The following is a 114224-nucleotide window of genomic DNA, read 5'->3' on the forward strand; positions in this document are numbered from 1 at the left end:
CTCACGTTCAAGGACGTTCGCTCCATGCCGCAGTCATTGGCCACACGTTATCCCCTGGTGCTGGTGCCGGGCATGCTCGGGTTTGTGCGTCTGGTGCTGTACCCGTATTGGTACGGCATCGTCCCGGCGTTGCGCGCCGGTGGGGCGCAGGTGTTCCCGATACAGGTGGCACCGCTCAATTCCAGCGAAGTGCGCGGCGAACAGTTGTTGGCGCAGATCGAGCGGATTCGTCGGGAAACCGGGGCAGACAAGGTCAACCTGATCGGTCATAGCCAGGGCTCGCTGACTGCGCGTTATGCCGCAGCCAAACGCCCAGAATGGGTGGCTTCGGTGACGTCGGTGGCCGGCCCCAATCACGGTTCGGAACTGGCGGACCATATCCACACCCATTACCCCGCCGACAGCGCCAAGGGCCGCATCATGAGTGCGCTACTGAGGTTGATTGGCGTGATGATGGGCTGGTTGGAGACCGGTTATCGTGGTCCGCGTTTTGCGGCAGACATTCACGCCTCGCACCATTCGCTGACCAGCGAGGGTGTGGCGCTGTTCAATCGCCAGTATCCCCAAGGCGTGCCGCACACCTGGGGCGGGCAGGGCGCCGAAGAGGTCAATGGCGTGCGCTATTACTCCTGGTCCGGCACCTTGCAGCCGGGCAAGACCGACCGTGGGCGCAACCTGTTGGATGGGACCAATCGCAGTTGCCGGCTGTTTGCCAAAACCTTCGTGCGTGAGAAGGGCCAGTGCGACGGCATGGTCGGTCGCTACAGCTCACATTTGGGCACCGTGATCGGCGATGACTACGCCCTGGACCACTTCGACATCGTCAACCAGTCACTGGGGCTGGTGGGCAAGGGGGCGGAGCCCATCAGGCTATTTGTCGAGCATGCCCGGCGGTTGAAGGCCGCCGGGGTTTAGCAGGTAGGCCGAGTTATCGTTCTTCGCGAGCAAGTCGAATCGTCGCACCGCCGCTCCCACATTCGACCGAGTCCATCCGTTGGAATGCGGTCGAATGTGGGAGCGGGCTTGCTCGCGAAGTCGATATATCAGGCGACGCTGACCTTCCTGCTAACCGGCGTCGTCCAACGCTCCGACAAGATCACCCCACCCAAGGTCAGCACGCCGCCCACCAGGTGATACGACGCCAACTGCTCCTTCAACACCACCGCCGCAATCAATGCGGTAATCAACGGCAGCAAGTTGAAAAACAGCGTGGTGCGGCTCGGCCCCAAGTGCTTGACCGAATGCATCCACGCCAACGGCGCGAGCATCGAGGCCAGCAGGCAGGCGTACATCACCAGCGGAATATTCGACCAACCCAGCCCGACTTTTTCCGAGGTGAGGAATAACGGAAACAGCACCACCACCGCCACCAGCACCTGCAAGTACAGCAACACCAGTGGGGGCAGGCGCAACTGCCACTTTTTCAGCAAGGTGCTGTAGATCGCATAGGCCAGGGTGGCGACCAGCATCATCGCGTCCCCCAGGTTCAGGCCATGTTGCAGCAGCACGGAGAGGCTGCCGGATGACACCACCACCAGAACCCCGGCAAACGACAGCACCGCACCGGTCAGGGCGCCAAAGGTCAGACGCTGGCCGAGGCTGATGATGGCCGCGGTCAAGGCCATCAGCGGCATCAGCGACAGGATGATGCCCATGTTGGTGGCCGAGGTCAGGGTCGCGGCGTAATACGCCAGGCTCTGATAGACCGCCATGCCTAGCACGCCAAGGATGAAGATCTTGCCCAGGTTAGGGCGAATCTGCGGCCAGTGGGCGATCACTGGCTTGAGCATAAAGGGTGTGAACAGAATCCCCGCCAGCAGCCAGCGGTAAAAGCCAATCTCGGCGGGGAAGATCGCGCCCACCGCCAGTTTGTTGATCACGGTATTGCCGGCCCAGATAAAAATGGCCAGTAATGGATAAGCGTATTGCATCGAGAGGAACCAGGAACGTTGATAAGGGTTGATTATCCTTTGTCTGGATCGAAGCCTATACTTCGATCCAGCCATCCGACCTCTGTATCCAGACAATATGCTCAAGAAGTACATCAACCTCCCTGATTTCGACGCGCTGCCGGCCCCGGTGTACTTCCGCTATTCGGAGTTCGAGGCCGATACCCACGCCAGTGCCCACCAGCACGCCTGGGGCTCGCTGGACTATTCGGCCCGTGGCGTGATGCGTTTCGAGGTCGCCGGCAGCCGCTTCATGTCGCCACCGCAATACGCGCTGTGGATTCCGCCGAACACCCAGCACAGTTCCTACAACGCTCAAGCCATTGTCTACCGCTCGGTGTACCTGGCGCCGGAGCTGTGCGAGCAACTACCGCCGCAGCCGTGCACCCTGACCATCAGCGACATCCTCAAGGCGATCCTCAGTGACTTCGCCGAGCGAGATGTGAATATTCCCGAAAGCGAAGCCGATGTGCGTCTAGCCCAAGTCCTGGTGGACCAACTCAAGCAGGCGCCGGTGCACGACTGCTTCTTGCCGTACGCCAGCAATCCTGGCCTGCTCAGTGTGCTTGAGGGCATGCAGGCGGATCCGGGGGATAACCGGGCCTTGGCCTTGTGGGCGCAGCAGGTACACGTCAGCGAGCGCACCTTGGCCCGGCAATTTGTTCGAGAACTGGGCATGAGCTTCGGTGAATGGCGCCAGCGCCTGCGTTTCCTGGCCGCTATCGAGGCGTTGGACAGTGCCCGCAGCGTCCAGGAAGTAGCCTTCGACCTGGGCTACAGCACCGCGTCGGCGTTTATCGCCATGTTTCAGCGTCAGGCCGGGTGTACGCCGGAGCAATATCGTCGGGCAAACATACGTAGCAGGTGAAGGTGTAACACGGTTTGTCTACACTGCGGGTGAGTCCGTGCCCCTCGGCACGGTAACAGGGAGAAAACTCCATGAAGATGCTGCGTATTCCGTTGTTGATGATGGGCCTGCTGCTGTGTTCCCAAGGCTTTGCCGCGACTGCCGCACAGACGGCTCAGCAACAAAAAATGACCACTTGCAACGCCGAAGCCAAGACCAATGGCAAAACCGGTGATGATCGCAAGGCATTCATGAGCACCTGCCTCAAGGCCGCCCCGGCTGCCAACGATGCCAAGACCCTGACCCCGCAGCAGCAGAAGATGAAAGACTGCAACGCCACGGCCAAAACCCAGGCACTGAAGGGCGATGCGCGTAAAACCTTTATGAGTACCTGCCTGAAGAAATAATAGCCCCCGGCTATGGAAGGCTGCGACACTCGTATGCAGCTTTCTACTGTGGGAGCGGGCTTGCTCGCGATGGGCGTCAACGATAACGCGTTCATTTCTGAATAAACGCGGTGCTCTTGAACTCTTCGCGAGCAAGAACTAGGCGTCCCCCTCGCTCCTACACACATCCTTTAACGCCGTTCGTTTTGAGGCTGTATGCCAACGTTTTCTCAGCGTCACGTGTTGTTGTTGGTCAGTTGCGTCATTATTTTCGGCGGGTTGCTGCTGGTACTGCCGCTAAAACTGCTGCCTAGCCTGCTGGCTGGATTGCTGGTCTATGAACTGGTCAACATGCTCACCCCGCAGTTGCAGCGGCTGATCGAAGGCCGACGTGCGCGCTGGCTGGCGGTAGCCTTGCTGGGAACCTTGATCGTCAGCATCCTGACCCTGATCTTTGCTGGCGCCATCAGTTTCCTGCTTCACGAAGCGGAAAATCCCGGGGCTTCTCTGGACAAATTCATGGGCGTAGTCGATCGGGCACGCGGCCAACTGCCGCCGTTTCTCGACGCCTACCTCCCCGCCAGCGCCGCCGAATTCCGCGTGGCCATTGGGCAATGGTTGAGTAAGCACCTGAGCGAATTGCAACTGGTGGGCAAGGACGCGGCCCACATGTTCGTGACCTTGCTGATTGGCATGGTGCTGGGGGCAATCATCGCTTTGCAGCGGGTGCCGGACCTGACCAAGCGCAAACCCCTGGCGGCAGCGCTGTTTGATCGTCTGCACCTGCTGGCCCAAGCCTTTCGCAATATCGTTTTCGCGCAAATCAAAATCGCCGCGCTGAATACCGCGTTCACGGCGATCTTCCTGGCGGTGGTGCTACCGCTGTGCGGGATTCACCTGCCGCTGACCAAGACCCTGATCGTGCTGACCTTCCTGCTGGGTTTGCTCCCGGTGATCGGCAACCTGATGTCCAACACCCTGATCACCATCGTCGCGCTGTCGCTGTCGATCTGGGTGGCGGTGGCGGCGCTGGGCTACCTGATTGTGATCCACAAGGTGGAATACTTCCTCAACGCACGTATCGTCGGCGGGCAGATCAGTGCCAAGTCATGGGAGCTGTTGTTGGCGATGCTGGTGTTCGAAGCCGCATTCGGCCTGCCGGGCGTGGTGGCGGGGCCGATTTATTATGCGTATTTGAAGAGTGAGTTGAAGCTGGCGGGGATGGTGTAGGGATTGATGTTGTCTGGATTGACCCCTTCGCGAGCAAGTCGAATCGTCGCACCGCCGCTCCCACATTCGACCGCATTCCAAAGGTAGAACTCGGTCGAATGTGGGAGCGGCGGTGCGACGATTCGACTTGCTCGCGAAGGGGGCGCCACGGTTTCAGCTAAAACTCAGTACCCGTACCGCTTGCTGGCCTCAATCGCCAACCCGCTGCCGATACTGCCAAAGATATTGCCTTCCACATGCCGCGCATTCGGCAGCATCGCCGACACGCTCTGGCGCAGTGCCGGAATGCCGCTGGAACCACCGGTAAAGAACACCGTGTCCACTTGGGCCACTTCCACCGAAGCGTCGTTCAGCAACTGGGTGACGCTGTTACGCACCCGCTCCAGCAGGTTGTCGATGGCCGACTCGAACAGCGCCCGGCTCAGTTCCACGCTCAACCCCGGCTCAACCCGATCCAGCAACACATGGCGGCTTTCGTCATGGGTCAGCTGGATCTTGGTTTCTTCCACTTCCATGGCCAACCAGTGCCCGGCGCGTTGTTCGATCAGCTTGAACAGGCGGTCGATGCCACCGGTGTCTTCGATGTCGTAACGCATGCTGCCCAGGGCCAACTGGGATTTTTGCGAGTACACCGAGTTGATGGTGTGCCAGGTCGCCAGGTTCATGTGATGGCTGGTGGGCATGTAGGCGCCGCTTTTCATACGGCTGCCGTAGCCGAACAGCGGCATCATGCCTTGCAGGCTCAATTGCTTGTCGAAGTCGGTCCCGCCGATGTGCACGCCGCCGGTGGCGAGGATGTCGTCGTGGCGGTTGTCGTGGTTGCGACGCTCAGGGGACAGGCGCACCAGGGAGAAGTCCGAAGTACCGCCGCCGATGTCGACAATCAGCACCAGCTCTTCGCGCTCGATGGTCGACTCGTAGTCGAACGCCGCGGCAATCGGTTCGTACTGGAACGAAATATCCTTGAAGCCGATCTTGCGGGCGACGTCCACCAGAGTGTCTTCGGCCTCTTTGTCGGCCATCGGGTCATCGTCGACGAAAAATACCGGGCGGCCCAGCACCACTTCCTCGAACTCACGCCCGGCATTGGCCTCGGCGCGGCTCTTGAGCTGGCCGATAAACAGCGCCAGCAAGTCGGTGAACGGCATTGCCGTGCCCAACACGCTGGTGTCGTGCTTGATCAGCTTGGAGCCCAGCAGGCTCTTGAGCGAGCGCATCAAGCGCCCTTCATAACCTTCCAGGTACTCGTGCAGCGCCAGGCGGCCGTAGACCGGACGGCGTTCTTCGAAGTTGAAGAACACCACCGAGGGCAGGGTGATCTTGTCGTCCTCCAGCTCGATAAGCGTTTCCATGCCGGGGCGGATCCAACCGACAGTGGAGTTGGACGTGCCAAAGTCGATACCGCAGGCACGGGCTGGGGATTCGTTTTTCATGTCTTTCAGGTTCCGGTTAAAAAACGGCCGCGCAGTGTATGTCACCCGCGTCCAGATGCGTAGGCCGACTATCCGCTAAAGTCATCGTACTTGTTACCTTGAAAGATCAGTCTTTGCCCCCAAATCCCCTCCATACGGTTGGTGGCTGACGCAATGATCAAGTTTGTCTGTCACGCCGCCGATAAACTTCTGACGCACCCTCAGGTCACAAGATTGAGATCGGTCAATCCAGACGCCGTAAACAGGCGCATGCTGTGCCGCTGGCAGTGCGATATCGATAACGGATGGTGATGCCCCCGATGGACTTCAAAGACTATTACAAGATTCTCGGCGTTGAGCCGACGGCAGACGACAAGGCGATCAAGACCGCCTATCGTAAGCTGGCGCGTAAATATCACCCCGACGTCAGCAAGGAAAAGGACGCCGAAGCCAAATTCAAGGACGCGTCCGAGGCCTATGAAGCGCTGAAAAGCGCCGATAAACGCGCCGAATACGACGATCTGCGCAAATACGGCCAGCACGGCCAGCCGTTCCAGGGGCCACCGGGCTGGCAGAGCCGTGGCGGCTATGGCGGCGGCGGTGAGGACACAGGCGACTTTTCGGACTTCTTCAGCTCGATCTTCGGTTCGCGTGGCAATGGTTTTGGTGGTGCCCAAGGCCGTAGCGCCGGGCGTCGAGGGCAAGATGTGGAAATGGAATTACCGGTGTTTCTGGAAGAGACCCTGTCCAACGAGTCCAAGCCGATCAACTTCCAGGTGCCGCAGTACAACGCGGCCGGTCAGCACGTCAGCAACACCACGAAAAGCCTGAATGTGAAGATCCCAGCCGGCGTGACCGACGGCGAGCGCATCCGCCTCAAGGGCCAGGGCGCACCGGGGGTTGGTGGCGGCACCAATGGTGATCTGTACCTGATCATCAAGTTCGCGCCGCATCCGAAATTCGATGTGGAAGGCGAAAACCTGATCATTACCCTGCCGCTGGCCCCATGGGAGTTGGCGTTGGGAGCTGAAGTCGCCGTGCCGACACTGACCGGCAAGATCAACCTCAAGGTGCCGGCCGGCAGCCAGAACGGCCAGCGCATGCGTGCCAAGGGCCACGGCTTGCTGAACAAGGCCGGGCAGCGCGGTTATCTGTTTGTGCAACTCAAGGCGGTCATGCCGAAAAACACCGACGATGAAGTCAAGGCGTTGTGGCAGGAACTGGCGAAAAAAGCCGCTTTTGATCCGAGAGAAACATGGAGTAGCTAACGATGAGCAGTCCCCGTGTGGTTCAAGTGAACATGACAGAGTTTTGTGAGGCCACCGAGTTGTCGGTGGCCTACGTGATCGAAATCGTTGAACACGGCATCGTTGAACCCGTGGGGAAAACCCCTGAGTCCTGGCATTTCACCGACTACGAACTGGCCTTGGCCAAGCGTGCGTCGACGCTGCGCAAGGACCTGGACCTGGAGTGGGAAGGCGTCGCCCTGGCGCTGAACCTGCTGGAAGAGGTCCAGCAATTACGGGCCGAGAACCAGATGCTCAAACAGCGGCTGGGGCGCTTGGTGCAAACTCCCTGAAATAATGCTCTCTTCCTGAAAGCTGGCCAGGCCCTGTGGCGAGGGGGCTTGCCCCCGTTGGGGTGCGAAGCAGCCCCAAAGCCGGCCACCGAGCTTTTATCTGAAAGCATGCGGCGACTTCATTAGGGCTGCTTCGCACCCCAACGGGGGCAAGCCCCCTCGCCACAGGTCCCTTGCTGTTTCTTCTAGCCCTTAACTGAGGCGGGGCAGCACCACGGTAAACGTGGTGCCTTCAGCCTCGGTGGACGCTACTTCAATCGTCCCCCGATGGGCGTCTACCACTTCCTTGACGATAAACAACCCCAACCCAAGGCTCGTCGAAGCGCTGCCCAGTTCTTCGCTGGCGCTGCGTACCAGCGGGTCGAAGACGGTGCCGATGGCGGCCGGGGGAATCGGTGTGCCGTAGTTGTGCATGCTGAGTACCACCGTGTCGGTCGTGCCATTGAGGGTCAGCGTCACCGCTTGGCTGTTCTGGCCATGCTGCAACGCATTGCCAATCAAGTTCTGCAATAACTGGTCAATTCGCCCGCGATCCCACAACCCCTGGGTGTCCCCATGGATGTGCAAGTGCGGATGACAGTCCGGTTGACCTGCACAGGCTTCATCGATGGCCGCTTGCGCCGCGTCGGCCAGGTTCATGGGTTTGGGCTCGATAGGCAGGCTGCTGCCCAGCCGGCTGCGCACAAACTCCAACAGGTCGCTGACCATTGCTCCCATGTGCCGGGCGCCATTCTTGATATTGCCCACCAGGCTCAGCCCGTTGCCATCCAACTGGGCCTTGCGCAGCAACATCTCGGTCGACATGTTCACCGCTTGCAACGGCGCGCGCAGGTCGTGGCCGAGGATGGCCAGGAAAATATCCCGCGAGCGATTGACCTGCTCGGCGTAAGCCGCTGTGGATTCGGCCAATGCTTCATCGATGGCTTCATTGAAGCGGATCATGTCCTGGAAATAAGCCAGCTCCGGTGACTCCAGGCTATTGACCCACAGGCGAATCACGCAGGCGCGCAGATGGCGGAATTCGGAGGTCATCTGCACCAGGTCAAAGCCCACGGTATGGCGCAGTTCACCATGGTTGGCGGCGGCTTCGTCCAGGCTTGGGGTTTTCTCGGGGCCGTCGCCCTTGGCCTTGGCAGCTTGTTCGCTGGCGCTCTGGCGGGTGGTCATGTCGCGCGCGGCGGCTAGCAGGATCGAACGGGCGTGGTCGCGCAACTGCGTGCGGTTCAAGGTCTCGGCGGCGGGGGTCAGCGTTTCGGCAAATTGCTCCCATTCATCGACGATCTGATCGGTGTGTAACACGATGAATTCGGATAGGCGCATGGCCGGGTTCCCAAGTGCAAGACAGTGAAGAGGCGTGGCGCATCGTAGCGCCTTACGCCTCTTCGCTTCACTGGCGTAGCAGGTCCCTGCCGATGAACGGTCAGAACAGGAAGTAGCGCTGGGCCATTGGCAGCACATCGGCCGGCTCACACCACAGCAATACACCGTCGGCCTTGACCTGATAGGTCTGTGGGTCGACCTCGATGTGCGGCAGGTAGTCGTTGTGGATCAGGTCGGTCTTGCGCACCCCGCGACAACCTTTGACCACCGCAATCTGCTTCTTCAATCCCAACGCCTGTGGCAAGCCTTCCGCCAGGGCTGCCTGGCTGATAAAGGTCAGGCTGGTGGCGTGCAGCGAGCTGCCGAAGCTGGCGAACATCGGACGGTAGTGCACTGGCTGCGGCGTGGGGATTGAGGCATTGGCATCGCCCATCAGGCTTGAGGCAATCGCCCCGCCTTTGAGGATCAGCGTGGGCTTGATCCCGAAAAACGCCGGGCGCCACAGCACCAGATCGGCCCACTTGCCGACTTCGATGGAGCCCACTTCATGGCTGATGCCATGGGTGATCGCCGGGTTGATGGTGTACTTGGCGATGTAGCGCTTGGCGCGGAAGTTATCGTTGCCTTCGCCGTCGCCCGGCAGTGGGCCACGCTGTTTTTTCATCTTGTCGGCGGTTTGCCAGGTGCGCGTGATGACTTCGCCGACGCGGCCCATGGCCTGGCTGTCAGAGCTGATCATCGAGAACGCGCCGAGGTCGTGGAGGATGTCTTCGGCGGCAATCGTCTCGCGGCGGATGCGGCTTTCGGCGAAGGCCACGTCTTCGGCGATGCTGGGGTCGAGGTGATGGCAGACCATCAGCATGTCCAGGTGTTCGTCGATGGTGTTACGGGTGAACGGCCGGGTCGGGTTGGTGGAGCTGGGTAGCACGTTGGCAAAGCCGCAGGCCTTGATGATGTCCGGTGCATGGCCGCCACCGGCACCTTCGGTGTGGTAGGTGTGGATGGTGCGGCCCTTGAACGCGGCCAGGGTGGTTTCGACGAAGCCGGACTCGTTGAGGGTGTCGCTGTGAATCGCCACTTGCACGTCGTACTCATCGGCAACACTCAGGCAGTTGTCGATACTCGCGGGCGTGGTGCCCCAGTCTTCATGTAGCTTCAAACCAATAGCACCGGCCTTGACCTGTTCGATCAATGGCTCTGGCAGACTGGCGTTGCCCTTGCCGGTGAACCCAATGTTCATCGGGAACGAGTCAGAAGCCTGGAGCATCCGCGCCAAGTGCCAGGGGCCAGAGGTGCAGGTGGTGGCATTGGTGCCGGTGGCAGGGCCGGTGCCGCCGCCGATCATGGTGGTGACACCGCTGGTGAGGGCCTCTTCGATTTGCTGCGGGCAAATGAAGTGAATGTGGGTGTCGATGCCGCCGGCGGTGAGGATCATGCCCTCGCCGGCGATCACTTCGGTGCTGGCACCGACGGCGATGGTCACGCCGGGCTGGATATCTGGGTTGCCGGCCTTGCCGATGGCGGCGATGCGGCCGTTTTTCAGGCCCACGTCGGCCTTGACGATGCCCCAGTGGTCGATGATCAGCGCGTTGGTAATCAGCGTGTCGACGACCTCGGCGGCCAGCAACTGGCTCTGGCCCTGGCCGTCGCGGATCACCTTGCCGCCGCCGAATTTCACTTCTTCGCCGTAGGTGGTGAAGTCCTGTTCCACTTCGACGAACAGCTCGGTGTCGGCCAGGCGGACCTTGTCACCGACGGTGGGGCCGTACATGTCGGCGTAGGCTTGTCTGGAAATCTTCATTGAAAATCCTTGCGCATGAGTTTGGCTCTATTCTGTGGCGAGCGGGCTTGCCCGCGTTGGGCTGCGCAGCAGCCCCAATACAAACACTGCATTTCTCCAGACAGGACTCAATGGCTGACTTCAGGGCCGCTTCGCGCCCCAACGCGGGCAAGCCCGCTCGCCACACAAAGCCCGTCCACTACAGGGATCTGTCTTAGTCCAGATCGCCCATGATCCGCCCGGCAAAGCCGAACACCCGGCGCTTGCCGCTCAGCTCTACCAGTTCCACTTCCCGGCTTTGCCCCGGCTCAAACCGCACTGCCGTGCCCGCTGGAATGTTCAGGCGCATGCCACGGCTCGCAGTACGGTCGAACGTCAATGCGTCGTTGGTTTCGAAAAAGTGGTAGTGGGAGCCGACCTGGATCGGTCGGTCGCCGCTGTTGGCCACGCTTAGGCTGATGGTGCGACGGCCCACGTTGAGTTCGATATCACCAGGCTGGATCCGGTATTCGCCAGGAATCATTCAGGTTGCCCCAAGGTCTTGAAGTAGATGGCGGTCGGGCTGTAGCGCCCGTCCGGGCTTTGGCAGTAGTTGGGCAGTTCACCGATCTTGGTGTAGCGCAGGGACTGATAGAACGCTTCGGCGTCGGAGCCAGCTTCTGTGTCCAGATACAGCAGGCCGCGTTTGTGCTGGTGTGCGCTCAGTTCCAGGGCGTTCATCAGTTGCTGGCCCAGGCCTCGACGGCGAGCCTCGCTGTGCACCAGCAGTTTTTGCACCTCGGCGCGGTTCAGTCCGTTGGTTTTTTGGCATAACGCCAATTGCACGCTGGCCACGACCTGTTCATCGCGCACCACCACCCACAGCAGCAGGCTGGCGTCTTCGACACCGGCCTGTACACCGCTCAAATAGGCGCGGGCCTGGCCCTCGTCGAAATCCGCCATGAACCCCACGGACGCCCCATGCTTCACGGCGTCCAGCAACAGCTCAATCAAGCCCTGACGGTAATGGGCAAAACTTTCAGCATTGACTCGACGCAGTTGGGCGGCGTTCATCGGTGTCACTCCTTGGAAGGCGTCGCGCCTGGATTGAGCGTCAGTTGCATGAAGGTCAGGTCCAGCCAGCGGCCGAACTTGGTGCCCACTTGCGGCATCTGCCCGGTGGTGATGAACCCCAGGCGCTCATGCAGGCGGATCGAGGCCTGGTTGCCGCTCTCAATGGCTGCGACCATCACGTGCTTGTCGCAGGTTTTCGCTCGTTCGATCAGGGCTTCCATCAGGAGTGGTCCGAGGCCTTTGCCGCGCTGGTCGTTGCGCACGTACACCGAGTGCTCGACGGTATGGCGAAAGCCCTCGAAAGGCCGCCAGTCGCCAAACGAGGCGTAGCCCACCACTTGATCTCCATCGACCGCCACCAGGATCGGGTAGAACTGCGCTTGCCGGGCGCTGAACCAGGCCTGGCGATTGCCCAGGTCCACCGGTTGTTCATTCCAGATTGCCGTGGTGTTGAGCACCGCATCGTTGTAGATGTCGCGGATCGCCGGCAGATCGCCGTGTACCGCATCACGAATCAGCAAAGACATGGCCAGGCCTCAGGCGATGGGTTGGTGGACGGTGACCAGTTTGGTGCCGTCGGGGAAGGTGGCTTCCACCTGGATGTCCGGGATCATTTCCGGGATGCCTTCCATCACTTGCTCGCGGCTGAGCAGAGTGGTGCCGTAGTGCATCAGCTCGGCCACGGTGCGGCCGTCACGGGCGCCTTCCATCAGCGCGGCGCAGATGTAGGCGATGGTCTCCGGGTAATTGAGCTTCACACCGCGTGCCAATCGCCGCTCGGCCACCAGGCCTGCGGTGAAGATCAGCAGTTTGTCTTTTTCTCGTGGGGTCAGGTCCATCGTTCAAGGTCCGCCATAAAAAACATTCTTAAAAACAATGAAGCTCCAATATGGGAGTGAGCTTGTGTGGGAGCGGGCTTGCTCGCGAAAGCGGTGGGCCAGCCAAACATTTGGCGACTGACACTACGCCTTCGCGAGCAAGCCCGCTCCCACACAAGCCCGCTCTACATTTGGATCTTCATGTGCTCCAGATTCTGGGTGAAACTGCTTCACGCCCCAGCATCGCTGGGCGCAGCAGACGCCATAAATCAATCAACCAACCGCGCGCCAGCAGTGCTTCGCTGGCCAGGCAGCGTGCCACCAGCAGGCCGGGTAGTTGGGTCAGGTCGCCGCGCACCGCATGGGGCAGGGAGCGACACTGCTCCAGCAACTCACTGGCGATATCACCGGTCACCAGCAAGGTCGCAAATACCGGTTGCCCGTCCAGGCCAATCGGCGAGTCGAGCAACCCATCGGCGCCCACAATGCGCTGGCGTTCATGCCAAATCAACTGGCCGTCGCGGCGTATATCCAGGGCTGACTGGAAGTGCCCGAGGTCGAAGCGCTCACCACTGGCCGGGCGTCCCAGGGCTACTACGTCCCAGTAAAACAGCCGGGCATCGCCTTCAAGGTCAATGCGGGTACTGAGTTCAGCCTGGGCAGCGCTGAACACGATGGTTTCCTGGGGCAGCCACTCCAGGGTGGCGCCGGCTTTCACGGTCAATTCCACCCGCTGATAGGCCGGCCCGCCCGCGCGGTACCACTTGGCTGCACCCGGGCTGGTCAACTGCGCCCAAGCACCTTCAGCGACATCCACATTGATATTCAGACGGTCACCGCCGGCAATCCCGCCCGGTGGGTGGACGATGATGTGCTGGCACACCTCGGGGCCTTCGGCATACAGGTGTTTTTGCACCCGCAGCGGGCCCAAGTGGCGGCGCAGGACCGGGCGTGTGGTGTCGCCAAAACGGGCGTAGCCGAGCTCCAGTTCGGCATGCCAACTGGGGGTGAACAGGGCGGTTGCGGCAGGCAGGGTCATGGTCAGTGCTTATCGTTAGGACGCTACAGATTAGATCGTAACGAGCCCGCGCACACCCTCACTTTCCATATTTTCTCCACGGCCTTGCTGGACTATTTCACCCCGGGACATCACCAGGTACTGGTCGGCCAGTTCGGCAGCGAAATCGTAGAACTGCTCCACCAGCAAGATCGCCATATCACCGCGTGCCGCGAGCTTCTTGATCACCGCGCCTATCTCCTTGATCACCGACGGCTGAATGCCTTCGGTGGGTTCGTCGAGAATCAGCAGCCGTGGGCGGCTGGCCAGGGCCCTGCCGATCGCCAACTGCTGTTGCTGGCCGCCGGACAAGTCGCCGCCACGGCGTTGCTTCATCTGCAGCAGCACCGGGAACAGTTCGTAGATAAAGGCCGGGACTTCCTTGGCTTCGGAGCCGGGGAAGCGGGACAGGCCCATCAACAGGTTCTCCTCTACCGTCAGCCGCCCGAAAATCTCCCGGCCTTGGGGCACATAGGCGATCCCAGCGTGGACGCGCTGGTGTGGTTTGAAACCGGTGATGGCCTTTCCTTCCCAGTTCACCACGCCTTCCTTGGCCGGCAACAAGCCCATCAGGCATTTGAGCAAGGTGGTCTTGCCCACGCCGTTGCGGCCCAGCAGGCAGGTGACTTCACCGACTTTTACGTCGAACGAAAGGCCCCGCAAGATGTGGCTGCCGCCGTAGTACTGGTGCAGTTTGTCGACTTGCAGCATGTTCAAATTCTCCTCAATTCCCTTGTGGGAGCTGGCTTGCCTGCGATGCAGACGACTCGGTCTATCAGTAGCACCGAGTTGATGCCATCGCAGGCAAGCCAGCTCCCACATAAAGCAGTCGGTGTCACGCCTAGCGACCGAGGTAAACCTCAATCACCCGCTCATTTTCCTGCACCTGTTCCAATGACCCTTCGGCCAGCACGCTGCCCTGGTGCAGTACGGTCACGTGGTCGGCAATCGAACCGACGAACCCCATGTCGTGTTCCACCACCATCAGCGAGTGCTTGCCCGACAGGCGCTTGAACAGTTCGGCGGTGAATTCGGTTTCGGCGTCGGTCATGCCGGCCACCGGTTCGTCGAGCAGCAACAGTTGCGGGTCTTGCATCAGCAGCATGCCGATTTCCAGGAACTGCTTCTGGCCGTGGGACAACAAGCCGGCCGGGCGATTGACAGAGGCAGTGAGGCGGATGGTGTCGAGCACTTCGCTGATACGGTCCTTCTGCTCACCGCTCAGGCGCGCCCGCAGGCTGGCCCATACCGACTTGTCAGTCTTCTGCGCCAGCTCCAGGTTTTCAAACACGCTCAAGGCTTCAAATACCGTGGGTTTCTGGAACTTGCGCCCGATCCCGGCCTGGGCAATCTGCACTTCGCTCATGCTCGTCAGGTCCAGGGTTTCGCCGAACCAGGCTTTGCCGTGGCTGGGCCGGGTCTTGCCGGTGATCACGTCCATCAGCGTGGTCTTGCCCGCGCCGTTGGGGCCGATGATGCAGCGCAGTTCGCCGACGCCGATGTACAGGTTCAGGTCGTTAAGGGCCTTGAAGCCGTCGAAGCTGACGCTGATGTCTTCCAGGGTCAGGATGGTGCCGTGGCGGGTATTGAGGCCCTTGCCGGCAGCTTGGCCAAGACCAATGGCGTCGCGGCTGCTACCGGCATCTTTATTGGGTTCAAGGATCGGTTCGAGCATGAATTCTGCCGTTGCTGTGATTCTCATTGGTCGCCCCTTTTCTTCAGCAGGCCGATGATGCCCTTGGGCAGGTACAGGGTGACGATGATGAACAGCGCCCCAAGGAAGAACAGCCAGTACTCGGGAAATGCCACGGTGAACCAGCTCTTCATCCCGTTGACCACACCGGCACCCAGCAGCGGCCCGATCAGCGTGCCGCGCCCGCCGAGTGCCACCCACACGGCGGCTTCGATGGAGTTGGTGGGCGACATTTCGCTGGGGTTGATGATCCCCACTTGCGGCACATACAGCGCGCCCGCCAGACCACACAGCACGGCGCTCAATACCCAGACAAACAGCTTGAAACCGCGCGGGTCGTAACCGCAGAACATCAGGCGGTTTTCGGCATCGCGCAGCGCCGTCAGCACCCGGCCGAACTTGCTTTGCGCCAGGCGCCAGCCGATGTACAAACTCGCCACCAGCAACAGTACCGTGGCGACAAACAACACTGCCCGCGTCCCAGGTTCGGTGATGCCAAACCCGAGAATGCTGCGGAAATTGGTAAAGCCGTTGTTGCCGCCAAAACCGGTTTCGTTACGGAAGAACAACAGCATCCCGGCGAAGGTCAGGGCTTGGGTCATGATCGAGAAATACACGCCCTTGATCCGTGAACGGAAGGCGAAGAAACCGAACACCAAGGCCAGCAAGCCTGGCGCCAAGACCACCAGGCACATGGCCCAGAGGAAGTGATTGGTGCCGACCCAATACCATGGCAGTTCGGTCCACGACAGGAACGTCATGAACGCCGGCAGTTCATCGCCGGAGGCCTGGCGCATCAGGTACATGCCCATCGCATAACCGCCGAGGGCGAAGAACAAACCGTGACCCAGGGACAACATCCCGGCGTAACCCCACACCAGGTCCAATGCCAGGGCGACGATCGCGTAGCAGAGAATCTTGCCCACCAGGGTCAAGGTGTAGGCCGAGACGTGCAGCGGGTTGTCCGGCGACAGCAGGGAAAACAGCGGCATGGCCAGCAGCAGGATCAGGATCACTGCGCCGACCGCAATCGTCACCTTGGGTCCGGCTTTTTGTGTGGCTGTCAGCATCAATGGCTGGTTCATCAGTCGATCACCCGTCCTTTCAGTGCGAAGAGTCCTTGCGGGCGTTTCTGGATAAACAGAATGATCAGCGCGAGGATCAGGATCTTGCCGAGCACGGCACCGATCTGCGGTTCAAGAATCTTGTTGGCGATCCCCAGGCCGAAGGCAGCCATGACGCTGCCGGCCAACTGGCCGACGCCGCCGAGCACCACCACCAGGAACGAATCGATGATGTAGCTCTGGCCCAGGTCCGGGCCGACGTTGCCGACCTGACTCAAGGCCACACCGCCCAGCCCGGCGATACCGGAACCGAGGCCAAAGGCGAGCATGTCGACACGCCCGGTGGGTACACCGCAGCAGGCCGCCATGTTGCGGTTTTGGGTCACGGCGCGCACGTTGAGGCCCAGGCGGGTCTTGTTCAGCAACAGCCAGGTCAGCACCACCACAAACAGCGCGAAGGCGATGATCACGATGCGGTTGTACGGCAGCACCAGGTTTGGCAGCACTTGGATCCCGCCCGACAGCCAGGCCGGGTTGGCCACTTCGACGTTCTGCGCACCGAACACCAGGCGCACCAACTGGATCAGCATCAGGCTGATGCCCCAGGTGGCGAGCAGGGTTTCCAGCGGGCGGCCGTAGAGGTGGCGAATCACCGTGCGCTCCAGAGCCATGCCGATACCGGCGGTGACGAAAAACGCTACCGGCAGCGCGATCAGGGGATAGAACTCGATGGCTTGCGGCACGTAGCGCTGCATCAGCAACTGCACCACATAGGTGGAGTAGGCGCCGAGCATCAGCATCTCGCCGTGGGCCATGTTGATCACGCCGAGCAAGCCGAAAGTGATCGCCAGACCGAGAGCGGCAAGTAGCAGGATCGAACCCAGGGACATGCCGCTGAATGCCTGGCCGAGAATTTCGCCCACCATCAGTTTGCGTTTGACCTGGGCCAGGCTGGTTTCGGCGGCGGTGTGTACGGCGGCGTCCGCTTCGACGCCTGGCGCGAGCAAGGCTTCAAGGCGGGTACGGGCCAACGGGTCACCGGTGCCGCCGAGCAATCGTACGGCGGCCAGGCGTATGGCCGGGTCGGTGTCCACCAATTGCAGGTTGGCCAGGGCCAGGCTGAGAGCGGTGTGAACGCCTTCGTTGGTTTCGGCGGCCACTTGCTGGTCGAGGAATTTCAGTTGCGCGGGTTGCGCGCTTTTTTGCAGTTGTTGCGCGGCCGCCAGGCGTATTTTGGGATCGGCAGCGAGCAACTGTTGGCTGGCTTGCACATTGTCGATCAGACCGCGCAGGCGGTTGTTCAGGCGTACGGTTTTGGTTTCGCCGTTGACCGTGAGTTGGCCTTGTTGCAGCGCGTTGACCAGCTCGATGCGGGCCGGGTCGGGCTGGGCGGCCCAGTCCTGGAGCAGCTTGGCTTGTTGCATCGGATTGGCGTTGATGAAGTCTTCGGCGTCGCCGGCGTGTGCGGCGAAAGGCAGCACAAGCAGGATGGCCAGGATGAAGCGGTGGAGGGCAGTGGGCATATTTTTGGGCCTTGCACGGACAATGTGGGAGCCGGGCTTGCCCGCGATGGCATCACCGCGGTGCGACAGTTGCACCGCGTCGCCTGCATCGCAGGCAAGCCAGCTCCCACAGGGTTTGTGTCGGCTCCAGATTTTGGGCTTGGTGCCGACACCCCTGGATCAGTTGCTCTTCACCGCATAATCCGGCTTCTTGTCATTCCCCGGAATGTACGGGCTCCACGGCTGGGCGCGGATCGGCCCTTCGGTCTGCCACACCACCGAGAACTGCCCATCCGCCTGGATCTCGCCGATCATCACCGGCTTGTGCAGGTGGTGGTTGGTCTTGTCCATGGTCAGGGTGTAGCCCGACGGCGCGGCGAAGGTCTGGCCGGCGAGGGCTTCGCGGACCTTGTCGACGTCAGTGGACTTGGCTTTTTCCGCCGCTTGCGCCCACATATGGATGCCCACATAAGTGGCTTCCATCGGGTCGTTGGTCACGGCTTTATCCGCGCCCGGCAGGTTGTGTTTCTTGGCGTAGGCTTTCCAGTCCGCGACGAATTTCTTGTTCACCGGGTTCTCTACCGACTGGAAGTAGTTCCACGCCGCCAGGTTGCCCACCAGTGGCTTGGTGTCGATGCCGCGCAGCTCTTCTTCACCTACGGAGAAGGCCACAACGGGAACATCGGTGGCCTTCAGGCCCTGGTTGGCCAGTTCTTTATAGAACGGCACGTTGGAGTCGCCATTCACGGTGGAGATCACCGCCGTCTTGCCGCCTGCGGAGAACTTTTTGATGTTGGCCACGATGGTCTGGTAATCGCTATGACCGAACGGGGTGTAGACCTCTTCGATGTCCTTGTCGGCCACGCCTTTGGAGTGCAGGAACGAGCGCAAAATCTTGTTGGTGGTGCGCGGGTACACATAGTCGGTGCCCAAGAGGAAGAAGCGCTTGGCGCTGCCACCTTCTTCGCTCATCAGGTATTCCACCGCAGGAATCGCCTGCTGGTTGGGCGCGGCACCGGTGTAGAACACGTTGGGCGACATCTCTTCGCCTTCATATTGCACGGGATAGAACAGCAGGCCATTGAGTTCTTCAAACACCGGCAGCACCGATTTACGCGACACCGACGTCCAGCAGCCAAACACCACGGCGACCTTGTCCTGAGTCAGCAACTGCCGGCCTTTTTCGGCAAACAGCGGCCAGTTCGATGCAGGGTCCACCACCACCGGTTCCAGCATCTTGCCGTTCACACCACCCTTGGCGTTGATCTCGTCGATGGTCATCAACGCCATGTCTTTGAGCGACGTTTCGGAGATGGCCATCGTGCCGGACAGCGAGTGCAGGATGCCGACCTTAATGGTCTCGGCGGCCTGGACGGTCCAGGTCAGGCCCATGGCGGCAATGGATGCCGACAGAGTGAAAGCCTTGATCAAACTGCGACGCTTCATGGTGCGATCTCCGTGACTCAACGTTGTTATTGAGGGACAAGTTGAGTGGAGCTTTGCAAGCGGTGTGCCTAGTCGTACAAAGGCAGGAAATGGTCGTTTTACTTATGGCCTGACAGCATCGATGCACCATGAGCTGGCAGGTTCATAGGGTTGGTGCGCCAAGATGCGCTACAACGGGGCGATGTCAGCGCTTGCGCATCAGCCCGATAAAAAACAGCCCGCCGATGGCGGCTGTGGCTACGCCGATGGGCAAGTCTTCCGGTGCGATCAGGGTCCGTGCGGCGACATCGACCCACACCAGGAACAGGCTGCCCAGTAACACGCAAACCGGCAGTAACCGGCGGTGTTCAGCGCCCACCAGGCGTCGGGCGATATGCGGCACCATCAGCCCGACAAAGCCGATGGAACCGCTGATGGACACCAGCACGCCGGTCATCAGCGAGGCGATCAGGAATACCTTCAGGCGGACATTGCGGGCGTTCAGGCCGAGGGTCACGGCGGTCTGTTCACCAGCCATCAAGGCGTTCAACGGGCGGGCCATTCCCAGTAGCAACAGCAATCCGAGTAACACGCTGACGGTCGGGATAACCAACAGCTCCCAGCGTGCCAAACCCAGGCCGCCGAGCATCCAGAACATCACTGCTGACGCCGCCCGATGATCGCCCATGAACAGCAGCAGGTTGGCCACCGCCATCATCACGAACGACACCGCCACGCCGCACAGTAGCAGGCGATCACTCTCCAGCCGCCCGTTGCGGCTGGCCACTGCCAACACCACGATCATGCTCAGCAGTGCGCCAATAAATGCGGCGATGGGCAGGGTCAACAGGCCGACGATCTCGCCCACATGCAACACCACGATCACCGCGCCGAGGGTGGCGCCCGACGTGACGCCCAGCAGGTGTGGATCAGCCAGCGGGTTACGCGTCACCGCCTGCAACACCGCACCGATGAGCGCCAGCCCGGCGCCCACCAGCGCGCCGAGCAACATGCGTGGCACGCGAATCAGCCAGACGATATGTTCCTGGCCGACCGTCCAATCCACTTCACCGATCCCGAACGCCTTGTGCAGCAAGATCCGCCACACCACGTCCACCGGCACCCGCGCCGAGCCGAATCCCAGCGAGACCACGCAGGACACCAGCAACAGTGCGCCAAGGGCACTCAGCAGCAAGGCATAGCGACGGTTGATCATTCGCCGTGGAACCCTTTGGCCAGGGTTTCAACCGCCAGCACGTTGTCGATGCCCGGCGTGGCCTGCACGTACGGGATGACGATAAAGCGCTGGTTCTTGATGGCGTCCACCGATTGCAACGCCGGGTTGTTCAGCAGGAATTGTTCTTTCTGCTCGGCGGTGATTTCGCTGTAGTCGACGATCACGATCACCTGCGGATTGCGCTCCACCACGGTTTCCCAGTTGACCCGGGTCCAACTGGATTCCACGTCATCGAGAATGTTGCGCCCGCCGGCGGCGTCGATCAGCGCCTGGGGCATGCCCAGTCGACCGGAAGTCATGGCGCGGTCTTCGCCGCTGTCGTAGAGGAACACACGAGGTTTGTCGGCGGGCAGGGTTTTTTGCACCTCGGCAACTTGTTCCTGCATCTGCGCGATCAGTGCGTTGGCGCGGTCCTGCACGTCGAAGATCTTGCCCAGGTTGCGCAGGTCGTTATAGGTGTCGTCCAGTGTCGCCGCCGGGCGCTTCATCACAAATGCGCAGGACTCGGTCAACTCATAGACATTGATGCCCAAGGGTTGCAGGGTTTGCGGGGTCAGGTCGCCACCCACGCGCATGCCGTAATCCCAACCGGCGAAAAAGAAATCGACGTTGGCGTTGAGCAGGGTTTCCACGGATGGGTATTTGCTCGCCAGCTCCGGCAAGCCATCGAGGATCTGCGCCATCTCCGCAGTTACCGACTTCCAGCCGGTGACGCCGCTGTAGCCAGCCATGTGAGATTTCAGCCCCAGGGCAAGCATCATCTGGGTCATGTTGATGTCATGGCTGACCGCGTGTTTTGGCGCTTCCTGAAAGGTCACCGTGCGGTTGCAGCTCTGGATCTTCAGCGGGTAATGAGTCGCTTCGCCGAAAGCTTGGGAAGTGCCGAGCAACAGGGCGACTGACAGCAGGGAGCGCAGGATCATGGTTGGGTTATCCAGGTGATTCGGGGGTAGCCGGACAGCGGGTGAGTGTCGATCAGGGCTTCGACACCGAACACCTCGCGCAGCAGTTCGGTGGTCAGTACTTCGTGGGGCGTGCCGCTGGCGACGATGCGCCCATGGTTGATTACGTACAGGCGATCACAAAAGGCGGCAGCCAGGTTCAGGTCATGAATGCTGGCGAGGGTGCCGATGTTCAGGCGCTTGACCAGTTGCAGCAACTGCAACTGATAGCGTGGGTCGAGGTGGTTGGTGGGCTCGTCGAGGATCAGCAACTGCGGCTGCTGGGCCAGGGCGCGCGCCAGAATCACGCGTTGCTTTTCACCGCCGGAGAGGGTGGCGAAGGCGTGGTCTTCAAAGCCCAGCAGACCGACGGATTCGAGGGCTTGCTGGATCAGTTGTCGGTCCTGTTCTGTATCGCTATCGAACAGTCTCTTGTGGGGTGTGCGACCCATGGCGACCACTTCGTCCACCCGCAAGCCGAAGGCATCGGGAAATTCCTGCAACACCACCGCGATGCGCTGGGCGCACCAGCGTGAGGATTGGTTCCAGACGTTTTGATGTTCGAGCAAGACCTCACCATTCTCTGGCTTGCTGAACCGATAGGCGCAGCGCAACAGGCTGGTCTTGCCGCTGCCGTTGGGGCCGATCAACCCGACAAACTCCCCTGCACCCACCTGCAAGCTGGCGTCACGCAGTTGGAACTGGTGATGACAGTGGCCGTGACCCAGTGGGGTCCAGGCGAGGTGGGTGAGGTTAAGTGAGGTCATGCAGTTCTCATTAGAAGGTGTAGCCCGCCGTTACGAATAACGGCCGCGGCTCGCCACGAGGCGTGGCGAGCTTAGATTGCGAAAAGATGTTATAAGTTAACATTTTGTAGGTGGGAGATGAAAGCCCGCGTAAGACTACATGGCGCCTCTATGTAGGGCATATCGCAAGCCTCATGACGAAGGTGAGGCCGATTCACGTTGGCCCCAGAGCCGTGACAACAGCAGGCGATCCAGTACCCAGACCAGCACCAACGAGGCGCCGACCAGCGGGAAAATAATCGCCAGGCCCAGCATGATCACCATCGCGGTTTTCCACTTCGGCAGGTCATGGCGCAACGGAGGTACACCCAAGCCGCCCTGTGGCCGCCGCTTCCACCAGATCACCACGCCACTGACGGCACTGAGCAGGATCATCAGGCAGATCAGCAGCACCAGAATCTGGTTGATCCAGCCGAACATCTTGCCCTCATGCAGCATCACACCGACTTCCGTGGCGCGGGCGACGCCGTTGTACTGCTCCCAGCGCACATCGGCCAGGACCTTGCCGGTGTATTGGTCGACATGCAGGGTCGCATCGTTGCGTGGGTCGTTGGCGAACACCGCGATAGTGAACACGCCTTCGGCGGTAGTCGGGAAGGTGATGCTGTAGCCGGGCTCGACCTTGCGGGCGGTGGCCAGGTCCATGACCTGTTGCAAGTGAATACTCGGCGCCGCCGGGCCCTGGCTCATACCGGCGTGGTTCATGTGTTCGGCATGCTCGCCGGACATAGGCATCGGCGTGTTTTCCATGGCCCATGGCACGGTCTGTTGCGTGGCGGTATTGAGGCTTCGCGCCTGTTGGTCGGATTGCGGGACGTTGTTCCACATCGCTGCCGGGAAGCGGTTCCACAGTTCGGCGTATTGCTTGCCCCAGAAGCCGGTCCAGGTCATGCCGCTGAGCAGCATCACCAGCAAAAAGGCCGCGCCCCAGAAGCCGGTGACCGCATGCAAATCACGCCAGAACAAGCGACCGCGACAGCCAAGCCGTGGCCATAAAGTCCCGGCCGCTGATTTACCTCGCGGCCACCACAGGTACAGGCCGGACACCACCAGCATCACGCCCCAGCCGGCGGCCAGCTCCACCAGGCGATCACCGAGGGTACCGATCATCAACTCGCCGTGCAGGGCGCGGGCGATGGCTTGCAGGTTGTTTTTTGCGTCCTGCTCGCCGAGTACGGTACCGCGATAGGGGTCGACGAATACGGTCAGCTCATGCCCGGCGTTATGCATGACGAATTGCGCACTGCTGGTGGCATCAACGGGCGGCAGGTACTTGCTGATCGTGCCCTGTGGATAAGCTGCTTGGGCCCTTAGCAGTTGCTGGTCGGCACTTAAGGCATGTCCGGTGCTCTGGACCTTGAGCAAGTCGCCGTACATCAGCGGGTCGAGTTGGGGTTTGAACAGATAGATGATGCCGGTCAGGGCCAGCAGCACCATGAACGGAGCGACAAACAGCCCGGCGTAGAAATGCCAGCGCCAGGCCAGGTTGTAGAAGGAAATCTTTGGAGATGTCATCGGGGTGTGCTCCGCAAAAGGCATGTTATTCATCTGGCTGATCAAATTGTTTGTTGTTGCGAACGAACTTGTTGTGGCGAGCGGGATTGCCCGCGTTGGGCTGCGTAGCAGCCCCAGAACCTGCAACCGCGACCTGTCTGAAAGCCTCCGGTCACCTGGATGGGGCTGCGCGCAGCCCAACGGGGGCAAGCCCCCTCGCCACAAAAAACGGGGCGTCTGTTAGAAGCTCATGTCCACTTTGGTCCAGAGCGTGCGCCCCGGTTCCTTGATGGCTTGCGGGTCATTGGCCGGGTAGCCGAAACCGGCGTTGCCCGCCAGGTTCAAGTGCTCGGCGTACGCCTTGCCGAACAGGTTGTCGACGCCGGTGCTGACCTTGAAGTTCTTATTGATGCGATACGCCGCGTTCAGTGAGAACACACCAAAGCCTGAGCTCTTGTCGAAGTCCTTGCCGACCACGTTGCCCTTGTTCTGGTCGATACGGTTTTGCGCCGCGACCACACGCCACAAGGCGCCGGCACTCCAGTCATCCTGGCTGTAGGTCAGGCCGAAACGCGCATCCAGCGGTGGCATTTGCGGCAGGGCCTTGCCGTCGCTGGTGTTCTTGCCCCAGGCGTAGGCCAGGGTGGCGTCGGCTTTCCAGTTGGAGGTCAGTTTGTAGGCTGCGCCCAGTTCGCCGCCCATGATCCGGGCGTCAACGTTACGCGCTTGAGTGGTGGTGCCCATCATGCCCTGGCGGTAGTCGAACAGGATGTAGTCGCGCACCTGGCCGACATAGCCCGAGGCCCAGGCTTCCAGGTCGGCGGACTTGTATTGCAGGCCGAAGTCCAACTGAGTGGTCTTCTCTGGCTTCACGCCGTCGAAGGCATTCGCTGAACCGGCGGTGCCGGTGTTGGGGGAAAACAGTTCCCAGTAATCAGGGAAGCGCTCGGCATGGCCCAGGCCTGCATAGACCGTGGTCGGGCTGCCTTCAAGGTCGTGCTCATAGCGCACAAAACCGGAGGGCAGGGTGTCGGCGCGGGTCTTGTCGGCGGTGGGGTTGGGGCGGCTCATCATTCCTGAGCTGAGGGTTTGGCGAAAATCCTTGGCCGAGGCACGGTCCAGGCGGGCACCGGTGATCAGGCGGTCGCGCTCGGCGGCGTACCAAGTCAGCTCGCCGAACACGCCGTAGTTGTGGAAGTTGGCGTCCTTCTCGCGCGGCAGGTTTTTGTAAGTGTCGATGCCCATGGCACTGCGCTCGCGGTGTTCATTGGTCTGTGCGTCGATGCCGCTGATCAGTTGCAAGTCGGCCCAGCGCCAGGTCGCCTTGATCCGTGCGCCGAGGGTGCGGCGGTCGACGTTCGAGGCCATGGGCCCGGCCATCATCCCGGTGCCCGACGGCGTGCGCAGGGTGTAGTTGTCCATCACGTGGTCGGCGTAGTTGTAGTAGACCTGGGCTTCGACCTTGTCCAACACGTCACCGATATTGGACTTCTCGAAACGCAGGCCCAGGCTTTCGCGCTTGAACTGCGAACCGTCCATGCCGCGCCCGGCGTAACGGGCTTCGCCGTCACCTTTACCCGCGGTCAGTTCCAGCAGCGTGTCGGCGTCTGGGGTCCAGCCCAGTGCGACGTCGCCGTTCCATTTGTCATAGCGCGACGCGACGGTGTCGTTGTTACCGTCCTTGTAGTCGTCGGCATGGGCTTGGTTTCCGATCACTCGGATGTAGCCCAATGGCCCGCCGGCAGCGGCATCGACGACTTTATCGAAGCGCCCGTTGGAGCCGGCCAGGACGCTGGCGTTGACCCGTGTGCCGAGTTCGCCGAACTGCTCCGGCTCACGGTCGAACAGGATCGTGCCGGCTGAGGCGCCGGGGCCCCATAGTACGGTTTGCGGGCCTTTGATCACCGTCAGCTTGTCGTAGGTTTCCGGTGAGATGTAGGAGGTGGGCGCATCCATTCGGCCAGGGCAGGCACCGAGCATCATGCTGCCGTTGGTGAGGATGTTCAGCCGCGAGCCGAACATGCCGCGCAGCACCGGGTCGCCGTTGGTGCCGCCGTTGCGGATCAGGGCGAAGCCGGGGATGGTCTTGAGGTAGTCGCCACCGTCGCTGGCCGGCACCGGTTGGCGCGGGTCCTTGGGGTTGGTGATCACCGTCAGCGGTGAGCTGGGGGCAATGGCGGTGATCACCGTCGGGGCCAGTTCGTTGGTGTGCTCGGCGTGTTCGTCGGCGTGAACCCGTGGCGCCAATAGCGCGCCGCACAGAAGGGCAAACACAGGGGTATATCCCAATCGGGAGTCAGCAGAAAACCTGGACATGACAAATTCCATCAATCAATCGTAAACAACACGGCCAGCAGCCTGCGGCTGTCTATCTGAAGTCGGCCGGGTGAAGTAACGCTGTGAAGTGTCTACGCGATGATGGGGGGCGCACGGCTGCGGGCGCCGGGGAAAATGCTTTGACGGGCGTGGCCCAGGCGTGGCGCGGGGATGATGGCGTTGGCCGCAGGCGTAGAGCCCAGGCTGACGAACGACACGCTGCCAGGCAATGCCGGGCAACTGAACAGCAAGCTGCAGTAGCCACACTTTTCCCAGAGCACATGATGCTCATCCGGGACTTTGCTGTGCTCTGCGGGGTGTTGAGGCTCGCCATGGCAACTGGGCGCGTCCATGGACATTTGCATGGACATGCCGGCGTGATGGTCCATCGGCATCGCTTGGGAAATCAGCGGTCCGATAAAGATCATCAGCATGGCGAACAGGCTAATCCAACTGCCGCGCGCAAGGCTCATCGGCTTACGGCGGGGTGTGGACAACCTGGCGCGTGAGGCGCCCATCCGGGTGCAGGCCTGGAAGGTTTACTGGGTGTGCATGTGCTCGTGGCTGGGCGTCGGTGCCTGCTTTTGCACTGAGACTTCCACTTTCACCGGGCCTGCTTTTTCGAAGTTCAGGGTCAGCGGGAAATGCTGGCCATCGCGCAGGACGCTGCGGTCTTTGAGGTCCAGCAGCATCACGTGGTAGGCCATGGGTGCGAACGTCAGATCACCGCCCGCCGGAACGGCAACGCTGGTCACCTGCTGCATTTTCATCAGGTCGCCCTGCATCACATGCTCATGCAACTCGGCCTTGGCCGCCACGGGCGTGTCGACGCTGAGCAAGCGATCAGGGTTTTCACCCTTGTTATGAATCACGAAATAAGCGGCGACCGTAGGCGCGTTGGGTGGCAATTCCTGTGACCAGGGTTCGCTGACCACCAGTTCGCCGACCTTGAAGTCATCCGCATTGGCGGCACACATCGGCAGCAACAACGCAGCCAGAAGCAGGGAAGATTTGAGCATGGTAGTTCTCCAGAACGGTTCAAAACGCAGTTCAATTGCGAAGTGATCAGGCCGTTGGAGAGGCGCGGGGATTCAGGCTGGGCCATTGCTGGCGTGGCGTAGGGGATTGCAGTGACAGCGGCGGCAGGCTCTGCACCGCGTCGAATCGCGCGAAGTACAACTGCGGCACATGCCCTGGCAACGCCACCATCGGCGCCGACCCCGAGCAGCACCAGCAATGCTGCATGGTGGAATGATCGTCTTGTTGCGGCGCCTTTTGCTCCAGGCCCCCTAAGGAAATCGCCACCAGCTTGGTGCCGCTGGCGGAGCAGAAACTGCCCCACAGCAGCTGCTCGACGGTGTTTGTCGACTGTTGCATCGCCCCGGCCATCGGCATGGCAAACGCGTTGAACAGCACTGCAAAGCAGGCGATCCAGGCAAATGCAAAGCGTTGACGGGCCATGGCGGACTATCCGTAGGGTTAAGCGATCAAGTGGGTATTTAGCCTGATCGGGGGGGATAAGTAAAAAGCCGGTGTGCGGTTTGGTGTCGCAGTGGCCGGGGTTTCGTGAACTTCAGGATAGTCGTGAACGTGAGATTGCCAATGTTGCAGGTGTTTTGTCATGCGCGATCTTCAATGCAGCCTAGAACAATGTGGGAGCTGGCTTGCCTGCGATGCGGATCACGCGGAAGTTCAGATACGCCGCGGCGACTCCAACGCGGGCAAGCCAGCTCCCACATTTAGAGTGTGCAACGCCTGCAACACTGAGTTGACCGTCACGAACTCCCGATCCACTCCCACCAACGCCGGCCGCTTCAAAATCAGCACCGGCACCCCGCGCTCCCGCGCCACTTCCAGCTTCGGCTCCGTTGCGCTACTGCCGCTGTTCTTGCTGATCAGCACATCAATCTGCCGTCGTTCGAACAACGCGCGCTCATCCTCTATCAGAAACGGCCCGCGAGCGCCGATCACTTCGCAATGCTCGTTGCCCGGATAAACATCCAGCGCCCGCAAGGTCCAGAACTGCTCGGCAGGGATCTCCTCCAGATGTTGCAACGGCTCACGGCCGAGGGTGAACAGTGGACGCTTGAAAGGTTTGAGGGCTTTTGTCAGCTCCGCCCAGTCATTGACTTCACGCCAGTCATCCCCGGCTTGCGGCTGCCAGGCGGGGCGGCGCAAGGCCCAGCAGGGCACGCCGCACAGTCGCGCAGCATGGGCGGCGTTATGGCTGATTTGCGCGGCATAGGGGTGCGTGGCATCCAGCACCCGTTCGATGCCTTCGTCGCGAATGAACTGTGCCAGTCCGTCAACGCCGCCGTAACCACCGACGCGCACCTGGCACGTCAGGTCGGTGGGCACTCGGCCAATGCCCGCCAGGCTGTAGATATGTTCTGGCCCCAAGGTGCGGGCAATGGCCAGGGCTTCAGTGACGCCGCCCAACAGCAAGATGCGTTTCATAGCGGCTTGATCACTTCCAGCAAGGTGATCGGCAGCGCCTGGCGCCAGGTGTCGAAGTTGCCCAAGGGTTGCGCCTGAGCGATGTGGATGCGCGTCAGCTCGCCGCCGTGTTGTTCGCGCCAGGCCATCAGGGTCATTTCGCTTTGCAGGGTCACGGCATTGGCCACCAGCCGGCCGCCGGGGCGCAGGTGGTGCCAGCAGGTGTCCAGTACGCCGTCGCGGGTCACGCCGCCGCCGATGAAGATCGCATCCGGTGCCTCCAGGCCGGCGAGGGCCTGGGGTGCGCTGCCGCGAATCAGTTGCAGGCCGGGGACGCCGAGGGAGTCGCGGTTGTGTTCGATCAATACTTGCCGGCCTTCATCCGCTTCGATTGCCAGCGCTCGGCAACTGGGGTGGGCGCGCATCCATTCGATGCCGATGGAGCCGCTGCCGGCGCCGACATCCCACAGCAGTTCACCGGGTACGGGTGCCAGGCGCGCCAGGGTCATGGCGCGAACATCACGCTTGGTCAGTTGGCCGTCGTGCCGGAAGGCCGAGTCCGGCAGCCCGGCGAGGCGTGAGAGGCGCGGGGTGTTGGCGTCGGCAACGCAGTCGATGGCCACCAGGTTCAAGGCGGCAACCGGCAGGTCCTGCCAATCCTGGGCGATGCCATCGACACGCCGTTCATCTGCACCGCCCAGGTGTTCGAATACGCTCAAACGACTCAGGCCGAAACCACTGGCGCGCAACAGCGCGGCAATCGCCGCTGGGCTCTGGCCGTCGTTGCTCAGCACCAGCACACGTACGCCACTGGAAAGATGGGCATTCAGAGCGGCCAATGGGCGGGCTACCACCGACAGCGTCACCACGTCCTGCAACGGCCAGCCCAAGCGCGCCGCCGCCAGGGACACGGAAGAGGGCGCGGGCAGAATCAGCAATTCGTCGGCGGGTAACTGTCGTGCAAGGCTGGCACCCACGCCAAAGAACATTGGGTCGCCGCTGGCCAGCACGCAGATCGCTTCGCCGCGCCGAGCCAGCACCGGTTCCAGGGAAAACGGGCTGGGCCACAATGCGCGTTCACCGCGAATACACACCGGCAACAGGTCCAGCTGGCGCTGGCCGCCAATAATGCGAGAGGCACGCAACAGGGCGTGCCGGGCATTTCTGCCCAGCCCCTTGAAGCCGTCTTCACCGATGCCTACTACCGTCAGCCAGGGCGACATATGAATTCCTTGAACGACATCCGACGGGCAGGCTTTTCATGCCGTCGGACAAAGCAGGCATAATACCGCGCCTTTACCCGTTAACCGGTAGCCCCCGTGAAACCATTGCCATTGTCCACTGCGTTGCGCCCCTCGGGTTGTCCGGGGTTGCTGCGTATTGTCCAGGCGTTGGATGGCGGGATTTGCCGGATCAAATTGGCGGGCGGATCGATCACTGCCGAACAGGCCAGCGCCGTAGCAGATGCAGCGCAGATGTACGCAGGCGGGGTGATCGAAGCGACCAACCGCGCCAACCTGCAGATTCGCGGGATCGGCACCGAGCATGACGCCCTCATTGCAACGCTGCTGGCGGCGGGCCTGGGCCCGAGCACTGCTGGCGGGGATGATGTACGCAACCTGATGCTCAGCCCCAGCGCTGGGATCGACCGCGACATGTTGTTCGATACCCGGCCCCTGGCGAATCAGATCCTTGCCAGCTTGCAAACCCACCCGCGCTTTCATGAATTGTCGGCCAAGTTCGCCGTGCAGTTGGACGGCGGCGAGGCCCTGGCGATGCTCGAACATCACCACGACCTGTGGTTGTCGGCCTTTGAGACAAATGGCGAGACGCTGCTGGCGTTCGGCCTGGCCGGATGCCCAGGTCATGACGCCCCGCTGGCCGCCGTGCCACTGGCCCAAGGACATGCGCTGGTGGTGGCCGTGCTGGAGTGGTTTCTCGACCTGGCACGGCCTGAGCAAACACGCATGCGTCATTTGTTGGCTGAAACGACGGTGGATCACTGCCTGGGGCAACTGCGTTTGCCCTTGCGGCCTGTTACCGGTTTTTCACGCCGTGCCCACCCCGCACCGCTGCACTTGGGCAGTTATCCACAGCGTCAGGAAAACCGCGTTTACGTCGGCGTTGTCGCCCCCCTCGGAAGATTGGACGGCGCCATGCTTCAGGGCGCTGCCCGCTTGGCCAGCGAATATGGCGATGCCAGCCTGCGATTCACTCCATGGCAAGGTGTGCTGCTGCCCAATCTGCTGGCCCAGGACGCCGCTGTCGTCACCGAACGTCTGGCGCAATTGGGCTTTCTGTGTTCGGTGGATCAGCCCCTGGCTCGCCTGATCGCCTGCACCGGCTCTACGGGTTGTGGCAAAGGCCTGGCCGACACCAAGGCCGACGCCCTGCAACTGGCCACGCTGCTGCAAGGCCAGAACGTCCACCTGTCCGGCTGCCCGCGTTCCTGCGCCGCTGCCCACACCGCACCCGTCACCTTGCTGGCGGTGAGCCCCGGTCACTACGACCTCTATTTTCGCGAAGCAGGCCAGCCGGGTTTCGGCCGCCTGCACGCACGCACTCTTTCTATTGACGCGGTAGGCGCCACGCTGCGCGCCGGCCCACGGAGCAACACCAATGATTGATTACATCCGCGACGGTCAGGAGATCTATCGCAACTCCTTCGCGATCATTCGCGCAGAAGCCAAGCTGGATCGCATCCCGGCCGACCTGGAAAAACTCGCGGTGCGGGTGATTCACGCCTGCGGCATGGTCGATGCCATCGACGGCCTGCAGTTTTCCGAAGGCGCGGGCAAGGCCGGGCGCGAGGCGCTGGCCGCCGGTGCGCCGATCCTGTGTGATGCGCGGATGGTCTCCGAGGGCGTAACACGCACCCGTCTGCCCGCCAACAATCAGGTGATCTGCACCCTGCGCGATGACAGCGTGCCGGACCTGGCGCGCGAGTTGGGCAACACCCGCTCCGCTGCCGCCCTGGAATTGTGGCGTCCACACCTGGAAGGCAGCGTGGTGGTGATCGGCAATGCGCCCACTGCTTTGTTCTACCTGCTGGAAATGCTCGACGCCGGCGCACCCAAACCGGCGTTGATCCTCGGTTTTCCGGTGGGCTTTGTCGGTGCTGCCGAATCCAAGGCGATGCTGGCCGCTGACAGCCGTGGTGTGCCGTTCGTGATCATGCAAGGTCGCTTGGGCGGCAGTGCCATGGCGGCGGCGGCGGTCAATGCTTTGGCCACGGAGGTCGAATAATGCAGGCTCGCGGACGTTTGATCGGCTTGGGCGTAGGCCCCGGTGATCCGGAACTGATCACCCTCAAGGCCCTGCGCCTGTTGCGTGAATCGCCGGTGGTGGCGTACTTCGTGGCCAAGGGCAAGAAGGGCAACGCCTTCGGCATCATCGAAGATCACCTGGTCGCTGAGCAGACCTTGATGCCGCTGGTGTACCCGGTGACCACCGAGGCCTTGCCGGCACCTCTGTCTTACGAGCAGGTGATCAGCGATTTCTACGACAGCGCCAGTGTTGAGGTGGCCGCGCATCTGGATGCCGGTCGCGACGTGGCGGTGATCTGTGAAGGCGATCCGTTCTTCTACGGTTCCTACATGTATTTGCATGACCGCCTGGCCGAGCGCTACGAGGCCCAGGTCATCCCGGGCGTGTGCTCGATGCTGGGTGGGGCGTCGGTGCTGGGAGCGCCGTTGGTGTACCGCAACCAGAGCCTGTCGGTGCTCTCTGGTGTGTTACCTCATGATGACCTAAAGCGGCGCCTGGCGGATGCCGACGCGGCGGTGATCATGAAGCTGGGGCGCAACTTTCCCAAGGTGCGTCAGGTGCTGGAAGAACTCGGTCTGGCCGAGCGCGCGTTGTATGTGGAACGCGCGACCATGACCAACCAGAAAATCGTCCCGCTGGATCAGGTTGAGCCCATGTCTTCGCCGTACTTCTCACTGATCATCGTCCCCGGCGAAAGGTGGCAAGGCTGATGACGGCTCCCGCGATTGTGATTCTGGGCAACGGCAGCCTTGCCACCGCCCGCAGCATCCAGCAGTTGTACCCCGACGCGCTGATCCACGGCCTGGCCGAACGGGTGGATGGTGCTGACCGGGTGTACAGCGAGTTCGGCACGACCTTGCGCCAGTTGTATCAGCAGGGCACGCCGATCATCGCGCTGTGCGCGGCGGGGATCGTGATCCGTACGCTGGCGCCGCTGTTGCTGGAAAAGGGCGCTGAGCCGGCGGTGCTGGCGGTAGCCGAGGATGGCAGCGCCGTGGTGCCGCTGCTCGGCGGCCTGGGCGGGGTGAATGTGCTAGCGCGGGAAATCGCCACCGCACTCGGTGTTGCCGCCGCCATCACCACCAGCGGCGAGCTACGTTTTGGCACCTGCCTGCTCAACCCGCCCAAGGGTTATCAGTTGGCGGATCTGGAGCTCGGCAAGCGTTTTGTCTCGGACCTGCTGGCCGGTGAGTCGGTGCGTATCGAAGGCGCCGCGCCGTGGCTGGATCAGGCCAATCTGCCTGAGGACCAGCAAGCGAACCTGGCGATTCATGTGGGCAATCGCGAGCGCGTACCGGCGCCCAATGAGTTGCTGATTTATCCGAAGAATGTCTGGGTGACGTGCCGACCTGGCGCGCAATTGGCCCTGCGGATTCGCGAGGCATTGCACGATGCCGGGATCGCTGCGCAGTCCCTGGCGTGCCTGTTGGCCAATGACCAGGACATGGCCAGTCCCGAGCTGCACGAGGCGTCGCTGGAGTTGAATGTGCCGCTACGTTTCGCCGCCCTGGCGGACGCGGACGACATTGTGATCACAGTAGCCGACGAACCGTTGGACTTGTCCCTCATCGGTCGCCCTCGTGGGCGCCTGGCAGTGATCGGTCTGGGGCCGGGCGCTGCCGAGCTGATGGTGCCGGCGGTCAAGTCCGAGTTGGCGCGCTGCACCGACGTACTGGGCTACGAAACCTACGTGCGCATGGCCGGGCCGTTTCGGGCCGATCAGGTCCAGCATTGCACCGACAACCGCGAAGAGATGCAGCGTGCGCGCCACGCGTTTGAACTGGCCGCCCAAGGTCGTTCAGTCGTCGTGGTTTCCTCCGGTGACCCCGGCGTGTTCGCCATGGCGGCTGCGGTATTGGAAGCCTTGCACGAGTCCAGTGACCCGACTTGGCACCAGGTCGACCTGGAGATCCTGCCGGGTGTCTCGGCGTCCCTGGCCACTGCCGCCCAGGCGGGTGCGCCGTTGGGTCACGACTTCTGTGTGATGTCGCTGTCGGACAATCTCAAGCCCTGGTCGATTATCGAAAAACGCCTGGACCTGGCGTCCCAGGCCGACCTGGCCCTGGCGTTCTATAACCCCATCTCCCGCTCGCGGCCATGGCAATTGGGGCGTGCCCTGGAGATTGTTGCGCAGCACCGTACCGCCGAAACGCCGGTGGTGTTGGGGCGTGACATCGGGCGTCCGGGACAGACCTTGCGGGTCACCACCCTCGGGCAACTGACGCCGGATCAAGTGGACATGCGCACCATGGTGTTGATCGGCTCGTCCACCACCTGCGTGTTCCCTCGGGCAGGTGGCGGTGAGTGGGTCTACACGCCGCGCTGGTATGGGGAAAAACCGATGTCCTGAAAAGGTCGATGCTTGTGAAGGAAAGCTCCGAGTCACAGTGGGTAATTACCTGCGGTGACTTGGGGCTTTTTCATTTGTGGCTCAGGAAAACTGGAAGGCGTGGATGTGCGCCTTGTTATTGCTGGGCCGGGTTGTTCTGGTCGCTCTCCCCAGACATGTTTGTCGTATGGAAAGCCTGCTGATGAGTGGACTACCGTTGAGGTAATCCCCATGTGGGGTGTTTGTGGAGAGATACAAATGGAGCGACATAACAGAAGGATCAATAGTGCCAAAAGGAGAAAATTGATTGCGGCCTACAAGCTTCCGGGGGCGTCAGGTTCGGGGCAACTTGCACCGGTCGACCGTGATGATGACTTCAACGCGGCGGTGGTGAATAACAGCGTCATCTCGTTTGTGGAGGGCATGTCGGGTCTGAACAGGGAGTACACCCGCAAGAGTTACCTGCTGGCCAGCAGCTATGTCAGCGATGTATTGAAGATCAGTCGGGGGACCGAAGCCTGGTATGACGAGTTCATCAACGTCATGATCAGCCTTGGCTGGTTGCCGGTGCGCAGCAGCTTCGAGCGGGTTTCGACCTCCGGCAAGGGCCTGACGGTCCAGTTGGCAGCCCTGAATATCATTGCCGCGACGGTCACCGCTGCATCCTTTTCGGGGCCACTGCTGAGCGCACTGCCGAAGTTGGCAGCGGATGCGGTTGAGGCCTTGAAGCAGCAACCTGCTTCTTTCGATTTATTCAAACGTAATAGCAGCGTGCATGACGGCGGGGATTTTGGCCTGGCGTCCTGTACCGAGAGCAACGGCGAAATCATGATGGTGCTGGTGATCTACAGTTCTCACGGCGTCAACAAGCAGGTTGGTGTTCCATTTATAGAATGGGACAGCTCTTCTTTTGAAGCCTTCAGCGGGCAAACTTGCCTGGTGTTGAATACGGCTGTGGTCAACGAAAAGACCGTCCAGCTAATGCGCGAAAGTGCAGGTGACAAAGTGCAATTGGCAATCGCCAAGTACCGGATCTGAGCCTTACGGCACCAAGTAACCACGCACGCCGGTGAAGATGATTTGCGCCGCCAGTGCACACACAAACAAGCCCATCAGACGGCTGACGATCTGCAAGCCCTGGTCGCCGAGGATGCGTTCAATACGGTTGGACAGGTAGAGCACCACGCCGACTGTCAGGCTGGCCAGGGCAATGCTGAGGATGGCGGTGATCTTGTCGTCCCAATGGGGCTGGCTGACGCCCATCACCAACAGCGCACCAATGGTGCCGGGGCCAACGGTCAGGGGGATGGTCAGCGGGACGATGGTCACGTCCTGCTGCACATTGTCGGTCTGTACCGCTGACTTGCCCTGGGCCATGCCCAACGCTGAGATGAACAGCACGCTGCCGGCACCAATGCGAAAGGCGTCCACCGTGATGCCGAATACGCTGAAAATCACTCGGCCAAACAGGTAGAGCAGGACGCTCGACACCAGGGTTGCCAGGGCCACCTTCCAGGCCAGGCGTCGCCGCTCCTTGCTGGAGTAGCCGCGCGTCAGGCTGATAAAGCAGGAAAGTACGAAGAAGGGGCTATACAGCACCAGCATCTTCAAATAAACGCTGAACAACACATGGAGCATGGTGGGAGCTCACAGCGAAGGAGGGCGAGCGAGAGTTTACCTGTGGTGAAGGCGCTTGTCCTGTGGCGAGCGGGCTTGCCCGCGTTGGGCTGCGAAGCAGCCTCAATAAGAACACCGCTACTTTTCCGGAAGAGCGGTGTGGCTATTTTAGGGCTGCTGCGCAACCCAACGCGGGCAAGCCCGCTCGCCACAGTGGTTGGCTCCAACGTCAGGAGCTGTGTAGCTGCGCGGCTTTTTGCTCGCGCTGCGCCACCCAGTACTCCACCAACTCCCGCAACTGCGACAGTTCCACCGGCTTGGCCATGTGCCCGTCCATCCCGGCTTGGCGTGCACGTTCCTTATGCTCCGAAAGAATGTGCGCCGTCAGTGCCACGATCGGCGTGCGGATACGTTGGTTGCTGACTTCCCAGGCCCGTAATTGCTGGGTAGCAGAGAACCCGTCGAGGATCGGCATCTCGCAATCCATCAGCACCAGGTCGTAACGCTGGGCCTTCATCGCCTGCAAGGCTTCCTCGCCATTGCTGGCGGTATCCGGTTGCAGGTTGAGTTTGCCGAGCATGCCGCGAATCACTTTGGTGGAGATGCTGTTGTCTTCGGCCACCAGGATGCGGAAATCACTGGGCACGGTCACCGCTGCGGGAGCGCTGAGGCTCGGTTGTCGTGACGGGGCAATGCCCTTGCTGCGCTGGGTCAGCTCATCGGCCAAGGTGGTCTTGAGGGTGTAGCCGGCCACCGGTTTGGCGAGGATGCGCTTGATCCCGCAATTGCGCGCGATGATCTTGCTCGGGGCATTGCTGATGCCGGTGAGCATGATCAGCAGAATGTCGTGGTTCAGGCTCGGGTCTTCCTTGATCTTCGCCGCCAGTTGCATGCCGGTCATGCCCGGCATGTTTTGGTCGAGCAGGACCACGTCGAAGTAGTCCCGCAGGTGCGCCTTGGTCCGCAGCAGGGCCAGGGCTTCCTTGCCCGAAGGGACGGCGCTGACGTTCAGGCCCCAGGCCGTGCATTGCTGCACCAGCACCTTGCGGCAGGTGTCGTTGTCGTCCACCACCAGTACCCGCGCACCCTTGAGTGGGCCGTCGAGATCGGAGGTTGGATGCTCCAGGCGTTCGGGGTCCAGTGGCAGCGTCAGCCACAGGGTGCTGCCCTGATGGCTGCCGCTCTTGATGCCGAATTCGCCGTGCATCAGCAGGATCAACTGACGGGCGATGACCAGCCCCAGGTGACCGCTCAAACGGGTGGCCGAAAGGAAGTTCTTGCTGTGCAATTCACTGTGCAGCAAGGCGTCGCGCTCGGCGGCTTCCATTGGCAAGCCGCTGTCTTGCACGGCAATGCGCAGGCGCGGCTTGCTGCTGCGCTCATCCAGGGCGACGACGATCAGTACTTCGCCTTCATCGGTCTTGTGCAGGGCATTTTCCAGCAGGCTCAACAGCGCCTGGCGCAGGCGTGTCGGGTCGCCGCTGATCACGCGCGGCACTTGGGGCTGGATAAAGCTGATCAGCTCGACATTCTGCTGTTCAGCCTTGGCGCGGAAAATACTCAGGCAGTCTTCGATCAGCGCGTTGAGGTCGAACTGCACGTCGTCCAATTCGATCTGCCCGGATTCGAGCTTGGAGATATCGAGGATCTCGTTGATCAGTGTGAGCAGTTCGTTACCGGCGCTGTGAATGGTCTGCACGTAATCGCGCTGCTTGACCGACAGCGGCGTGCCCAGCAGCAGTTCGGTCATGCCCAGAACGCCGTTCATGGGCGTACGGATTTCATGGCTGATCTTCGCCAGGAACTCCGCCTTCGCGGCGATCTCGGCGTTGCTTGCTGCGAGGTCGCGGCTGAGGCTGAAGCGGTCTTCGGTGATGCTGCGTTGGCGTTCGGCCAGGGCCAGGCTCATCAACAGGCCGCTGATGCAGATAAAGCTCAATAGGGTGACGATCAAACCCTGTGGTGCTACCAGCGTCAGGCCCAGCAGCGCTGGCAGGATGATCAGCGTGCCGATGTTGAACACCACCATGGCCAACATGAACAGCCGTGCCGGCCGGTAACCTTTTTGCCAGTGATAGGCCGAGACGAACAGCATGCTCAGGCCGGCCAGGGCCACCAATACGTAGGTAATGATATTCAACGGCAAGGTGTTGACGAACAACAGCAGCAAGCCGCACAGGATGATCAGCAGGATGTCCGCCATCAGCAGCTTGTTCAGCGGGTGCGGGCCAAGGGGCGCGAAGAAGCGGTAGGCGAACATCAACCCGCAAGGCGCTGTCAGCAGCAAGGCGAGGTAGGCGCCCGGCGTCTGGGCCGCATGCCAGTTTGGCAGCCACGGGCCCAGGGTGTTGAGCAACAGCAGCAGGCTCAGCAACAACAGCATCTCGCAGGCGGCCAGCCACAGGCTGCTGCGGGAGCGATGGTAGGCGTAGCGGGTCAGGTTATGCAGGATCAGCATCACCAGGCAGCCGAACAGCAGCCCGTAGACCAGTGTCTGGTTCTGATTGGCGGCAGCGAGCACTGCTGGCTCGAGGGTGATATACGGCCGCAGTTCGTGTTCCGAAACCAGGCGTAGGTAGACGTCCAGTGGCTTCTGGCTTTGCGGCATCGGCAGCATGAAGTCGCTGCTGGGCAACGGGCGTTCCGTCTGGGGCTGGCGGGTACCGGTGGTTTGTTGCTCCAGCAGGGTGTCGCCGTCCAGTACATACAGGTTCAGGTGTGCCAGATCGGGGGCGAACACCCGCAGCACTTGCTCGTGCTTGCCGGGTTGCAACTTGAAGCGTACCCACAACGCACCGTCCGGTTCGGCAGCGGTGATCCGGTCCAGTTCGATGGGGCTGAATTGATTGGTGTAGCGAGGGGAGCGGATATCGCTCAGTTGCAGATCGGCCTGTTCGTCAAGCAATACAGCCCAACCACTGCCTTGTGCGGCGGCCTGGGCCGGGAACAGGCAGAGCAGAGTCAGCAGGCTGACAGTGAAACCTATGGCGATCCTGAGCCAGCGCACGGCGAAATCCCTTCGTAGATTAATGCACGGGGTAACTATGCGCGGGGCCGCAATAGTACGGCAAGGGCCAAGGGCCCCTGCCTAACCGAACGGGTAGCTGCTTATTGATCTTCGCCACGCTCACGGGCAATGGCGCGGTAGCCAATGTCCTTGCGGTAGAAGCAACCCTGCCAGTCAATTTTCGCGGCCAGCTTGTAAGCTTGTTGCTGGGCGGCATCAACACTGGCACCCATGGCCGTGGCGCACAGTACACGACCACCGGCAGTGACGACCTTGCCATCCTTGAGCGCGGTGCCCGCGTGGAACACCTTACCTTCCAGCGTAGCAGCCGCATCCAGACCTTCAATCACATCGCCCTTGGCGTAGTCGGCAGGGTAACCTCCGGCGGCCAGTACGATACCGACGCTTGGGCGCGGATCCCATTGGGCTTCGACCTTGTCCAGGGCCTGGGCCAGGGCAGCTTCCACCAACAGCACCAGGCTCGATTGCAGACGCAGCATCACCGGTTGGGTTTCCGGGTCGCCGAAGCGGCAGTTGAACTCGATGACTTTCGGATTGCCAGCCTTGTCGATCATCAAGCCGGCGTACAGGAAACCGGTGTAGACATTGCCTTCGTCGGCCATGCCACGCACGGTCGGCCAGATCACCAGGTCCATCACGCGTTTGTGCACTTCGGCGGTGACCACTGGGGCAGGGGAGTAGGCACCCATGCCTCCCGTGTTCGGGCCGGTGTCGCCGTCGCCGACGCGCTTGTGGTCTTGGCTGGTGGCCATCGGCAAGACGTTCTTGCCATCGACCATCACGATAAAGCTGGCTTCTTCGCCGTCGAGGAACTCCTCGATCACTACACGCGAACCAGCGTCACCAAAAGCATTGCCGGCGAGCATGTCACGCACGGCGTCTTCAGCTTCCGCCAGGGTCATGGCGACAATCACGCCTTTCCCGGCAGCCAGGCCGTCGGCCTTGATCACGATCGGGGCGCCTTTTTCACGCAGATAAGCCAGGGCAGGCTCGATCTCGGTGAAGTTCTGGTAGTCGGCCGTTGGAATCTTGTGGCGCGCCAGGAAGTCCTTGGTGAAGGCTTTCGAACCTTCCAACTGGGCTGCGCCAGCGGTAGGGCCGAAGCAGTCCAGGCCACGGCTGCGGAACAGGTCCACAACGCCGGCGACCAATGGGACTTCCGGACCGACGATGGTCAAGGAAACGTTCTTCTCGGCAAAGTCTGCAAGCTGCTCAAGGGCCAAGACGTCGATGGCGACGTTTTCGCACTTGGCTTCAATGGCGGTGCCGGCGTTGCCTGGGGCGACGAAGACTTTCTGGACGCGAGGGTCCTGGGCAACTTTCCAGGCCAGGGCGTGTTCACGGCCACCGCTGCCAATGATCAAAACATTCATTTCAAAAACCTCGGATGACGCTGAATTCGGGAGAACACTGTGGGCTGCTTTGCTGTGGGAGTTGGCTTGTGTGGGAGCCGGGCTTGCCCGCGATGCAGGTACCTCGGTCTTTCAGTTAGATCAAGGTGATGCTATCGCGGGCAAGCCCGGCTCCCACATAAATCCAGCTCCCTGCAGGCCAGTGCCCACAGGGGATCAAGTCAATCAGTGACGGAAGTGGCGCATGCCGGTGAAGACCATGGCGATGCCGGCTTCATCAGCGGCAGCAATCACTTCTGCATCACGCATCGAGCCGCCTGGTTGGATCACCGCAGTAACGCCGGCCTTGGCCGCATTGTCCAGGCCGTCGCGGAACGGGAAGAACGCGTCCGATGCCATGACCGAACCTTGCACCTGCAAACCGGCATGCTCAGCCTTGATCGCCGCAATGCGGGCCGAGTTCACGCGGCTCATCTGGCCAGCGCCGACACCGATGGTCTGGCGGTTCTTGGCGTAGACGATGGCGTTGGACTTAACGTACTTGGCGACTTTCCAGGCGAAGATCAGGTCGTTGATTTCCTGCTCGGTCGGTGCGCGCTTGGTCACAACTTTCAGGTCTTCGCTACCGATCATGCCGATGTCGCGGCTCTGTACCAGCAAGCCGCCATTGACGCGTTTGTAGTCCCAGGCAGCAGCACGGTCAGCCGACCACTCGCCGCAGGCCAGCAGACGCACGTTAGCTTTGGCGGCCACGATGGCACGGGCCTCTTCACTGACGCTTGGCGCAATGATTACTTCAACGAATTGACGCTCAACGATGGCCTTGGCCGTTTCGGCGTCCAGTTCACGGTTGAAGGCGATGATCCCGCCAAACGCCGATTCGGTATCGGTGGCGTAGGCCAGTTCGTACGCCTGGCGGATACCGCCTTCAGCGTCCGGGCTCACCGCCACGCCGCACGGGTTGGCGTGCTTGACGATCACGCAGGCCGGCTTGACGAAGCTCTTCACACATTCCAGTGCGGCGTCGGTGTCGGCCACGTTGTTGTAGGACAGCTCTTTGCCTTGCAGTTGGGTCGCGGTGGCGATGCCTACTTCGGCAGGCTTGGCTTCCACGTAGAACGCCGCGCTCTGGTGCGGGTTCTCGCCGTAGCGCATTTCCTGGGCCTTGATGAACTGGCTGTTGAAGGTGCGCGGGAACTGGCTGCGACCTTCAGTGCTCAGGGTTTCAGCCGCCTGGTTCACGGTGCCCATGTAGTTGGCGATCATGCCGTCGTAGGCAGCAGTGTGTTCGAAGGCCTTGAGCATCAGGTCGAAGCGCTGGGCGTAGGTCAGGCCGCCGGCTTTCAGGCTTTCCAGTACGTTGGCGTAATCGCTGGCGTTAACCACGATGGCCACGTCTTTGTGGTTCTTGGCCGCCGAGCGAACCATGGTCGGGCCGCCGATATCGATGTTTTCGATAGCGGTCGGCAGGTCGCAGCCAGGCTTAGAGATCGTTGCTTCGAACGGGTAGAGGTTAACGGCCACCAGGTCGATCGGCTTGATGCCGTGTTCGGTCATGATGGCGTCGTCGATACCGCGACGACCGAGGATCCCGCCGTGGATTTTCGGGTGCAGGGTCTTGACCCGACCGTCCATCATTTCTGCGAAACCGGTGTAGTCCGCGACCTCTACTGCGGCTACGCCGTTGTCCTGCAGCAGCTTGAAGGTCCCGCCGGTGGAGAGAATCTCCACGCCCAGGGCTTCCAGCTCCCGGGCAAATTCGAGGATCCCGGTCTTGTCGGAGACGCTGATCAAGGCACGGCGGATCGGCAGGCGGGTAGTCTGGTCGGTCATCTCAATTTCCATCAAAAGCAAAGGAGTCAGCAAAAAAGGCGACCGGTTTTACGCGGGCGCCTTTCTGGTTTGATTGAATGCTTACAGCAAATCGTACTGCTTGAGCTTTTTGCGCAAGGTGCCCCGGTTGAGGCCCAGCAGCTCACTGGCTTTGGTCTGGTTGCCCTTGACGTAGTTCATCACGCTTTCGAGCAAGGGCGCCTCGACTTCGGAGAGCACCAGGTTGTACACGTCCGTGACGGCAGCGCCCTCAAGGTGGGCGAAATAATTGTGCAGCGCCTTCTCGACACTCCCGCGAAGGGTCTGGCCTTCTTCGCTCGGCGTGTTGAGGTGCTGTTTCAAATTGACGTTGTCGCTCACGGGTGTCGTTCCACTCACTAAAGTCTCGGTCATCATCGTCATGCGGCCACCCCTTCTCCGTCCCCTGTCCCCAGGCTCTTTTCACGCTCGCTGAAATACTCTCGAACGGTGGCGACCTGTGCTTGCGTATCATCCAAACGATTGAAGTGGGCGCGAAATTCCCTGGCGCCCGGCAAGGTTGCGAGATACCAGCCGACATGCTTGCGAGCAATGCGTACTCCCATCACGTCTCCGTAGAAGGCGTGCAGGGCGGCCAGATGCTCTAGCAGAATACGTTCCACCTCGATCAACTCCGGTGCCGGCAAGGTTTCGCCGGTACGCAGAAAATGCTCGATCTCACGAAAAATCCATGGCCGCCCTTGGGCTGCCCGGCCAATCAACAGGCCGTCGGCGCCGGTCGCGTGCAGTACGCGCCGGGCTTTCTCGGCCGAGTCGATGTCGCCGTTGGCAAAGACCGGAATCGACACTGCCTGCTTGATCGCGGCAATGGTGTCGTACTCGGCTTCACCGGTATAAAGGTCGGCGCGGGTGCGGCCATGCACTGCCAGCGCTGTAATGCCCGCCTGTTCGGCGATCTTCGCCACCGTCAGGCCATTCTTGTTCTCCCGGTCCCAGCCGGTGCGAATCTTCAGGGTGACCGGCACATCCACTGCAGCGACAACGGCATGCAGGATCTCGCTCACCAGTGCTTCATCCTTGAGCAAAGCAGAACCGGCGGCCTTGTTGCAGACTTTTTTTGCCGGACAGCCCATGTTGATATCAATAATCTGCGCCCCCAACTCGACGTTGGCCCGGGCCGCATCCGCCAGCATCTGCGCGTCACCGCCGGCGATCTGTACCGAGCGGGGCTCGGGATCACCTTCGTGGATCATGCGCATCCGCGATTTGCGGGTGTTCCACAAGCTCATGTCGCTGGTGACCATTTCCGAGACTACAAGGCCTGCTCCCAATCGCTTGCAAAGCTGACGAAAGGGCTGGTCGGTGACGCCCGCCATGGGGGCGAGAATCAAGCCGTTGTGCAATGTGTATGGGCCGATGCGTACCGCCGACATAGGACTTCCCTGTTGTGGGGCCGGATCATTAGAGTTCGAAAAAGGGTTGGCATGATACCCGCTCTCGATGACTGGATAAAGGCTGAATTGGATAAAATCTGAACAGTTATTTTCTTATCGCCGCCAGTTTGGTCGCGGACGGCGCAGTCAATAATCCGCCGTCAAACCTCAACGCCTGAACCGATTCACTCGGGGGAGTGGAAACTCAGGCTGTAATTCACGGCCTTGTTGCCCGGGTCGAGGATGTCCAGGGCGATGTGAATGGGGGTCTGGGACGGCATCTCGGTCTGGCCTGCCAGTTCGCCGTTGAGGTACTCGGCGGGCTTGAAGCGCCGGCTGGCGATCAGGTTTCCGTTGAGGTCGGCGAAGCGCAGTTCCAGCAACGGAAAAGGCTGGGAGAAGGTTGCGCGGTTATAGATGATCGCGTCCACTACCAGCGCACCGCTGAACTCCGGGTGGCTACGCACCACCAGGTTGCTGCTCTTGATGTGGGCGATGTCGACCCGTGATGGCACGGTGCAGCCTACTTTCGGGCACAGTTCCTGGAACCAGGGGCGATAGGCATCCTGGCGTGCCAGGTCATCGAATTGATAAGCGACGTACTGGCCCGCCAGGCCTGCGGCGGCCAGGAGTACCAACAAGCCCCAGAACAGGCGGCCACCCCAGCCCGAAGGACGTTTCTGGGCATAGAGATGCAGCGGATCATCTTCCAGGTCCTGGAGCATTTCATCATGGGCACTGGTGTCGCGGCGAGCACGTTTGCGGCGTGGCTGTTCAGGTTCCGGTTCGATGCTGACGGGCGTTACAGGAGGGTCACGTTCGTCATCGGCATGCTCGGCGTGAAGTACAGGCTCGTCTGGCTCTTCGACGGTACTGAACGACATCGATGGCTCGGTACGCTTGGCTTTGCCGGCAGCCGGTGTTGCCGGTTCAGGCTCGTCGTCTGTCGATTTTATGGCCTGAGCCCGTTCGTCGGGTGTGTCGCTGAATAGGCTGGCGGCCCATTGTTCTTCTTCGGCCTTGGCCGAGTCACGGGTTGCGCTGAGGGCGTCTTCCTTTTGCCGGCGATCGGTGCCCGGCGGCTGGGTGTGTTGAATCTCCCGGCGTTCAAGCTTGGCCAGCTCTTCATCGAGGTCCAGGTTATCCAGGTCCAGCTCTTCGGCACTCCATTGCTTTTGGCTGATGGCGCGCGGTGGCTCAGGTATCGGTTCTGCTGCTGCGGGCGCTTGAGGTGCAGGCGCTGCGGGGCTGGCATGTTGTTCCAGCAACTGGCGGGCAGCATTGAACGTTTGCAGGCACGCGCCACAGCGAACCACGCCGCGGGCCACGCTCAGTTGAGCGTGGTTGACACGAAAGCGCGCTTGGCAATGCGGGCACTGGGTGACGAAACTGTCGGTCATGCGGCCATCCGATTCATGCAGGCGCTCATTCTAGCGCCGACGACCGCTGATGCGTACCCAGCCATCACGGTTGGCGATCGGATCCAGCTCGAAATCCTTGGCGTAGGCGGCGGCGACGTCTTCGCCTTGCTCGGCGAGGATCCCCGACAACGCCAGGCGGCCACCTGGCTTGACCAGGCTGGACAGTTGCGGCGCCAGCGAGACCAGCGGCCCGGCGAGAATGTTGGCAACCAGCACGTCGGCCTGCACTTGAGGCAGTTGCTCTGGCAGGTACAGCGGGAATTTGTCTTCCGGGATGTTGTTGCGCCCGGCGTTATCGCGGGAAGCTTCCAGGGCTTGCACGTCGATATCGGTACCGACAGCTTCGTTGGCGCCCAGCAGCAGGGCGGCGATGGCCAGAATCCCCGAGCCGCAGCCGAAGTCCAGTACGTTGCAATTTTGCAGGTCCTGGCCGTCGAGCCATTCCAGGCACAGGGCGGTGGTCGGGTGAGTGCCGGTGCCGAAGGCCAGGCCCGGGTCCAGCAACAGGTTTACCGCGTCAGGCTCGGGAGCGGCGTGCCAGCTTGGCACGATCCACAGGCGCTGGCCGAAACGCATGGGCTGGAAGTTGTCCATCCAGCTGCGTTCCCAATCCTGGTCTTCGATGATTTCGCTGTGGTGCTCGGGCAGCGGGCTGCCGGTGAGCAGTTCCATGTGGGCCAGGACGCTGGCGGCATCGGTGCCGTCTTCGAACAGGGCCAGCAGATGGGTGTGGGACCACAGCGGGGTGGTGTTCAGTTCCGGCTCGAAGATCGGCTGGTCTTCGGCGTCCATGAAGGTCACCGACACGGCGCCAACTTCAAGGAACGCGTCTTCGTAGGTTTCGGCTTGTTCTGGGCTGATGGCGAGACGGACTTGCAGCCAAGGCATGGCGGGCACCTTTGAAAATATGAGTGTGCAGCCGGGTGAGGCTGTGAAAGCGCGCAAGTTTACGCGAGCGAGGGACAGAAGACGACACCGTTGGATACACGGGTGTCGAATCTGGGCTAGTTGTAGCCGCTGTCGAGGTACGAGGCTGCGATGGGCTGCGTAGCGGCCCCAAGGACGCATCGCAGAGAGGCTACAGCCGCCATCGCGGGCAAGCCCGGCTCCCACATTGTGTGGTGGTGTTTTCAAGATCCCATAAACAACAAAGCCGCCCGAAGGCGGCTTTGTCAGGGTGGAGCACTTACTGATTAGCCAGCTTGTGTTCCAGGTAGTGAATATTCACACCACCTTCGCAGAACCCTTCATCGCGAACCAGATCCCGATGCAACGGGATGTTGGTCTTGATGCCGTCTACCACGATTTCGTCCAGGGCATTGCGCATGCGTGCCATGGCTTCATCGCGAGTCGAGCCCCAAGTGATCAGCTTGCCGATCAGGGAGTCGTAGTTCGACGGAACCTTGTAGCCGCTGTACAGGTGCGAATCGACGCGAACGCCGTTGCCACCTGGTGCATGGAAATGCTTGACCATGCCTGGGCTTGGGATAAAGGTCTTCGGGTCTTCGGCGTTGATCCGGCACTCGAGCGAGTGGCCGTGGATCTTCACGTCATCCTGGGTAAACGACAGCGTGTTGCCAGCGGCGATGCTCAGCATCTCCTTGACGATGTCGATGCCCGTGACCATTTCCGATACGGGGTGCTCTACCTGCACACGAGTGTTCATCTCGATGAAGTAGAAGCGGCCGTTCTCGTAGAGGAACTCGAAGGTGCCAGCACCACGGTAGTTAATGTCGATGCAGGCCTTGACGCAGCGCGCCAACACTTCGGCACGGGCAGTTTCATCCAGGCCCGGTGCCGGTGCTTCTTCAAGAACTTTCTGGTGACGACGTTGCAGCGAGCAGTCACGGTCGCCCAGGTGAATCGCGTGACCCTGGCCATCGGAAAGCACCTGGACTTCCACGTGACGTGGGTTGGTCAGGTATTTCTCGAGGTAGACCATCGGGTTGCTGAACCAGGCGCCCGCTTCTTCACGAGTCTGCTTGGCCGCTTCGATCAGGTCTTCTTCTTTATGCACAACGCGCATGCCGCGACCACCGCCGCCGCCAGCGGCCTTGATGATCACCGGGTAACCGACTTCGCGACCAATGCGTAGAGCGGTTTCCGGGTCTTCAGGCAGTGGGCCGTCGGAACCTGGAACGGTTGGCACGCCGGCAGCGATCATGGCGTGCTTGGCCGATACCTTGTCGCCCATCAGGCGAATGGTGTCGGCTTTCGGGCCGATGAAGGCAAAACCGGATTTTTCCACCTGTTCGGCGAAATCGGCGTTTTCCGCGAGGAAACCGTAGCCTGGGTGAATGGCGGTAGCGCCGGTCACTTCAGCCGCCGCGATGATCGCCGGGATGTGCAGGTAAGACAGGTTGGCAGGGGCCGGGCCGATGCAAACTGTCTCGTCAGCCAGACCCAGGTGCATCAGCTCTTTGTCGGCAGTCGAGTACACCGCGACGGTCTTGATGCCCATTTCCTTGCAAGCGCGCAGGATCCGCAGGGCGATTTCGCCGCGGTTGGCGATCAGGACTTTTTCCAGCTTCGCAGGTTTCAACATCGTTGGCTCTCCGCGGTTCAAACGATGGTGAACAGCGGTTGGTCGAATTCAACCGGCTGACCGTTTTCTACCAGGATGGATTCGATCACACCGGCTTTTTCAGCTTGGATGTGGTTCATCATCTTCATCGCTTCAACGATACAGATGGTGTCGCCCACTTTGACGGTCTGGCCGATTTCAACAAAGGCTGGCGAGGTCGGTGCCGGGGTGCGGTAGAAAGTACCGACCATAGGCGACTTGACCACAAAACCATTCAGTTTCGGAGCAGCAGGGGCTTCGGCAACGGTCGCAACCGGAGCGGCAGCCACTGGCGCAGGCGCCGGAGCTTGCATCTGTGGTGCATAGAACTGTTGGGCCGGGGTCTTGCTGTGACGGCTGATCCGTACGGATTCCTCGCCTTCCTTGATCTCCAGCTCGTCGATACCGGACTCTTCCAGCAGTTCGATCAACTTCTTAACTTTACGGATATCCATGAATCATCAACTCCCAAAGGGTCGGTCAGGGGCGCTTGGCCGTGTCTTCAAGCTGTTCCAGGGCGGCCTCCAGGGCCAGTCGATAACCGCTGGCGCCAAGGCCGCAGATCACTCCTACCGCAACGTCGGAGAAGTAAGAGTGATGGCGGAAAGGTTCGCGTTTGTGCACGTTCGATAAATGCACTTCGATGAATGGGATGCTCACCGCCAGCAGCGCGTCACGTAATGCAACGCTTGTATGCGTAAAAGCGGCGGGATTGATCAGGATGAAGTCCACACCTTCGCCGCGCGCGGCGTGGATGCGATCAATCAATTCGTACTCGGCATTGCTTTGCAGGTAGAGCAAATGGTGGCCGGCATCACGGGCCCGTCGCTCCAGATCAAGGTTGATCTGCTCGAGGGTAACTGCACCGTAAACGCCCGGTTCGCGGGTGCCAAGCAGGTTCAGGTTGGGTCCGTGCAGAACCAGTAAGGTCGCCATCGGCTGTTCCTAGTTATTAGTGTGGGTACGGCAGAACCCGGCGACTATGCCGCAAAGCCTTTGTGACTGTCCAGTTCTATGCAGTAGGCAGCACGATTAGCGAGGATTGCGCAAAATATGTGACCGGCTCGCTAAATCCGGTCATGGGTAATACGGTCTTGAAGACAGCACTGGTTCCACGTGGGAGCTGGCTTGCCTGCGATAGCGGTGTATCAGGTTGTAAATCTGCCACTGAGGTACCGCTATCGCAGGCAAGCCAGCTCCCACATTTTGATCTCCATAAGGCGGAAGATCGAGTCAGACACGAAAGGCCTGCACCGCCGTATTGAGTTGCCCGCCGAGCACCAGCAGGTGTTCACCCTGACTACGCCCCTGACCAATGCGCAGCAGATTATCCTCACCCAGTTGGTGAATCCGCTCACTGTTATCGCGAATTTCACTGACAGCACCGCTCTGCTGGGCGGTGACATCAGCAATACGTACGGCGGTGTCGGAAATGGTCTGGATCGCTCCGACGATTTCATCCAGCGCCCCGTCAGCTGCCTGGGCTTGCTGGGCGGTGGCTTCGGCATGCTCGACTTGAGCACGCATGCCTTCCACCGATTGCCTGGCAGCCGTTTGCAAGCTGGCGATCAGGGCCTGGATTTCGGCGGTGGCGCCGGCGGTGCGCTGGGCCAGGGAGCGGACTTCATCGGCGACCACGGCAAACCCGCGGCCGGCTTCACCCGCCCGGGCCGCTTCGATGGCGGCATTGAGGGCCAGCAGGTTGGTCTGGTCGGCAATCGAGCGGATCACTGTCAGTACACCGCCGATGGTGGCGGATTCTTCGGCCAGTTTCTCGATCATCTGCGCATTACCCTGCACTTCGCCTACCAATGCGTGCAATCCGGTCAGGCTCAGGCCGATCACACGTTGGCCCTGTTCCACCGCCTGCCCGGCACTGCGGCTGGCCCCGGCGGCCTGGCTGGCGTCGCCCGCCACTTGCTGAATAGTGGCTTCCAGCTCCCCCAGCGAGTCGCGGATTTGCGCGGTATCGCCGGCCTGCCGCTCGGCACCGTCGTGCAGCCCGCTGCTCAACTCGGCCAAGGTTCGGCTACTGCCGGCCACTTGCTCGGCGTTGTCTCTGATGGTGCCCACCAGAGCCACCAGATAGGCACGCAGGCGATTGAGCGACTCTTCAATATCGTGCAACTCGCGATTGGTAGCGCCCAGAGCGATAGGCTGGCTGAAATCGCCTTCGGCCCAGGTCGACAGCGCCGGCGCCAGGTTGGTCAGAACCCGGGCCAGGCGTCGCTGTAATGTGTCGATCAGCAGTGCGATCAGCAGAATCAAACCGATCATTACCCCCTGTATCACCCGCACTTCGCCTTGGATTTGCCCGTGTTGGGCGCGTACCACGGGCTCCAACCCCGCGATGGCTTGCTGCACGGTGTCGATTTTCAGGTGCGTAGCGCTGGCCAGGTCTGCCCGCTGGCGGATTTGTTCGCGGGTGCGCTTGAGTTCCGCCGGGTAGCGGGTCAGCAGGCTGTTGAGTTCACGTTTGAGGTCGACGCCGGAGTCCTGGGCGACGGTCTTTTCGGTGTTTTCCAGGCCCATCAGTGCCGAGAAGTCATCGGTGTTGGATTCGGTGTTGGCGGTCACGCCCAGCAATGGCAGTTGCTCAAGCAGTTCGGCCTGGCTACGAATATTGGCCACTTCCCGCTCGACATCGTCGGCCAGCTCGCTGCGCCCGCTGCTGACCAGCTTGTCCCGGGCCAGGGACAGTTTGGCCAGATGCTGGGACGCTGCGAGCAAGGGCGGCAGATAACGTGCGGCGTCAGGTGAATTGACCCCGCTGGCGTATTGGCTGAGTTGTTCCAGATTCGCCCCCAACTCCCGCTCGGCTTGCAGCAGCAACGCTTGCGGGTCGCCCGCCAGCTTGCCGGCAGCCAGCAGGTCGGTCTTGCTGAAGCTATCGAGGTCGACAAGGCTGGGCCGCAGGTTTTGCGCCAGGTCGGCTGGCAGTTCGTCCAGATGTTGCAACAGCCTTTCCAGGCTTTGGCTGGCGCTGCTCAAGCGCAGGGCATCGCCGCTGGCCAAGTAGTCGTCGATATTGCGCGCCGCCTGGTTCTGAAAGACCTGCGACAGGCCCAAGTAGCGTTCCATCAACAGGTAAGGTCGTTCCAGTGCCCGTTGCGACCACCAGAGCGTAGCGCCCAAGGCCAGGCAAACGGCGACCAGAAGAAGGGTGTTCAGGTTCGTCAGCAGCTTCAGGCGCATGCGTGGTTTCAACCAACGGCTGTAGGATAAGCGCCTGAAGTTATTGCGTTTTCATTACAGGGTTATGACGGATTCAGTGGATTCCGGTGAAAAGATGGCACTTTGCTTTGATGCTCGCGTCGGCTGCACTCGATTGCGTCCGGCATCCTTGGCCCGGTACAGCGCCTCATCGGCCTGGGCCGCCATCATCAGGCTGTCGCAGCCTTCCGTCAGCTCCACCACACCGGCACTGAAGGTGCACCACAAGTCCTGGGGCTGGGCGGGGTAGTGAATCTCGGCGAAGCGACTGCGAATTTCATCCAGTACTTTGCAGGCGGCGTCGAGGTCGGTGTCGGGCATGACGATGGCGAACTCTTCACCACCGTAGCGGCCGATGTAGTCGGTCTTGCGCAATCGCTGTTTGAGGAACAGCGCCAGGCTCTTGATGACCCGGTCGCCCATGGGGTGACCGTGGCTGTCGTTGACCCGCTTGAAGTGGTCAATGTCGAGCATGGCAAAGCTCAACGGCTTGCTCTCGCGTCGGGAGCGGAAGCTGCAGTCTTCGAGCAATTGCAGGATATGGGTGTGGTTGTACAGCCCGGTCAGGCTGTCGCGGACCATCCGCGCCTTGAGGTTGCGCGCGCGCGCCGCCCGGTTGCGTACGGTGGTGATCAGGTGGCGCGGCTTGATCGGCTTGGTGAGGAAGTCGTCGCCGCCTTCGCTCATGGCGTCCAGTTGCTTGTCCAGGTCATCTTCGGCGGACAGGTAGATAATCGGCACGCTGACATAACGGTCATTGTGGCGAATAACCTTGGCCAGTTCGGTACCGGTACAGGCCGGCATATACATGTCGAGAATGATCAGGTCCGGCTGGAAGTCCGCCAGTTCGGCCATGGCCTGGATCGGTTCGATCAGGGTGCGGGTGACGATACCGGCACTGTTGAGCAGGCGCTCGGTGTGCAAGGCCTGGGCCCGGGAGTCGTCGATGATCAGCACTTTATAAGGCTCGTACTGGGCGACGCAGGTCAGCACTTCGATTTTTTCCAACAGGCTCGACGCTTCGAGGGTGCCCGTCAGGAACTCCTGGCCGCCGGCGCGTACGGCGGCCAAGCGGGTTGGGGTGTCGGTTTCGTGCAGGCTGAAAAACAGCAGTGGCAGCTTTTGCTCCAGGCCTTCCTGGGCTTCGGCCGCCAGCGTCAGGCCCAGCCCCGGACCGCAGAAGTCCACGTCCATCACAATCGCCGCCGGCAGACGCTCAGCCATGGATGAGCGGAACGCCGCTACGCTGTCCAGGTGCTGGGCGCTCAAGCCAAAAAATTCCAGTTGCTTGGCCAGGCGCTCGGCACGGTCGTGATCGGCCAGCATCACGTAGATCGGCTTGCGCATGGGCGGCAACAAGGTTTGTTCCAACTGATCGCCCTGACGCAGGCCGGTGCGGGACAGGCGCTGCATCAAACGGTTGAGGTCGGTGATCAGGTGGCTGCTCAACCGGCCGCGATTGTCGTCCACGGCTTTCAGGGCATCGCTGATATGTCGCGCCAGTTGGCTGTGTTCAGGTTGCTCGAAACGTTCGGCAAAACGCAGCAGGCGCAGATTGGCCTCGCTGAGTTCGGATAAGTCGGCGTTCGACCACTCGCTGCGTTGCAGGCGCTGCCAGATCTCAAGAATTTGACGTGCCTGATGAATTACCCGCTGGGCAAAATGGTGCTTGAGGCGCTCACGGCTGGGGTCTTCTGGCTCGGTCATATCCTGACTACTAGTTAGGGTGCATGCTGAGGTCGACTGGTGGCTCTATGCTAGCACCTCTTCTTCATTGCACGAATGTCATACGTCAATTAACTGCAAGGGCCCGGTTATTCATTTGCCGACCTGTTGGTCGCGTGGGCGCAAAAAAGCGTGCATCCTTTATAGTCGAGCTATTCCCACGCGCCAGTTTGATTAAAAGCGCCGTTTACCAGCACGATGGGGTAGGGTTGTGGTCGTAGCTTTTAACGCACGCCATCAACTCAAGTGCATGAACTCAAGTGATTGAAAGGATATCGCCATGCTGGACTGGAAAAACCGTGCAGACAGTGCAAAGGGCCCGGCACCCGAGCCCAAGTCGGCTCCCCGCAGCTATTTTCGTAACCTGCTGATGAGCCGGGCGTTGCTCTCCCTGATTGCCCTGTACCTGTTGGTGACAGGTGCCCTGGGTTGGTACTGGAGCGAAGAGCCTGCCCTGTTTGCGGTCCAGCAGAACGCCCAGCTCGCCGCCGAGAAGGAAGGCAAGCAGATGGTGGTGGGTTACACCACCGTAGAAACCCTCAAGACCGTGGTCGGCACCTTGTTGAACAAGCCTGGCGGCTACATTTCCAACGACCGTTTCCCGCCTGGCCTGTGGATGGACAACATGCCGAGCTGGGAATACGGCGTGCTGGTCCAAGTGCGCGACCTGACCCGTGCTTTGCGCAAGGACTTCGCCCGTTCCCAGTCGCAGTCGGCTGAAGATGCGGACCTGGCCAAGGCCGAGCCACGGTTCAACTTCGACAACAAGAGCTGGGTGCTGCCATCCACGGAGTCGGAATACCAGGAAGGCATCAACTCCCTGAGCCGCTATGAAGCCCGTTTGTCGGATCCTAACCAGAGAGGCGCGCTGTTCTACGCCCGTGCCGACAACCTGAACAACTGGCTGGGTGATGTGGCCACTCGCTTGGGTTCGTTGTCGCAACGGCTGTCGGCCAGCGTTGGCCGGGTCAAGCTCAATACCGCGCTGAAGACCGAGGCCCTGGCGCCGGGTGAAGTGCCGCAGGTCGATGAGGAAGTGGTGGAAACGCCATGGATGCAGATCGATAACGTGTTCTACGAAGCACGCGGTCAGGCCTGGGCTCTGTCCCATCTGCTGCGCGCCATTGAAGTCGACTTCGCCGATGTGCTGGCCAAAAAGAACGCCACGGTCAGCGTGCGCCAGATCATTCGTGAGCTGGAAGCCTCGCAGGAGCCGGTGTGGAGCCCCATGATCCTCAATGGCAGCGGCTTTGGCATCCTGGCCAATCACTCGCTGGTCATGGCCAACTACATTTCCCGGGCTAACGCTGCGGTGATCGACTTGCGTCAGCTTCTTAACCAGGGTTGATGATGGACGCCTCCTCCCAGGAGGCCGCGCACCGTGCGGCCTCTGATGCCGAACTGATCGCTTGGGTCGACGAGCAGGACAACCTGCTCGGCGCGCTGGTGCGTTCCGATCTGCGCCAGCGAGGTCTGATCGGCCGCTGCACCTTTATCTTCCTGTTCAACTCTGCCGGTGAGCTGTGTGTGCATCGGCGCACTCTGAGTAAAGCTATCTACCCCGGGTTTTGGGATACGGCGGCGGGCGGAATGGTGGCGGCAGGGGAGTCGTATGCCGATTCCGCCGCCCGTGAGCTGGAAGAAGAACTGGGCGTTGGCGGTGTGGAATTAACTGCTCACGATCATTTCTACTTTGAAGACGGCGATAGCCGGCTCTGGTGTACGTCGTTCTCCGCCGTTTGGGACGGCCCTCTGCGCCTGCAGCCTGAAGAGGTCATGGAGGCACGCTTCATGCCCCTCGATGCGGTGCTGCGAGACGCTGACAAAAAGCCCTACTGCCCGGATGCGCAGGAAGGCTTGCGTCGTTATCTGGCCTCACGTCGCTAAAGTTGCATAAATTGGCGCCATTTGGCTCTTAGCAAGCAGGCTTTTTGTCGTTACACTGCGCGACTTTTCAAACTGAACCGGCGCGTTGCCCCGGTCCAGTAGCGCTGCCCCTGCCTGAGTGGGGCTTCGCGGTCGGTGACCCGGTTGGGCGCTGATCAGTCTTTGTCCTCCCAAGAGGATTGCCGGTGGCCAAAAAAGCCGCATCCTTCGCCGCCCTTGGTGGCCTGGTATTTTCCACCGACGCAGGTCGACATTGCCCGGACTGTCGCCAGCCCGTGGACGCCTGTACCTGCAAACAAACCCTGATTCCCGAAGGCGATGGCATTGCCCGCGTACGTCGCGAGAGCAAAGGCCGTGGCGGCAAGACGGTGACGACCATCACCGGCGTGCCCCTGGCTGAAGACGCGCTCAAGGAGCTGGCCACCACGCTGAAAAAGCGCTGTGGCACCGGTGGCGCCCTGAAAGACGGGATCATCGAAATCCAGGGCGACCACGTCGAGTTGCTGTTGGCCGAGTTGATCAAGCTCGGTTACAAGGCGAAGAAATCCGGCGGCTAGCAGCCTCTGTGAAAACCACCCTGACGACCCACTCGCTGAACCTGCGCTGTCGTCCCCATGGTTTTCACAGAGCCTGTTCCTGACCGGTGTCTAAACTCTGTCCTGCAAGCGGGGTCTACCCCTCTCACAGGCAAATCGTCATTTTCATTTTTTAGACTGCGCCATCCCCGAAAGGGGGGTGGTGCACTTCGACTTCATTTATAGGGGACTTCGATGTCCGTACGACGCACACGCAAAGACGATGGCAGCCAATGGACAGTTGCGGACAGCCGCAGTGTTTACGGGATTCGCCATTGGGGGGCCGGGTATTTCGCGATCAATGACGCCGGTCGCGTCGAAGTTCGTCCGAACGGCCCGAATAGCACGCCCGTCGACCTTTACGAGCAAGTGGACGAGCTGCGTAAAAGCGGCCTGTCCCTGCCGCTGCTGGTGCGCTTCCCGGACATTCTGCAAGACCGCGTACGCCAGTTGACCGGCGCCTTCGATGCCAACATCGAACGCCTGGAATACCAGAGCAAATACACCGCGCTGTACCCGATCAAGGTGAACCAGCAGGAAGCGGTGATCGAGAACATCATCGCCACCCAGGACGTGTCCATCGGCCTGGAAGCCGGTTCCAAGCCTGAGCTGCTGGCCGTGCTGGCGTTGGCGCCGAAAGGCGGCACCATCGTCTGCAACGGTTACAAGGACCGTGAGTTCATCCGCCTGGCGCTGATGGGCCAGAAGTTGGGTCACAACGTCTTTATCGTGATTGAGAAAGAATCCGAAGTCGGCCTGGTGATCGAAGAAGCCGCTAACCTTAAGGTCAAGCCACAGGTTGGCCTGCGGGTGCGCCTGTCGTCCCTGGCGTCGAGCAAATGGGCTGACACCGGCGGTGAGAAATCCAAGTTCGGCCTGTCGGCTGCACAACTGTTGTCCGTGGTGGAGCGCTTCCGCGCTGCCGGCCTGGACCAGGGCATTCGCCTGCTGCACTTCCACATGGGCTCGCAGATCGCCAACCTGGCGGACTACCAGCACGGCTTCAAGGAAGCCATTCGTTACTACGGCGAACTGCGCAACCTCGGCCTGCCGGTGGATCACATCGACGTCGGCGGTGGCCTGGGCGTGGACTACGACGGTACCCACTCGCGTAACGCCAGCTCCATCAACTACGACATGGACGACTACGCCGGTGTGGTCGTGGGCATGCTCAAGGAATTCTGCGACGCCCAGAGCCTGCCGCACCCGCACATCTTCTCCGAGAGCGGCCGTTCCCTGACCGCCCACCACGCCATGCTGGTGGTGCAAGTCACCGACGTCGAGAAACACAACGACGACGTGCCCCAGATCGAGAACAAGGAAAGCCTGCCGGAAACCGTGCAGTGGCTGGTGGACCTGCTGGGCCCGACCGATATTGAAATGGTCACCGAAACCTACTGGCGCGCCACTCACTACATGAGCGACGTGGCCACCCAGTACGCCGATGGCAAGATCACGCTGGCGGAAAAAGCCCTGGCCGAGCAGTGCTACTTCGCTGTGTGCCGTCGCCTGCACGATTCGTTGAAAGCCCGTCAGCGTTCCCACCGTCAGGTGCTGGACGAGCTCAACGACAAGCTGGCCGACAAGTACATCTGCAACTTTTCGGTATTCCAGAGCCTGCCGGACACCTGGGCCATCGGCCAAGTGCTGCCGATCCTGCCGCTGCACCGTCTGGACGAAGAGCCGCTGCGCCGCGCCGTGCTGCAAGACCTGACCTGCGATTCCGACGGCAAGATCAAGCAGTACGTCGACGAGCAGAGCATCGAGACCAGCTTGCCGGTACACGCCGTGAAGGAAGGCGAGGACTATCTGCTGGGTATTTTCCTGGTGGGCGCCTACCAGGAAATCCTTGGCGACATGCACAACCTGTTCGGTGACACCGACTCGGTGAACATCTATCAGCGCGAAGATGGTTCGGTGTACAGCGCCGGTATCGAGACCCACGACACTATCGAAGACATGCTGCGCTACGTGCACTTGTCGCCGGAAGAGTTGATGACTCACTACCGCGACAAGTGCGCCAGTGCGAAGATCACGGCGGCGGAGCGGACTCAGTTCCTGGATGCGTTGCGGTTGGGGTTGACGCGTTCGTCGTACCTCTCGTCGTAAGTAAAGCCCTGTAGGAGCGAGCAAACTCGCTCCTACAGGTAGCGGCGCCTGCGCCGAGTACTGCTGGGGTTCACTCGAGCTTTGTTACCTCGCTTGAAGTTGGTTGGTCAATTTACTTCAACGCAGTGAGCTACCGGACACCGGCCTGGGTTGTATTTAAGGACCAGCCGGTCAATTCTCCCCGCGCTGTTAGCAAGCGAGATGGTGATATTAAAGCTATTGATATCCAGCTCAATCGATTGGGAAGGGGCAACCTGGTGTAACTGAGTACCGTGCATCACCGCTAGCGTGAACGCGGTTTTGTTTTCGATCCTCTGTTTCCCCGCAATGTTAGTAGGCCCTTGTCCATTGGTGCATCCGGCGATGCTTACCAGCGCGAAAGCGGCGGCGACCCACAGGGCTTTTGTGATGTTCATATCCGACTCTCCTTGAATGTATGAGATGGGTTTTAACCATCGCCATTCAACGCCTGTGGTACAGGTTTGTAACCTGTCAGAATTCACAGGTAGGCAGTGTCAGAGCCAAGTGACAGGAATGCACAACGCCATGAATATCACTGACATAGTCTTCGTCCTGTCTTCAGGAATCGGCCCTAAACGATGCGCGGGGGCTCCTGCTCCTCATATCGATCACGCAGCGGCAGGCCCATTTCTGCGCGCAAGGCGTTTTCGTTGTATGGCCATGGGTTGGCGGTGGTGGGCGGTGTCAGAGGGTTGTTGTCGAAATCGAAGGCCGCGCCGTTACTTGGAAGCCCAACGGCTTGATATTCGCCATTTTCCACCGTGAGCGGCTGGCCACGCACCATGACGGGAATTCCATAATTTCCAATTATCGGCTTGTTACCCGGTATAAAGGTGCCGGTCGCGCCGTTATAGGCATGGCTCATCTCATGAAACAGGGCGATTAAGGGCGAGATTGAAAAGGCCTTCTCGAAATAGTCGGGATGAAAGGTTATCTGCGCGTGGGTGGCTGCTGAGCCGGCGACGCCATCTTTTATAAACCCGAGCTCAGGCCGGTATTTGAATTTTTCATACTCGCTGTCAGGGATAGCGTCTCTGAACGCATTGGCAAACTCATAAGAGTTTCTTGCTACGACGCCAGAAGGTGTGATGGTCACAGGGCCGCCATTCTTCTCGGCAAGACGGTCCATTTCCTGAAGCATTTTCTGTCCGGCCGGCGACCCCCTGAGTTGCTCCAGTTGGTCTTCTACCCGCTCAACAAATTCTGTGGGGCCCTCTATTCTGAAGCCTTTTTTGCCAGCGTCGCTGTAGTCGATAGCGGACGTTTTTGCCTGTTCTGGCGCGTGGACCGTATCGGTCTTTTTTGCGTAGATCCGATCCCGACGGTCATAGGAGTGGACCGAGTCCTGGCCCGCGCCGGTGTAGAAAGTAGTCTGGCGATAGCCCACGAGTTTATCGTTGCCGAGTCCGCCGTTCAGGGTGTTTATGCCGGTCCCGGCATAGAGTTCGTCATCACCCTGGTCGCCATTGAGGTGAACCTGCCGCTGGTCTGTGTTCTGCAGGGGGTACGTGGCATATAGCTTGTCGTTGCCTCTGCCGCCGGACATTACGGCGTTGCCGATGCCCGCGATCATTGTGTCGTCGCCATCGCCGCCAAAGGCCACGGTATGGCCGGTGCCCAGGCGTATGTAATCGTTGCCTTTACCTCCGTCCACGGTACCAAACCGTCCATTCGCCGCGATGTAGTCATCGCCATCTCCACCACGTATGTGCATTTCGATGTTGACGTGCTTGTCGACGGTAATGCGGTCATTGCCTCCTTCGGTTCTGATGGTCAGCGAGTGCGAGTCGTTGTTTGCAGTCAGTGGGAGTTTGTAGTCTTTGCCATTTATACGCGCGTTGAGTTGGTGGTTTACGCCTACGGTGATAGTGACGTTGTCATCTTGGTCGGTGGTGGTAATAAGGACCCGACTGACATCGAGGCCCCGCTTGCCTTGATGATCCGTTTTATAGGTAAAAAGATGTTGAATTTTGACATTGCCATCGTCGACTAAAACGTTGGTGTGACGTGTGCCGTCGGGTTCTGTCGGTTTGCTGGCGGGTGGAGAAAGGGTAGGGGATGTTGATGGTATTGGGAGTATGTTCATTCACAGATCAACTTTACGTGAGGGCCGATGTTTAGCCGCGGCGGTATAAATGCTCTGTGGTTTGGATCCCGAAAAAAGCCAAACTGCTTTGTAACATTCGAATGATGCCGAGTGTCCTCAGGGTTCAGTGAGCCAACGGTCCTGCTTGTTCAAGCGCCAGGCAATGGCCCACAACGTGAGGCTGCGTAACGCCATGAACAGCAGAAAAGTGATCCACAGCCCGTGATTGCCAAAGCCCTGCAACATCCAGGCGAAGGGCAGCAGAAGCAGGACCGTCAGCAGCATGCCGTTGCGCATTTCCCTGGCGCGGGTGGCGCCGATAAACAGACCGTCCAGCAGATAACTCCACACCGCAATCAACGGCAGTACTGCCAGATAGGGCAGGTAGATGTCGGCTGTTTCGCGCACGCTGGGGATATCGGTCTGCATGGCAATAAACAGATGACCGAACACCGCAAACAACAAGGCGAAACCGATGCTTGCCAGCAGCGACCAACCGCAGGCGACCACCAACGAGCGACGCAGGGCCTGGCGGTCGTGGGCGCCTATGGCATGGCCGCACAATGCCTCGACTGCGTGGGCCAGGCCATCCAGAGCATGAGCGGTCAGCAACAGGCCGTTGAGCAGCAGGGCGTTGGCGGCGACGGTGGCATCCCCAAGGCGTGCGCCTTGCACCGTGATCATGAAAAATACCGATTGCAGCGCCAGGCTGCGGATAAAGATGTCGCGGTTGACGGCCAGCAGTGGACGCCAGCTTTGCCATAACTTCAACGCCGCCCAGGCGATATGGCCGGGGTAGGCGCGCAGGGCTTTTTGCGTCAGCGCGAGGCCAAGCAGGGCGCCGGTCCATTCCGCGATCACCGAGGCCCGCGCCGAACCGACCACGCCCCAGTCCAGTCCGAGGACGAACCATAGGTTGAGGGCGATGTTCACCAGGTTGGTGGTCAGCAAAATGGCCAAGGGCGCGCGAGCATTCTGGGTGCCGAGGAACCAGCCCACCAACGCGTAGCTTGCAAGCGCTGCGGGCAAGCCGAACAGGCGAGTGTGGAAAAACTCGCGGGTCAGCTCATTCAGCTCCGGCGAGGGCTGCATCCAGTCCAGCACCAGGCCGCTGAGGGGCACACCTATCGTTCCCAGTAACATCGCCAACCCCAACGCCAGCAACAACCCTTGCAGGAGAATCTGCCGCAAGGCCGCGCCATCCCCGCGTCCGGCGGCCTGGGCGGCAAACCCGGTGGAACCCATGCGCAGGAAACCCATGGCCCAAGCCAGGAAGGTATACAGGCTGGCGCCGACGGCCACGGCTCCGAGTTGATGGGCATGGGGCAGATGACCGATGACCATGCTGTCCACCAGCGCCACCAAGGGCACCGAGATATTGGACAGGATCATCGGCGCGGCCAGGGCCCAGACGCGTTGGTGGGTGGGGCGATGGCGCCAGTCGGTAAGCAGAGAAGTCATGCAGGCTCCTTTGGGGAGCGGCATTGTAACTGCCCATCAGTGACGCCGCAGAACCAATGTGGGAGCTGGCTTGCCTGCGATAGCGGTTGTAGCCGCTGCCGAAGAATGAGGCTGCGACGGGCTTGGTGCGGCATTCCGACGCAGTGGCCCCAAGGCGGTCCTGCGGACACGCATCGCAGCCTCGTGCCTCGGCAGCGGCTACAACCGCTTTCGCGAGCAAGTAAGTCGCACCGCCGCACCCACATTTTTGACTGCGCGGGGTCAGGCTTTACGTGGATGCAGGCATTCGATGGAGCGGTCGACGGTGGTCTTGGCAATTTCCAACAAATGCCACACCGCCAGAATTTTCGCCCGCTGTGGACTCTCCAGCAATTCGCCACAGTCCAGCGCAGTCGCCGAAGCGCTGTTCAGCAGGCTGGCGGTGTAGAGCAGGGAGTCTTCGAAGCTCAAGTCTTCGTTAATGGTGTGGAAGCTCTGCGTCGGCAGGTAGTGTTCGAGGGCGCGATTGAATGCGGCGCGGTCGTTGAGCGGGTCGGTCGGTGGATCGGGGACAATTTTATTCATGGTGTAACTCCATATGATTTAGGAGCTGACACCCGTCGCGACTAAACGGAGGGTGGCGGCTGTACGCAGGTTAGTCGACCGGCCACATGGCAATCCGGCGCACCCGAAGGCGCCCTGCGCACAGCCACCATAAAACTTCATGAGAGCCATGCGCCATGTAAGACCCGAGCGACTAAACCCGATCACTGATGAGCAGTGACGGGGCGAAGACTAGCCAGCGGTTCCAACAGGCACAAGGCGGCGTGGATTGTCTCGGAAACGTCCTGCAATTTAAAGGGACATGGCTTGCTGGCCCTTTACAAGCCGTGACGAAATGCCAGCGACTACCACTTAATTGCGCTCGCCTGTAGGACAAGTCTGGCATGACGAATTTTGATGGCAGCGCTGACGAGGTTTCGCTTTTTTACTCGTGACGGGCTTAGTTAAATAGCTGCTCCAACTAATCACCGTAAAGGATTGCGATGAACATAAATGTCAGTAATTTTCGCCAAGAAGTATCTAAAGTCAGGCTCTCAAAATCTGCATTTGATGAGCTGCTGAACGCAAAAAATACATTCGAACCGGATATCGACGATAGTCGATTCGACGCGAAGCCGGCTTACATTGAACCGCGTCACTCACCTTTCCTAAGCGAAGAGTTACGTAACATACGAAACATGATCGACCATGAAAGCCATGTCTTGATCCTTGATGGTTTTAAGGTCGACAACCTTGCAAGTTTCAAATCGCTGGTATGGACATTTGGTTCTTTACTTGGTGCGCCAATGGTGCAGAACCATCTTGGTCACAAGGTGATTGAGGTTTACGACCGAGGTGGCAAAAGCATTGAAGACGGTGCGAGATACCATCAGACCCGTCAGGGAGCTTACGTACACAACGACGGAGTGAGCGACCCGCTTCCTATTGATTATTTGATCCTGGCCTGCGGCCAGAAGGCGCTTTTGGGCGGTGAGAGCATTCTGATTGATGCAAGCGCGGTATACGCGGAGTTGATGGCGTTTCCAGATATATTGGAAGAGCTCAAGTGTGACTTCTTTTTTGAGAATCGCGGGATGGCAGAGGAGGAACAACTGTTTAAAGCCCCCATACTTAGCTTTTCCAGCGAAGGTATTCCTCTGATTAGATACTTTCGTGTCTACATTGAGTCAGCCCACTTTAAAGCTGGCGTGCCGTTGACACGGTCTCAATCTCAGGCGCTAGACTTTTTGGATACTGTCCTTGATCAATCAACGGTCCAACATCGCGTGCTGCTGGAACCTGGGCAGGTGCTTATTTCGGCTGATAACAAGTTTCTTCATACCCGAACGCATTTCATAGATGTGAATGCTCCACGCGCAGAGATCGATGATGCCGAGACTTTAAGCGATCTGAATCGCTACATGCTTCGGATGTGGCTACGCAAACAATGATGCCCCAACGCTCATAACGCACATCCTCCAATACCCACCATAAGCTGAGTCCCATGGACAACTCCGACATAGCGATCACGCTCGTCTTGATCTCTGCCTTTATGCACGCTACCTGGAATGCCGTTGTCCGGGCCGGAAGCAGCCGTTTCATGACGCTGGCTATGGTCGATGGCACGGCGTTGGTGATCTGCCTGGCGGCGTTGCCGCTGGTCAATATGCCTAGCCTACAGGTCTGGGGCTATGTGTTGCTCTCGGTGGTGCTCAATACGGCCTATAGGCTATTTCTCGTTAAAGCGTATGAGACGGGAGACTTCGGCCAAGTCTACCCGGTGATGCGTGGTGTGCCGCCGGTACTGGTGGCGCTGTTTTCCTACTTTCTGCTGCATGAACAGCTGTCGTTCCAGGCGATAGCTGGGGTGTTGCTGATTTGCGTGGGGATTATCAGTTTGACGTTTGTGCGCAAGATGACCGCTCATATGTTCAAACCGATTCTGATGGCGGTGTGCGCGGGGGCGTTCATTGCGTCTTACACGGTGGTGGATGCCAAAGGGGTGAGAGCCAGTGAGACGGTGTTGCAATACATCATCTACCTGACTGTGTTTCAGAGCATTCCGATCCCGGTGTTGGCGTTTTTCAAGGAGCGCTCGGCTCTTTCTCAGGCAGTACGCGCGCATTGGCGGATAGGCATGTTAGGCGGTGTTTTTTACCTCGCATCCTACGGTTTGGTGTTGTTCGCGCTGTCGTTGGAAGCGGTGGCCAAGGTGTCAGCGCTGCGGGAAACCAGTGTTATTATCGGCGCCATTATTGCCGCATTGTTCCTTCATGAACGGTTCGGTTGGCGTCGGATGCTTTCGGCATTTGTCATTGTTTGCGGCATCATCCTCATCAAAGTGAGCACCTGATGGCTCAGCGTCCACCACCCACCCCCATGCTTCAAGCCTTTGTCAGCGCCGCGCAAACAGGCAGTTTTGCGCGAGCTGCGTCCGAACTCAACCTCACCGCCAGTGCGATCAGCCATCAGATCGCAGGCCTGGAGGAGTGGTGGGGAGTGCAGTTGTTCGAGCGCCACTCACGCGGCGTCAAGTTGACGGCAGCGGGGCAGGCGTTGTTGCCGGTTACCGAGGGGTTTTTCAAGGATCTTGATGCGGTGCTGCATTCGCTCAACCCAGGAAAATCTCAACCGTTATACCTCTCGTGCACTTCCTCTCTTTGTTCGACGTGGCTGATCCCCAGAATGCATGGTTCTCATGCTGAGTCATCGTTCAATCTTGACTTGGTTTTGACCAGTACGGATATGAACAGCGCCAACCTGGGTGCCCATCAATACGATGTCGCGGTTGTCATGGGGTACGGTGACTACCCGGATCATCATGTCGAGTTGCTGATGCGGGATGCGGTGTTCCCCGTGTGCTCGCCGGCGTTTTACCGTGAGAATGGCGATATTGCGCCGGCAGATATTGCCCGGTACCCGTTGATTCATCGGGTTGATGATCTGGTGTGTCCGGGGTGGGAGAGCTGGTTTGCGTTCCAGGGGGTTGCTGCGCCGCCGTATCACCATGGGCCGCGCTTTCCGGATTCGAGCTTGGCCATCAGCCTGGCGGCGAAGGGGGGTGGGATCTCGTTGGGTAGGACCGCGCTGGTGTATGACCAATTGGAAGACGGTGCATTGGTTGCGTTGAGCTGCCCCGTGATGATGTCGCCGGCGGCTTACTACATTATTTGCCGAAATGGACGACAGTCGGAGCCCAATATCGCTCGGCTAATTGATTGGCTCAAGGTTAGCGCGGGAGAGTTCTTGCAAGAGGTTGGGGTTAAGTATCCGCAAATATGTGGTTGAAGGAGATGAATATGGGCAGCCTTGCTCGCTGTGGCGGTGGGTGACTGAACGTCCACACATGGGTTCTCCAGTATCAGTGGGATTTGTCTTGGTTCAGGGAAGTACCAGAACCAAACCACCCTCCGTCGGTCAATGTGACCAGCACCACAACCACTTCACTGGCGCTGATATATAGTTCACCCCCGGATCCCCCTGACAACGAGTGTCCCATGCTTAACAAAGGACTGTTCCTGGCTTGCGCGCTGGCCCTGCTGAGTGCCTGCGATTCATCTGATAAACCGGCTGCCCCGCCCGCACCTCCTGCGGCGGCAACGGCGCCGAAACAGGTCAAGCCAGCGGTGGATGTGGCGGCGCTCAAGCAGCGTTACGCCGGCCGCGAGTTAAGTGTGGTGGATGTCTCCGAAGTTCAGTTGGACGGAGCCAGCACCTTGTCGGTGAGTTTCTCCATCCCTCTGGATCCTGATCAGAAGTTCGCCGACAAACTGCATTTGGTGGACAGCAAGTCCGGCAAGGTCGACGGCGCCTGGGAGCTCTCGGACAATCTGATGGAGCTGCGCCTGCGTCACTTGGAGCCTCAGCGCAAGTTGGTGCTGACGGTCGACGCCGGACTACGTGCGGTGAATAACAACCTGCTGACCGCCGAGTACATCAGCCGCCTGGAAACCCGCGACCTGCAAGCCACCGTCGGTTTCGCCAGCCGTGGCACCCTGTTGCCGACCCGATTGGCCGAAGGCCTGCCGGTGATTGCGCTGAACGTCGACAAGATCGACGTCGAATTCTTCCGCATCAAGCCCGAATCCCTGCCGGCGTTCCTCGCCCAGTGGGGGCGCAACACCAGCCTGCAAAGCTATGAGTCGCGCGAATTGCTGCCGATGGCTGATTTGGTTTACGGCGGCCGTTTCGACCTGAACCCGGCGCGCAATACTCGGGAAACCTTGCTACTGCCGATCGCCGGCCTCAAGCAATTGCAGCAACCGGGTGTGTACCTGGCGGTGATGCGTGCCTCGGGCACCTACAACTATTCGCAACCGGCCACGCTGTTCACCTTGAGTGATATCGGCCTGTCGGTGCACCGCTATGCGAACCGCATGGACGTGTTCACTCAAGCGCTGGAAGGCGGCAAGGCGTTGGACGGCGTGGACCTGGAAGTCCTCGATGCCGAAGGCCGCGTGCTGGGCCAGGGCAAGACCGAGAAGGGCGGCCACGCCGAATTGCCGCTGCCGAAAAAGGCTCAGGTATTGCTAGCCAAACAAGGCGAACAGACCAGCATGCTGCGCTTGGACAGTGCGGCGCTGGACCTGGCGGAATTCGATATCGGCGGCCAACCCGCTCACCCGCTGCAATTCTTCGTGTTCGGCCCTCGTGATCTGTATCGCCCCGGCGAAACCGTGCTGCTCAACGCCCTGCTGCGAGACAAGGACGGCCAGGCCGTCAAACCGCAACCGGTGAGCGTGGAAGTGCGTCGCCCGGATGAGCAGGTCAGCCGCAAGTTTGTCTGGGACGCCGACGCCTCGGGCCTCTATCAATATCAACTGCAACTGGCGGGCGAAGCGCCGACCGGGCGCTGGCAACTGGTGTTCGACCTGGGTGACGGCAAGCCGCAGCTCTATGAGTTCCTCGTCGAAGATTTCCTGCCGGAGCGTTTGGCCCTCGAACTCAAGGGCAGTGATACGCCGCTCAAACCGGCCGATAACGCCACCATCCACGTCAACGGTCGCTACCTGTATGGCGCGCCGGCCTCGGGCAACCGGGTCAGTGGGCAAGTCTATGTGCGGCCACTGCGCGAAGCGGTCAAGTCGCTGCCGGGTTATCAGTTCGGTTCGGTGACCGAGGAGGAACTGAGCCAGGACTTTGAGCTGGACGAAAGCGTGCTCGATGCCAAGGGTGAAGAGCTGCTGACCCTGGAAAGCAAATGGGCTGATGCCAAGTCGCCGTTGCAACTGATCGTTCAGGCCAGTTTGCAGGAGTCGGGCGGTCGGCCGATTACCCGGCGCCTGGTGCAGCCGGTATGGCCGGCCAAGCAGTTGCCAGGCTTGCGCGGTTTGTTCGACGGCAAGGAAACCAACGGCGATGGCCCGGCAGAATTTGAAGTGCTGGTGGCCAACCAGGACGGCAAGAAACTGGCCGCCGAGAACCTCAAGGTGCGACTGGTGCGTGAGCGCCGCGACTACTACTGGAACTACTCCGACAACGATGGCTGGAGCTATCACTACAACGAGAAGTTCCTCAACCTCGACGAGCAAACCGTCAACATCAAGGCTGGCGACACCGCCAAGATCAGCTTCCAAGTGGAGTGGGGCCCGTACCGTGTTGAGGTCGAAGACCCGCAGACCGGCTTGATCAGCAGCGTGCGTTTCTGGGCCGGCTACCAGGCCCAGGACAACACCGAAGGCGGCGCGGTGCGGCCGGATCAGGTCAAGCTGGCGCTGGATAAACCGGCCTATGCCGATGGCGATACGGCCAACGTCACGGTCACTCCGCCGGCTGCCGGCAAAGGTTACTTGCTGGTGGAATCCAGTGAAGGGCCGTTGTGGTGGCAGGAAATCGAAGTGCCGGCTGAAGGCAAAAGCTTCGCGGTGAAACTCGACCCAAAATGGTCGCGCCATGACTTGTACGTCAGTGCCCTGGTGATTCGTCCGGGTGAGCGCAAGGCCAATATCACGCCCAAACGTGCGGTGGGCTTGTTGCATCTGCCGCTGGATCGCACCCAGCGCAAGCTTGGCCTGACTTTGACGGCGCCGGAAAAAATGCGCCCCAAGCAACCGCTGACGGTGAAGATCGCCGCGAAAAACGCGGACGGCAGTGTGCCCAAACAGGTGCATGTGCTGCTGGCGGCGGTGGACGTGGGCATTCTCAATATCACCGAATACCCAACGCCAGACCCGTACTCCAGTTTGTTTGGGCGCAAGGCTTACGGCGTGGACCAGTTCGATATCTACGGTCAGTTGATCGAAGCCGGGCAGGGCCGTTTGGCCAGCCTGGCGTTTGGTGGTGATGCGGCGTTGGCCAAGGGCGGCAAGCGTCCGGACACCAGCGTCACCATCGTCGCCTTGCAGAGTGCGCCGGTGACTTTGAACGAGAAAGGCGAGGGCGAAGTCAGCGTCAATATCCCCGACTTCAATGGCGAACTGCGCCTGATGGCTCAAGCCTGGACCGATGATCGCTATGGCATGGCCGAAGGCAAGACGGTCATTGCCGCGCCGCTGATTGCCGAGCTGTCGGCGCCGCGCTTCCTTGCCGGCGGTGACCAGACTCGCTTGGCGCTGGACCTGTCCAACCTGTCGGGCAAGGCACAGAAGCTGGATGTGCAATTGACTGCCGAAGGTCAGTTGACCCTGCTCGGTGAGCCCGCACAAAGTGTGCAACTGACCCAGGGTCAGCGCACCACCTTGCAGATTCCGGTGCGCGCCTTGGGCGGGTTTGGCCAGGGCAAGATCAAGGTTACCGTCAACGGCCTGGACTTGCCGGGTGAGAACCTGCCGCCGTTCACCCGTGAATGGACGCTGGGCGTGCGCCCGGCCTACCCGGCATTGCTCAAGCAATACCGCGCGGTGCTCAAGGACGAAACCTGGAGCTTGCCAGACGCCGAATTGGCGCTGTTCGAACCGGCCGGGCGCGAGGCGCTGTTGAGCCTGTCGAGTCGTCCACCGTTGAACTTGGGTGAACAGATCCGTGCGCTCAAGGCTTACCCCTACGGGTGCCTGGAGCAAACCGCCAGCGGTCTGTATCCGTCGCTGTACGCCGACGCGCAAGTGCTGACACGTCTGGGCCTCAAGGGCGAGCCGGATGCCGAGCGCAAGCGCAAGATCGAGTTGGGCATTGAGCGTTTGCTGGGCATGCAGCGTTACAACGGCAGCTTCGGTTTGTGGGGCGCCGACGGTGAGGAAGAATATTGGCTGACGGCTTATGTCACTGATTTCCTGCTGCGGGCTCGTGACCAGGGTTTCGCCGTGCCGCCTGAAGCGTTGAAGAAAGCCAGTGAGCGCCTGCTGCGTTATGTGCAGGAACGCAATCTGATTGAAGTCGACTACAGCGACAATGCCGACCACACCCGCTTCGCCGTGCAGGCCTATGCCGGTATGGTCCTGGCCCGCAGTCAGCAGGCGCCGTTGGGTGCGTTGCGCAGCTTGTTCGAGCGCCGCACCGATGCCCGCTCCGGCCTGCCGCTGGTGCAGTTGTCCATTGCCTTGCAGAAGATGGGCGATCAACCTCGCGCCGATCAGGCCTTGGTGGCGGGCTTGGCGGCAACGCGTAAAGCCAATGAATGGCTGGCGGACTACGGCAGCCCATTACGTGATCAGGCGATGATTCTGGCATTGCTGGAGGAAAACGACCTGGCCAAGGGCAAGCGCGAGGAGCGGTTGTTCGAGCTGTCGGACCAGATGGCGGCCAGCCAGTGGTTGTCGACCCAGGAGCGTAATTCACTGTTCCTTGCCGGTCGTACCCTGCTGGGCAAACCGGAAGCCAACTGGACCGCGCAACTCACCAGCGGCGGCGAAACCCGCGAGCTGAACAATGGCCAGTCGGGCTTGAAGCTGGAAGGTGCGTTACTGACTTCGCCATTGACCTTGCGTAACCCGGGCAGCGAGCCGATCTACCAGCAACTGAGCATTTCCGGTTATCCGCTGCAGTCGCCGGCTGCGAGCGGTGAGAACCTGAGTATTCGCCGCGAATACCTGGGCATGAATGGCCAGCCGCTGAACCTGCGCAACCTCAACAGTGGCGACCTGGTGCTGGTGCACTTGACCGTCAGCGCCAACAAGCAGCGGGTGCCGGATGCGTTGGTGGTGGACTTGCTGCCCGCAGGATTGGAACTGGAAAACCAGAACCTGGCGCAAAGCGCTGCCAGCCTGGAAAACGCCAGCAGCCAGGTCAAGGAATGGCGCGAGTCGATGCAGAACGCGTCCCTCAAGCATCAGGAGTTCCGCGATGACCGTTATGTAGCGGCGCTGAACCTGGACGGTTATGGCACCACGCACCTGCTGTACCTGGCGCGGGCCGTGACGCCCGGGACTTACCGTGTACCGCCGCCGCAAGTGGAGTCGATGTACCGGCCGAACTGGCAGGCAGTGGGGGAAACCCCGGCGGACATGGTGATCAAGGGTCGTTAAAACTGATTGTGCGAGGGCGGGCTATTGTGGCGAGGGGGCTTGCCCCCGTTGGGCTGCGCAGCAGCCCTAAAGTCAGGCATTGAGTTCTGTCTGGAATACCACGATTACCCTACTGGGGCTGCTGCGCAGCCCAACGGGGGCAAGCCCCCTCGCCACAGGGGGGATGTGTTGTCTTAATGAACCACCCAACTCAACAGCCACAACCCGAGCATCAACCAGATAACTCCCATGATGATCGAGGCCCGCATGAAGGCGCGGACTGCCGAGTACAGCAACATCAGGCCGATGATCAAGGTGATGATGCTGATGATCGAGGTGTCCATGCCCAACGCACGCGACAGGCCTTCGACAAAGTTGCCACCGGCATGAGTCAACGCATTGAACAACCCACTGAGTCCATCGACGATAAAGCGGATGACGGAGCCGAGCGCCTGGCCCAGCCATTCGAAAAAGCTTTCTACCTGCATATGTGTGTCCCGATGAAAAGGTGGGCGTATCTGCCAGAGCTGAGCCTTTGGTCGTTATTCCCATGGGCTAGTTCCGTGAAGCATAGAGGTTTGCCGGCGTGAATTTGCGATTAGTTGCGCGCTGGGCCATCGGCAGTGTGCTGCTGGTGGTCGCCTTGCTGTGGCTCGCCGACCGTATCTGGCCATTGCCCTTGCCCAAGGACGACCTGGCCCGGGTGGTGCTGGCCGAAGACGGCACGCCGCTGTGGCGTTTCGCCGATGCCAACGGTGTGTGGCGTTACCCGGTGGAAACCCGCGAGGTGTCGCCGTACTACCTCGATGCGCTGCTGACGTATGAAGACCGCTGGTTCTACCAGCATCCCGGGGTCAATCCGCTGGCCCTGATGCGCGCCACCTGGCAAAACCTCACCGGGGCACGTGTTGTATCGGGTGGCAGTACCTTGTCGATGCAAGTGGCGCGCTTGCTTGATCCCCATTCGCGGACGTTCCACGGCAAGTTGCGGCAACTGTGGCGTACCGCCCAGTTGGAATGGCATTTGTCCAAGGACCAGATCCTCAACCTGTACCTGAACCGAGCGCCCTTCGGCGGGACTTTGCAGGGCGTGGCGGCGGCCAGTTGGGCTTATCTGGGCAAGTCACCACAGCACTTGACCCATGCCGAAGCCGCCATGCTCGCGGTATTGCCTCAGGCACCCAGCCGCTTGCGTCCGGACCGCCATCCGTTGCGCGCCCAGGAAGCACGGGACAAGGTGTTGCGCCGGCTGGCCGAGTTCCACGTCTGGCCTCAGGCTGCCGTCGATGAAGCCCTGGAAGAACCCTTGCTGCTGGCGCCACGCCTGGAGCCGAGCCTGGCGCCGTTACTGGCGCGCCGCTTGAATCGCCCTGACAGCCCGCCGCTGATTCGCACTACCGTAGACGCTACCCTGCAACGCCGTCTTGAAGACCTGTTGCTGGGGTGGCGAGCCCGTCTTCCGGAACACACCTCGGCGGCGATTCTGGTGGTGGAAGAGGAAAGCATGGCGGTGCGGGCGTACCTGGGCTCGGTGGACATCAACGACGCCCGGCGCTTTGGCCATGTCGACATGATCAGCGCGATGCGTTCGCCGGGCTCCACCTTAAAACCCTTTCTCTATGGCATGGCCCTGGACGCGGGGTTGATTCACTCTGAATCGCTGCTGCAGGACGTGCCACGGCGCTACGGCGATTACCGACCGGGCAACTTTTCCATGGGCTTCAGCGGTGCGGTGCCGGCCAGTACCGCGTTGTCCAGTTCCTTGAACCTGCCGGCGGTGCAGTTGCTGGAAGCCTACGGGCCGAAACGTTTTGCCGCCGAAATGCGCATCGGTGGTGTGCCGCTGACGCTGCCGGTGTTGGCCGAGCCGAACCTGGCGCTGATCCTCGGTGGTGCCGGCAGCCGGCTGGAAGATCTGGTCAGTGGCTACAGCGCCTTTGCCCGGGACGGCAGGAGCGCCACCATTCGCCTGCAACCGGATGACGTGCTACGCGAGCGGCCCATGTTGTCCCCAGGTTCGGCGTGGATTGTGCGGCGGATCCTCAGTGGCCAGGCGCGGCCGGACCGTGATCCTCGGGCCGAGTTGGTACAGCGTCCGGTGTTGGCCTGGAAAACCGGCACCAGCTACGGCTTTCGTGACGCCTGGGCCATTGGTGTCGGGCCGCGCTACTTGATTGGCGTGTGGATCGGTCGCCCCGACGGCACGCCGGTGCCCGGTCAATTCGGCCTGGCCTCGGCGGCGCCATTGATGCTGCAAGTGCACGATGTGCTGACTAACCGCGACAGTCAGCGCGGGATCAGCGCACCGGTCAAACCGGTGCCGATGAACGTCGGCGTCGCGGCCATCTGCTGGCCTTTGGGCCAACCCATGAGCCGCAGCGATCCCAATTGTCGGCGTCAGCGCTTCGCCTGGACCTTGGATCACACCACGCCACCGACTTTGCAGGCGTTGGACCAACCCTTGAGTGTCGGGTTGATTGAGAAAGTCTGGGTCAATGCCAAGGGACTGCGGGTGGACGCCAACTGCCCGGGTGCCGTGTCTCGGGACATCGCGCTGTGGCCGGCTCCGCTTGAACCGTGGTTGCCCAGGGTGGAGCGTCGTGAAGCGCGAATCCCTGCGGCTGATCGTGACTGCCCGCCACCGGCGTTGGCGGCGTCTTCACCGCTGTCCATCGTGGGCGTGCGTGAGGCCGACCAACTGCGACTTCCGGCTGGCAGCCAGCAGCAACTGCGGCTGAAAATCTCCGCCTTGGGCGGCAGCGGGCGGCGCTGGTGGTTCCTCAATGGTGCGCCATTGGGAGACAGCGCCAATCAGGACAGCATCAATGCCAGCCTCGAGCAGTTAGGCCGCTATCAATTGAGTGTGCTGGACGAGGCGGGGCAGACGGCGCGGGTGGAGTTCAGCGTCGTCGACTAACACCGTTGTGGCGAGCGGGCTTGCCCGCGTTGGGCCGCGTAGCGGCCCCAATAAAGCCATCGCGATACATCAGAACGATTGCTGTCGATAGTTCTGGGGCCGCTTCGCAGTCCAACGCGGGCAAGCCCGCTCGCCACAGGGGAGCACCCACCACTTGCCTTCGTGGTTCATCCGCCCGAAGCTATACACCTTCAGGAGCCCCCCATGAACCTCGAACACCTCACCGAACGCCTGCATCGCATTCGCGATAACAACGACTGGAAGCAATTCCACAGCCCGAAAAACCTGGCCATGGCCGCCAGTGTGGAAATGTCCGAACTGGTGGAGATTTTCCAGTGGCTGAGCGAAGACCAGTCGCGCCAGTTACCGGCAGACAAGCTCGCGCATGCCGGCCAGGAAGTCGGTGACATCGTGCTGTATCTCCTGCTGCTGTGCAGCGAACTGGGGCTGGACATGGATCAAGTCGTGCGCGCCAAGCTGGCTGACAGCGAACGGCGGTTTACCCATGAGTGACCGTCATTTCGACCAGCTTGCTACCCGGTTTGCCGAGAAAATCTACGGCGGGGCCAAGGGCGCGATTCGTCTGGCGGTGTTGCAGGCCGATCTTGTTGAAGCGTTGCCGGATCGCCCGCTACGGGTATTGGATATCGGCGCCGGCCTGGGTCATATGTCGCTGTGGCTGGCCGAACGCGGTCACCAGGTGACCTTGGCCGAGCCCGCTGAGCCGATGCTCGAAGGCGCCCGCCAACGTTTCGCTGAAGCAGGGCAGGCGGCAACCTTTATCCAGGCGCCCTGGCAGGATCTGCTGGGCCAGCTCACCGAACCCTACGACCTGGTGCTGTGCCATGCGGTGCTGGAATGGCTGGCCGACCCTCACGCGATCCTGCCGGTACTGCATCAGTTGACGGTGCCCGGTGGCTGGTTGTCCCTGGCCTTTTACAACCGCGATGCGCTGATTTACCGCAACCTGCTCAAAGGCCACTTCCGCAAGATGCGCAAGAATGACATGGCCGGCGAAAAACAGAGCCTGACCCCACAACAACCCCTTGATCCTCGGGAGCTGGCGGCGCAACTAGAGGGTCTGTGGCAGGTCGAAACCCAGAGTGGTGTGCGGGTGTTCCATGACTATATGCCGGTGGAGTTCCAGGCTCGCGCCGAGCTGCAAGACTTGTTGGAGATGGAGCTCGCTCACCGTCGTCACCCAAGCTTTGCCGGACTTGGGCGTTATTTGCATTGGGTATGCCGTCCGGTTTAAGCGGCCCAGTTTGCGGAGATCTAAATGAAGCGCTGTCTTGGATTGATCCTGCTGTCCCTGGGGTTGGGTGCCTGCTCCAGCAACAACCCTTATGTGGCGGCGTCCAACCCCATGCCGCCAGCCCCTGCGCAGGCGGCCAACACCTTTGACCGCAGCGCCTACCCGGCGCCGATGCGGGACTACGGCGCCTACCGCAACTGGGCCTGGCTCAACGGCCAATTGCCCGCCGGTACGGCCTGGGCCGATTCGGCGCAAGTGGCAGAGGCCGTCAGCGGTGCGCTGGATCAGCGCGGCTTGCGCCCGTTGCATGACAACCGTGCGCCCGACCTGCTGGTCAGTGCCGATGTGCGCCTGGAGAAACGCCTGCGTCAGGTCCAGGACGACTACGGTTATGGCTATGGCGGCTATAACCGCTACGGCAACGGTTACGGCATGTACAACACGGTGCCGGTGGTGCGCACCTATGAAGTGCAGGTCGTGGTGGTGCGGGTCAACCTGTTCGACGCCCGCAGCGGTCAGCCGGTGTGGAGCGCCAGTGCCGAAACTGGCAGCCAGGGCAGCCTTAGCGAGCGCGGCGATGCCTTGCGCCAGGCGGTGCAGAAGGCAATGACTGCCTATCCTCCGAGTTAGCAGCTATTCTCATTTAAAGCTTAGGTCGCCTCTTGGAGAAGAACCATGTTTCGTCGTATCGCGTTGCTTGCTTTTGTCGTGCTGCTGGGTGGTTGCCAGACCAGCCAGGTCAATCACGATTTTGACGCCAGCCGGGATTTCGCCGCCTACCGCAGTTGGAGCTGGAAAGAACCGGCCTTGCAGTACCGTCCCGATGATCCACGCATCAAGAGCGACCTCACCGAACAGCGCATCCGTCAGGCGGTCAGCGAGCAACTGGACCAGCGTGGCTTGCGTCCTGCCGCACCCGGCACCAAGGCTGACCTGAATGTGCAGACCTACCTGATCGTCGAAGACCGCCAGCAACAAGTCACCACCAACTACGGCGGCGCCTGGGGCGGTCCGTGGAATGGCTACTGGGGCGCACCGATGTACAACGAAACCCGCCTCGTCACCTACAAGGTTGCCACCCTCCAGATTGATTTGCTGGACGGCAAGGACGGCAAGCTGGTGTGGCGTGGCAGCGATGAGCAGATGCTTAGCAGCACCCCCAGCCCACAAGACCGCAGTGCTGCGATTCGGGCGACGGTGACCAAGGTGCTTTCCAACTACCCACCGCATTGATTCCTGAACCCAACGCTAAACCCTAGTAGCCGCTGCCGAGGCACGAGGCTGCGATGCGGGCCGCTTCGCAACCCATCGCAGCCTCGTGCCTCGGCAGCGGCTACAACAGCTCGTTCTTATTCCCTCCGCCAGTCGCCTTCGTGGCGACTGGCCAGCGTACCCTCCAGCCCTTGTCTACACTGACTTTCAACACAGGAGAGTAAGCGCTCGGCCGCGTGCCGAGAAAGGAGTGCCTGATGTCTCCCAGACGTGGATATTCCAGGCAACGCGGTGTCATTGGCCTAGTGGCCGTCGGCACCTTGGCGTTGGCACTGGTGTGCATGTTGTTGGTGGTGGACAGCGGGCGTTTGTATCTGGAAAAGCGCAAGTTGCAGGGTGTGGCGGATACCGCAGCGCTTGAGGCGGTCGGCCGCAAGGGCAATTGTCTCAGTGGTTTGAGCGCGGCGGGTTACGCGTCTCAGAGTGTGGCACGCAATAGCTTTGTGGTCGGCAGCGGTAATACTCTGGTGACCACTTGCGGGTCGTTGTTGACCAATGCCACGGGTATGCGCACCTTTGTCGCGAATCCGGCTCTGTCATCGGCCATTCAGGTGGTGGTTGCGAAAAGTGTTACGACCAGCCTGGCCGGGGCGGTCTGGAACTTGGTGTCGGGCAAGTCCCTCAATCTCACTACGTCGTTGTCGGCCAAGGCGGTCGCGGCCACTCCTATAGCTTCATCGGCCCAGCTGAGCATCAGTAGCACGCTGGCCAGTGTCAACACGGCCTCTGCCAGTCTGTTGAATCCGCTGTTCTCTGGTTTGCTGGGAGGGAGTGTCAACCTGAGTGTTGCGGGTTGGAATGGCCTGCTCAACACCAATATCAGCCTGCTGAGCTACCTCAACCAACTGGCACTCAACCTGGGTGTGGCTGCGGGCAACTACACGCAGTTGCTCAACACCAGTGTGACTGCCACACAGTTGATTCAGGCCGCCATCACCGTGCTGACCGCCAATGGCGCGACGGCCGATGTGCTGACCGCCTTGGGCAGCCTGCAGGTTGCGGCCATCAATCAGGCGCCACTGACCCTCGGCAGCATTTTGCAATTGCAGACGGGGACGACGGCGGCGGCGCTGAATGCCAACCTACAGGTGTTCCAGCTGATTCAGGGCGTGGTGCAACTGTCTAACAGTCAGAGCGCGGTGGCGGCGACGTTGCCTGTCAGTCTGTTGGGGCTGGCCAACATTACTACTCAGGTCAAGGTTATTGAGCCGCCGCAATTGTCAGCGATTGGTGATCCGGCCTTGGCGGCGGCGAATCCGTTGGGACCGAACAGAATTTATGTGCGCACGGCCCAACTGCGTACCGAGGTGACGGTGAGTTTGCCGGTATTGTCCAGTTTGTCGGGGCTGACGACTGCGGTGAATAGCCTGGTGGCACCCCTGACACCGGTGCTCAACGGTTTGTTAAGCCTGAACCTGGTGACCACCCTGAGTTCGGCGCTTTGCCTGCTGGGGGCCGGATGCCAACAGCTGGATGTGTTGGCGCTGCCCTCATCGTTGTCCATCAATGTCGTGCTGGATGTCGCGGGTGCCGAGAGCTACGTCACCGCATACAGTTGCCCCACGGGAACTGTCGGTACCAAGAGCCTGACAGTGACTACCAAGACCGCCCTGGCTTCGTTGAATATCGGCAGTATCACCAACGCATTTTCCAACTCGACACCGATGACGGTAGCGCCCCTGCCGCTGATTGATATTGGCACCAAGACCTGTCACCAGATACTCGGCATTGGCAGCTGCGGCGCGCGGGTGCCTTTTGCCGGCGGTGGTATAGGCCTCGTCGTCAACAGCCCGATTGCCAGCAACCAGGGCCAAACGGGCGGCCAAAATCTAGTGTTTTCCAGCACTACGCCGTTTGCCATGCCACCCAACGTCGGGCTGCCTCCTGCCTACCAGGCGGCAAACTCGGCGACGAATCTGGCCGCCAGTCTTTCCGGTACATTAAGCGGTATCAACCTGACGGCCTATCAACCCGTGGGCAATAACCCGCTGGGCGCTCTCATTACCAATACGGTCTCGTTGCTCAGTGGTGTCAGCAGCATCGTGATACCTGCAATCACCTCCCTCCTGAGCTCGCTGCTGGACCCGCTGATCAACAACCTGCTGAACAACCTGGGCATTAGCCTGGTGAACGTGAACGTCGGCGCCAACCTGACTTGCGGCCAGACCGGGGAAGCGTATCTGGTGATTTAAGCGTCAGCCGAAATGGGCAACTCCACACAAAACCTCGCCCCATGCTCCCCATTGGCGACACTCAACCGTCCCCCCATGTTTTCCACAATTCCATAGCTCACCGACAACCCCAACCCCGTCCCCACACCAATCGGCTTGGTGGTGAAAAACGGTTCGAAAATCCGCTCCAGCAAACGCGGATCAATGCCGCCGCCGTTATCTTCCACCCAGATCCGTACATGGCGGCTGTCATGTTCGGTGTGTACCGAGATCCACGGCTGGAAGGTTCGGTCGTTTTCACGTTTGCTCAGCAAGGCGTCGCGGGCGTTGACCATCAGGTTGATCAGCACCTGTTCCAACTGGTCGACATAGCCGTTGACCTGCACCGCAACGTCCTGCGCGGTGATGCGCAGGTCGACGCCTTTGCCGCGCATGCCTTCCACCAGCAGGGCGAGGGTGCCCTCCACAGCCTGGGCCGGGTCGAAGGGTTGTTGCTCGACCTCCGAGCGACGCCCGAACACTCGCATATGGTCCACGATCCGCGCTGCCCGCTGGACCTGGGCATCAATGCGCTGGAGTTTTTCCGTGAGGTAGTCGACCTGTACATCGCCGTTGCCCAGGCGCTTGAGCACATTGACGACCGCCATGCGCATCACGTTCAGTGGCTGGTTGATCTCGTGGGCAAGGCCGGTGGCCATTTCGCCAAGGGTGGCCATTTTTGCGCTTTGGGTGAGTTGCTGCTGGGAGCGGCGCACTTCGGTGTTGTCACGGCCCACGGCCTGGACTTCCTGCAACTGGCCGTGCTCGTCGAATACGCCACGGTCGGACCAGACCCACCAGGCATGTTCGCGCCCAGGCAGTTGCAGGCTGATCTCGGCGGTGCTGACCGGGAACTCCGGGGTCAATAGGTGGATGCGTTGTACAAACAGTTGGCGTTGTTCTTCCGACAGCCAGTGGCTGAGGTTCATCCCCGGTAATTGTTCGGGCTGGCACTCCATGTAGTTGGCCAGCGGTGTGTTGCCGAAGGTCAGGGTCAGGTCCGGACGGTAGCGACAGATCATCGCCGGAGAGTCTTCCACCAGGATTCGGTAGCGTTCCTCGCTGTCTTTGACCCGTTGTGCGGCCTGGGTCGACTCGGTGACGTCCAGCCACAGGCCGACAGCTTCCACCGGCAGTCCGAGGTCGTTGCGTAGCAGCTTGGCTTCGTCCAGCAGCCAGTGGTAATCGCCCTGTTTATCCCGCACCCGGTAGCGACTGCGTACGCTGCCTTCGCGCAGCAGTTGGCGGGTGCGCTCGAAGTACAGGTCACGGTCTTCGGGGTGGACCCACTCCACCAGGCTGTCGTGGGTAGCCTCCGCCAGTGTCCAGCCGAGCAGGGGCAGCAGGCTGTCGCTGTAAAACGCCGGGTGCAGGGCGCCGTTCACATAGCGCTGCACGTAGATCACCGCCGGTGAGCTGGCAATCAGATTGTCCAGCCGGGCATGGGCGGCCGCAGCTTGCAGTTGCTGGTTCTTGATGTCGCTGATGTCGAGCATGAAACCGATGCATCGCCGGCTTTCACCGCCGCCCAGGACCTGGCCCTGGACGCGGTACCAGATCGGCAGCTCGGCGGCATCGGTACGTTGCAGGCGCACGCTGGTCAGCAATGGTTTGCCCAGGGCTTGTAGGTCCTGGAGGCGGCTATGGAGTTCCTGACGGTCGGCGGGGTGGATCAGGTTCAGCCAGGTGGCCAGGGACAGGCGAGTCGGACCGTCCTCCAGGCTCAGGCTGCGCATGAGCTGGGGGGCCAGCTGGATGTCTGTGGTGGGCAGCAACTCCCACCAGCCCGTTCCGAGCAGGCCTTGCAGGGCTTCCAGGCGCTCCAGTTGCTGGTGGTGACGTTGCTCGCGCAAGCGCCCGAGCAACGGTGCGGCCAAGGCTGCAGTGAGGTTCAGCCAGTCGCGTTCACTGGTCTGTTGCTGGCCGGTGTAGAACCCGCACAGCAGCCACGCGGCGACGCCCTGACCGTCCCGGTAAGGCACCAGGAATCCGTCGGCATTGCCAAACACACTGTGCAAGCGTGGGTGCTCGCTGCGCCCCTGGCCTACATGCAGGCTCAGCGACGTATTGCCGTTGACGCTGTCCAGACAGGTGCCCAAGCGTTGCCCGGTTTGCCACAGCGTAGGGGCATCATGGGCGGCGTACTGGCTGTAAATCAGCCAGCCTTGATCTTGCTGATCCAGCAGGGCGAAGGCAACACAGGGAATATGCCAACGCTGGGCCAGGCTGCGCAGGTGTTCGTTGAATACCTCCGGCAGGCGGGAGAGGCTGCAGACCCGCAGCTGCTCGCTCATCTGGCTGGTGAGTTGATGATTTTGTTCGCGGTCTTGCGATGCTTGGCGGCCGTTGAGCAAGTCGCCGATGTCCAGCGCTCGCAACAGCCAGCCGTCGCTGTGGGGCTCGATCACGCCCCGGGTATGCAGGACTTGTCCGGCGGCGCCATGGAAGTCCAGGTCCAGGCTGTGGCGTTGCCAATCCGCCGGAATACCTTCAACCACCAGCGCACTGTGGGTGCACAGCAGATCGCGCAGCCATGGCGTGGGGTCACGGGTGAGGTGTTGGGCCAACTGTTGGCGCAATGTGCCACCGATATGCAGGACACGGCCTTGATTGTCCAACTGCAGCTGCAAACCGGCGGCGGGCTGAACAGGATAGATGATGTCTGGGGGCTGGGCGCTGCTGCGGCCGAGCAGGCGCCCGAAGAGCCTGTCCCCCGAGGTCAAAATTGCAGGCTCGATTGGGCTTTTAGATTGACCGGCAATTGCGGCACGGTGCCGATACCCGGCAAGACCATGAACGGCAGCACGCCTTTGAGATTGACCGACGGATAACTGACCTGCACCGTCAGTACGCTGCCGTTGTAGGTCGAGGTGACATAGCTGGGGTCGAACTTGAAGGCCGCAGGAATCCAGCCCAGATTGGCCTGCGCGGCGGCCACAGCCGCGTTCCTTACCAGCGTAGGGTAGTTTTGCGCGGTGGGATCTACTCCTACACCAATACGCACGCCTTGTGCAGCGGCCTGGTTGAATGACTGCAACAACAACAGCGGCAGGCTATAGCTGACCATCCCGTAAAACACGGCGAAAAAAATCACGAAGATCACGGCGAACTCAATCGCGACGACACCTTTTTGCTTACTAGGGAGGCTTGTTTTCATCGCCACGTCTACCCTGAGTGCTACCACTTGATATCAGCATAGAATCAATCAGCCAAAAGGGATGTTTTTTACGTGATCCAGGGTGTTGTTATTTTCCTTTGGTTATTCCTCTGTGCAGTGCAGGACGCGCGTCAGCGTCAGATCGCCAATCGGCTGACACTGGGTGTGGCGTTGCTAGCGCTGATCTATTTGTTCTGGAGTGGAACCACCTGGCTGGGGGCCTCTGTGGCTCAAGGCTTGGGGGCGTTTGCCCTGGCGTTGCTGCTGACCCTGCCGGGGTACGCGCTGGGACGCCTGGGGGCGGGCGATGTGAAGCTGTTGGCGACCCTTGGCCTGGCAACGGACTCGACGTATGTGCTGTTGTCGCTGATCGGGTCGGCTGTGGCCAATGTCCTGTGGTTGATACTCGCGCCCAGGCTATGGCCGCTTATGGGTCAAGGGCTTACACAACGACTGGGATATTTGGCTCCTGGAGCGTCAACTAAACTACCTTTTGCGCCCTTTCTTTTGATGGGCTTCGGCTTCGCCTGGTTTTGGATCCACTAATCGGCATACCCACCTATCGCTATGTACATAGTCGGAAAGTAGGCTACGTTTATTCATGTAGCTGTGTGGGAAACGTCGTCGGAAAGGATAGGTCAATCTTTGGCTTGCCAGGCATGGAGTAACGCGTGAACAAGCTTACATCTTCGGTAAAAGTGCTCGTGGTCGACGATCAACCGCTGATCGTGGAAGAGCTTTGCGAATTTCTTGAAAGCAGCGGTTATCGTTGCGTCCCTTGTGAGTCCAGCCAACAGGCCTTGAAGCGTTTCAGCGAAGACGCCGAGATCGGTCTGGTGCTGTGTGACCTGCATATGCCGGAGATGGATGGCATCGAGTTGGTCCAGGCGCTGCAACGGGTGGCAGGCAAGGCTCGAGCGTTTGAGGCCATCATGCTGACCGGTCGTGCCGACAAGCAGGATGTGATCAAGGCCCTGCGTGCCGGCATCGCTGACTACTACCAGAAACCCATTAACCTTGAAGAGTTGCTCGAAGGCCTACAGCGCCAGGAGGCCGCGTTGGCGGATCGGCAAAAAAGCGTGCATCTGGGGAATTTGAACCAGAAGCTGCAATACCTTTCCGACTCCATCAACGATCTTTACCAGGACCTGGACAAGGTCCGTCGCAGCCCGGCACCCGCGTCGTCGGAAGTCGAGGGTGAAGCGGCTGCCGAAGGGGTGGAAATGCCAGCGATCTTCAATCAGTTGTCGCCTCGGCAATTGGATGTTGCCCGGCTGGTTGGCAAGGGTCAGACCAACTATCAGATTGCCTGTGAATTGGGGATCACTGAAAACACCGTCAAACTCTATGTGTCCCAGGTGTTGCGCCTGACCCACATGCATAACCGCACCCAGTTGGCCTTGGCGCTATCGCCTAACAACTCAGCCATGCGTCAGCGGGTGACCGCGCACTAAGCTATGTCGTTTCCTGTAGTCGCGTGCCTCGGCAGCGGCTGCAGGGCTATGCCGATCACCTGTAGCCGCTGGCGCAGCCTGCGATCGGCTGCGCAGCAGTCGTCAGGTCTTGAAACCGCCGAAGGTCCTGCGGCTCTTATCGCAGCCTCGTGCCTCGGCAGCGGCTACAACGGGCCAAATGTATGACCTGACAGGGCTCTTGCCTGGTAAAGGTCCCGGCGATATGCCATCGATTAATGACTCCCTCCTGACGTGTCTCCCCCGGCTTTTTGATCAAAGTATTCCGGGATCGGATGCTTATTGCTGTCCAGCCAACGCTGCATGGCTTGTTCGCGTTCGGCGGGAGTGGTTTTCTGCGTGATCAGTGACGCCGCTTGCCCGTCGATCTGCAACGTCAACCAGTTTTCGGTCTCTTGCTGCTGTGGGGAGGACGGGCCAGGCTCGATGGCCAGTGCGGTCAGTGGCAATGCCAGCAATACGAGACTGGCCAGGTAGTGAACTTTCATCGTGAACTCCTTGAACCCTTACTTGATGGTCGGTGGCAGGGTATCGCTCACCGCAGCCACTTGGTCCTTGGCCTTTGCCACAGGCGTGGCTGAGCCCTTGAGCTTCTCGGCTCTGGCTTGGGCCTCAGTGACTTGCTCGGGACTCAGGCCCAACTGACTGACCAGTTGCGCCGCTTGCCCCCAGTTGTCCTGGTAGATCAGCAGGGTCACCAGATTGACGGCGGCCAGTTGATCGCTCTGCTTGAGTTCCATGGCGGTCATGAACTCAAAGCGTGCGTCCTCGATGCGCAGTTGATTGAGATAGACCACGCCCAGGTCATTACGAATTTTTTCATCGGTGGGCGCCAGCTTGGCGGCGCGCTGCAAGTGAGCCATGGCCTGGCCGTTATCGCCTTTGGCGGCGGACAGTTGCCCCAGGCCGTGCTCACCTTCTGCTGCCATGCAGGTGCCCAGCAGGCTGCGGTACAGCGGCTCGGCTTCGCTGCGACCCAACAGTCGGTAGGCCTTGGCCTGGCGCTGACGAACCTGAGGCAGCGAATTGGGCAGGTTCTGCAGGTTGGCCAGACTGGCGTGCAGCTTGCCGTCGTTGGCCATTTCATCGGCCAGGTTCAGCGACAGTTCCTGGTCGGCGCCAGGTTTGGGGCAACTGCCCGGAGACATCAGGGCCGCCCAGGGGGCCTGGCCGTTGGTGGCGCAACCGCCAAGCATCAGCAAACCCAGGCCGGCAATCAGTGCTTTCATCGAGCGCTCCTTACAAACTACTCAGGGCTCGGGTGATGGCGATAATCGCCGGTCCCCCAAGGACAATCAGCAAAGCGGGAAATAGAAAAAGCATCATCACCACTGACATCTTGGCGGACATCTTGGAGATGTATTCCTGTAAACGGGTCAAGCGACGGTCGTCGAGCAGTTGTTTGAGCGCCAGCAACGATTTCATCGCACCGCCGCCTTGATGAAGCAGTTGCTGAAGGATAACGCTGGTGTCGGTGAACTCATCCACGGCCAGTAACTTGGCGGTTTTGCCCAGTTCATCTCCCAGCTCCAGGCCGGAGTCGACGCGTATCAGAATCAAGCGCAGCTCGGAGGTCAGGACCGGTAGCAAGCGCTGTGCATCGTTGCTCAAAATGCGCAAAGACTGTTCAACCGCCATGCCTGACTCAAACAGAATTCGCAGCAGTGGGATGAAGGTCGAGATCTCTTGAGCGATGTTCTGTTGCCGGGATTTGGCTGCGCTGACGAGGATGCGTTTGGGCAGCAGATAACCGACTCCCAAGGCGATCAGCGGTGCAATCCACGGTGACTCGGCCTTGGGGAAAAACAACTCCTGCGTGAGGATGGCAAGCCCTAGCAGTACCACGGGTACACCAATCTGGCAGGCGGCGAACATTGAGCGCTGGCTGGACTTTCTCCAGCCAACCCGGTTAAGCAGCATCTGTGTCTCGTTGTCCAGACTGACTGAGCGTTGGGCGAGGGGGCTGCTGCCCAGTTGGCGCATCAATGTGCCGAAGTGGTCCTCACGGGTCAGTTGCCCTTGCAGTCGCTGGGTGACCAGACGTTGGCGACGTCGCTGCTGCATCAGATGGCTGACAATCAACGTGAGTGCGGCAAGGAACAGAAGGGCGCTAATGAGCAAGGCCATCTCAAACACTCCGCAACATGCGCCAGAACGCCAGGCAACCGAGCACCTGCATGGCAGCGGCGGTAAATAGCAGATAGCGACCCGTGCCATCGTTCCACATGGTCATCAAGTATTCGGGATTGGTGATCATGAAATACCCGACCATGGAGATCGGCAGTGCCCCCAGTACATAGGCGGTGATACGGGTTTCACCGGTCAAGGCCCGTAGTTGTCGTGCCCCCTGTTCCCGTTCACGAATCATCTTGATCAGGTTCTCCAGCAGTTCGCTGGCATTGCCGCCATACCGATGGTTGACCTTCAAGCCCAGAGCAAACAGACGGAATTCGTCCTGTTCGTAAAATTCGGCGAAGTCATTGGCGGCTTCCGGCAGGCTGACACCCAATTGAACGTTACGCTGGATGCGGCTCATGGTTCGTTTCAGCGGATCGTCGGAGGCCTCGATGGCGCCCAGAACTGCATCCGCCAGAGTGCGCCCGGATTTGAGGCTGCGCACAGTGTGATCCAGCATCTGCGGCAACTGTTCGATCATCCGCTTCAGCCGCCGCTGATAACGCCAGGCGATGTACAGCCGCAGCGCCAACAGTGGCAGGACCATCATTACCAGTAAGCCGATCCAGCCGGCCACCATGTACCCCAGGAATACCCCCAAGCCCCAGCAGGTCAGCCACAGCCCCAGGCTGTCAGTTGGTTTGCCCAGGCCGGCGCGCTGGAACATCCGCTCAATACCGGTCAAGGCTCCGCGCTCTTGATTCAACAGCGGCTGCCCCTCGGCAAGGCGCTCCAGCACCCGGTCGGTCTCGGCCTTGCGTATGCCGTTTTGAAACATCCGTATCGACAGACCGATCAGGATCACGCAGATGAGTATCAGGATGGGGCCCGTCATATCGCCTCCTTACTGGCGTCGATCAAGGCAGCGGCATCGTCGATTCGCGGCGCAGTTTGTCGCCGGCGGGATTGATCGCCTCACGCAGGAAACCGAAGCCGGTACGCTTGTCATGGCGGAACAGTGTGTTGGTGACATAGACGTCGTCCCGTACGCCCACCACCTCAACCACTTCGCTGACACAGCGGCGGCCGTCAGGCAGGCGAGTCAGTTGAATCACTACGTCCAGTGCTGCGCAGATCATTTGTCGCAGGGTTTTTTCCGCCACCACCCGACCGGTCAGGCCCACCAGGGTTTCCAGGCGCAGCAGCGCATCTTGGGCATTGTTGGCGTGCACGGTACTCATGGAACCGTCGTGACCGGTGTTCATCGCGGTGAGTACATCGAGCACTTCCACACCACGAATTTCACCGAGAATGATGCGGTCCGGGCGCATCCGCAGGGCGTTGCGGATCAGGTCGCTGGCCTTGACCTCACCATGGCCCTCGGCGTTGGGCGGCCGGGTTTCCAGGCGCACCACATGGGGATGGCCCAGTTGCAGTTCGGCCACATCCTCGATGGTCACCAGGCGTTCTTGAGGATTGATCAGTTGGCTGAGAATGTTCAGCAAGGTGGTTTTACCGGTGCCGGTACCGCCGCTGATCAGGATGTTGCAGCGCTTGCCCACGGCCTCCTGGAAAAACTCGAAAATATTCTGATCGATGGTTTGCATGGCCACCAGGTCGCTGCTCTTGAGCATGTCCTTGCGAAACTTTCGAATCGACAGGCACGGGCCGTCCAGCGCAATCGGCGGGATGATCGCGTTGACCCGGCTGCCATCGGGCAGGCGCGCATCGACCATCGGCGACGACTCATCCAGGCGCCGCCCCAGTGGCGCGAGGATGCGCTGCATGACTCGCTCCACATGGTGGGCGTCGATAAAGCGCAGGTCGCTCTGGTGCAACAAACCATCGCGTTCGATAAACACCCGGTGCGGGCCGTTGACCAGAATTTCGGTCACCGAGGGGTCGCGCAGCAGCACTTCCAGGGGGCCGAAACCGGTCAGTTCATCGACGATCTCTTCCGCCAGGCGTTCCATTTCATAACGGGAAATTGCCAGGTGCATGCGGGTGATGTACTCGGCGACTTTGTCGATGACAAATTGCGCCAGAGACTGGCGCGAGCCCTCCAGCAGGGTTTTCCCCGACTCTTCGATGGCGTCGATGATGTAGCGATGCAATACCAGTTTCAGACCATCGTGGTCGGTGTTGCCGCCGGCGGCGCGCGGAGGGGCACCAAAGAGTTTTTCGCCGCTCATTTGCCTGCCCTCAACAGTCGTTCAAACCAGCGGGTCGAAGGTTTTTCCAGGCTCTCGGAGCGTTTTGCCAGGCGCTCGCCGAGGGCTTTCAGGCCCTGAGTCAGATTTTCTCTGGGCGCCAGGGTGAACAAGGTTTGCCCCTGGTTTTTGGCGTTCAACCGTACCTCGGGGCTTAAGGGCAACACTGCAATGATTTCCAGGCCGTAGCTTTTTTCCAGGGCCTCGCTGTCCGGTGCGGCGCCTTTGAGGTAGCGATCGATCAGCAAGCGTCCATGGTCCAGCTTCATGCCTTTTTCTCGCCAGTGGTTCAGTACGGCGAGGTTGCGTCGGCAGTCCAGCACACTCTGGTCAGTGCACCACAGCAGCTTGTCGCAATGGCTGACAAAAGTGCGCAGGGCTTCGCTGTCCGGTTGCCCGGTGAGGTTCACCACGATGTGTTGGAAGTGCTGACGCAAGGCACTGAGCAGCATGTATAGCTCGGCGGCGCTGGTTCGTTCCAGGGGCTCGTCATTGGTGGCATAGGCCAGGATACGCAAGCCATCTTCGGCGCAGGTAAAGGCGCTGTTGATCAGGGTAGTGTCCAGCCGCCGCAGGTGACGCAGGGCATCGCCAAAGTTGAACGAGCTTTCCAGGCCCAGCAACGACAGGCTATCGCCACGGGGCAGGCCCAGGTCTAGCAGTAATGTCTGCTGTCCACTTTTTTGCACCACCAGCGCCAGATGGTTGGCCAGCAGTGCGCCATCGGCGTTGGCCTGGGTGCCATAGAGCACGGTGAGGCCGCCGAGTTGGGTATTGGGTGTCACGGCGGGCAGGCGTTTGCTCAGGCGGCGCACCAGCCCGGCCACTTCGCTGGAGCGTGAGCCGTAGGCGACGAAATCCCGAGCGCCGGCGCGCATTGCATTGAGCACCAACTGGTTATCCATGCCGTCACCGAGGGCGACGATGGCCAGCATCGGCTTGGCCTCCAGCGCACCTTCGATCAGCGCACTCTGGGCGGTCACGTGTTCGCGGTCCAGGCCAACAAACACCAGGTTGGCGAAGGTCACGTCCACCAGCGCAAGTAACTCATCCAGGCTGCCGCCGCCGGCGCTGACCACTTGGCCCAGTGGCGCCAGTGCACCCTGGAGCCACTCCAGGTCGGTGGTGTTGCGGGTGATCGCCAGGAAAGTCTGGCTCAGGCTATCGGTCATTGGGACAGTCCACTACGACGGTCGAAGTTGCCGTTCTCCAGGAAGTACAGGCGGTACCAGTTCGGATCGTAGGTGCGCAGCTTCTCTCCAGGCAGGGAAGGTAACTGGGCATTGGCGGCGAGGGGCTGGACCAGGTGCGGGGTGACGATCATCAGCAGTTCTTTTTCTTCGCGGCTGATATTGGCGTTACGAAAAAAAGCCCCGAGGATTGGAATGTCTCCCAGGCCTGGAAACTTGCCGATGGTGGTCGTATTGGTGGAACTGATCAGGCCACTGATCACAAAGCTTTCACCATCGGCCAGCGACACGCTGGTGTCGGTGCGGCGGATGGTCAGTGCAGGCACTTCAATGCCTTCGATCTTCACCGAATTGGAGTAATCAAGTTCACTGACTTCGGGCGCCACTTTGAGGGATATCCGATTATGGTCAATGACGGTAGGCGTCAGTGTCAGGCGAATGCCGAACTCCTTGTACTCGATGGAGATGGAATTGCTGCCACTGCTGGGAACCGGGATTGGTACTTCGCCGCCCGCCAGGAACGTCGCGCTTTGCCCGCTCAGCGCCACCAGGCTGGGACGTGCCAGGGTGTAGGCAAACCCGCTTTGTTCCAGGGCGTTGATCATGGCCGAGACACGGCCACCGCCGAATCCGATATTGAACGAGCCGTTATTGACTGCTTGCCCACGAAAGCTGTTGGTGGGGGAGCTGGGTGCCGTGCCGTTACCAGGACTGCCAATCAGGAAATTGCCGCCCTGGCCAAAGAGCGAAGTGCTGGCCTGTTTGAGCTTGGTGCGGCTGACCTCGACAAAACGGATATCGGTTTGCACCTGGCTGGGCAGCGTCGGGTCGTCGGAAGGCGACAGCGTCTGGCTGGTCAGGGCTGAAGTGGCTTTGCCCTTGACGAACACCATGCTCTGACGAGGCGCCGTGGCACAACTGGTCCAGACCATTAGGCTGGTAGTGCCTGAGGCGACGCCGGTCAGTAGGAAACCACGGTCGCCATTGAGATGAACGTCGGCTATTTTCGGGTCGCCAATGGCCAGGCGAGTGATCGCCACCGGGGATTGCAGTTCTTGTTGCAAGCCTTCGCCCACTTCCACCACAGCGGGCAATAGTCCCAGGTTGCTGCAGTTGCCCGGTGCTGCCAGGGTCACGCCCAGGGGCAGGCTCGACAGCATCAGGGCCCAGGTCATTTGAGTGAACACTGGTGCGTAACGATGGCTCATTCAAGGCGTCCTTGATCAATCAGGGTGTTTGTTGTGTGGCCGTCTGTTGGGTCACTTGGCTACCGCGGATGATCTCGATGCCGGCGCGCTGCGAGCCGCCTTGGGCGAGCTTTTTCGGTGGGCCCACCAGGGCTAGCTGGGTGAACTGGTAAAGGTCACGGTTGGCACTTTGCAGTTTGCCGGGCGAATCGTTTTCTCCAGCCCAGTAGTGGCTGAGCAGTTGTTCGTCAGCACTGCGCACGGCCAGGCGTAAGGTGCCGGCCTGGGTCGCGAGCATCAGCCGACTCAGCAGTTGTTCTGGAACCGCCAGTACCACGGTACGCGCGGCAGCACGGCGTTGGGCCTGTTGTGCTCTTTCTTCGGGGGTCGCAGGAGGAGGTGAGGCTGGCTTGCCATCGTTGGCCAAGCCCAACTGGTCACCCACGCTGAGCAAGCGCAGGGCAGGAATGATGATTTGCGCTGATTGTTCGGTGTTGCCGGCTTCCTGGCGCAGCGCTAATAGCACATCCACATAATCACCAGGACTGAGCTGACCCCCTGCACCGATCACTTCGTCGACAGAGACCGCCAGGGCGCGTTCATCAGCGCGAATCATCCGCGCCAAGGGGCCGCCGGGGGTGAAGCTTTCTTCGGTCAACCAAGTGCCTGCGCCCAGGGTTCTCCAGGGGCTACGACCGATGGCCTGATCAACACGGGTCAAGCTGCCAGCGGGTACCGTGCGCAGCTTTTCCACGGCCAGGTCGGCGGCCGTGAGGGCGACAAAAGGCGGTACATCATGAGCCAGGACTACCACCGGTTGGCGGGTCTGGTCTTCGACGGCGGCGACGGTTTTTTCTACTGTGGCTGTCTGGGGCGGTGTCACGGCAACGGGTGCAGGTGGGCGGCTCAAGACCAGCCCCCAATAGCCGGCAAATAGCGCCCCGACTAGTAGCACCCCGGCCAGTATCATGCTGAAGCGACTGTTCATGACGGATCTCCCTTTCCTGTTGCACCACGCGTCCGCCTATCCAAACGAGTCATTTTCGCAACCAGGTAGCTATGAACATCTAACGATTTCGCTATTTGAAGGTAGTCCAGCTAGGCCAAAATGCCATTACCCCGGGGAAATTTTATCCGCGCTATAGAAGAAGCCTTGGAAAACACCGATTTATGGCGCCAATCTTGGCCCCACTACTTTGTGATTAGTCCTTTCTTACAGTTGTGGGTATGGGGTTTGTTGACAATGCTCTAGTGGCACACCGCAATCATCGTGCGGCACTGTCTATCGGCGCCTGTAGCGCAAAGGAGAAGTCTTATGTTCCTTACCTTTCTGATGAAGCTCTATATTCAGCTTCAACTGCTTTTTCATCGCAAGGACGGTGCGACGGCAATCGAGTATGCGATCCTTGTGGCTGTAATCGCGCTTGTCGTACTGGTTGCGGCGAGAACACTGGGGACGGATATCTCGAATCTCCTTGAGAGAGTCAGCACTGCCATCGCCCCCGCCGCCTGATCTGTGATAGACAGCCATTCATGAGCGCGACAGTCAGTGATTGATCCAGCCAAGGTATTGCTCATGAATGGTGCTGCAACTGTCCGCCAACAAATCCTGTTGGTGGATGATGAAGAGGATGCCCTCGTTGAACTGGCCGAGTCGCTGGAGAACGAGGGCTTCGTTTGTTTTACCGCCACCTCCGTCACTTTCGCGTTGCAAGAGCTGACCTTGCACCCGGATATCGCCTTGGTCATCACCGACCTGCGCATGCCCGAGGAGAGCGGCATTTTGTTGATCAAGCGTCTGCGTGAACACACCTCCCGCCAACACCTCCCGGTGATCGTGATGTCCGGCCATGCCGAGATGGATGATGTCAGCGACATGCTGCGCCTGCAGGTGCTGGACCTGTTTCGCAAGCCGATCTATCTGGTGCGTTTGCTGGATACGTTGAACAACCTGTTCCCGTTGCCTAAAGTGCAGTTGGTCAAATATCCGGGAGAGCAGCGCAAGTCTTAAACGCCCAAGCCGCACATTATTAAAGGAAAGGCCGATAGGCCTTTCTTGCCGTTTGGCTTGAGGCTATCGACTAAAGCTGATAACTGAAACTCAACGTATACCGTGGCCGCCGATTAAAGGTGTCGAGCGCGATGTCCGACATCGGTTTGGCGACTTCCAGGGAGATGTTGTAGTACTTGTTGTCGCCAAAGCGCAGGCCGGCGGCGGCGGAGGACATATTGTTGCCCTGGACAGGCAATTCGTTGAACCAGGTCTTGGCACGGTCCAGGACCACATAGGGTTGGAGAATCTTTACCCACTCGCCCGCACGGTTGAAGCTGTAGTTCACCTCATAAGCAATGCCCCAACCCTTATCGCCCGAGCCTTGATCATCAGGGTAGCCACGACCGAAATTCTGCCCACCGAAGACCGCGCGTTCGCTGTCGGGCAGGGTGTCGTTGCTCCAGTAGAGCGCCCCGGACATGACGCCTTGCCAGTTATCGAAGAACTTGTTGCTCTGGACTCCCGCCAAGCGTAGGCGGAAGAAATCCAGATCCGGTTCTATTCCGCCGAAATCACTGTGGGTCCTTGCGCCCAGACCATTGATACCTTGGTACAAGCCAGCACTGAGGATGCGTAATTGGCGGTCATTGGCTTTGCGCCAATCGCCTTCAAAGGCCAGCGCACGGGAATCGGTTTCCAGATCGAAACGTTGTGGGTAGCCGACTAATTGATAGCGGGTCGTTTGGTCAACGGCGTACAGACGTGTACCTAGGGTCAACGACTCGGTGGGGGACGCGATCAATGGATGGCTGAGGCCGATGGAGTAACGATCCACTTCCTGGTGAGGCTTGAGCTGGAAACCTCCGTCCAACAGCACGTTGCTGCGCGGGTCGGCGCGATAGCGTTCGGCGTTGAGGACCAACTGGGTACCTTCGGAATTAATGAACTGGCTGTAGCCGACGCGATAGTAATGCTCCTTATCGTGGCCTGGCGGGAACAAGCCGCTGAGGCTCAGTTGTTCACCCATCGAGGTTTGGGAATTGCTGTTGCCGGTCACCAGTGCCTGCAGGCCCGCACGGTTGTCGTCATTCAAGCTCATGCTGGTGGTGAAAGGCTTGCGGCTGGCCTGGATCTGCATATGCGCGCCACCGTCGGTGGTGCCCGGTGGTGGCACTTGCGCTTGCAAGGTGACGCCTGGGATCCGGCTCATCAGCGTGGTATAGCGTTCGAAGGTCTTACGGGTCAGGGGGCGTTCGGCCTTGAGTTTTTCTGCCAGTTTGTCGACGTAGGCCGAGACGGAGCCGATGTCACCTTGCAGTTGATAATCCTTGATGTAGCCCTCCACCAGTACCACACGCACCAGGCCCTGTTCGAAGCGTTGATCCGGCAAGAAGGCATAAGACAACAGGTAGCCGTCTTGCTGATAACGCTGGGTGATGCTGCGGGTGGCTTCGATCAGTTGCGCGAGGTTGGTTTCGTGGCCAATCAGCGGTGCGAAAACCTGTGCGACGTCCTTGAGTGGGTAAATCGTCCCGCCTTCGATTTGCAGTTTGCGAATGGTGACCTTGGTGTCCATCTGCAGTGGTTGCGCTTGCGCGGCGGCGGGGTCCGGCAATTGGGTTTGGGGCGTGGTCGGGCGATAGGCGTCGGCGGGAAGGTTGGGTACTGGCAGGTTACGGATGGTGTCGTTGCTATTGAGAAAGCTGGGTAGGGTCTCGGCTTGGACAAAAGCACTGAGGGTGAGTAATAGCAAAGGCGTTAAGGCGCGCATAGGACACTCCATGGTCAAACTGCAGCAGCATTCGCATATTCCCGTCGCGTTCTTGGGGCGCGGTGGGGAAGGTTTTCATGGGCGATCACTGCCCAAATAAAAAGACGAGAGACTCAACGGAATCTCTCGTCTCAACCAAGCGTAGGCGCTGTAAGGGAGGCCGTCGAATCGGCCAGGTGCAATTCTATTTTTTGCCTGTCAGGCCACCCAGCAGACCGCCCAAACCTCCGCTTGCGGGGGTTGTTGCAGTCCCTGTGCCGGACGTACTGCCACCGACGTTCAAACCGCCGAGCAGGCCGCCACCGCCAGTGGTGCCACCCGTGACCAAACCACCCACCGAGGCGACGGTGCCGCCTACTGTTGTGACAACGTTACCGACGGCATTAGTGACCGGGTTGGCATTGGCCGTGGTGATGTTAGTGCCAAGACCGCTCACGGCCCCGCCGACTGCTGTCACCAATCCGTTGACGGGAGCGCCGATACCGGTTGTGGTGCCGACGTTCTGCGTCAGGCTGGTAACGCCCGAGGTGACAGGGTTCAATGCTGCGCCGACATTAGTCGCCAGTGCGGCGACTGGAGAGCTCGCTGCGGTGTTGGCTACACCTGTGCCGCCGATCAGAGTACCCACCGACGCGACTGCGCCACCCAGTGCACCACCCGTTACGCCCGCGGCACTGACTGTGCCGTTGGTGTTGCCCGCGTTCAGGCCGTTGCCGAGGTTGGCGACGACACCACCGACCAGTTCCGGCAGGCCGGAGGCAGGAGCACCACCGGCACCCGTACCGGCTGAAGGCGCCACATAACCACCAGAAGTGTTGAGCACCGCACCTGCGCCGCCGAGCACGCTGCCCACCAGGGTGGTGACAGGGTTGCCAGTCCCACCGGCGCCAGTCACTTGAGTGCCAAGGCCGGTAACGGTCGAGCCGACTTTATCCAGCACGCCATTGAGCGGGGCGCCAAGGCCAGTCGCCTTGCCCAGGTTGCCGGTGGTGTTTTCCACCAGGGAAATCACCGGTACCAGCACCTTGCCGCCTATTGCATTGGTCGCGGAGCCAAGAGGCCCACTGGTACTGTTCACGCTCAGGGTGTTGCCCAGCATGTTGACAGCCTGGCCGACGGTGCCCACCAGATTGCCCGCAAGGGGCGCCACTGCCGTACCGACCACGGGCACGCCGCCCAGCAACGTGCTTACTGACTGGCCGGTAGTGGAAACGCCGGTACCCAGGGTGGCGACGCCGTTACCCACACCTGCGAGTGTGGTGCCCAGGGCGTTGCTGTTCGTACCCAACGTGCCGAGGCCAGTACTGACGCCTGTGCCGATGTTGCCGACGGCGGTGCCGACGGACGTTACCAACCCACCAGCCGTTACGCCGACTACCGGAACACCGCCAACGGTTGTGCCGATGCCACCAATAGCAGTGCCGACATTACTGAGGGTGCCGCCCAGGTTGGCTGCAATCTGGCCTGTGACCAGCGGGCTGGTGGTTGAGCCTGTTCCGCCGCCAGTGCCGCCACCGGTGCCACCGCCTGTTCCGCCGCCAGTACCGCCACCGGTGCCACCGCCAGTGCCGCCGCCGCCGCCGTCACCGCCACCGGTGCCGCCGCCAGTCCCGCCACCGGTACCACCGCCTGTTCCTCCACCAGTACCACCGCCGTCACCGCCACCGGTGCCGCCGCCAGTCCCGCCACCGGTACCACCGCCTGTTCCTCCACCAGTACCACCGCCGTCACCGCCACCGGTGCCACCGCCAGTACCGCCGCCGTCACCGCTACCAGTACCGCCACCAGTGCCACCACCGTCACCACCACCAGTGCCGCCGCCAGTCCCGCCACCAGAACCACCAGATCCGCTACCTGCGCCTGCGTCTGGAGAGGATGCACTGGTACTGCTGTGATGACCGCCACCACCGCTGCTGCAGCCGGCGAGGCTCATTGCCAGAATCAGCGCCAGCACGGTACTTGCTTTGAATAAAACTGCTTGAGTTTTCATGATTGAGTTCCTTGCACCTGGTACAGCCTTTGTTGTTTTCGAAAGTTCGCTGCTTCTAGAGGGCAGTGATACTTTCGTCCGTATGGCTATAACAGGCTCAGGTACAGTTTCTCGCAATGCTCAACTTGGTATTAACGATTTATATACATTTAGTCGGTTTCTCCTTAATGACTAATACCAAGGGTGTAATCAATAGAAAATCAGCGAGGTAGGTTCTTTTAAAAACAATAGGATAAGTCAGTTAGCAGGCTATTGGATTCCCGTTATAACTTAGTGTGTATACATACAATTTAATTGGCGGCAGCCCAGAAACCTGGGCTGCCTTCAGGAAATTGGATGCCATTTGCCGCTCATATGTTCTATATCGCTGGCACCCTTCAATTGCAACTCACCGCTGGACGCCGCTGCACTACTCAGTAATGTCACTTCGCTGGGCAGGCGCACCGGCTTTTTGAACTCGACCTCTATCTCGATATTGGCGGCTGGCAAGTGCTGGCCCAGCGCCGCCAATGTGCGTGCCTTGATCCACAGCCCATGGGCAATTGCCTGGGGAAACCCGAACAACTTGGCACTCAACGCACTCAGGTGAATCGGGTTGTAGTCGCCAGAAACACGCGCATAGCGCCGCCCAATATCGGCTGGAGCCTTCCAACGGCTCAGTTCGCTGAGGCCAGTGGGCGACAACGCCGCAGTATCCGCCACCTCGCCCGGCAGTTTCACTCCACGGCAGAGCATTCGGCTGTGTGCTTCCCACAGCGGGCCCAATGAGTCTTCCATCGTGGTCACCAGGTCAAATGTCGCGCCCTTGGCGTGGGGCTGCAAATTTTGCGTGCGCACGCCAACCCGCAGGTAACCCACGCTGCCCAGCGTACGCAGGATACGAATGCGATTGCTCAGGTGGATCAGGCCCAGCAGAGGAAACGGGAAATCCCTGGCGGTGAGCAACTGCATCTGCAGGGCAAACGCGAGGATGTGTGGGTAAGTGGCCGGCAGGATCGCGCTGTCTTCAAAACCGCACACCTTGCGATAGGCCGCCAGGTGTTTGGGGTCCACGCTCATCCAGCACCGCAGCCCCGCTTCGGGCAGCGCAGTGCCGCTGATTTTGCGTTTGAGCGCTGCCCGCCAATAAAGGGGCGGCAGAAAGGGTGTGCTGTCCAGTGTGTGCCAATCCATATTTATGCCCCCAAAAGACTTTGCCCGCAGACCCGCAGCGCCTGCCCGCTCACGGCCCCCGAACCCGGTTGGCTGAGCCAGGCCACCGCTTCGGCAACGTCCTGAGGCAGGCCGCCCTGGCCCAGGGAGCTCATGCGTCGTCCGGCTTCACGCAGGGCGAAGGGAATATGCGCGGTCATCTGGGTTTCGATAAACCCGGGTGCCACTGCGTTGATACTGATCCCGCGCTCCCCCAGCAACGGAGCCCAGGCCTGGGCCAGCCCGATCAGCCCGGCCTTGCTTGCGGCATAGTTTGTTTGCCCGCGATTGCCGGAGATGCCGCTGATGGACGCCAGCAGTACCACACGACCGTTGTCCTGCAAGGTGCGGCTGTCGAGCAGGGCTTTGGTCAGGACTTGTGGCGCGTTGAGGTTGACTGCCAGTACGGCGTCCCAATATTCCGGGGTCATGTTGGCCAAGGTTTTGTCGCGAGTGATGCCGGCGTTATGCACAACGATGTCGATGCCGCCCGGCAACTGCTCGACAAGCTGTGTGGCGGCGTCTTCGGCACAGATATCCAGGGCGATACTTCGCCCGCCCAGGCGTGCGGCCAGTGCCTCGAGATCAGCCTTGGCCTGTGGCACGTCCAGCAGAATGATTTCGGCACCGTCACGGGCCAGGGTTTCAGCAATTGAGGCGCCAATACCTCGCGCGGCACCGGTCACTAATGCCTTGCGCCCGGCCAGGGGGCGGGTCCAGTCCTGGACCTGGATCGCGCAGGCGCTCAGGCGGATCACCTGGCCTGATACATAGGCACTTTTCGGTGAGAGGAAAAACCGCAGCGCGCCTTCCAACTGATCTTCCGCACCGTCGCCCACATAGAGCAATTGCAGGGTGCCTCCGCTGCGCAGTTCCTTGGCCAGGGACCGGCTGAAACCTTCCAGGGCCCGCTGGGCACTGGCGGCGAATGGGTCGGCGAGGCTTTCCGGAGCACGGCCGAGGATCACCAGGTGGGCGCTGTGATCAAGGTTTTTCAGCAGCGGCTGGAAGAACTCTCGCAGCTGCTTGAGCTGATCGGTGTGCTGCAATTGGCTGGCATCAAACACGACGGCCTTGAGCTTGGGACCGTGGCCGGGAATCCAGGCCGGTGCCACCAACGGTTCGGGGCCATAGCTATAAATGGCATCGGTGAGTTTATTGGCAAACGGCAGCACCTTTGCTGCCAGCGGGCCGCCGCCGATCAACAGCGCGCCCTCCACCGGACGCAGGCGTCCAGCCTGCCAGCGTTCCAGGCGTACCGGCGACGGCAGGCCAATGGCGGCGACCAGGCGATGGCCGAGGCTTGAGTTGGCGAAGTCGATATAACGGTCAGACATGGAACGCTCTCCGAGTGCTGGGGTTCAAACGGTGGACCATCAATAGGTGAAAGTCGTTCGATTGAGCCTAGGCTAGTCTCAACGACTCGACCCACAACCTTCAGGGAGCTTTCCATGACTCAATTGCGCCGTGTAGCGATCATTGGCGGTAATCGCATCCCCTTCGCCCGGTCCAACGGCCCTTATGCCACGGCGAGTAACCAGGCGATGCTGACCGCCGCCCTGGAAGGCCTGATCGAACGCTACAACCTGCACGGTCTGCGCATGGGCGAGGTGGTCGCTGGTGCGGTGCTCAAGCATTCACGGGATTTCAACCTGACCCGCGAGTGCGTGCTGGGCTCGCGGTTGTCGCCGCAAACGCCGGCCTACGACGTTCAACAAGCCTGTGGCACGGGGCTTGAGGCGGCGTTGCTGGTGGCTAACAAGATTGCCTTGGGGCAGATTGAATGTGGGATTGCCGGTGGTGTCGATACCACGTCCGACGCGCCCATCGGCGTCAACGAAGGGCTGCGCAAGATTCTGCTACAAGCCAACCGCAGCAAAACCATGGTGGAAAAGCTAAAGGTCTTGTTACAGCTTCGTCCCCATCACCTCAAGCCGGAGTTGCCACGCAATGGCGAGCCGCGCACGGGTTTATCCATGGGTGAGCACTGTGAGTTGATGGCGCAGACTTGGCAGATCCCCCGCGCTGAGCAGGACCAACTGGCCCTGGAAAGCCATCAGAAAATGGCCGCATCCTATGCCGAAGGTTGGCAAAATGATTTGCTCACGCCGTTTCTCGGCCTGACCCGCGACAACAACCTGCGTCCTGACCTGACCCTGGAAAAGCTCGCCAGCCTCAAACCCGCCTTCGAACGCAGCGAAAAGGGCACCCTGACGGCGGGCAACTCGACACCGTTGACCGATGGCGCCTCCCTGGTGCTGCTGGGCAGCGAGGCTTGGGCCAAGGAGCGTGGTTTGCCGATCCTGGCGTACCTGCGAGATGGCGAAGCGGCGGCGGTAGACTTCGTCAACGGTGCAGAAGGCCTGTTGATGGCGCCGGTGTACGCCGTCCCGCGCTTGTTGGCCAGGAATGGTCTGACGCTACAGGACTTCGATTACTACGAGATTCACGAAGCCTTCGCTGCCCAAGTGTTGTGCACGCTGAAGGCCTGGGAAGACCCGGAATACTGCAAGACGCGCCTGGGGCTGGATGTGCCGCTGGGTTCTATCGATCGCAGCCGTTTGAACGTCAAAGGCAGCTCATTGGCGGCCGGGCATCCATTTGCCGCCACGGGCGGTCGCATCGTTGCCAACCTGGCCAAGCTGTTGGATGCGGCCGGGAAGGGCCGGGGGCTTATTTCAATCTGCGCTGCAGGCGGTCAGGGGGTGACGGCGATTATCGAGCGTTGAACTCCGCTATCATCCGCGGACCCCTACAGGGATCGCGGGTAAAAAGGTGCGTTGCCGAATTAATCTGGCACATTGGATGCATTCTTAAGCGGTCAAAGGTCGGTACCCTCTCCCCGGCGTGAGAGGATTGCCGTATAACGAGTGCCATACGCGTGTTTGGTAATAAAGGACCCACAATAAAAGCTGATGAAGACTCCTAAACGCATTGAACCCCTGATCGAGGACGGTCTGGTCGACGAGGTGCTGCGCCCACTCATGAGTGGTAAAGAAGCAGCTGTTTATGTGGTGCGCTGCGGCAACGAGTTACGTTGCGCCAAGGTTTACAAGGAGGCGAATAAACGAAGTTTTCGTCAGGCATCCGAATACCAGGAAGGCCGCAAGGTCCGCAACAGCCGGCAAGCTCGGGCCATGGCCAAGGGCTCCAAATTTGGCAAGAAAGAAACCGAAGACGCCTGGCAGAACGCTGAGGTGGCTGCGTTGTTTCGTCTGGCCGGTGCGGGCGTTCGCGTGCCCAAGCCGTACGACTTCCTTGAAGGCGTGCTGTTGATGGAGCTGGTGGCCGATGAATACGGCGACGCGGCACCGCGGCTTAACGACGTGACGCTTGACCCGGACCAGGCTCGTGAATATCACACCTTCCTGATTTCCCAGATCGTGCTGATGTTGTGTACGGGCTTGGTGCATGGTGACTTGTCCGAATTCAACGTGCTGTTGACGCCGACGGGCCCGGTCATCATCGACTTGCCTCAAGCGGTAGATGCGGCGGGTAATAACCACGCGTTCAGCATGCTGGAACGGGATGTAGGCAACATGGCTTCCTACTTCGGGCGTTTCGCGCCGGAGTTGAAGAAGACCAAGTACGCCAAGGAGATGTGGGCGCTATACGAAGCCGGCACTCTGCACCCGGCCAGTGCCTTGACCGGCGAGTTCGATGAGCCGGAAGAGTTGGCGGACGTGGGCGGCGTTATCCGTGAGATCGAAGCGGCGCGGCTGGATGAAGAGCGGCGTCAGGCGATCCGTGCGGCTGACGATGCGCCACCGAGCAAAGCCTCGGAGGAGCCTCCACCGCCGCCTTGGATGCAGTGATCTGACGGTAAATGGAGATCTAAATGTGGGAGCGGGCAAGCCGCAAAGGCGGCTGTAGCCGCTGACGAGGTACGAGGCTGCGATGCGTGTCCGCAGGACCGCCGCCTTGGGGCCGCTACGCAGCCCATCGCAGCTTCATTCTTCAGCAGCGGCTACAACCGTTTCCGCGAGCAGATCGCACCGCCGCTCCCACATTTGCTTCGCGTTTAGTCAGTTGGAACTGCAGCAACTGCCCGCCGCCAATTCCTTGAGAATCGGACAGTCCGGCCGATGATCACCCTGGCAATGCTCGGCCAGGTCCTGCAACGTGTCACGCAACTGCCCTAACTCACGAATTTTCTGGTTCAGCTCTTCGATGTGCTGGCGCGCCAGCGCCTTGACGTCGGCGCTGGCCCGTTGCCGGTCCTGCCACAAGGTCAACAGCCTGCCGACTTCCTCCAACGAAAAGCCCAGATCCCGCGAGCGCTTGATAAACGCCAGGGTGTGCAGGTCGTCGGCGCCATACAGGCGATAGCCGCTGTCGGTACGGTGGGCGGGTTTCAACAGTGCTATGGACTCGTAATAGCGAATCATTTTGGCACTCAGGCCGCTTTGGCTCGCCGCTTGGCCGATATTCATGGGTGATCCTCCTGATCGTTGGGTTTCCAGGTTTTCAACAGCGGTACACTGCTGGACATGCCGACGCTCGACAGGGCCATTGCCGCCCCTGGCAGTACCTGGGCCCCGCTCAACCCGTCCAGCGCAGTTGGCGCGGGTGATGCCGCCGAAGGGCAGGTCGAAAGTGGTTGATCCGTTCATGGGCAGTACTCCAGAAGAAGTTGCCCCTAGGATCAACCTTGACCTGAGGGGAAGGTCAAGGTTTCAAATCAATGTTTCAGTAATCCAGCGTGGCCGGTTTCAGGTACATCCCGTCTTGGCCCAGGGCAATACGCACTTTGCGCACATCACCGGCTTTCAAATTCATCTCTTGTGCCTTGGGCGCCAGCATTCCTGGCAGGCAACCGGCGGCTTGCCCCGGCAGCAGCTTGAGGCGTAGCGACACCTTGCCTTCCGGCAGATTGAACGAGGAGGCCTGTTCCTGGAACAACCTTCCCGCCAACTGATCATTGATGTACAGGCCGATCTCGCAATTGGTCGGCACTTCCAGGCGCTCCCGGGAAATAATCAGCACAGCATAGTCTTCGGCGGCGCTGGCCATCGGCGTAGCAGCGCACAAGCTCAACAGGCTGACAAGGCCAAAAAACGACCAGCGCATGACGAATTCTCCGAAGTAACAAAGGGTGGAGGCATGAAGCTTGGCCGACGATGCGGCTGAATACCAGCCCGGCAGGCATTTTCAGAACTTGACCTTGCCCTCATGGCAAGGTCAAAACTGCCTGTACCCTCATTAAAGGAGTCATGTCATGCAAGTATTCAATGTTGAAGGAATGACCTGCGGCCATTGTGTCCAGGCGGTGACCCAGGCGGTGCAAGGCAAGGATCCGGCAGCCAGCGTGCGGGTAGACCTTGCCGCAAAGGAGGTAGGTGTCGAAAGCCGTCTGTCACCGGAAGAAGTCATCGGCCTGATCACGGAAGAAGGCTACAGCGCCAGGCTCGCCTGATTTTTTAATAGTTAGCGAGCTATCGTAATGTTCAAGGCACCCATGCCCGGCTAGACTGTCGGTCCTGACTGAGCTGGGTGCCTGATGAACCTTCGCATAATCCTGATTTTGGGTGCCTTGAGCGCGTTTGCGCCACTGGCGATCGACTTTTACCTGCCTGGCTTCCCGGCCATGGCCCTGGCCTTCGGCACCGACGAAAAACATATCCAGCTGACCTTGGCGGTGTACTTCACCGGCTTGGCCATCGGCCAGTTGATCTATGGGCCGTTGGCGGACCGTTTTGGTCGACGGGTTCCGCTGTTGAGCGGTGTCACCTTATTCACCCTGGCTTCCCTGGCCTGCGCCTACGCGCCGACCCTGGAGTGGCTGATCGGTGCGCGTTTCGTCCAGGCATTGGGCGGCTGCGCGGGCATGGTGATTTCCCGGGCGGTGGTCAGCGACAAATGCGACGCGGTGGGTTCGGCCAAGGTGTTTTCCCAGTTGATGTTGGTGGTCGGGCTGGCACCGATCCTCGCGCCAATGCTGGGCGGGGTGATGGTCGGCCTCTATGGCTGGCAGTCGATTTTCCTGGCGCTGACGGTGTTCAGCGTGTTCGCCGCCGTGGCGGTGGCCGTTGGTCTACCGGAAAGCTTGCCGGCCAATCAGCCGCGCCAACCGCTTTCCGGCGCGTTGCGCCAGTACGGTCGCTTGCTGGCGGACCGGGTATTTCTCGGGTATGCCCTGACCGGTGGCATCGCGATTGCCGGGATGTTTGCCTACATCGCCGGCTCGCCTTTCGTATTTATCAAGCTCTACGGCGTGCCTGCCGAGCATTACGGCTGGCTGTTCGGTACCAACGCCGCCGGCTTTATCCTGGTGGCGCAAGTCAATGCGAGGCTGCTGTCCAAGCGTGGTCCGGCATTTTTGCTGGGGCGTACGGTGTGGATTTACCTGGCGGCAGCCTTGGCGTTACTGGTGGTGAGCGCGTTGCACACTGAAGCCTTGTGGCCGTTGTTGGTGCCGCTGTTTATTTGCATCGCCAGCCTGGGCTGTATTTTGCCTAATACTTCAGCCTGCGCCATGAACGGGCAGGGTGCCCGAGCCGGCAGCGCGTCGGCGTTACTGGGCTGCATTCAGTTTGGTGTGGCGGCGGGCGCGGCGTCGTTGGTCGGGGTTTTGCACGACGGCACAGCCATGCCGATGGCGATGGTCATCAGCTTGTGCGGGGTGTTGGCGGTGACCGTGGCCACGTTGACCCGACGCTTGCAGCGGGAAAAGGCCCTGGCTGTAGCCGCTGCCGAAGAATGAGGCTGCGATCGAGGGCGAAGCCCTCGTAAGGTCGCGCAGGCGTTTCATCAGGCAGACCGCATAAGCCGTTTTACGGCTGCTTCGCAGCCGAACGCAGCCTCGCAAGCTCGACAGCGGCTACAGGGAGTCAGCCGGCTGAGCGATGTTGTTCGGGAAAACGGTGAGGCGCCTGGATTCGGCTTTGCAGGGTGTCGGCAAAAGCGCGGGCTTCGGCCTCACTGCGGAAGGTAAAGGCGTTCTGGTCCAGACGAACCTGCCATTTGTTGCCTTGAGATTTTGCTAACGCTTTTATCAGGATCTTCATTGCTGACTTCCTCACGTAAAAGATTGCGTGGCAAAGGCGGCCAATATAAACCCGAATACGCTTACAAATATGACAAGGATCAAGTCTCAGACTAGCGGTGTCGTCCATCACTCACATGAATAACGGACGGCACTGACAGACGCGTTTCTTAGAACCCTTCCAGCACGATCTTGCCCTTGGCCTTGCCGCTTTCCAGCAGCTCATGGGCGCGGCGCAGATTAGCGGCGTTGATCACCCCAAAGTGCTCGCCCACCGTCGTTTTCAATGTGCCGGCGTCGATCAGTTCGGCCACGCGATTGAGCAGGTTGTGCTGTTCGATCATGTCGGGCGTCTCGAACATCGAGCGGGTGCACATGAATTCCCAATGCAGCGAGAGGCTCTTGCGCTTGAGCTTGCTGATGTCCAGCGCCTTGGGATCATCGATCAGCGCGAGCTTGCCTTGGGGCATCAACGCTTCCACCAGTTGGTCCAGGTGATGGTCGGTCTGGGTCAGGCTGGCGACGTGGGTCACGTGCGCAACGCCTGCGCGTTTAAGCTCTTCGCTCAGCGGTTGGCTGTGGTCAATCACTAGGTCGGCCCCCAGGTCCTTGGCCCAGGCTTGGGTTTCCGGGCGCGAGGCGGTGCCGATGACCTTCAGTGCGGTGAGTTGTTTGGCCAGTTGTGTGAGGATCGAGCCCACACCACCAGACGCGCCGACGATGAGTAGGCTCTGGCCTTCATCCGTCTTGCCTTCGCGTACTTGCAGCCGTTCAAACAGCAGCTCCCAGGCGGTGATGGCGGTCAGCGGCAGTGCGGCGGCTTCGGCAAAACCCAGGCTTTTCGGCATGTGGCCAACGATGCGTTCGTCGACGGTGTGCAGTTCGCTGTTGCCGCCTGGGCGTACCAGCGATCCGGCGTAGAACACCTTGTCGCCGGCCTTGAACAGGGTCACTTCACTGCCCACGGCCTTGACCACACCGGCGACGTCCCAGCCCAGCACTTTGGCTGCGCCGTTTTCCGGGGCGACGTTCTGGCGGACTTTGGTGTCCACCGGGTTGACCGAGATGGCTTTGACTTCCACCAGCAGGTCGCGGGGACCGGCGACGGGTTCCGCCAGCTCGATGTCCTGCAGGGACTTTGGATCGTTGATGGGCAGTGCGGCGTAATAAGCGATGGCTTTCATGATGGTTTCCAGAAAATGAGTCAGTGATCAGCCGAGGAACTTCAGGCGCTTGAGCTCGAAATGCTCAATCACGTCAGCGGCCTTGGTGCGAAAGCTTTGGATATGGGCGCTCTGGTCGTGAGCGTCCAGCGCGGCGTCGTCGTTCCAGCGCTCGAGCATGTAGAAGGTCTCGGGGTGTTGTAGGTCCTGGTGCAAGTCGTATTGCTGGCAACCGGCTTCGGCGCGGGTAGGCTCCAGCAGCCCGCGAAGCAATGGTTCGAGGGTGTCTTGTTGACCGGGTTTGGCAATCAGCGTGGCGATGACGTTAAAGGCGGTGGACATATTCGACTCCAGACACGTGTTGAATAAGATGGACAGATGATTGGCTATTTCTCTTGAAGATAAAACCCGCTAAAAGAGCAGTCTCTTTCAATTTTTTTTTGATAATCGGTCGGGACGATCAGCATGCTGCGTTTTGATGATTTGCAGTTATTTGTCCGTGCCGCGGACCTGGGCAGCCTCTCGGCAGCGGCGCGGGTCATGGATATGTCGGCGGCGGTAGCCAGTGCTGCGTTGAAGCGTATCGAACAGCAACTCGGGGCACGGTTGTTGGCGCGCTCCACCCGCAGCCTGCGGCTGACGGCGGAAGGCGAAGGTTTTCTGGAGTACGCCCGTGCGGCCTTGAGTTCCCTGGATGAGGGGCGCCGGTTGTTAGCCAGCGGTCAGGACCAGGTCAGTGGTGTCTTGCAGTTGTCGGCGCCTTCGGACTTCGGCCGCAATCAGCTGTTGCCCTGGCTGGATGAGTTCCAGGCCGAATACCCCAAGCTGAGCGTGCGCTTGCTGCTGGGCGACCGCATCGCCGACCTGTTCCGCCAGCCAGTGGACATCGCCTTGCGCTACGGCGAACCCGAGGACTCCAGCCTGATTGCCTTGCCCATCGCCCCGCAAAACGTTCGGGTACTGTGCGCGGCGCCCAGCTACCTGGCCCGGCATGGCGAACCTCGTCACCTGGAGCAACTGGCCCAGCACAATTGCCTGCTGTACATGCTCGGCAGTCGGGTGCATGACCATTGGAGTTTTCACGACGGCAAGCGCGAGGTCAGCCTGACGGTGACGGGCGACCGTTTCAGTGACGATGCCGACGTGGTTCGGCGATGGGCCGTGGCGGGTGTCGGCATTGCCTATAAATCCTGGCTGGACGTCAGTTCTGATGTGTTGGCCGGGCGTCTGCGCCTGCTCCTGCCGGAGCTGCAAGGTGAGCGTACGCCGCTCAATCTGTTGTGCGCCCATCGCGCGCAGTTGAGCAAGCCGATCAACCTGCTGCGGGAAATGCTCGTGTCCCGTTGTGCGAAGTTGACTGCGCAGTTGCCAGACCGATTGATCTCTACGTAATAACCCCGGCAATTTGGGGAACTTTCACGCGATGCCTGTCTGTGATTCGTCTGTCAGACGCCGCGGAAATGGGTGTTTTCGCACCTATACTTTTCCGCGCAGAGCAGCAGACAAATGATTCAACAGGGAGTGAATAGATGGAACAGGCACCTTGCATCAGCCAGATCGCCACACTGTTGGCCGACCGAAAACGCACCGCGATGATATGGGCGTTGATGGACGGCTCGGCTAAACCCATTGATGAGTTGGCGCACGTGGCGGGGGTATCGCCAGCGTCGGCTAATGCCCACCTGACGCTGTTGGCGGCCGGCGGTTTGTTACGTGTTGAGGCTAGGGGAAAGAAGCGTTTTTTCCGTATGGCTGCCCCTGACGTAGGTGCCGCCGTCGACGCCTTGGCCAGTGCTACGGTGGCTAGCGTGGCGCGCAGTCAACCGCAGATGGTCAAGGCATTGGTTGCACCGGCATCGCTGCGCGGTGCCAGACTTTGCCAGGGGCATTTAGGGGGGCAAGTGGCGGCTGCGCTTTATCAACGCATGATGGCGGCCGGGTGGGTTGAGCGACAGGAGCAACGGATTCAGGTGACCCCCAAAGGTGCGCGCAGCCTGGCAGGTTTCGGGGTTTTTACCCAGGCGCTGGCGCAGGGCGGCCATTCGCCCATTGCCTGTGACTGTTTCGATTGGAGTGAGCAGCAGCCACATCTAGGTGGCGCATTGGGCGCAGGCTTATTACAGCTGTTCATGCAGTCGGGCTGGGTCAGTCTGAGCAATGAGTCCCGGGCGTTGCAGATTACTGAAGTGGGGCAGCTGGAAATTGCCCGGCTGGCCGCTGCCCCTACATCATTAGGTGATTAAGGCTTCACCAACCGCGCATCCAGGCTGTTTTGTGCCAGGCGTTTGGCCTGGTCCTGGGTCATGCCCAGGGACGTGTGCAGCGCATGGAAGTTCTCGGTGACATAGCCACCGAAGTACGCTGGATCGTCCGAGTTCACTGTGACCTTCACGCCACGCTCAAGCATGTCGAGGATGTTGTGCTGGGACATGTCGTCGAACACGCAGAGCTTGGTGTTGGACAACGGGCACACGGTCAGCGGGATCTGCTCGTCGATGATCCGCTGCATCAGGCGCTCGTCTTCGATGGCGCGCACGCCATGATCGATGCGCTGGATCTTCAGCAGGTCGAGGGCTTCCCAGATGTACTCCGGTGGGCCTTCTTCGCCGGCGTGGGCAACGGTCAGGAAACCTTCGTGACGGGCGCGATCGAACACTCGCTGGAACTTGCTCGGTGGGTGGCCCATTTCCGAACTGTCCAAACCAACGGCGACAAACGCGTCACGGAACGGCAGCGCCTGGTCGAGGGTTTTCTCGGCTTCTTCCTGGCTCAGGTGGCGTAGGAAGCTGAGGATCAAACCGCTGGTGATGCCCAGTTGTTGCTCGCCATCTTTCAAGGCGGCCGCGATGCCATTGAGCACCACTTCGAACGGCACGCCACGGTCGGTGTGGGTCTGCGGGTCGAAGAAGGGTTCGGTGTGGATCACGTTCTGCGCCTTGCAGCGCAACAGGTAAGCCCAGGTCAGGTCGTAGAAGTCCTGGGAAGTGCGCAGCACATCGGCGCCTTTGTAATAGAGGTCGAGAAACTCTTGCAGGTTGTTGAAGGCATAGGCCTTGCGCAGGGTTTCGACGTCGTTCCACGGCAGCGCGATCTTGTTGCGTTCGGCCAGGGCGAACAGCAACTCAGGCTCCAGCGAGCCCTCCAGGTGCAGGTGCAATTCGGCCTTGGGCAGGGCGTTGAGCCAGTCGTACATTTATAAGTTCTCATCAGGTGCAATGGCGGCATTCTACAGGGCAAGGGCGAAATAATCGGCAAAACCTGATCAAACGGTGAGCATTCGCTTTCTTCGCACAAGTGTTGGGTGAGCTAAGGTGTAACGAAACGTTAGCGGCGTGGTGCAGTCTGTACCCCATCTATGACTGATTTGCCGTTCGAAAAAGGCTCGTAATGTTCACATCCCTCAAGCAAGAAAAATTCATGCTGCTGGCGCTGATCGCCGCCATTGCCGCTTACCCGTTGGAACACTGGATGCTCCATAGCGGGCAGAAAGTCGCGCTGCTGGGCGGCCTGGTGCTGATCGGTTTCATCGTCGTGGCCTCGATGCGCGTGGCCCATCACGCCGAGCAGTTGGCGGAAAAGGTCGGCGACCCCTACGGCACCATGATCCTGACCCTCGCCGCCGTCCTGGTGGAAGTGGTGATCCTGGCGATCATGATGAGCAATGAACCGTCACCGACGCTGGTGCGCGACACCATCTATTCAGCGGTGATGCTCGACATCAACGGCATCCTCGGCCTGGCGGCATTGATGGGTGGCATCAAGCATGGCGAGCAGTCCTACAACGATGATTCGGCACGGACCTACAGCGTGATGATCCTCACGGCCATGGGTGTTTCGATGGTGGTGCCGGAATTTATCCCCGAGGCCGACTGGAAGATTTACTCGGCCTTCACCATCGGCGCGATGGTGGTGTTGTACACCTTGTTCCTGCGGATGCAGGTTGGGCCTCACAGCTACTTTTTCAGCTACAGCTACCCGGACAAGCGCCGTAAAAAGCAGTCGGAAGAAGAAAACCCACCGATCAGTCTGGCGTTCTCTATCGGGACCTTGGTGTTCGGCGTGATCGTGATTGGCTCGCTGGCCGAGGTGATGTCCAAGACCCTGGACCTTGGCCTTGAAGGAACGGGTGCGCCGCCGGTGATCACCGCAATCCTGGTGGCCGCGATTTCCGCCGCCCCGGAGATTTTGACCGCGTTGCGGGCGGCGCTGGCCAATCGCATGCAGTCGGTGGTGAACATCGCTTTGGGTGCTTCGTTGTCGACGGTGATCCTGACTGTGCCGGTGATGGAAGCCATGGCGTTGTACACCGGCCAGCCGTTTCAGATGGCGATGACGCCGGTGCAGACGGTGATGGTGTTTATCACGCTGATCGTCAGTGCGATCAACCTCAACGATGGCGAAACCAACGCCATCGAAGGGATGACCCATTTTGTGTTGTTTGCGACTTTTATCATGCTGTCGCTGTTGGGGTTGTAACCGCCCTTTAGAACACAGCAAATTCAATGTGGGTGCGGGCTTGTGTGGGAGCGGGCTTGCTCGCGAATGCGATATATCAGTCAACATCTGTATCGACTGAATCACCGCCTTCGCGAGCAAGTCGAATCGTCGCACCGCCGCTCCCACCTTTTGCCCTGCGGAGGGCTCAGGTTCCGCTGATCAACGCACGCGCCGCCTGGCTGTGATCAGCAATCAAACCTTTCAGGTCCAGGCCTTCGACTTGCCCATCGATGACCCGCCACTTGCCACCCACCATCACCCGATCCGCCCGGTCGGCGCCGCACAGCAGCAGCGCCGAAATCGGATCGTGGCTGCCGGAGAAGCGCAGCTCATCCAGTTTGAACAGTGCCAGGTCAGCCTGTTTGCCTACGGCCAACTCACCGATATCGCTACGGCCGAGCAATTGCGCCGAGCCTTTGGTGGCCCAGCCCAACACCAATTCCGGTGTGATCTTTTCTGCACCGTAGCGCAGGCGTTGGATATACAACGCCTGGCGTGTTTCCAGAATCATGTTCGACGCATCGTTGGACGCCGAACCGTCTACACCCAGGCCAATTGGCGCACCGGCTGCGAGCAGGTCCAGGGTTGGGCAAATACCCGAGGCCAGGCGCATGTTGGAACTTGGGCAATGGCAAATCCCGGTGCCGGCGGCGCCGAGCCGCGCAATCTCGTCCGGGTTGAAGTGAATGCCATGGGCCAGCCAGGTGCGCGGTCCGAGCCAGCCGACGCTGTCCAGATAATCCACGGTGCGCAGGCCGAAGCGCTGCAGGCAGAAGTCTTCTTCGTCGAGGGTTTCTGCCAGGTGGGTGTGCAGGCGCACGTCGAGGCTGTTGGCCAGTTCGGCGCTGGCGGCCATGATTTCCTGGGTGACAGAGAACGGTGAGCAGGGCGCCAGGGCGATCTGGATTTGCGCGCCGTCGCCACGCTCGTGGTACTGGGTGATCAGGCGCTGGCTGTCGGCGAGGATGACTTCGCCCTGTTGCACGGTTTGTTGCGGTGGCAGGCCTCCGTCGGCTTCGCCCAGGCTCATGGAGCCGCGGGTCAGCATGGCGCGCATGCCCAACTCGCGCACGCTGTCGACTTGCACGTCGATGGCGTTTTCCAGGCCGTCGGGAAACAGGTAGTGATGATCGGCCGCCGTGGTGCAGCCCGAGAGCAGCAGTTCAGCCAGGGCAACTTTGGTGGCCAGCGCCAGTTTCTCGGGCGTGAGTCGGGCCCATACCGGGTACAGGGTTTTCAGCCATGGGAACAGCGGCTGATTGACCACCGGGGCCCAGGCGCGAGTGAGGGTTTGATAGAAGTGATGATGGGTGTTGATCAGCCCGGGCAGGATCACATGCTCGCGAGCATCGAAGACTTGTCCGCAGGCGCTGGCGGGTTCTTGCCCCAGGCCGAGGACTTCAACGATCACGCCATCCTGCACCACCAGGCCGCCACGGGCTTCGAGGGTGTTGGCGGTGAAAATCGCGAGAGGGTTTTTTAACCAGATACGGGTCGCAGGCATTGGCCGGCTCCTCTGAATGATGGGTTCAGGTTTGCCAGCTCAGTGTTGCCCTGTCTGCTGATCCAGGGTCGCCGGTGAGGGCGAGGTGGGGAGTTTACGTGCGGATCGTTATCGCAGGCAATCGGGCGATAACGATCCGGGCGATGTTTACCAGGGAATGTTCTGGCCCAGGTAGTCGATGAAGTGATGGCCGCCCTTGCCGGTGTAGGCATTCACTTGCTTGACCAGGCCACGGACGCTGGTCTCGACGTCGATGTGCGCATCTTCTCCGCCCATGTCGGTTTTTACCCAGCCTGGGTGCAGGGACAACACGGTCAATTTTTGATCACCCAGTTGCGTGACAAAACTGTTGGTCATGGAATTCAGCGCGGCCTTGCTGGCCTTGTACAGCGCCAGGTCCGCGCCATCAGGGATGGCAACGCTGCCCAGCACCGAACTCATGAACGCCAGCGCGCCACTGTCCGGGCGAATCTGCCCGATAAAGCGTTGGGCCAGGTTGATCGGTGCCACGGCATTGGTGAAAAACAGCTGGCCGACTTCAGCCTGGGTTGCGTGGCCGGGTGTCTGGTTGGTTGGGCCTTTAACGCCGGCATTGACGAACAGCAGGTCGAAGGTCTGTGCCTTGAGGCGTTGGTTCAGGGCGATCACGGCGTGTTGATCGTCCATGTCCAACTGTTCGATCTGTACATTGCCCAAGGCCTTCAAGGCATCAGCCTTGTGTGGGTCGCGTACGGTGGCGGTGACTTGCCAGCCGTCGCTCAGCAGTTGCTTGACCAGGCCAAGGCCCAGGCCTCGGGAGGCGCCGATGATCAGCGCGGTTTTTGGCGTAGACATGAATGGCTTCCTTTGGAGTGAAGATTCAGGGTTCAGTGGACAACAGTACCTCAGTCCTCGCGGTAGTAAAGCCTGGAGAGTTGATCGAAAAACGTACAGTCACCCGCAAGCGTTGCCGCCTCTGCCACCTGCGCACTCTTGCACGGGTTATCCACAGGTTCCTCCACAGGAATTGTGTGCAAGCTAGCTGGCTGGGTATAAGCGCTGCGGTGCTTTGTTCTAAAGGCGATAAACAACCTAACTGACTGTTTTAGAGCTGGATTAATACTTTCGTGTACGCGCTTGAGTGAAAATTGATCAACACCCTCAAGTCCTTGTGACAGAAGGGTTACAGGCGAGTGTGCTCAGGTTATCCACAGGCAGGTGCACAGTAGGTGTGGGCAGTTTTAGCGTTGCAGCAGAATACGTCCGCGGCTCAAGTCCGCCAGTTGTGTCTGCAGTGTATTGATCTGCGCTTCGCCCAGCGCTAATTGCAATTCCACTCCGTTGGCGGTGAAGGTTTCTTCCACCACCAGCCCGCCGAGTTCGGCGACACGCAGTTTCACCAGAGTCAGCTCGGCAAAACCACAGGCACAACTTAGGGGAACGCGGCTGATCAACTCGATCCGCTCGGCGTTCTGCAGGCATTTATTGGCGCCGCCGCCGTAAGCACGGGCCAACCCGCCGGTGCCCAGTTGGATGCCGCCGTACCAGCGGATGACCAGCACGGCCACCTGATCAAAGGCCTGGGCCTCGATAGCTGCCAGGATCGGCCGCCCGGCAGTGCCGCCGGGTTCGCCATCGTCATTACTGCGGTACTGGTCGGCCAATTTCCAGGCCCAGCAATTGTGCGAGGCATTCAAGTCACTGTATTGATCGATGAACGCCTGGGCGTCCTGGGCGCTGGTAATGGGCGCAGCGAAGGTGATGAAGCGGCTTTTGCGTATTTCTTCACGAAATTCGCAAAGGCCGGTAAGTGTGAAAGGCATGGGTCGCTTCGTTTAGAGGGCTGGCTTGATGCCGCAGCCTTTGAGAATGATGTGGATAAGGTTGGTGCCGGCGTCTTCCATGTCTTGTTTGGTCAGCTTGGTGCGACCCGTGACGCGGCAGATTTGGGTGGCGAAGTCGGCGTAATGCTGGGTGCTGCCCCAGAGCAGGAAGATCAGGTGTACCGGATCTACCGGGTCCATCTTGCCGGTGTCGATCCAGGCCTGGAACACCGCCGCCCGACCACTGAACCAGGCGCGATAGTCCTGGCTAAAATATTCGGTCAGGCACTCGCCGCCGCTGATGATCTCCATGGCGAAGATTCGCGAGGCTTGCGGCTGACGTCGGGAAAATTCCATTTTGGTACGGATGTAGTGAGTCAGCGCCTCGGCTGGATCGTCCTCGGCGGTCAGCGCGTTAAAGGTGCTGTCCCACAGTTCGAGGATATTGCTGAGTACGGCGATGTACAGCCCCAACTTATTGGTGAAGTAATAGTGCAAGTTGGCTTTGGGCAGGCCGGCACTCGCAGCGATGGTGTTCATGCTGGTGCCTTTGTAGCCATGGCGAGCGAACTCGTCTTCGGCGGCCTGGATGATCGCTTGTTCGTTCTTTTGCCGAATGCGGCTTGCAGGTTTTCCAGTGTGGTTGCTGTGGGCAGGAACTTCGAGGCTCATGGAGGTTTCCGTGCAGATCGATGAATGCGACTTATGCACAGATAACCCACCCTCAAGCCTCAGACAAGTCCCGATACGATAAAACCTTTAAAGCGGTTCCAGGGTGTCGCTTTCCAGTGCCTGTTTTGCGGCAGGTTCGACGACCTTTGCTTCAGGCAATAACAGACACAAGACAATCGCGGTCAGCCCGCCGCTGGTGATGGCTGAGTCGAACAGGTTCTGTACCAGAGTCGGCATCAGATGCAGCAAATTAGGCTGGGCCGCAATTCCCAGGCCGACGCCGAAGGAGGTCGCGATAATCAACATGCTGCGTCGATCCAGCGGGGCCTGGGCGAGAATACGTACGCCGGCGGCAGCGACGCTGCCGAACATTACGAGGGTGGCACCGCCCAGCACGGGTTTAGGGATCTGCTGCAACACCGCACCAATCAGTGGAAATAGCCCGAGACAAAACAGCACCACTCCGATGTACAGGCCGACATAACGACTGGCGACGCCGGTCAGTTGGATGACGCCATTGTTTTGGGCGAAGGTGGTGTTGGGGAAGGCGCTGAAGGTGGCGGCGATCATGCAACTGACGCCATCCCCCAGCACACCACCCTTGAGTCGGCTTATATAAGAAGGGCCGCTGATGGGCTGACGGGCGATCATGCAGTTGGCGGTAAGGTCGCCAACGGTTTCGATGGTGCTGATCAGATAAATCAGCGCGACTGGTAGGAAAGCGCTCCAGTCGAAATTGAAGCCGAAGCGAAAGGGCGTCGGCAGGCTGATCAACGGCAGGTCGGGTAGCGGTTGGGGTACCAGTTTGCCGCTGAACCAAGCAGCAAGGCTGCCCAGCACGAGGCCGATGATGATGGCCGAGAGGCGCACCCATGGCGTGTTCGAACGGTTGAGCAAGATGATCGTCAATACGACGAACAGGCCGAGGGCCAGATTGGTAGGTGCGCCAAAGTCCGCTGCGTTGAATCCTCCGCCCAAATCCGTGATGCCAACCTTGATCAGGCTGATGCCGATCAGGGTGATGACAATCCCGGTGACCAAGGGCGTGATCACTCGTCGCAGTTGGCCGATAAAGCGGCTCAACACTATCTGCACCACTGCGCCGAAAAAGCACACGCCGAAGATCATCGCCAGGATGTCTTCCGGGCTACCGCCGCGTTGCTTGACCAGAAAACCGGCCGACAGAACCGCGCCGAGAAAAGCGAAGCTGGTGCCTTGCAGACAGATCATTCCCGCACCGATACCAAACGGCCTACGGGCTTGTATGAAAGTGCCGACACCCGAGACCATCAACGCCATGCTGATCAAGTAGGGCAGGTGAGCGGTCAAGCCCAGGGTGGAGCCGATGATCAGCGGCGGGGTGATGATCCCGACGAAACTGGCCAGTACGTGTTGCAGGGCGGCAAGAAATGCGGGCAACGGTTTGGGGCGGTCGTTGAGGCCGTAGATCAGATCGCTGGGGCTGGAGGATTCTGGCGGCATGGCAGGCAAACTCGAGGCTGACGGTTCAAGGTCCTCATGCCTTGCAAAAAGCTGTCCATGTGCTCAGGTTTTTCTGTAAGGCCCGTCTCAGCGGGTCGCAGCCAGGCTTTCGAGAAAACTTTCCAGCACCAAATGAGGGCGACGGCCCTTGCGCGTGACCGAAGCGAGGCTCAGGTCATAAAAACGCACGGCAGGTTTCAGGGCGCGCAGACGCCCTTGTTGTACCCAGAGACTGGCGTAGTGATCCGGCAAATAGCCGATGTAGCGGCCGGTCAGGATCAGGAAGGCCATGCCTTCACGGTCGGAGGCGCTGGCGGTGCAATTGAGGGCCTGATAGTGGGCCTGAATCTCGGCGGGCAGGCGGAAGGTCGGTGCAATGGCGTCCTGGCTGTTGATGCGCTCATCGTCCAACTGCTTGTCGTCGGCATAAAACAAAGGGTGACCGACGGCGCAGTAGAGCAGCGAGCGTTCGCTGTACAGCGGCTGGTATTCAAGACCCGAAAGGGCGCTGGCCTGGGGGACTACGCCAACGTGCAGGCGACCGTCGAGCACGCCTTGTTCCACTTCGTTGGGGGCGATCATACGGATCTGGATCTGCACGTCCGGCCCGCGCTCTTTCAATTGTGCCAGGGCATGAGTGATACGCATGTGGGGCAGGGTGACCAGGTTGTCGGTCAGGCCGATGATCAGTTCGCCCCGCAGGTGTTGGTGCAGGCCGTTGACCTCGGTGCGAAAACTTTCCAAGGCACTTAATAGCTGCAACACCGATTGATAAACCTCGCGCCCTTCCTCGGTCAGGGAGAACCCGGCTCGCCCTCGTTGGCACAGGCGTAGGCCCAGGCGCTGTTCGAGGTCGCTCATCTGTTGGCTGATGGCTGAACGACCGATGCCCAGCACGGTTTCTGCCGCCGAAAAGCCACCGCACTCCACCACGCTGCGAAAGATGCGCAGCAGGCGGATATCGAAGTCGCTGACTTGCGCCAGGGGATCGGGGCGACGGCTGCTCATAGTTTAGTGAAGGCCTGACTGAAGGTTAGAAGAGTTG

105 protein-coding genes are annotated in these 114224 nt (G+C 60.3%); 36 read left to right on the top strand and 69 right to left on the bottom strand.

All coding sequences use genetic code 11. The annotated features are described in order from the left end of the window. Nucleotides 1-24: 24 nt before the first annotated feature. Nucleotides 25-915, top strand: a complete 891-nt coding sequence (locus HKK55_RS28630; RefSeq protein WP_169357973.1) for a triacylglycerol lipase — start codon at nt 25-27, stop codon at nt 913-915. A gap of 128 nt (nt 916-1043) precedes the next feature. On the opposite strand, the gene HKK55_RS28635 is transcribed toward HKK55_RS28630, so the two are convergent. Then, on the bottom strand, nt 1044-1931 hold the full coding sequence (locus HKK55_RS28635; protein WP_169357650.1) for a DMT family transporter: 888 nt from the start codon (nt 1929-1931) through the stop codon (nt 1044-1046). A 97-nt stretch (nt 1932-2028) separates the two neighbouring features. Between HKK55_RS28635 and HKK55_RS28640 the strand changes: the two genes are divergently transcribed. The 3 genes from HKK55_RS28640 to HKK55_RS28650 all read left to right on the top strand — a co-directional run bounded on the left by HKK55_RS28640 (nt 2029) and on the right by HKK55_RS28650 (nt 4412). Beyond that, nucleotides 2029-2817 (top strand): helix-turn-helix transcriptional regulator, encoded by a 789-nt coding sequence (locus HKK55_RS28640; protein WP_169357651.1) that lies wholly within the window; start codon nt 2029-2031, stop codon nt 2815-2817. 71 nt (nt 2818-2888) lie between these two features. Beyond that, on the top strand, nt 2889-3203 hold the full coding sequence (locus tag HKK55_RS28645) for a PsiF family protein (protein ID WP_169357652.1): 315 nt from the start codon (nt 2889-2891) through the stop codon (nt 3201-3203). A 195-nt stretch (nt 3204-3398) separates the two neighbouring features. Beyond that, nucleotides 3399-4412: an AI-2E family transporter gene (locus HKK55_RS28650; protein WP_169357653.1), complete on the top strand. Its 1014-nt coding sequence runs from the start codon at nt 3399-3401 to the stop codon at nt 4410-4412. 164 nt (nt 4413-4576) lie between these two features. Here the strand turns inward: HKK55_RS28650 and HKK55_RS28655 are convergent, their stop codons facing one another. Then, on the bottom strand, nt 4577-5845 hold the full coding sequence (locus HKK55_RS28655) for an Hsp70 family protein (RefSeq protein WP_169357654.1): 1269 nt from the start codon (nt 5843-5845) through the stop codon (nt 4577-4579). Between the two features lie 299 nt (nt 5846-6144). Here HKK55_RS28655 and HKK55_RS28660 point away from each other — a divergent pair, with 299 nt between their 5' ends. Continuing rightward, nucleotides 6145-7092, top strand: coding sequence for a DnaJ C-terminal domain-containing protein (locus HKK55_RS28660; protein ID WP_169357655.1), 948 nt, complete (start codon nt 6145-6147; stop codon nt 7090-7092). Between the two features lie 2 nt (nt 7093-7094). Beyond that, complete coding sequence (locus tag HKK55_RS28665) at nt 7095-7403, top strand: chaperone modulator CbpM (protein ID WP_169357656.1); 309 nt, start codon at nt 7095-7097, stop codon at nt 7401-7403. Between the two features lie 192 nt (nt 7404-7595). On the opposite strand, the gene HKK55_RS28670 is transcribed toward HKK55_RS28665, so the two are convergent. From HKK55_RS28670 to cbiE, 22 genes are all read right to left on the bottom strand, one after another. Then, a complete protein-coding gene (locus tag HKK55_RS28670) occupies nt 7596-8723 on the bottom strand; it encodes a sensor histidine kinase KdpD (RefSeq protein WP_169357657.1) in 1128 nt (375 codons plus the stop codon). Nucleotides 8724-8823: 100 nt separating this feature from the next. Continuing rightward, nucleotides 8824-10524, bottom strand: coding sequence for an urease subunit alpha (ureC, locus tag HKK55_RS28675; RefSeq protein WP_169357658.1), 1701 nt, complete (start codon nt 10522-10524; stop codon nt 8824-8826). 193 nt (nt 10525-10717) lie between these two features. Further along, nucleotides 10718-11026 carry an urease subunit beta gene (locus tag HKK55_RS28680; protein ID WP_169357659.1) on the bottom strand — a complete coding sequence of 103 codons (309 nt, stop codon included), beginning with the start codon at nt 11024-11026 and terminating at the stop codon, nt 10718-10720. After that, complete coding sequence (locus tag HKK55_RS28685) at nt 11023-11556, bottom strand: GNAT family N-acetyltransferase (protein ID WP_169357660.1); 534 nt, start codon at nt 11554-11556, stop codon at nt 11023-11025. The genes HKK55_RS28680 and HKK55_RS28685 overlap by 4 nt, the downstream gene beginning before the upstream one ends. A gap of 5 nt (nt 11557-11561) precedes the next feature. Then, nucleotides 11562-12083 (bottom strand): GNAT family N-acetyltransferase, encoded by a 522-nt coding sequence (locus HKK55_RS28690; protein ID WP_169357661.1) that lies wholly within the window; start codon nt 12081-12083, stop codon nt 11562-11564. Between the two features lie 9 nt (nt 12084-12092). Further along, nucleotides 12093-12395 (bottom strand): urease subunit gamma, encoded by a 303-nt coding sequence (ureA, locus tag HKK55_RS28695; protein ID WP_169357662.1) that lies wholly within the window; start codon nt 12393-12395, stop codon nt 12093-12095. A gap of 178 nt (nt 12396-12573) precedes the next feature. Next, entirely contained in the window at nt 12574-13413 is an 840-nt protein-coding gene (locus HKK55_RS28700) for an urease accessory protein UreD (RefSeq protein ID WP_169357663.1), read from the bottom strand. A 30-nt stretch (nt 13414-13443) separates the two neighbouring features. Beyond that, on the bottom strand, nt 13444-14142 hold the full coding sequence (gene urtE / locus HKK55_RS28705) for an urea ABC transporter ATP-binding subunit UrtE (RefSeq protein WP_169357664.1): 699 nt from the start codon (nt 14140-14142) through the stop codon (nt 13444-13446). A gap of 130 nt (nt 14143-14272) precedes the next feature. Then, the gene (gene urtD / locus HKK55_RS28710) at nt 14273-15133 is read right to left on the bottom strand and encodes an urea ABC transporter ATP-binding protein UrtD (RefSeq protein ID WP_169357665.1); all 861 of its coding nucleotides are present in this window, start codon (nt 15131-15133) and stop codon (nt 14273-14275) included. Continuing rightward, on the bottom strand, nt 15130-16209 hold the full coding sequence (urtC, locus tag HKK55_RS28715; protein ID WP_169357666.1) for an urea ABC transporter permease subunit UrtC: 1080 nt from the start codon (nt 16207-16209) through the stop codon (nt 15130-15132). The genes urtD and urtC overlap by 4 nt, the downstream gene beginning before the upstream one ends. Beyond that, a complete protein-coding gene (urtB, locus tag HKK55_RS28720) occupies nt 16209-17711 on the bottom strand; it encodes an urea ABC transporter permease subunit UrtB (RefSeq protein WP_169357667.1) in 1503 nt (500 codons plus the stop codon). Before urtB ends, urtC begins: the two co-directional genes overlap by 1 nt. Before the next feature lie 159 nt (nt 17712-17870). Continuing rightward, complete coding sequence (gene urtA / locus HKK55_RS28725) at nt 17871-19136, bottom strand: urea ABC transporter substrate-binding protein (RefSeq protein WP_169357668.1); 1266 nt, start codon at nt 19134-19136, stop codon at nt 17871-17873. Nucleotides 19137-19320: 184 nt separating this feature from the next. Continuing rightward, on the bottom strand, nt 19321-20331 hold the full coding sequence (locus HKK55_RS28730; protein WP_169357669.1) for an iron ABC transporter permease: 1011 nt from the start codon (nt 20329-20331) through the stop codon (nt 19321-19323). Next, nucleotides 20328-21275 (bottom strand): ABC transporter substrate-binding protein, encoded by a 948-nt coding sequence (locus HKK55_RS28735; RefSeq protein ID WP_169357670.1) that lies wholly within the window; start codon nt 21273-21275, stop codon nt 20328-20330. The genes HKK55_RS28730 and HKK55_RS28735 overlap by 4 nt, the downstream gene beginning before the upstream one ends. After that, on the bottom strand, nt 21272-22060 hold the full coding sequence (locus HKK55_RS28740; RefSeq protein WP_169357671.1) for an ABC transporter ATP-binding protein: 789 nt from the start codon (nt 22058-22060) through the stop codon (nt 21272-21274). The genes HKK55_RS28735 and HKK55_RS28740 overlap by 4 nt, the downstream gene beginning before the upstream one ends. A 171-nt stretch (nt 22061-22231) precedes the next feature. Next, nucleotides 22232-23614 (bottom strand): PepSY domain-containing protein, encoded by a 1383-nt coding sequence (locus HKK55_RS28745; RefSeq protein ID WP_169357672.1) that lies wholly within the window; start codon nt 23612-23614, stop codon nt 22232-22234. 219 nt (nt 23615-23833) lie between these two features. Further along, a complete protein-coding gene (locus tag HKK55_RS28750) occupies nt 23834-25909 on the bottom strand; it encodes a TonB-dependent copper receptor (RefSeq protein WP_169357673.1) in 2076 nt (691 codons plus the stop codon). Between the two features lie 92 nt (nt 25910-26001). Further along, nucleotides 26002-26427, bottom strand: a complete 426-nt coding sequence (locus tag HKK55_RS28755; RefSeq protein ID WP_169357674.1) for a DUF2946 domain-containing protein — start codon at nt 26425-26427, stop codon at nt 26002-26004. Between the two features lie 21 nt (nt 26428-26448). Beyond that, entirely contained in the window at nt 26449-26928 is a 480-nt protein-coding gene (locus HKK55_RS28760; RefSeq protein ID WP_169357675.1) for a copper chaperone PCu(A)C, read from the bottom strand. A 46-nt stretch (nt 26929-26974) separates the two neighbouring features. Continuing rightward, nucleotides 26975-27370, bottom strand: a complete 396-nt coding sequence (locus HKK55_RS28765; protein ID WP_169357676.1) for a DUF2946 domain-containing protein — start codon at nt 27368-27370, stop codon at nt 26975-26977. Nucleotides 27371-27601: 231 nt separating this feature from the next. After that, nucleotides 27602-28366, bottom strand: a complete 765-nt coding sequence (locus HKK55_RS28770; protein ID WP_169357677.1) for a cobalt-precorrin-6A reductase — start codon at nt 28364-28366, stop codon at nt 27602-27604. Further along, the gene (gene cbiE, locus HKK55_RS28775; protein ID WP_169357678.1) at nt 28363-29568 is read right to left on the bottom strand and encodes a precorrin-6y C5,15-methyltransferase (decarboxylating) subunit CbiE; all 1206 of its coding nucleotides are present in this window, start codon (nt 29566-29568) and stop codon (nt 28363-28365) included. Before cbiE ends, HKK55_RS28770 begins: the two co-directional genes overlap by 4 nt. A gap of 111 nt (nt 29569-29679) precedes the next feature. On the opposite strand from cbiE, the gene cobG reads away from it, so the two are divergent. The 5 genes from cobG to HKK55_RS28800 all read left to right on the top strand — a co-directional run bounded on the left by cobG (nt 29680) and on the right by HKK55_RS28800 (nt 34979). Continuing rightward, nucleotides 29680-30972 (top strand): precorrin-3B synthase, encoded by a 1293-nt coding sequence (gene cobG / locus HKK55_RS28780; protein WP_336604619.1) that lies wholly within the window; start codon nt 29680-29682, stop codon nt 30970-30972. Beyond that, nucleotides 30965-31591: a precorrin-8X methylmutase gene (locus HKK55_RS28785; RefSeq protein WP_169357679.1), complete on the top strand. Its 627-nt coding sequence runs from the start codon at nt 30965-30967 to the stop codon at nt 31589-31591. The genes cobG and HKK55_RS28785 overlap by 8 nt, the downstream gene beginning before the upstream one ends. Then, complete coding sequence (locus HKK55_RS28790; RefSeq protein WP_169357680.1) at nt 31591-32322, top strand: precorrin-2 C(20)-methyltransferase; 732 nt, start codon at nt 31591-31593, stop codon at nt 32320-32322. Before HKK55_RS28785 ends, HKK55_RS28790 begins: the two co-directional genes overlap by 1 nt. Continuing rightward, nucleotides 32322-33962 carry a precorrin-3B C(17)-methyltransferase gene (cobJ, locus tag HKK55_RS28795; RefSeq protein ID WP_169357681.1) on the top strand — a complete coding sequence of 547 codons (1641 nt, stop codon included), beginning with the start codon at nt 32322-32324 and terminating at the stop codon, nt 33960-33962. The genes HKK55_RS28790 and cobJ overlap by 1 nt, the downstream gene beginning before the upstream one ends. Before the next feature lie 237 nt (nt 33963-34199). Continuing rightward, nucleotides 34200-34979 (top strand): hypothetical protein, encoded by a 780-nt coding sequence (locus tag HKK55_RS28800; RefSeq protein WP_169357682.1) that lies wholly within the window; start codon nt 34200-34202, stop codon nt 34977-34979. Between the two features lie 3 nt (nt 34980-34982). On the opposite strand, the gene HKK55_RS28805 is transcribed toward HKK55_RS28800, so the two are convergent. From HKK55_RS28805 to HKK55_RS28865, 13 genes are all read right to left on the bottom strand, one after another. Continuing rightward, entirely contained in the window at nt 34983-35579 is a 597-nt protein-coding gene (locus HKK55_RS28805; RefSeq protein WP_003217330.1) for a MarC family protein, read from the bottom strand. Nucleotides 35580-35787: 208 nt separating this feature from the next. After that, on the bottom strand, nt 35788-38565 hold the full coding sequence (locus tag HKK55_RS28810) for a hybrid sensor histidine kinase/response regulator (RefSeq protein ID WP_169357683.1): 2778 nt from the start codon (nt 38563-38565) through the stop codon (nt 35788-35790). Nucleotides 38566-38666: 101 nt separating this feature from the next. Continuing rightward, nucleotides 38667-39959 carry a phosphoribosylamine--glycine ligase gene (purD, locus tag HKK55_RS28815; protein ID WP_169357684.1) on the bottom strand — a complete coding sequence of 431 codons (1293 nt, stop codon included), beginning with the start codon at nt 39957-39959 and terminating at the stop codon, nt 38667-38669. 204 nt (nt 39960-40163) lie between these two features. Continuing rightward, nucleotides 40164-41771: a bifunctional phosphoribosylaminoimidazolecarboxamide formyltransferase/IMP cyclohydrolase gene (gene purH, locus HKK55_RS28820; RefSeq protein WP_169357685.1), complete on the bottom strand. Its 1608-nt coding sequence runs from the start codon at nt 41769-41771 to the stop codon at nt 40164-40166. 81 nt (nt 41772-41852) lie between these two features. After that, nucleotides 41853-42173 (bottom strand): DNA-binding transcriptional regulator Fis, encoded by a 321-nt coding sequence (gene fis / locus HKK55_RS28825; RefSeq protein WP_003186237.1) that lies wholly within the window; start codon nt 42171-42173, stop codon nt 41853-41855. Further along, the gene (gene dusB / locus HKK55_RS28830; protein WP_169357686.1) at nt 42170-43183 is read right to left on the bottom strand and encodes a tRNA dihydrouridine synthase DusB; all 1014 of its coding nucleotides are present in this window, start codon (nt 43181-43183) and stop codon (nt 42170-42172) included. The genes fis and dusB overlap by 4 nt, the downstream gene beginning before the upstream one ends. 185 nt (nt 43184-43368) lie before the next feature. Then, the gene (locus tag HKK55_RS28835; RefSeq protein WP_169357687.1) at nt 43369-44583 is read right to left on the bottom strand and encodes a DUF3426 domain-containing protein; all 1215 of its coding nucleotides are present in this window, start codon (nt 44581-44583) and stop codon (nt 43369-43371) included. Nucleotides 44584-44613: 30 nt separating this feature from the next. Continuing rightward, nucleotides 44614-45492 carry a 50S ribosomal protein L11 methyltransferase gene (gene prmA, locus HKK55_RS28840; RefSeq protein ID WP_169357688.1) on the bottom strand — a complete coding sequence of 293 codons (879 nt, stop codon included), beginning with the start codon at nt 45490-45492 and terminating at the stop codon, nt 44614-44616. Between the two features lie 298 nt (nt 45493-45790). Further along, nucleotides 45791-47149, bottom strand: coding sequence for an acetyl-CoA carboxylase biotin carboxylase subunit (gene accC, locus HKK55_RS28845; RefSeq protein ID WP_169357689.1), 1359 nt, complete (start codon nt 47147-47149; stop codon nt 45791-45793). Between the two features lie 17 nt (nt 47150-47166). Continuing rightward, nucleotides 47167-47622: an acetyl-CoA carboxylase biotin carboxyl carrier protein gene (gene accB / locus HKK55_RS28850; RefSeq protein WP_088424725.1), complete on the bottom strand. Its 456-nt coding sequence runs from the start codon at nt 47620-47622 to the stop codon at nt 47167-47169. 25 nt (nt 47623-47647) lie between these two features. Next, nucleotides 47648-48103: a type II 3-dehydroquinate dehydratase gene (aroQ, locus tag HKK55_RS28855; protein ID WP_169357690.1), complete on the bottom strand. Its 456-nt coding sequence runs from the start codon at nt 48101-48103 to the stop codon at nt 47648-47650. A 297-nt stretch (nt 48104-48400) separates the two neighbouring features. Next, nucleotides 48401-50362 (bottom strand): methyl-accepting chemotaxis protein, encoded by a 1962-nt coding sequence (locus HKK55_RS28860; RefSeq protein ID WP_169357691.1) that lies wholly within the window; start codon nt 50360-50362, stop codon nt 48401-48403. 54 nt (nt 50363-50416) lie between these two features. Next, nucleotides 50417-52087: a PleD family two-component system response regulator gene (locus HKK55_RS28865; RefSeq protein WP_169357692.1), complete on the bottom strand. Its 1671-nt coding sequence runs from the start codon at nt 52085-52087 to the stop codon at nt 50417-50419. Nucleotides 52088-52385: 298 nt separating this feature from the next. Here HKK55_RS28865 and HKK55_RS28870 point away from each other — a divergent pair, with 298 nt between their 5' ends. From HKK55_RS28870 to speA, 4 genes are all read left to right on the top strand, one after another. Next, nucleotides 52386-53453: a DUF2333 family protein gene (locus HKK55_RS28870; RefSeq protein WP_169357693.1), complete on the top strand. Its 1068-nt coding sequence runs from the start codon at nt 52386-52388 to the stop codon at nt 53451-53453. 2 nt (nt 53454-53455) lie between these two features. Beyond that, nucleotides 53456-53992: an NUDIX hydrolase gene (locus HKK55_RS28875; protein ID WP_169357694.1), complete on the top strand. Its 537-nt coding sequence runs from the start codon at nt 53456-53458 to the stop codon at nt 53990-53992. A gap of 185 nt (nt 53993-54177) precedes the next feature. Further along, on the top strand, nt 54178-54549 hold the full coding sequence (locus HKK55_RS28880) for a translation initiation factor Sui1 (protein WP_169357695.1): 372 nt from the start codon (nt 54178-54180) through the stop codon (nt 54547-54549). Between the two features lie 213 nt (nt 54550-54762). After that, on the top strand, nt 54763-56676 hold the full coding sequence (gene speA / locus HKK55_RS28885; protein ID WP_169357696.1) for an arginine decarboxylase: 1914 nt from the start codon (nt 54763-54765) through the stop codon (nt 56674-56676). A gap of 107 nt (nt 56677-56783) precedes the next feature. On the opposite strand, the gene HKK55_RS28890 is transcribed toward speA, so the two are convergent. The 4 genes from HKK55_RS28890 to HKK55_RS28905 all read right to left on the bottom strand — a co-directional run bounded on the left by HKK55_RS28890 (nt 56784) and on the right by HKK55_RS28905 (nt 60808). After that, nucleotides 56784-57092 (bottom strand): hypothetical protein, encoded by a 309-nt coding sequence (locus tag HKK55_RS28890; protein ID WP_169357697.1) that lies wholly within the window; start codon nt 57090-57092, stop codon nt 56784-56786. Nucleotides 57093-57268: 176 nt separating this feature from the next. Further along, nucleotides 57269-58783 (bottom strand): M91 family zinc metallopeptidase, encoded by a 1515-nt coding sequence (locus HKK55_RS28895; protein WP_169357698.1) that lies wholly within the window; start codon nt 58781-58783, stop codon nt 57269-57271. A gap of 117 nt (nt 58784-58900) precedes the next feature. Then, entirely contained in the window at nt 58901-60244 is a 1344-nt protein-coding gene (locus HKK55_RS28900) for an MATE family efflux transporter (RefSeq protein WP_169357699.1), read from the bottom strand. A gap of 261 nt (nt 60245-60505) precedes the next feature. Further along, nucleotides 60506-60808 carry a hypothetical protein gene (locus HKK55_RS28905; protein WP_169357700.1) on the bottom strand — a complete coding sequence of 101 codons (303 nt, stop codon included), beginning with the start codon at nt 60806-60808 and terminating at the stop codon, nt 60506-60508. A 461-nt stretch (nt 60809-61269) separates the two neighbouring features. On the opposite strand from HKK55_RS28905, the gene HKK55_RS28910 reads away from it, so the two are divergent. The 4 genes from HKK55_RS28910 to HKK55_RS28925 all read left to right on the top strand — a co-directional run bounded on the left by HKK55_RS28910 (nt 61270) and on the right by HKK55_RS28925 (nt 69165). Then, nucleotides 61270-62217, top strand: a complete 948-nt coding sequence (locus tag HKK55_RS28910) for a TauD/TfdA family dioxygenase (RefSeq protein ID WP_169357701.1) — start codon at nt 61270-61272, stop codon at nt 62215-62217. A 53-nt stretch (nt 62218-62270) separates the two neighbouring features. Then, entirely contained in the window at nt 62271-63119 is an 849-nt protein-coding gene (locus HKK55_RS28915) for an EamA family transporter (protein ID WP_169357702.1), read from the top strand. Beyond that, a complete protein-coding gene (locus HKK55_RS28920) occupies nt 63119-64054 on the top strand; it encodes a LysR substrate-binding domain-containing protein (protein WP_169357703.1) in 936 nt (311 codons plus the stop codon). The genes HKK55_RS28915 and HKK55_RS28920 overlap by 1 nt, the downstream gene beginning before the upstream one ends. 209 nt (nt 64055-64263) lie before the next feature. Then, nucleotides 64264-69165, top strand: a complete 4902-nt coding sequence (locus HKK55_RS28925; protein WP_169357704.1) for an alpha-2-macroglobulin — start codon at nt 64264-64266, stop codon at nt 69163-69165. Nucleotides 69166-69338: 173 nt separating this feature from the next. Here HKK55_RS28925 and HKK55_RS28930 read toward each other — a convergent pair whose 3' ends face one another. Then, nucleotides 69339-69632 (bottom strand): hypothetical protein, encoded by a 294-nt coding sequence (locus HKK55_RS28930; RefSeq protein WP_169357705.1) that lies wholly within the window; start codon nt 69630-69632, stop codon nt 69339-69341. Nucleotides 69633-69730: 98 nt separating this feature from the next. Between HKK55_RS28930 and pbpC the strand changes: the two genes are divergently transcribed. The 6 genes from pbpC to HKK55_RS28960 all read left to right on the top strand — a co-directional run bounded on the left by pbpC (nt 69731) and on the right by HKK55_RS28960 (nt 76780). Next, nucleotides 69731-72061 (top strand): peptidoglycan glycosyltransferase PbpC, encoded by a 2331-nt coding sequence (gene pbpC / locus HKK55_RS28935; RefSeq protein ID WP_169357706.1) that lies wholly within the window; start codon nt 69731-69733, stop codon nt 72059-72061. Nucleotides 72062-72265: 204 nt separating this feature from the next. Beyond that, nucleotides 72266-72574, top strand: coding sequence for a MazG-like family protein (locus tag HKK55_RS28940; protein ID WP_169357707.1), 309 nt, complete (start codon nt 72266-72268; stop codon nt 72572-72574). After that, entirely contained in the window at nt 72567-73316 is a 750-nt protein-coding gene (locus HKK55_RS28945) for a methyltransferase domain-containing protein (protein ID WP_169357708.1), read from the top strand. Before HKK55_RS28940 ends, HKK55_RS28945 begins: the two co-directional genes overlap by 8 nt. Nucleotides 73317-73340: 24 nt before the next feature. Beyond that, nucleotides 73341-73946 carry a DUF4136 domain-containing protein gene (locus HKK55_RS28950; RefSeq protein WP_169357709.1) on the top strand — a complete coding sequence of 202 codons (606 nt, stop codon included), beginning with the start codon at nt 73341-73343 and terminating at the stop codon, nt 73944-73946. Nucleotides 73947-73991: 45 nt separating this feature from the next. After that, nucleotides 73992-74549 carry a DUF4136 domain-containing protein gene (locus HKK55_RS28955; protein ID WP_169357710.1) on the top strand — a complete coding sequence of 186 codons (558 nt, stop codon included), beginning with the start codon at nt 73992-73994 and terminating at the stop codon, nt 74547-74549. A 236-nt stretch (nt 74550-74785) separates the two neighbouring features. Further along, nucleotides 74786-76780 carry a pilus assembly protein TadG-related protein gene (locus tag HKK55_RS28960; protein ID WP_169357711.1) on the top strand — a complete coding sequence of 665 codons (1995 nt, stop codon included), beginning with the start codon at nt 74786-74788 and terminating at the stop codon, nt 76778-76780. Here the strand turns inward: HKK55_RS28960 and HKK55_RS28965 are convergent. Together HKK55_RS28965 and HKK55_RS28970 are read right to left on the bottom strand one after the other, a co-directional pair. Beyond that, nucleotides 76777-79521 (bottom strand): PAS domain-containing sensor histidine kinase, encoded by a 2745-nt coding sequence (locus HKK55_RS28965; protein ID WP_169357712.1) that lies wholly within the window; start codon nt 79519-79521, stop codon nt 76777-76779. The genes HKK55_RS28960 and HKK55_RS28965 overlap by 4 nt on opposite strands. Further along, the gene (locus HKK55_RS28970; protein WP_169357713.1) at nt 79518-79955 is read right to left on the bottom strand and encodes a TadE family protein; all 438 of its coding nucleotides are present in this window, start codon (nt 79953-79955) and stop codon (nt 79518-79520) included. Before HKK55_RS28970 ends, HKK55_RS28965 begins: the two co-directional genes overlap by 4 nt. A gap of 75 nt (nt 79956-80030) precedes the next feature. Between HKK55_RS28970 and HKK55_RS28975 the strand changes: the two genes are divergently transcribed. Then, a complete protein-coding gene (locus tag HKK55_RS28975) occupies nt 80031-80501 on the top strand; it encodes a prepilin peptidase (protein WP_169357975.1) in 471 nt (156 codons plus the stop codon). 125 nt (nt 80502-80626) lie between these two features. Further along, nucleotides 80627-81409, top strand: coding sequence for a response regulator transcription factor (locus tag HKK55_RS28980; RefSeq protein WP_169357714.1), 783 nt, complete (start codon nt 80627-80629; stop codon nt 81407-81409). A 233-nt stretch (nt 81410-81642) separates the two neighbouring features. On the opposite strand, the gene HKK55_RS28985 is transcribed toward HKK55_RS28980, so the two are convergent. The 8 genes from HKK55_RS28985 to cpaB are packed head-to-tail and all read right to left on the bottom strand — an operon-like array spanning nt 81643 to nt 89117. Next, on the bottom strand, nt 81643-81915 hold the full coding sequence (locus tag HKK55_RS28985) for a DUF3613 domain-containing protein (RefSeq protein ID WP_169357715.1): 273 nt from the start codon (nt 81913-81915) through the stop codon (nt 81643-81645). An 18-nt stretch (nt 81916-81933) separates the two neighbouring features. Next, entirely contained in the window at nt 81934-82656 is a 723-nt protein-coding gene (locus tag HKK55_RS28990) for a tetratricopeptide repeat protein (protein ID WP_169357716.1), read from the bottom strand. 10 nt (nt 82657-82666) lie between these two features. After that, a complete protein-coding gene (locus HKK55_RS28995; RefSeq protein WP_169357717.1) occupies nt 82667-83554 on the bottom strand; it encodes a type II secretion system F family protein in 888 nt (295 codons plus the stop codon). A 1-nt stretch (nt 83555) separates the two neighbouring features. After that, nucleotides 83556-84437 (bottom strand): type II secretion system F family protein, encoded by an 882-nt coding sequence (locus HKK55_RS29000; RefSeq protein WP_169357718.1) that lies wholly within the window; start codon nt 84435-84437, stop codon nt 83556-83558. A gap of 22 nt (nt 84438-84459) precedes the next feature. Continuing rightward, the gene (locus HKK55_RS29005; protein ID WP_169357719.1) at nt 84460-85734 is read right to left on the bottom strand and encodes a CpaF family protein; all 1275 of its coding nucleotides are present in this window, start codon (nt 85732-85734) and stop codon (nt 84460-84462) included. Then, entirely contained in the window at nt 85731-86924 is a 1194-nt protein-coding gene (locus tag HKK55_RS29010) for a pilus assembly protein (protein WP_169357720.1), read from the bottom strand. The genes HKK55_RS29005 and HKK55_RS29010 overlap by 4 nt, the downstream gene beginning before the upstream one ends. Then, nucleotides 86921-88150, bottom strand: coding sequence for a type II and III secretion system protein family protein (locus HKK55_RS29015; RefSeq protein WP_169357721.1), 1230 nt, complete (start codon nt 88148-88150; stop codon nt 86921-86923). Before HKK55_RS29015 ends, HKK55_RS29010 begins: the two co-directional genes overlap by 4 nt. A 19-nt stretch (nt 88151-88169) precedes the next feature. Further along, nucleotides 88170-89117 (bottom strand): Flp pilus assembly protein CpaB, encoded by a 948-nt coding sequence (cpaB, locus tag HKK55_RS29020; RefSeq protein WP_169357722.1) that lies wholly within the window; start codon nt 89115-89117, stop codon nt 88170-88172. A gap of 327 nt (nt 89118-89444) precedes the next feature. Here cpaB and HKK55_RS29025 point away from each other — a divergent pair, with 327 nt between their 5' ends. Both HKK55_RS29025 and HKK55_RS29030 read left to right on the top strand, forming a co-directional pair. Further along, on the top strand, nt 89445-89642 hold the full coding sequence (locus tag HKK55_RS29025) for a Flp family type IVb pilin (RefSeq protein WP_169357723.1): 198 nt from the start codon (nt 89445-89447) through the stop codon (nt 89640-89642). A 63-nt stretch (nt 89643-89705) separates the two neighbouring features. Then, complete coding sequence (locus HKK55_RS29030; RefSeq protein WP_169357724.1) at nt 89706-90140, top strand: response regulator; 435 nt, start codon at nt 89706-89708, stop codon at nt 90138-90140. A gap of 70 nt (nt 90141-90210) precedes the next feature. On the opposite strand, the gene HKK55_RS29035 is transcribed toward HKK55_RS29030, so the two are convergent. The 5 genes from HKK55_RS29035 to HKK55_RS29050 all read right to left on the bottom strand — a co-directional run bounded on the left by HKK55_RS29035 (nt 90211) and on the right by HKK55_RS29050 (nt 96411). Then, nucleotides 90211-91893 carry a ShlB/FhaC/HecB family hemolysin secretion/activation protein gene (locus HKK55_RS29035; RefSeq protein WP_169357725.1) on the bottom strand — a complete coding sequence of 561 codons (1683 nt, stop codon included), beginning with the start codon at nt 91891-91893 and terminating at the stop codon, nt 90211-90213. 184 nt (nt 91894-92077) lie between these two features. Further along, nucleotides 92078-93340, bottom strand: coding sequence for a collagen-like triple helix repeat-containing protein (locus HKK55_RS29040; protein ID WP_336604620.1), 1263 nt, complete (start codon nt 93338-93340; stop codon nt 92078-92080). After that, entirely contained in the window at nt 93268-93774 is a 507-nt protein-coding gene (locus HKK55_RS29485) for a hypothetical protein (protein ID WP_336604621.1), read from the bottom strand. The genes HKK55_RS29040 and HKK55_RS29485 overlap by 73 nt, the downstream gene beginning before the upstream one ends. Before the next feature lie 433 nt (nt 93775-94207). Next, nucleotides 94208-95056, bottom strand: coding sequence for a MaoC/PaaZ C-terminal domain-containing protein (locus HKK55_RS29045; RefSeq protein ID WP_169357727.1), 849 nt, complete (start codon nt 95054-95056; stop codon nt 94208-94210). 2 nt (nt 95057-95058) lie between these two features. Continuing rightward, on the bottom strand, nt 95059-96411 hold the full coding sequence (locus tag HKK55_RS29050; RefSeq protein WP_169357728.1) for a 3-oxoacyl-ACP reductase: 1353 nt from the start codon (nt 96409-96411) through the stop codon (nt 95059-95061). A 114-nt stretch (nt 96412-96525) separates the two neighbouring features. On the opposite strand from HKK55_RS29050, the gene HKK55_RS29055 reads away from it, so the two are divergent. Then, entirely contained in the window at nt 96526-97803 is a 1278-nt protein-coding gene (locus tag HKK55_RS29055; RefSeq protein ID WP_169357729.1) for an acetyl-CoA C-acetyltransferase, read from the top strand. A 186-nt stretch (nt 97804-97989) separates the two neighbouring features. Further along, on the top strand, nt 97990-98889 hold the full coding sequence (locus tag HKK55_RS29060; protein WP_155584841.1) for a PA4780 family RIO1-like protein kinase: 900 nt from the start codon (nt 97990-97992) through the stop codon (nt 98887-98889). A gap of 210 nt (nt 98890-99099) precedes the next feature. On the opposite strand, the gene cueR is transcribed toward HKK55_RS29060, so the two are convergent. Together cueR and HKK55_RS29070 are read right to left on the bottom strand one after the other, a co-directional pair. Next, on the bottom strand, nt 99100-99507 hold the full coding sequence (cueR, locus tag HKK55_RS29065) for a Cu(I)-responsive transcriptional regulator (RefSeq protein WP_169357976.1): 408 nt from the start codon (nt 99505-99507) through the stop codon (nt 99100-99102). Nucleotides 99508-99763: 256 nt separating this feature from the next. Beyond that, on the bottom strand, nt 99764-100144 hold the full coding sequence (locus HKK55_RS29070; RefSeq protein ID WP_169357730.1) for a hypothetical protein: 381 nt from the start codon (nt 100142-100144) through the stop codon (nt 99764-99766). Between the two features lie 148 nt (nt 100145-100292). On the opposite strand from HKK55_RS29070, the gene HKK55_RS29075 reads away from it, so the two are divergent. Then, nucleotides 100293-100490 (top strand): heavy-metal-associated domain-containing protein, encoded by a 198-nt coding sequence (locus tag HKK55_RS29075; protein WP_169357731.1) that lies wholly within the window; start codon nt 100293-100295, stop codon nt 100488-100490. An 84-nt stretch (nt 100491-100574) separates the two neighbouring features. Beyond that, nucleotides 100575-101777 carry a multidrug effflux MFS transporter gene (locus HKK55_RS29080; protein WP_169357732.1) on the top strand — a complete coding sequence of 401 codons (1203 nt, stop codon included), beginning with the start codon at nt 100575-100577 and terminating at the stop codon, nt 101775-101777. A 127-nt stretch (nt 101778-101904) separates the two neighbouring features. Here HKK55_RS29080 and HKK55_RS29085 read toward each other — a convergent pair whose 3' ends face one another. The 3 genes from HKK55_RS29085 to HKK55_RS29095 form a co-directional block, all read right to left on the bottom strand. Further along, on the bottom strand, nt 101905-102081 hold the full coding sequence (locus HKK55_RS29085) for a hypothetical protein (RefSeq protein ID WP_169357733.1): 177 nt from the start codon (nt 102079-102081) through the stop codon (nt 101905-101907). 148 nt (nt 102082-102229) lie between these two features. After that, a complete protein-coding gene (locus tag HKK55_RS29090) occupies nt 102230-103243 on the bottom strand; it encodes a zinc-binding alcohol dehydrogenase family protein (RefSeq protein ID WP_169357734.1) in 1014 nt (337 codons plus the stop codon). Between the two features lie 27 nt (nt 103244-103270). Next, nucleotides 103271-103564 (bottom strand): putative quinol monooxygenase, encoded by a 294-nt coding sequence (locus tag HKK55_RS29095; protein WP_169357735.1) that lies wholly within the window; start codon nt 103562-103564, stop codon nt 103271-103273. Between the two features lie 123 nt (nt 103565-103687). Here HKK55_RS29095 and HKK55_RS29100 point away from each other — a divergent pair, with 123 nt between their 5' ends. Both HKK55_RS29100 and HKK55_RS29105 read left to right on the top strand, forming a co-directional pair. Continuing rightward, entirely contained in the window at nt 103688-104614 is a 927-nt protein-coding gene (locus tag HKK55_RS29100; RefSeq protein WP_169357736.1) for a LysR family transcriptional regulator, read from the top strand. Between the two features lie 137 nt (nt 104615-104751). Beyond that, nucleotides 104752-105465, top strand: coding sequence for a helix-turn-helix transcriptional regulator (locus HKK55_RS29105; protein WP_169357737.1), 714 nt, complete (start codon nt 104752-104754; stop codon nt 105463-105465). On the opposite strand, the gene HKK55_RS29110 is transcribed toward HKK55_RS29105, so the two are convergent. Continuing rightward, the gene (locus HKK55_RS29110) at nt 105462-106415 is read right to left on the bottom strand and encodes an adenosine deaminase (protein ID WP_169357738.1); all 954 of its coding nucleotides are present in this window, start codon (nt 106413-106415) and stop codon (nt 105462-105464) included. The two genes, HKK55_RS29105 and HKK55_RS29110, sit on opposite strands and share 4 nt — an antisense overlap. A 194-nt stretch (nt 106416-106609) precedes the next feature. Here HKK55_RS29110 and HKK55_RS29115 point away from each other — a divergent pair, with 194 nt between their 5' ends. Then, complete coding sequence (locus HKK55_RS29115) at nt 106610-107698, top strand: calcium:proton antiporter (protein ID WP_169357739.1); 1089 nt, start codon at nt 106610-106612, stop codon at nt 107696-107698. A gap of 166 nt (nt 107699-107864) precedes the next feature. Here HKK55_RS29115 and HKK55_RS29120 read toward each other — a convergent pair whose 3' ends face one another. The 6 genes from HKK55_RS29120 to HKK55_RS29145 form a co-directional block, all read right to left on the bottom strand. Then, complete coding sequence (locus tag HKK55_RS29120) at nt 107865-109223, bottom strand: 8-oxoguanine deaminase (protein WP_169357740.1); 1359 nt, start codon at nt 109221-109223, stop codon at nt 107865-107867. Between the two features lie 147 nt (nt 109224-109370). After that, the gene (locus HKK55_RS29125; protein ID WP_169357741.1) at nt 109371-110057 is read right to left on the bottom strand and encodes an SDR family oxidoreductase; all 687 of its coding nucleotides are present in this window, start codon (nt 110055-110057) and stop codon (nt 109371-109373) included. A 386-nt stretch (nt 110058-110443) separates the two neighbouring features. Continuing rightward, nucleotides 110444-111025 (bottom strand): YigZ family protein, encoded by a 582-nt coding sequence (locus tag HKK55_RS29130; RefSeq protein WP_169357742.1) that lies wholly within the window; start codon nt 111023-111025, stop codon nt 110444-110446. Between the two features lie 12 nt (nt 111026-111037). After that, nucleotides 111038-111697: a TetR/AcrR family transcriptional regulator gene (locus tag HKK55_RS29135; protein WP_169357743.1), complete on the bottom strand. Its 660-nt coding sequence runs from the start codon at nt 111695-111697 to the stop codon at nt 111038-111040. Between the two features lie 87 nt (nt 111698-111784). Next, nucleotides 111785-113179, bottom strand: coding sequence for a uracil-xanthine permease family protein (locus HKK55_RS29140; RefSeq protein WP_169357744.1), 1395 nt, complete (start codon nt 113177-113179; stop codon nt 111785-111787). Between the two features lie 87 nt (nt 113180-113266). Continuing rightward, nucleotides 113267-114187: a LysR family transcriptional regulator gene (locus HKK55_RS29145; protein WP_169357745.1), complete on the bottom strand. Its 921-nt coding sequence runs from the start codon at nt 114185-114187 to the stop codon at nt 113267-113269. Between the last annotated feature and the right edge of the window lie 37 nt (nt 114188-114224).

The organism is Pseudomonas sp. ADAK18, assembly GCF_012935695.1.
GTDB lineage: Bacteria > Pseudomonadota > Gammaproteobacteria > Pseudomonadales > Pseudomonadaceae > Aquipseudomonas.

Bases quoted from the DNA above. Each gene is read 5' to 3' on its own strand.
- HKK55_RS28630 (WP_169357973.1), top strand. From the start codon at position 25: ATGCCGCAGTCATTGGCCACACGTTATCCCCTGGTGCTGGTGCCGGGC.
- HKK55_RS28635 (WP_169357650.1), bottom strand. From the start codon at position 1,931: ATGCAATACGCTTATCCATTACTGGCCATTTTTATCTGGGCCGGCAAT.
- HKK55_RS28640 (WP_169357651.1), top strand. From the start codon at position 2,029: ATGCTCAAGAAGTACATCAACCTCCCTGATTTCGACGCGCTGCCGGCC.
- HKK55_RS28645 (WP_169357652.1), top strand. From the start codon at position 2,889: ATGAAGATGCTGCGTATTCCGTTGTTGATGATGGGCCTGCTGCTGTGT.
- HKK55_RS28650 (WP_169357653.1), top strand. From the start codon at position 3,399: ATGCCAACGTTTTCTCAGCGTCACGTGTTGTTGTTGGTCAGTTGCGTC.
- HKK55_RS28655 (WP_169357654.1), bottom strand. From the start codon at position 5,845: ATGAAAAACGAATCCCCAGCCCGTGCCTGCGGTATCGACTTTGGCACG.
- HKK55_RS28660 (WP_169357655.1), top strand. From the start codon at position 6,145: ATGGACTTCAAAGACTATTACAAGATTCTCGGCGTTGAGCCGACGGCA.
- HKK55_RS28665 (WP_169357656.1), top strand. From the start codon at position 7,095: ATGAGCAGTCCCCGTGTGGTTCAAGTGAACATGACAGAGTTTTGTGAG.
- HKK55_RS28670 (WP_169357657.1), bottom strand. From the start codon at position 8,723: ATGCGCCTATCCGAATTCATCGTGTTACACACCGATCAGATCGTCGAT.
- ureC (WP_169357658.1), bottom strand. From the start codon at position 10,524: ATGAAGATTTCCAGACAAGCCTACGCCGACATGTACGGCCCCACCGTC.
- HKK55_RS28680 (WP_169357659.1), bottom strand. From the start codon at position 11,026: ATGATTCCTGGCGAATACCGGATCCAGCCTGGTGATATCGAACTCAAC.
- HKK55_RS28685 (WP_169357660.1), bottom strand. From the start codon at position 11,556: ATGAACGCCGCCCAACTGCGTCGAGTCAATGCTGAAAGTTTTGCCCAT.
- HKK55_RS28690 (WP_169357661.1), bottom strand. From the start codon at position 12,083: ATGTCTTTGCTGATTCGTGATGCGGTACACGGCGATCTGCCGGCGATC.
- ureA (WP_169357662.1), bottom strand. From the start codon at position 12,395: ATGGACCTGACCCCACGAGAAAAAGACAAACTGCTGATCTTCACCGCA.
- HKK55_RS28700 (WP_169357663.1), bottom strand. From the start codon at position 13,413: ATGACCCTGCCTGCCGCAACCGCCCTGTTCACCCCCAGTTGGCATGCC.
- urtE (WP_169357664.1), bottom strand. From the start codon at position 14,142: ATGCTGCAAGTCGACAAACTGCACCAGTACTACGGCGGCAGCCACATC.
- urtD (WP_169357665.1), bottom strand. From the start codon at position 15,133: ATGAGAATCACAGCAACGGCAGAATTCATGCTCGAACCGATCCTTGAA.
- urtC (WP_169357666.1), bottom strand. From the start codon at position 16,209: ATGAACCAGCCATTGATGCTGACAGCCACACAAAAAGCCGGACCCAAG.
- urtB (WP_169357667.1), bottom strand. From the start codon at position 17,711: ATGCCCACTGCCCTCCACCGCTTCATCCTGGCCATCCTGCTTGTGCTG.
- urtA (WP_169357668.1), bottom strand. From the start codon at position 19,136: ATGAAGCGTCGCAGTTTGATCAAGGCTTTCACTCTGTCGGCATCCATT.
- HKK55_RS28730 (WP_169357669.1), bottom strand. From the start codon at position 20,331: ATGATCAACCGTCGCTATGCCTTGCTGCTGAGTGCCCTTGGCGCACTG.
- HKK55_RS28735 (WP_169357670.1), bottom strand. From the start codon at position 21,275: ATGATCCTGCGCTCCCTGCTGTCAGTCGCCCTGTTGCTCGGCACTTCC.
- HKK55_RS28740 (WP_169357671.1), bottom strand. From the start codon at position 22,060: ATGACCTCACTTAACCTCACCCACCTCGCCTGGACCCCACTGGGTCAC.
- HKK55_RS28745 (WP_169357672.1), bottom strand. From the start codon at position 23,614: ATGACATCTCCAAAGATTTCCTTCTACAACCTGGCCTGGCGCTGGCAT.
- HKK55_RS28750 (WP_169357673.1), bottom strand. From the start codon at position 25,909: ATGTCCAGGTTTTCTGCTGACTCCCGATTGGGATATACCCCTGTGTTT.
- HKK55_RS28755 (WP_169357674.1), bottom strand. From the start codon at position 26,427: ATGGGCGCCTCACGCGCCAGGTTGTCCACACCCCGCCGTAAGCCGATG.
- HKK55_RS28760 (WP_169357675.1), bottom strand. From the start codon at position 26,928: ATGCTCAAATCTTCCCTGCTTCTGGCTGCGTTGTTGCTGCCGATGTGT.
- HKK55_RS28765 (WP_169357676.1), bottom strand. From the start codon at position 27,370: ATGGCCCGTCAACGCTTTGCATTTGCCTGGATCGCCTGCTTTGCAGTG.
- HKK55_RS28770 (WP_169357677.1), bottom strand. From the start codon at position 28,366: ATGAAACGCATCTTGCTGTTGGGCGGCGTCACTGAAGCCCTGGCCATT.
- cbiE (WP_169357678.1), bottom strand. From the start codon at position 29,568: ATGTCGCCCTGGCTGACGGTAGTAGGCATCGGTGAAGACGGCTTCAAG.
- HKK55_RS28785 (WP_169357679.1), top strand. From the start codon at position 30,965: ATGATTGATTACATCCGCGACGGTCAGGAGATCTATCGCAACTCCTTC.
- HKK55_RS28790 (WP_169357680.1), top strand. From the start codon at position 31,591: ATGCAGGCTCGCGGACGTTTGATCGGCTTGGGCGTAGGCCCCGGTGAT.
- cobJ (WP_169357681.1), top strand. From the start codon at position 32,322: ATGACGGCTCCCGCGATTGTGATTCTGGGCAACGGCAGCCTTGCCACC.
- HKK55_RS28800 (WP_169357682.1), top strand. From the start codon at position 34,200: ATGGAGCGACATAACAGAAGGATCAATAGTGCCAAAAGGAGAAAATTG.
- HKK55_RS28805 (WP_003217330.1), bottom strand. From the start codon at position 35,579: ATGCTCCATGTGTTGTTCAGCGTTTATTTGAAGATGCTGGTGCTGTAT.
- purD (WP_169357684.1), bottom strand. From the start codon at position 39,959: ATGAATGTTTTGATCATTGGCAGCGGTGGCCGTGAACACGCCCTGGCC.
- purH (WP_169357685.1), bottom strand. From the start codon at position 41,771: ATGACCGACCAGACTACCCGCCTGCCGATCCGCCGTGCCTTGATCAGC.
- fis (WP_003186237.1), bottom strand. From the start codon at position 42,173: ATGACGATGATGACCGAGACTTTAGTGAGTGGAACGACACCCGTGAGC.
- dusB (WP_169357686.1), bottom strand. From the start codon at position 43,183: ATGTCGGCGGTACGCATCGGCCCATACACATTGCACAACGGCTTGATT.
- HKK55_RS28835 (WP_169357687.1), bottom strand. From the start codon at position 44,583: ATGACCGACAGTTTCGTCACCCAGTGCCCGCATTGCCAAGCGCGCTTT.
- prmA (WP_169357688.1), bottom strand. From the start codon at position 45,492: ATGCCTTGGCTGCAAGTCCGTCTCGCCATCAGCCCAGAACAAGCCGAA.
- accC (WP_169357689.1), bottom strand. From the start codon at position 47,149: ATGTTGAAACCTGCGAAGCTGGAAAAAGTCCTGATCGCCAACCGCGGC.
- accB (WP_088424725.1), bottom strand. From the start codon at position 47,622: ATGGATATCCGTAAAGTTAAGAAGTTGATCGAACTGCTGGAAGAGTCC.
- aroQ (WP_169357690.1), bottom strand. From the start codon at position 48,103: ATGGCGACCTTACTGGTTCTGCACGGACCCAACCTGAACCTGCTTGGC.
- HKK55_RS28860 (WP_169357691.1), bottom strand. From the start codon at position 50,362: ATGCGCCTGAAGCTGCTGACGAACCTGAACACCCTTCTTCTGGTCGCC.
- HKK55_RS28865 (WP_169357692.1), bottom strand. From the start codon at position 52,087: ATGACCGAGCCAGAAGACCCCAGCCGTGAGCGCCTCAAGCACCATTTT.
- HKK55_RS28870 (WP_169357693.1), top strand. From the start codon at position 52,386: ATGCTGGACTGGAAAAACCGTGCAGACAGTGCAAAGGGCCCGGCACCC.
- HKK55_RS28875 (WP_169357694.1), top strand. From the start codon at position 53,456: ATGGACGCCTCCTCCCAGGAGGCCGCGCACCGTGCGGCCTCTGATGCC.
- speA (WP_169357696.1), top strand. From the start codon at position 54,763: ATGTCCGTACGACGCACACGCAAAGACGATGGCAGCCAATGGACAGTT.
- HKK55_RS28890 (WP_169357697.1), bottom strand. From the start codon at position 57,092: ATGAACATCACAAAAGCCCTGTGGGTCGCCGCCGCTTTCGCGCTGGTA.
- HKK55_RS28895 (WP_169357698.1), bottom strand. From the start codon at position 58,783: ATGAACATACTCCCAATACCATCAACATCCCCTACCCTTTCTCCACCC.
- HKK55_RS28900 (WP_169357699.1), bottom strand. From the start codon at position 60,244: ATGACTTCTCTGCTTACCGACTGGCGCCATCGCCCCACCCACCAACGC.
- HKK55_RS28905 (WP_169357700.1), bottom strand. From the start codon at position 60,808: ATGAATAAAATTGTCCCCGATCCACCGACCGACCCGCTCAACGACCGC.
- HKK55_RS28910 (WP_169357701.1), top strand. From the start codon at position 61,270: ATGAACATAAATGTCAGTAATTTTCGCCAAGAAGTATCTAAAGTCAGG.
- HKK55_RS28915 (WP_169357702.1), top strand. From the start codon at position 62,271: ATGGACAACTCCGACATAGCGATCACGCTCGTCTTGATCTCTGCCTTT.
- HKK55_RS28920 (WP_169357703.1), top strand. From the start codon at position 63,119: ATGGCTCAGCGTCCACCACCCACCCCCATGCTTCAAGCCTTTGTCAGC.
- HKK55_RS28925 (WP_169357704.1), top strand. From the start codon at position 64,264: ATGCTTAACAAAGGACTGTTCCTGGCTTGCGCGCTGGCCCTGCTGAGT.
- HKK55_RS28930 (WP_169357705.1), bottom strand. From the start codon at position 69,632: ATGCAGGTAGAAAGCTTTTTCGAATGGCTGGGCCAGGCGCTCGGCTCC.
- HKK55_RS28940 (WP_169357707.1), top strand. From the start codon at position 72,266: ATGAACCTCGAACACCTCACCGAACGCCTGCATCGCATTCGCGATAAC.
- HKK55_RS28945 (WP_169357708.1), top strand. From the start codon at position 72,567: ATGAGTGACCGTCATTTCGACCAGCTTGCTACCCGGTTTGCCGAGAAA.
- HKK55_RS28950 (WP_169357709.1), top strand. From the start codon at position 73,341: ATGAAGCGCTGTCTTGGATTGATCCTGCTGTCCCTGGGGTTGGGTGCC.
- HKK55_RS28955 (WP_169357710.1), top strand. From the start codon at position 73,992: ATGTTTCGTCGTATCGCGTTGCTTGCTTTTGTCGTGCTGCTGGGTGGT.
- HKK55_RS28960 (WP_169357711.1), top strand. From the start codon at position 74,786: ATGTCTCCCAGACGTGGATATTCCAGGCAACGCGGTGTCATTGGCCTA.
- HKK55_RS28970 (WP_169357713.1), bottom strand. From the start codon at position 79,955: ATGAAAACAAGCCTCCCTAGTAAGCAAAAAGGTGTCGTCGCGATTGAG.
- HKK55_RS28985 (WP_169357715.1), bottom strand. From the start codon at position 81,915: ATGAAAGTTCACTACCTGGCCAGTCTCGTATTGCTGGCATTGCCACTG.
- HKK55_RS28990 (WP_169357716.1), bottom strand. From the start codon at position 82,656: ATGAAAGCACTGATTGCCGGCCTGGGTTTGCTGATGCTTGGCGGTTGC.
- HKK55_RS28995 (WP_169357717.1), bottom strand. From the start codon at position 83,554: ATGGCCTTGCTCATTAGCGCCCTTCTGTTCCTTGCCGCACTCACGTTG.
- HKK55_RS29000 (WP_169357718.1), bottom strand. From the start codon at position 84,437: ATGACGGGCCCCATCCTGATACTCATCTGCGTGATCCTGATCGGTCTG.
- HKK55_RS29005 (WP_169357719.1), bottom strand. From the start codon at position 85,734: ATGAGCGGCGAAAAACTCTTTGGTGCCCCTCCGCGCGCCGCCGGCGGC.
- HKK55_RS29010 (WP_169357720.1), bottom strand. From the start codon at position 86,924: ATGACCGATAGCCTGAGCCAGACTTTCCTGGCGATCACCCGCAACACC.
- HKK55_RS29015 (WP_169357721.1), bottom strand. From the start codon at position 88,150: ATGAGCCATCGTTACGCACCAGTGTTCACTCAAATGACCTGGGCCCTG.
- cpaB (WP_169357722.1), bottom strand. From the start codon at position 89,117: ATGAACAGTCGCTTCAGCATGATACTGGCCGGGGTGCTACTAGTCGGG.
- HKK55_RS29025 (WP_169357723.1), top strand. From the start codon at position 89,445: ATGTTCCTTACCTTTCTGATGAAGCTCTATATTCAGCTTCAACTGCTT.
- HKK55_RS29030 (WP_169357724.1), top strand. From the start codon at position 89,706: ATGAATGGTGCTGCAACTGTCCGCCAACAAATCCTGTTGGTGGATGAT.
- HKK55_RS29035 (WP_169357725.1), bottom strand. From the start codon at position 91,893: ATGCGCGCCTTAACGCCTTTGCTATTACTCACCCTCAGTGCTTTTGTC.
- HKK55_RS29045 (WP_169357727.1), bottom strand. From the start codon at position 95,056: ATGGATTGGCACACACTGGACAGCACACCCTTTCTGCCGCCCCTTTAT.
- HKK55_RS29050 (WP_169357728.1), bottom strand. From the start codon at position 96,411: ATGTCTGACCGTTATATCGACTTCGCCAACTCAAGCCTCGGCCATCGC.
- HKK55_RS29055 (WP_169357729.1), top strand. From the start codon at position 96,526: ATGACTCAATTGCGCCGTGTAGCGATCATTGGCGGTAATCGCATCCCC.
- HKK55_RS29060 (WP_155584841.1), top strand. From the start codon at position 97,990: ATGAAGACTCCTAAACGCATTGAACCCCTGATCGAGGACGGTCTGGTC.
- cueR (WP_169357976.1), bottom strand. From the start codon at position 99,507: ATGAATATCGGCCAAGCGGCGAGCCAAAGCGGCCTGAGTGCCAAAATG.
- HKK55_RS29070 (WP_169357730.1), bottom strand. From the start codon at position 100,144: ATGCGCTGGTCGTTTTTTGGCCTTGTCAGCCTGTTGAGCTTGTGCGCT.
- HKK55_RS29075 (WP_169357731.1), top strand. From the start codon at position 100,293: ATGCAAGTATTCAATGTTGAAGGAATGACCTGCGGCCATTGTGTCCAG.
- HKK55_RS29080 (WP_169357732.1), top strand. From the start codon at position 100,575: ATGAACCTTCGCATAATCCTGATTTTGGGTGCCTTGAGCGCGTTTGCG.
- HKK55_RS29085 (WP_169357733.1), bottom strand. From the start codon at position 102,081: ATGAAGATCCTGATAAAAGCGTTAGCAAAATCTCAAGGCAACAAATGG.
- HKK55_RS29090 (WP_169357734.1), bottom strand. From the start codon at position 103,243: ATGAAAGCCATCGCTTATTACGCCGCACTGCCCATCAACGATCCAAAG.
- HKK55_RS29095 (WP_169357735.1), bottom strand. From the start codon at position 103,564: ATGTCCACCGCCTTTAACGTCATCGCCACGCTGATTGCCAAACCCGGT.
- HKK55_RS29100 (WP_169357736.1), top strand. From the start codon at position 103,688: ATGCTGCGTTTTGATGATTTGCAGTTATTTGTCCGTGCCGCGGACCTG.
- HKK55_RS29105 (WP_169357737.1), top strand. From the start codon at position 104,752: ATGGAACAGGCACCTTGCATCAGCCAGATCGCCACACTGTTGGCCGAC.
- HKK55_RS29110 (WP_169357738.1), bottom strand. From the start codon at position 106,415: ATGTACGACTGGCTCAACGCCCTGCCCAAGGCCGAATTGCACCTGCAC.
- HKK55_RS29115 (WP_169357739.1), top strand. From the start codon at position 106,610: ATGTTCACATCCCTCAAGCAAGAAAAATTCATGCTGCTGGCGCTGATC.
- HKK55_RS29120 (WP_169357740.1), bottom strand. From the start codon at position 109,223: ATGCCTGCGACCCGTATCTGGTTAAAAAACCCTCTCGCGATTTTCACC.
- HKK55_RS29125 (WP_169357741.1), bottom strand. From the start codon at position 110,057: ATGTCTACGCCAAAAACCGCGCTGATCATCGGCGCCTCCCGAGGCCTG.
- HKK55_RS29130 (WP_169357742.1), bottom strand. From the start codon at position 111,025: ATGCCTTTCACACTTACCGGCCTTTGCGAATTTCGTGAAGAAATACGC.
- HKK55_RS29135 (WP_169357743.1), bottom strand. From the start codon at position 111,697: ATGAGCCTCGAAGTTCCTGCCCACAGCAACCACACTGGAAAACCTGCA.
- HKK55_RS29140 (WP_169357744.1), bottom strand. From the start codon at position 113,179: ATGCCGCCAGAATCCTCCAGCCCCAGCGATCTGATCTACGGCCTCAAC.
- HKK55_RS29145 (WP_169357745.1), bottom strand. From the start codon at position 114,187: ATGAGCAGCCGTCGCCCCGATCCCCTGGCGCAAGTCAGCGACTTCGAT.